The organism is Bacillus salipaludis (genome assembly GCF_030938565.1).
GTDB classification, from domain to species: Bacteria; Bacillota; Bacilli; order Bacillales; family Cytobacillaceae; genus Neobacillus; species Neobacillus salipaludis_A.
This window is the reverse complement of sequence record NZ_JAVGVR010000001.1, coordinates 1,956,200-2,071,542: the sequence shown is the minus strand read 5'-3', so window position 1 is coordinate 2,071,542 and position 115,343 is coordinate 1,956,200. Positions and strand designations below refer to the sequence as shown.

At 39.0% G+C, this 115,343-nt stretch carries 100 protein-coding genes, 23 tRNA genes, 3 rRNA genes and 1 pseudogene (2 of these 127 running past the window's edge); 24 read left to right on the top strand and 103 right to left on the bottom strand.

Features of this window, described 5'->3' with window-relative positions; all coding sequences use genetic code 11:
- Window positions 1-1,001, bottom strand: the 5' portion of a protein-coding gene (locus RCG21_RS10215) for a GerAB/ArcD/ProY family transporter (RefSeq protein WP_133332639.1). Its footprint begins 97 nt before the window's first position; only the first 1,001 of its 1,098 coding nucleotides appear in the window; it begins with the start codon at window positions 999-1,001; the stop codon falls past the left edge of the window.
- On the bottom strand, window positions 1,001-1,249 hold the full coding sequence (locus RCG21_RS10210; RefSeq protein ID WP_133332640.1) for a hypothetical protein: 249 nt from the start codon (window positions 1,247-1,249) through the stop codon (window positions 1,001-1,003). Before RCG21_RS10210 ends, RCG21_RS10215 begins: the two co-directional genes overlap by 1 nt.
- On the opposite strand from RCG21_RS10210, the gene RCG21_RS10205 reads away from it, so the two are divergent.
- The gene (locus RCG21_RS10205; protein WP_235824684.1) at window positions 1,248-1,700 is read left to right on the top strand and encodes a DUF6114 domain-containing protein; all 453 of its coding nucleotides are present in this window, start codon (window positions 1,248-1,250) and stop codon (window positions 1,698-1,700) included. The genes RCG21_RS10210 and RCG21_RS10205 overlap by 2 nt on opposite strands.
- 204 nt (window positions 1,701-1,904) lie before the next feature.
- On the opposite strand, the gene RCG21_RS10200 is transcribed toward RCG21_RS10205, so the two are convergent.
- The 6 genes from RCG21_RS10200 to RCG21_RS10175 all read right to left on the bottom strand — a co-directional run bounded on the left by RCG21_RS10200 (window position 1,905) and on the right by RCG21_RS10175 (window position 10,398).
- Entirely contained in the window at window positions 1,905-3,206 is a 1,302-nt protein-coding gene (locus tag RCG21_RS10200) for a coiled-coil domain-containing protein (protein ID WP_133332641.1), read from the bottom strand.
- Window positions 3,207-3,514: 308 nt separating this feature from the next.
- Entirely contained in the window at window positions 3,515-4,051 is a 537-nt protein-coding gene (locus RCG21_RS10195; protein WP_133332642.1) for a hypothetical protein, read from the bottom strand.
- A 101-nt stretch (window positions 4,052-4,152) separates the two neighbouring features.
- Window positions 4,153-6,912, bottom strand: a complete 2,760-nt coding sequence (gene ppc, locus RCG21_RS10190) for a phosphoenolpyruvate carboxylase (RefSeq protein WP_133332643.1) — start codon at window positions 6,910-6,912, stop codon at window positions 4,153-4,155.
- Between the two features lie 229 nt (window positions 6,913-7,141).
- Window positions 7,142-8,500, bottom strand: a complete 1,359-nt coding sequence (locus RCG21_RS10185) for a cadherin-like beta sandwich domain-containing protein (RefSeq protein ID WP_308913133.1) — start codon at window positions 8,498-8,500, stop codon at window positions 7,142-7,144.
- Window positions 8,501-8,638: 138 nt separating this feature from the next.
- Window positions 8,639-9,088, bottom strand: a complete 450-nt coding sequence (locus RCG21_RS10180) for an SRPBCC family protein (protein ID WP_133332645.1) — start codon at window positions 9,086-9,088, stop codon at window positions 8,639-8,641.
- A 125-nt stretch (window positions 9,089-9,213) separates the two neighbouring features.
- Window positions 9,214-10,398 (bottom strand): LL-diaminopimelate aminotransferase, encoded by a 1,185-nt coding sequence (locus RCG21_RS10175; protein WP_133332646.1) that lies wholly within the window; start codon window positions 10,396-10,398, stop codon window positions 9,214-9,216.
- Window positions 10,399-10,621: 223 nt separating this feature from the next.
- Between RCG21_RS10175 and RCG21_RS10170 the strand changes: the two genes are divergently transcribed.
- Window positions 10,622-11,269, top strand: a complete 648-nt coding sequence (locus RCG21_RS10170; protein ID WP_133332647.1) for a YczE/YyaS/YitT family protein — start codon at window positions 10,622-10,624, stop codon at window positions 11,267-11,269.
- 39 nt (window positions 11,270-11,308) lie between these two features.
- Here the strand turns inward: RCG21_RS10170 and RCG21_RS10165 are convergent, their stop codons facing one another.
- The 5 genes from RCG21_RS10165 to RCG21_RS10145 form a co-directional block, all read right to left on the bottom strand.
- Window positions 11,309-11,941 (bottom strand): YcnI family copper-binding membrane protein, encoded by a 633-nt coding sequence (locus RCG21_RS10165; RefSeq protein WP_133332648.1) that lies wholly within the window; start codon window positions 11,939-11,941, stop codon window positions 11,309-11,311.
- Between the two features lie 21 nt (window positions 11,942-11,962).
- Window positions 11,963-13,597 carry a copper resistance protein CopC gene (locus RCG21_RS10160; RefSeq protein WP_133332649.1) on the bottom strand — a complete coding sequence of 545 codons (1,635 nt, stop codon included), beginning with the start codon at window positions 13,595-13,597 and terminating at the stop codon, window positions 11,963-11,965.
- Window positions 13,598-13,628: 31 nt separating this feature from the next.
- On the bottom strand, window positions 13,629-14,204 hold the full coding sequence (locus RCG21_RS10155) for a DeoR family transcriptional regulator (protein ID WP_133332650.1): 576 nt from the start codon (window positions 14,202-14,204) through the stop codon (window positions 13,629-13,631).
- Between the two features lie 178 nt (window positions 14,205-14,382).
- Window positions 14,383-15,537: a stage II sporulation protein P gene (spoIIP, locus tag RCG21_RS10150; RefSeq protein ID WP_133332651.1), complete on the bottom strand. Its 1,155-nt coding sequence runs from the start codon at window positions 15,535-15,537 to the stop codon at window positions 14,383-14,385.
- A gap of 156 nt (window positions 15,538-15,693) precedes the next feature.
- Entirely contained in the window at window positions 15,694-15,888 is a 195-nt protein-coding gene (locus RCG21_RS10145; protein WP_133332652.1) for an IDEAL domain-containing protein, read from the bottom strand.
- A gap of 164 nt (window positions 15,889-16,052) precedes the next feature.
- Here RCG21_RS10145 and RCG21_RS10140 point away from each other — a divergent pair, with 164 nt between their 5' ends.
- Window positions 16,053-16,883 carry an alpha/beta fold hydrolase gene (locus RCG21_RS10140; protein ID WP_133332653.1) on the top strand — a complete coding sequence of 277 codons (831 nt, stop codon included), beginning with the start codon at window positions 16,053-16,055 and terminating at the stop codon, window positions 16,881-16,883.
- Between the two features lie 103 nt (window positions 16,884-16,986).
- On the opposite strand, the gene RCG21_RS10135 is transcribed toward RCG21_RS10140, so the two are convergent.
- The 11 genes from RCG21_RS10135 to RCG21_RS10085 all read right to left on the bottom strand — a co-directional run bounded on the left by RCG21_RS10135 (window position 16,987) and on the right by RCG21_RS10085 (window position 26,209).
- Window positions 16,987-17,124, bottom strand: coding sequence for a hypothetical protein (locus RCG21_RS10135; RefSeq protein ID WP_165976145.1), 138 nt, complete (start codon window positions 17,122-17,124; stop codon window positions 16,987-16,989).
- 69 nt (window positions 17,125-17,193) lie between these two features.
- On the bottom strand, window positions 17,194-17,382 hold the full coding sequence (locus RCG21_RS10130) for a hypothetical protein (RefSeq protein WP_133332654.1): 189 nt from the start codon (window positions 17,380-17,382) through the stop codon (window positions 17,194-17,196).
- Window positions 17,383-17,451: 69 nt separating this feature from the next.
- Window positions 17,452-17,610: a hypothetical protein gene (locus tag RCG21_RS10125; RefSeq protein ID WP_165976146.1), complete on the bottom strand. Its 159-nt coding sequence runs from the start codon at window positions 17,608-17,610 to the stop codon at window positions 17,452-17,454.
- A gap of 212 nt (window positions 17,611-17,822) precedes the next feature.
- Window positions 17,823-18,422 carry a response regulator transcription factor gene (locus RCG21_RS10120; RefSeq protein ID WP_133332655.1) on the bottom strand — a complete coding sequence of 200 codons (600 nt, stop codon included), beginning with the start codon at window positions 18,420-18,422 and terminating at the stop codon, window positions 17,823-17,825.
- A complete protein-coding gene (locus RCG21_RS10115) occupies window positions 18,419-19,558 on the bottom strand; it encodes a sensor histidine kinase (RefSeq protein WP_133332656.1) in 1,140 nt (379 codons plus the stop codon). Before RCG21_RS10115 ends, RCG21_RS10120 begins: the two co-directional genes overlap by 4 nt.
- A gap of 73 nt (window positions 19,559-19,631) precedes the next feature.
- The gene (desA, locus tag RCG21_RS10110; RefSeq protein WP_133332657.1) at window positions 19,632-20,651 is read right to left on the bottom strand and encodes a Delta(5) desaturase DesA; all 1,020 of its coding nucleotides are present in this window, start codon (window positions 20,649-20,651) and stop codon (window positions 19,632-19,634) included.
- Between the two features lie 378 nt (window positions 20,652-21,029).
- The gene (locus tag RCG21_RS10105; protein ID WP_133332776.1) at window positions 21,030-22,298 is read right to left on the bottom strand and encodes a peptidase; all 1,269 of its coding nucleotides are present in this window, start codon (window positions 22,296-22,298) and stop codon (window positions 21,030-21,032) included.
- Window positions 22,299-22,330: 32 nt separating this feature from the next.
- On the bottom strand, window positions 22,331-23,512 hold the full coding sequence (locus RCG21_RS10100; protein WP_308913132.1) for a thiolase family protein: 1,182 nt from the start codon (window positions 23,510-23,512) through the stop codon (window positions 22,331-22,333).
- Between the two features lie 12 nt (window positions 23,513-23,524).
- Window positions 23,525-24,181: a 3-oxoacid CoA-transferase subunit B gene (locus RCG21_RS10095; RefSeq protein ID WP_133332659.1), complete on the bottom strand. Its 657-nt coding sequence runs from the start codon at window positions 24,179-24,181 to the stop codon at window positions 23,525-23,527.
- Window positions 24,166-24,861: a CoA transferase subunit A gene (locus RCG21_RS10090; RefSeq protein ID WP_133332660.1), complete on the bottom strand. Its 696-nt coding sequence runs from the start codon at window positions 24,859-24,861 to the stop codon at window positions 24,166-24,168. The genes RCG21_RS10095 and RCG21_RS10090 overlap by 16 nt, the downstream gene beginning before the upstream one ends.
- The gene (locus tag RCG21_RS10085; RefSeq protein WP_133332661.1) at window positions 24,845-26,209 is read right to left on the bottom strand and encodes an aspartate aminotransferase family protein; all 1,365 of its coding nucleotides are present in this window, start codon (window positions 26,207-26,209) and stop codon (window positions 24,845-24,847) included. Before RCG21_RS10085 ends, RCG21_RS10090 begins: the two co-directional genes overlap by 17 nt.
- A gap of 189 nt (window positions 26,210-26,398) precedes the next feature.
- Between RCG21_RS10085 and RCG21_RS10080 the strand changes: the two genes are divergently transcribed.
- The gene (locus RCG21_RS10080) at window positions 26,399-27,574 is read left to right on the top strand and encodes a PucR family transcriptional regulator (protein ID WP_133332662.1); all 1,176 of its coding nucleotides are present in this window, start codon (window positions 26,399-26,401) and stop codon (window positions 27,572-27,574) included.
- 66 nt (window positions 27,575-27,640) lie between these two features.
- Here RCG21_RS10080 and RCG21_RS10075 read toward each other — a convergent pair whose 3' ends face one another.
- The 9 genes from RCG21_RS10075 to RCG21_RS10035 all read right to left on the bottom strand — a co-directional run bounded on the left by RCG21_RS10075 (window position 27,641) and on the right by RCG21_RS10035 (window position 39,297).
- Entirely contained in the window at window positions 27,641-28,441 is an 801-nt protein-coding gene (locus RCG21_RS10075; protein ID WP_133332663.1) for a carbon-nitrogen hydrolase family protein, read from the bottom strand.
- A gap of 256 nt (window positions 28,442-28,697) precedes the next feature.
- Window positions 28,698-30,773: a sigma-70 family RNA polymerase sigma factor gene (locus tag RCG21_RS10070; protein WP_308913131.1), complete on the bottom strand. Its 2,076-nt coding sequence runs from the start codon at window positions 30,771-30,773 to the stop codon at window positions 28,698-28,700.
- Window positions 30,774-31,000: 227 nt separating this feature from the next.
- Complete coding sequence (locus RCG21_RS10065; RefSeq protein ID WP_308913130.1) at window positions 31,001-32,173, bottom strand: aminotransferase A; 1,173 nt, start codon at window positions 32,171-32,173, stop codon at window positions 31,001-31,003.
- 36 nt (window positions 32,174-32,209) lie between these two features.
- Window positions 32,210-32,887 (bottom strand): RraA family protein, encoded by a 678-nt coding sequence (locus RCG21_RS10060; RefSeq protein WP_308913129.1) that lies wholly within the window; start codon window positions 32,885-32,887, stop codon window positions 32,210-32,212.
- A 35-nt stretch (window positions 32,888-32,922) separates the two neighbouring features.
- Window positions 32,923-33,723, bottom strand: coding sequence for an HpcH/HpaI aldolase family protein (locus RCG21_RS10055; RefSeq protein ID WP_308913128.1), 801 nt, complete (start codon window positions 33,721-33,723; stop codon window positions 32,923-32,925).
- Complete coding sequence (locus RCG21_RS10050) at window positions 33,720-35,753, bottom strand: ABC transporter ATP-binding protein (RefSeq protein ID WP_308913127.1); 2,034 nt, start codon at window positions 35,751-35,753, stop codon at window positions 33,720-33,722. The genes RCG21_RS10055 and RCG21_RS10050 overlap by 4 nt, the downstream gene beginning before the upstream one ends.
- A 23-nt stretch (window positions 35,754-35,776) precedes the next feature.
- Complete coding sequence (locus RCG21_RS10045; RefSeq protein WP_308913126.1) at window positions 35,777-36,676, bottom strand: ABC transporter permease; 900 nt, start codon at window positions 36,674-36,676, stop codon at window positions 35,777-35,779.
- A 12-nt stretch (window positions 36,677-36,688) separates the two neighbouring features.
- Window positions 36,689-37,633 (bottom strand): ABC transporter permease, encoded by a 945-nt coding sequence (locus RCG21_RS10040; RefSeq protein WP_308913125.1) that lies wholly within the window; start codon window positions 37,631-37,633, stop codon window positions 36,689-36,691.
- A 65-nt stretch (window positions 37,634-37,698) separates the two neighbouring features.
- Window positions 37,699-39,297: an ABC transporter substrate-binding protein gene (locus RCG21_RS10035; protein WP_308913124.1), complete on the bottom strand. Its 1,599-nt coding sequence runs from the start codon at window positions 39,295-39,297 to the stop codon at window positions 37,699-37,701.
- A 297-nt stretch (window positions 39,298-39,594) separates the two neighbouring features.
- Between RCG21_RS10035 and RCG21_RS10030 the strand changes: the two genes are divergently transcribed.
- Window positions 39,595-40,200 (top strand): TetR/AcrR family transcriptional regulator, encoded by a 606-nt coding sequence (locus tag RCG21_RS10030; protein ID WP_308913123.1) that lies wholly within the window; start codon window positions 39,595-39,597, stop codon window positions 40,198-40,200.
- Between the two features lie 108 nt (window positions 40,201-40,308).
- Here the strand turns inward: RCG21_RS10030 and RCG21_RS10025 are convergent, their stop codons facing one another.
- The 4 genes from RCG21_RS10025 to RCG21_RS10010 all read right to left on the bottom strand — a co-directional run bounded on the left by RCG21_RS10025 (window position 40,309) and on the right by RCG21_RS10010 (window position 44,274).
- Window positions 40,309-41,094 carry a M20/M25/M40 family metallo-hydrolase gene (locus RCG21_RS10025; RefSeq protein ID WP_372512753.1) on the bottom strand — a complete coding sequence of 262 codons (786 nt, stop codon included), beginning with the start codon at window positions 41,092-41,094 and terminating at the stop codon, window positions 40,309-40,311.
- A 330-nt stretch (window positions 41,095-41,424) separates the two neighbouring features.
- Entirely contained in the window at window positions 41,425-42,903 is a 1,479-nt protein-coding gene (locus RCG21_RS10020) for a sodium:solute symporter family protein (protein ID WP_308913121.1), read from the bottom strand.
- On the bottom strand, window positions 42,900-43,097 hold the full coding sequence (locus RCG21_RS10015) for a DUF3311 domain-containing protein (protein WP_308913120.1): 198 nt from the start codon (window positions 43,095-43,097) through the stop codon (window positions 42,900-42,902). Before RCG21_RS10015 ends, RCG21_RS10020 begins: the two co-directional genes overlap by 4 nt.
- Window position 43,098: 1 nt before the next feature.
- On the bottom strand, window positions 43,099-44,274 hold the full coding sequence (locus RCG21_RS10010; protein ID WP_308913119.1) for an aminotransferase A: 1,176 nt from the start codon (window positions 44,272-44,274) through the stop codon (window positions 43,099-43,101).
- A 299-nt stretch (window positions 44,275-44,573) separates the two neighbouring features.
- Between RCG21_RS10010 and RCG21_RS10005 the strand changes: the two genes are divergently transcribed.
- The gene (locus tag RCG21_RS10005) at window positions 44,574-45,992 is read left to right on the top strand and encodes a sigma-54 interaction domain-containing protein (RefSeq protein WP_308913118.1); all 1,419 of its coding nucleotides are present in this window, start codon (window positions 44,574-44,576) and stop codon (window positions 45,990-45,992) included.
- 158 nt (window positions 45,993-46,150) lie between these two features.
- Here the strand turns inward: RCG21_RS10005 and RCG21_RS10000 are convergent, their stop codons facing one another.
- The 3 genes from RCG21_RS10000 to RCG21_RS09990 all read right to left on the bottom strand — a co-directional run bounded on the left by RCG21_RS10000 (window position 46,151) and on the right by RCG21_RS09990 (window position 49,935).
- Window positions 46,151-47,314 carry a M20 aminoacylase family protein gene (locus RCG21_RS10000; protein WP_308913117.1) on the bottom strand — a complete coding sequence of 388 codons (1,164 nt, stop codon included), beginning with the start codon at window positions 47,312-47,314 and terminating at the stop codon, window positions 46,151-46,153.
- A gap of 40 nt (window positions 47,315-47,354) precedes the next feature.
- Window positions 47,355-48,581 carry a diaminopropionate ammonia-lyase gene (gene dpaL / locus RCG21_RS09995; RefSeq protein WP_308913116.1) on the bottom strand — a complete coding sequence of 409 codons (1,227 nt, stop codon included), beginning with the start codon at window positions 48,579-48,581 and terminating at the stop codon, window positions 47,355-47,357.
- Window positions 48,582-48,684: 103 nt separating this feature from the next.
- Window positions 48,685-49,935 (bottom strand): Zn-dependent hydrolase, encoded by a 1,251-nt coding sequence (locus RCG21_RS09990; RefSeq protein WP_308913115.1) that lies wholly within the window; start codon window positions 49,933-49,935, stop codon window positions 48,685-48,687.
- Window positions 49,936-50,137: 202 nt separating this feature from the next.
- On the opposite strand from RCG21_RS09990, the gene RCG21_RS09985 reads away from it, so the two are divergent.
- A complete protein-coding gene (locus tag RCG21_RS09985) occupies window positions 50,138-51,013 on the top strand; it encodes an AraC family transcriptional regulator (protein WP_235824695.1) in 876 nt (291 codons plus the stop codon).
- Between the two features lie 248 nt (window positions 51,014-51,261).
- Here the strand turns inward: RCG21_RS09985 and RCG21_RS09980 are convergent, their stop codons facing one another.
- Window positions 51,262-52,716, bottom strand: a complete 1,455-nt coding sequence (locus RCG21_RS09980; protein ID WP_308913114.1) for a DHA2 family efflux MFS transporter permease subunit — start codon at window positions 52,714-52,716, stop codon at window positions 51,262-51,264.
- Window positions 52,717-52,992: 276 nt separating this feature from the next.
- Here RCG21_RS09980 and RCG21_RS09975 point away from each other — a divergent pair, with 276 nt between their 5' ends.
- The 3 genes from RCG21_RS09975 (at window position 52,993) to RCG21_RS09965 (ending at window position 54,641) form a co-directional block, all read left to right on the top strand.
- On the top strand, window positions 52,993-53,577 hold the full coding sequence (locus RCG21_RS09975) for a TetR/AcrR family transcriptional regulator (RefSeq protein WP_308913113.1): 585 nt from the start codon (window positions 52,993-52,995) through the stop codon (window positions 53,575-53,577).
- A gap of 351 nt (window positions 53,578-53,928) precedes the next feature.
- Window positions 53,929-54,369: a hypothetical protein gene (locus RCG21_RS09970; RefSeq protein ID WP_133332671.1), complete on the top strand. Its 441-nt coding sequence runs from the start codon at window positions 53,929-53,931 to the stop codon at window positions 54,367-54,369.
- Between the two features lie 26 nt (window positions 54,370-54,395).
- A complete protein-coding gene (locus tag RCG21_RS09965) occupies window positions 54,396-54,641 on the top strand; it encodes a hypothetical protein (RefSeq protein ID WP_026574613.1) in 246 nt (81 codons plus the stop codon).
- Window positions 54,642-55,129: 488 nt separating this feature from the next.
- Here the strand turns inward: RCG21_RS09965 and RCG21_RS09960 are convergent, their stop codons facing one another.
- From RCG21_RS09960 to RCG21_RS09930, 7 genes are all read right to left on the bottom strand, one after another.
- Window positions 55,130-55,408 carry a cytochrome o ubiquinol oxidase subunit IV gene (locus RCG21_RS09960; protein ID WP_133332777.1) on the bottom strand — a complete coding sequence of 93 codons (279 nt, stop codon included), beginning with the start codon at window positions 55,406-55,408 and terminating at the stop codon, window positions 55,130-55,132.
- Window positions 55,409-55,444: 36 nt separating this feature from the next.
- Window positions 55,445-56,056, bottom strand: a complete 612-nt coding sequence (cyoC, locus tag RCG21_RS09955; RefSeq protein WP_133332672.1) for a cytochrome o ubiquinol oxidase subunit III — start codon at window positions 56,054-56,056, stop codon at window positions 55,445-55,447.
- 4 nt (window positions 56,057-56,060) lie between these two features.
- A complete protein-coding gene (locus tag RCG21_RS09950) occupies window positions 56,061-58,064 on the bottom strand; it encodes a cbb3-type cytochrome c oxidase subunit I (protein WP_133332673.1) in 2,004 nt (667 codons plus the stop codon).
- Between the two features lie 21 nt (window positions 58,065-58,085).
- Window positions 58,086-58,976: a ubiquinol oxidase subunit II gene (locus RCG21_RS09945; RefSeq protein ID WP_235824686.1), complete on the bottom strand. Its 891-nt coding sequence runs from the start codon at window positions 58,974-58,976 to the stop codon at window positions 58,086-58,088.
- A gap of 246 nt (window positions 58,977-59,222) precedes the next feature.
- Window positions 59,223-59,684 (bottom strand): hypothetical protein, encoded by a 462-nt coding sequence (locus tag RCG21_RS09940; RefSeq protein WP_133332675.1) that lies wholly within the window; start codon window positions 59,682-59,684, stop codon window positions 59,223-59,225.
- A gap of 629 nt (window positions 59,685-60,313) precedes the next feature.
- The gene (locus RCG21_RS09935) at window positions 60,314-60,445 is read right to left on the bottom strand and encodes a hypothetical protein (RefSeq protein WP_235824696.1); all 132 of its coding nucleotides are present in this window, start codon (window positions 60,443-60,445) and stop codon (window positions 60,314-60,316) included.
- A 391-nt stretch (window positions 60,446-60,836) separates the two neighbouring features.
- Window positions 60,837-61,736, bottom strand: a complete 900-nt coding sequence (locus RCG21_RS09930; protein WP_133332676.1) for a LysR family transcriptional regulator — start codon at window positions 61,734-61,736, stop codon at window positions 60,837-60,839.
- A gap of 162 nt (window positions 61,737-61,898) precedes the next feature.
- Between RCG21_RS09930 and RCG21_RS09925 the strand changes: the two genes are divergently transcribed.
- The 5 genes from RCG21_RS09925 (at window position 61,899) to RCG21_RS09905 (ending at window position 68,882) form a co-directional block, all read left to right on the top strand.
- Window positions 61,899-64,790, top strand: a complete 2,892-nt coding sequence (locus tag RCG21_RS09925; protein WP_133332677.1) for a 2-oxoglutarate dehydrogenase E1 component — start codon at window positions 61,899-61,901, stop codon at window positions 64,788-64,790.
- An 80-nt stretch (window positions 64,791-64,870) separates the two neighbouring features.
- On the top strand, window positions 64,871-66,121 hold the full coding sequence (gene odhB, locus RCG21_RS09920; RefSeq protein ID WP_308913112.1) for a 2-oxoglutarate dehydrogenase complex dihydrolipoyllysine-residue succinyltransferase: 1,251 nt from the start codon (window positions 64,871-64,873) through the stop codon (window positions 66,119-66,121).
- Window positions 66,122-66,298: 177 nt separating this feature from the next.
- Window positions 66,299-66,805 carry an acyl-CoA thioesterase gene (locus tag RCG21_RS09915; RefSeq protein ID WP_165976147.1) on the top strand — a complete coding sequence of 169 codons (507 nt, stop codon included), beginning with the start codon at window positions 66,299-66,301 and terminating at the stop codon, window positions 66,803-66,805.
- A 138-nt stretch (window positions 66,806-66,943) separates the two neighbouring features.
- On the top strand, window positions 66,944-68,191 hold the full coding sequence (gene ystJ / locus RCG21_RS09910) for an NADP-dependent malic enzyme (protein ID WP_133332680.1): 1,248 nt from the start codon (window positions 66,944-66,946) through the stop codon (window positions 68,189-68,191).
- A gap of 355 nt (window positions 68,192-68,546) precedes the next feature.
- Window positions 68,547-68,882, top strand: coding sequence for a L,D-transpeptidase (locus RCG21_RS09905; RefSeq protein ID WP_133332681.1), 336 nt, complete (start codon window positions 68,547-68,549; stop codon window positions 68,880-68,882).
- Between the two features lie 198 nt (window positions 68,883-69,080).
- Here the strand turns inward: RCG21_RS09905 and murI are convergent, their stop codons facing one another.
- The 5 genes from murI to RCG21_RS09880 all read right to left on the bottom strand — a co-directional run bounded on the left by murI (window position 69,081) and on the right by RCG21_RS09880 (window position 73,626).
- Window positions 69,081-69,878, bottom strand: coding sequence for a glutamate racemase (gene murI, locus RCG21_RS09900; RefSeq protein ID WP_133332682.1), 798 nt, complete (start codon window positions 69,876-69,878; stop codon window positions 69,081-69,083).
- Window positions 69,879-69,917: 39 nt separating this feature from the next.
- Window positions 69,918-70,589 carry a LysR substrate-binding domain-containing protein gene (locus tag RCG21_RS09895; protein ID WP_235824687.1) on the bottom strand — a complete coding sequence of 224 codons (672 nt, stop codon included), beginning with the start codon at window positions 70,587-70,589 and terminating at the stop codon, window positions 69,918-69,920.
- 91 nt (window positions 70,590-70,680) lie between these two features.
- Window positions 70,681-71,316, bottom strand: a complete 636-nt coding sequence (locus RCG21_RS09890; protein ID WP_133332684.1) for an HlyD family secretion protein — start codon at window positions 71,314-71,316, stop codon at window positions 70,681-70,683.
- A gap of 41 nt (window positions 71,317-71,357) precedes the next feature.
- Window positions 71,358-72,992 (bottom strand): MFS transporter, encoded by a 1,635-nt coding sequence (locus tag RCG21_RS09885; RefSeq protein ID WP_308913111.1) that lies wholly within the window; start codon window positions 72,990-72,992, stop codon window positions 71,358-71,360.
- Between the two features lie 205 nt (window positions 72,993-73,197).
- Window positions 73,198-73,626 carry a MarR family winged helix-turn-helix transcriptional regulator gene (locus RCG21_RS09880; RefSeq protein ID WP_133332685.1) on the bottom strand — a complete coding sequence of 143 codons (429 nt, stop codon included), beginning with the start codon at window positions 73,624-73,626 and terminating at the stop codon, window positions 73,198-73,200.
- Window positions 73,627-73,884: 258 nt separating this feature from the next.
- On the opposite strand from RCG21_RS09880, the pseudogene RCG21_RS09875 reads away from it, so the two are divergent.
- Window positions 73,885-74,010 (top strand): annotated as a pseudogene (locus RCG21_RS09875) (excalibur calcium-binding domain-containing protein); the annotation flags it as partial.
- A 401-nt stretch (window positions 74,011-74,411) separates the two neighbouring features.
- On the top strand, window positions 74,412-74,693 hold the full coding sequence (locus RCG21_RS09870; protein WP_208025307.1) for a hypothetical protein: 282 nt from the start codon (window positions 74,412-74,414) through the stop codon (window positions 74,691-74,693).
- 265 nt (window positions 74,694-74,958) lie between these two features.
- On the opposite strand, the gene RCG21_RS09865 is transcribed toward RCG21_RS09870, so the two are convergent.
- Window positions 74,959-75,564, bottom strand: coding sequence for a TetR/AcrR family transcriptional regulator (locus tag RCG21_RS09865; protein WP_308913110.1), 606 nt, complete (start codon window positions 75,562-75,564; stop codon window positions 74,959-74,961).
- A 199-nt stretch (window positions 75,565-75,763) separates the two neighbouring features.
- On the opposite strand from RCG21_RS09865, the gene RCG21_RS09860 reads away from it, so the two are divergent.
- Window positions 75,764-76,507: an SDR family NAD(P)-dependent oxidoreductase gene (locus RCG21_RS09860; protein WP_133332687.1), complete on the top strand. Its 744-nt coding sequence runs from the start codon at window positions 75,764-75,766 to the stop codon at window positions 76,505-76,507.
- Window positions 76,508-76,790: 283 nt separating this feature from the next.
- Here the strand turns inward: RCG21_RS09860 and RCG21_RS09855 are convergent, their stop codons facing one another.
- Window positions 76,791-79,973, bottom strand: coding sequence for a SpoIID/LytB domain-containing protein (locus RCG21_RS09855; RefSeq protein WP_308913109.1), 3,183 nt, complete (start codon window positions 79,971-79,973; stop codon window positions 76,791-76,793).
- Window positions 79,974-80,649: 676 nt separating this feature from the next.
- Here RCG21_RS09855 and RCG21_RS09850 point away from each other — a divergent pair.
- Both RCG21_RS09850 and RCG21_RS09845 read left to right on the top strand, forming a co-directional pair.
- Window positions 80,650-80,844, top strand: coding sequence for a tyrosine-type recombinase/integrase (locus RCG21_RS09850; protein WP_308913108.1), 195 nt, complete (start codon window positions 80,650-80,652; stop codon window positions 80,842-80,844).
- Window positions 80,845-81,869: 1,025 nt separating this feature from the next.
- A complete protein-coding gene (locus RCG21_RS09845; RefSeq protein ID WP_308913107.1) occupies window positions 81,870-82,172 on the top strand; it encodes a hypothetical protein in 303 nt (100 codons plus the stop codon).
- Here RCG21_RS09845 and RCG21_RS09840 read toward each other — a convergent pair.
- The 8 genes from RCG21_RS09840 to uraD form a co-directional block, all read right to left on the bottom strand.
- Window positions 82,169-82,594, bottom strand: a complete 426-nt coding sequence (locus tag RCG21_RS09840) for a Fur family transcriptional regulator (RefSeq protein WP_235824689.1) — start codon at window positions 82,592-82,594, stop codon at window positions 82,169-82,171. The two genes, RCG21_RS09845 and RCG21_RS09840, sit on opposite strands and share 4 nt — an antisense overlap.
- Window positions 82,595-82,924: 330 nt before the next feature.
- Window positions 82,925-85,108 (bottom strand): catalase/peroxidase HPI, encoded by a 2,184-nt coding sequence (katG, locus tag RCG21_RS09835; RefSeq protein WP_133332780.1) that lies wholly within the window; start codon window positions 85,106-85,108, stop codon window positions 82,925-82,927.
- A 199-nt stretch (window positions 85,109-85,307) separates the two neighbouring features.
- Window positions 85,308-85,598 carry an IDEAL domain-containing protein gene (locus tag RCG21_RS09830; protein ID WP_133332690.1) on the bottom strand — a complete coding sequence of 97 codons (291 nt, stop codon included), beginning with the start codon at window positions 85,596-85,598 and terminating at the stop codon, window positions 85,308-85,310.
- A 72-nt stretch (window positions 85,599-85,670) separates the two neighbouring features.
- Window positions 85,671-87,035, bottom strand: a complete 1,365-nt coding sequence (gene hemA, locus RCG21_RS09825; protein ID WP_235824698.1) for a glutamyl-tRNA reductase — start codon at window positions 87,033-87,035, stop codon at window positions 85,671-85,673.
- Window positions 87,036-87,256: 221 nt separating this feature from the next.
- Window positions 87,257-87,775: a thiol peroxidase gene (tpx, locus tag RCG21_RS09820; protein WP_133332692.1), complete on the bottom strand. Its 519-nt coding sequence runs from the start codon at window positions 87,773-87,775 to the stop codon at window positions 87,257-87,259.
- A 42-nt stretch (window positions 87,776-87,817) separates the two neighbouring features.
- The gene (uraH, locus tag RCG21_RS09815) at window positions 87,818-88,171 is read right to left on the bottom strand and encodes a hydroxyisourate hydrolase (RefSeq protein WP_308913106.1); all 354 of its coding nucleotides are present in this window, start codon (window positions 88,169-88,171) and stop codon (window positions 87,818-87,820) included.
- A complete protein-coding gene (gene pucL, locus RCG21_RS09810) occupies window positions 88,168-89,139 on the bottom strand; it encodes a factor-independent urate hydroxylase (RefSeq protein WP_133332693.1) in 972 nt (323 codons plus the stop codon). Before pucL ends, uraH begins: the two co-directional genes overlap by 4 nt.
- Before the next feature lie 108 nt (window positions 89,140-89,247).
- Window positions 89,248-89,748, bottom strand: a complete 501-nt coding sequence (gene uraD / locus RCG21_RS09805; RefSeq protein ID WP_133332694.1) for a 2-oxo-4-hydroxy-4-carboxy-5-ureidoimidazoline decarboxylase — start codon at window positions 89,746-89,748, stop codon at window positions 89,248-89,250.
- Window positions 89,749-89,956: 208 nt separating this feature from the next.
- Here uraD and RCG21_RS09800 point away from each other — a divergent pair, with 208 nt between their 5' ends.
- Window positions 89,957-90,685 carry a PucR family transcriptional regulator gene (locus RCG21_RS09800; RefSeq protein ID WP_133332695.1) on the top strand — a complete coding sequence of 243 codons (729 nt, stop codon included), beginning with the start codon at window positions 89,957-89,959 and terminating at the stop codon, window positions 90,683-90,685.
- A 34-nt stretch (window positions 90,686-90,719) separates the two neighbouring features.
- On the opposite strand, the gene RCG21_RS09795 is transcribed toward RCG21_RS09800, so the two are convergent.
- From RCG21_RS09795 to RCG21_RS09785, 3 genes are all read right to left on the bottom strand, one after another.
- The gene (locus RCG21_RS09795) at window positions 90,720-91,952 is read right to left on the bottom strand and encodes a PucR family transcriptional regulator (protein WP_308913105.1); all 1,233 of its coding nucleotides are present in this window, start codon (window positions 91,950-91,952) and stop codon (window positions 90,720-90,722) included.
- A 31-nt stretch (window positions 91,953-91,983) separates the two neighbouring features.
- On the bottom strand, window positions 91,984-93,312 hold the full coding sequence (locus RCG21_RS09790) for a nucleobase:cation symporter-2 family protein (protein ID WP_133332697.1): 1,329 nt from the start codon (window positions 93,310-93,312) through the stop codon (window positions 91,984-91,986).
- 367 nt (window positions 93,313-93,679) lie between these two features.
- Window positions 93,680-93,865 (bottom strand): hypothetical protein, encoded by a 186-nt coding sequence (locus RCG21_RS09785; protein WP_133332698.1) that lies wholly within the window; start codon window positions 93,863-93,865, stop codon window positions 93,680-93,682.
- 41 nt (window positions 93,866-93,906) lie between these two features.
- Between RCG21_RS09785 and RCG21_RS09780 the strand changes: the two genes are divergently transcribed.
- Complete coding sequence (locus RCG21_RS09780) at window positions 93,907-94,065, top strand: hypothetical protein (RefSeq protein WP_165976148.1); 159 nt, start codon at window positions 93,907-93,909, stop codon at window positions 94,063-94,065.
- A gap of 1,207 nt (window positions 94,066-95,272) precedes the next feature.
- On the opposite strand, the gene RCG21_RS09775 is transcribed toward RCG21_RS09780, so the two are convergent.
- From RCG21_RS09775 to RCG21_RS09755, 5 genes are all read right to left on the bottom strand, one after another.
- A complete protein-coding gene (locus RCG21_RS09775) occupies window positions 95,273-95,911 on the bottom strand; it encodes a cysteine hydrolase family protein (RefSeq protein WP_308913104.1) in 639 nt (212 codons plus the stop codon).
- A gap of 356 nt (window positions 95,912-96,267) precedes the next feature.
- Complete coding sequence (locus RCG21_RS09770) at window positions 96,268-96,510, bottom strand: RHS repeat-associated core domain-containing protein (RefSeq protein ID WP_133332700.1); 243 nt, start codon at window positions 96,508-96,510, stop codon at window positions 96,268-96,270.
- A 477-nt stretch (window positions 96,511-96,987) separates the two neighbouring features.
- Window positions 96,988-97,899: a solute carrier family 23 protein gene (locus tag RCG21_RS09765; protein WP_308913103.1), complete on the bottom strand. Its 912-nt coding sequence runs from the start codon at window positions 97,897-97,899 to the stop codon at window positions 96,988-96,990.
- Window positions 97,862-98,350 (bottom strand): solute carrier family 23 protein, encoded by a 489-nt coding sequence (locus RCG21_RS09760; protein ID WP_308913102.1) that lies wholly within the window; start codon window positions 98,348-98,350, stop codon window positions 97,862-97,864. The genes RCG21_RS09765 and RCG21_RS09760 overlap by 38 nt, the downstream gene beginning before the upstream one ends.
- 648 nt (window positions 98,351-98,998) lie before the next feature.
- The gene (locus tag RCG21_RS09755) at window positions 98,999-99,430 is read right to left on the bottom strand and encodes a hypothetical protein (RefSeq protein ID WP_308913101.1); all 432 of its coding nucleotides are present in this window, start codon (window positions 99,428-99,430) and stop codon (window positions 98,999-99,001) included.
- A 529-nt stretch (window positions 99,431-99,959) separates the two neighbouring features.
- Here RCG21_RS09755 and RCG21_RS09750 point away from each other — a divergent pair.
- The gene (locus RCG21_RS09750) at window positions 99,960-100,823 is read left to right on the top strand and encodes a cation diffusion facilitator family transporter (protein WP_133340673.1); all 864 of its coding nucleotides are present in this window, start codon (window positions 99,960-99,962) and stop codon (window positions 100,821-100,823) included.
- An 84-nt stretch (window positions 100,824-100,907) separates the two neighbouring features.
- Here the strand turns inward: RCG21_RS09750 and RCG21_RS09745 are convergent, their stop codons facing one another.
- The 4 genes from RCG21_RS09745 to RCG21_RS09730 all read right to left on the bottom strand — a co-directional run bounded on the left by RCG21_RS09745 (window position 100,908) and on the right by RCG21_RS09730 (window position 102,843).
- Entirely contained in the window at window positions 100,908-101,141 is a 234-nt protein-coding gene (locus tag RCG21_RS09745; RefSeq protein ID WP_268884155.1) for an aminotransferase class V-fold PLP-dependent enzyme, read from the bottom strand.
- A 25-nt stretch (window positions 101,142-101,166) separates the two neighbouring features.
- Window positions 101,167-101,334: a hypothetical protein gene (locus RCG21_RS09740; RefSeq protein WP_308913100.1), complete on the bottom strand. Its 168-nt coding sequence runs from the start codon at window positions 101,332-101,334 to the stop codon at window positions 101,167-101,169.
- A gap of 417 nt (window positions 101,335-101,751) precedes the next feature.
- Complete coding sequence (locus RCG21_RS09735; RefSeq protein WP_308913099.1) at window positions 101,752-102,234, bottom strand: SF0329 family protein; 483 nt, start codon at window positions 102,232-102,234, stop codon at window positions 101,752-101,754.
- A gap of 207 nt (window positions 102,235-102,441) precedes the next feature.
- A complete protein-coding gene (locus RCG21_RS09730; protein ID WP_308913098.1) occupies window positions 102,442-102,843 on the bottom strand; it encodes a hypothetical protein in 402 nt (133 codons plus the stop codon).
- Between the two features lie 323 nt (window positions 102,844-103,166).
- Between RCG21_RS09730 and RCG21_RS09725 the strand changes: the two genes are divergently transcribed.
- Window positions 103,167-103,358, top strand: coding sequence for a DUF1272 domain-containing protein (locus RCG21_RS09725; RefSeq protein ID WP_133340589.1), 192 nt, complete (start codon window positions 103,167-103,169; stop codon window positions 103,356-103,358).
- A gap of 224 nt (window positions 103,359-103,582) precedes the next feature.
- Here RCG21_RS09725 and RCG21_RS09720 read toward each other — a convergent pair.
- From RCG21_RS09720 to ystJ (RCG21_RS09585), 28 genes are all read right to left on the bottom strand, one after another.
- A tRNA-Arg gene (locus RCG21_RS09720) sits at window positions 103,583-103,656 on the bottom strand.
- Window positions 103,657-103,666: 10 nt separating this feature from the next.
- A tRNA-Ser gene (locus RCG21_RS09715) sits at window positions 103,667-103,757 on the bottom strand.
- An 11-nt stretch (window positions 103,758-103,768) separates the two neighbouring features.
- Window positions 103,769-103,843 (bottom strand) — tRNA-Asn (locus RCG21_RS09710).
- A gap of 22 nt (window positions 103,844-103,865) precedes the next feature.
- Window positions 103,866-103,939, bottom strand: a tRNA-Ile gene (locus tag RCG21_RS09705).
- Window positions 103,940-103,945: 6 nt separating this feature from the next.
- Window positions 103,946-104,019: transfer RNA gene (locus RCG21_RS09700), tRNA-Gly, on the bottom strand.
- A 17-nt stretch (window positions 104,020-104,036) separates the two neighbouring features.
- Window positions 104,037-104,111 (bottom strand) — tRNA-Gln (locus tag RCG21_RS09695).
- Window positions 104,112-104,127: 16 nt separating this feature from the next.
- A tRNA-His gene (locus RCG21_RS09690) sits at window positions 104,128-104,203 on the bottom strand.
- A gap of 10 nt (window positions 104,204-104,213) precedes the next feature.
- A tRNA-Trp gene (locus tag RCG21_RS09685) sits at window positions 104,214-104,287 on the bottom strand.
- Window positions 104,288-104,291: 4 nt separating this feature from the next.
- A tRNA-Tyr gene (locus RCG21_RS09680) sits at window positions 104,292-104,376 on the bottom strand.
- Window positions 104,377-104,389: 13 nt separating this feature from the next.
- Window positions 104,390-104,462, bottom strand: a tRNA-Phe gene (locus RCG21_RS09675).
- A 46-nt stretch (window positions 104,463-104,508) separates the two neighbouring features.
- Window positions 104,509-104,582: transfer RNA gene (locus RCG21_RS09670), tRNA-Asp, on the bottom strand.
- 5 nt (window positions 104,583-104,587) lie between these two features.
- Window positions 104,588-104,661, bottom strand: a tRNA-Met gene (locus RCG21_RS09665).
- 17 nt (window positions 104,662-104,678) lie between these two features.
- Window positions 104,679-104,771 (bottom strand) — tRNA-Ser (locus RCG21_RS09660).
- A gap of 7 nt (window positions 104,772-104,778) precedes the next feature.
- A tRNA-Ile gene (locus RCG21_RS09655) sits at window positions 104,779-104,852 on the bottom strand.
- A gap of 14 nt (window positions 104,853-104,866) precedes the next feature.
- A tRNA-Met gene (locus RCG21_RS09650) sits at window positions 104,867-104,940 on the bottom strand.
- Window positions 104,941-104,959: 19 nt separating this feature from the next.
- A tRNA-Ala gene (locus RCG21_RS09645) sits at window positions 104,960-105,032 on the bottom strand.
- A 24-nt stretch (window positions 105,033-105,056) separates the two neighbouring features.
- Window positions 105,057-105,133: transfer RNA gene (locus tag RCG21_RS09640), tRNA-Pro, on the bottom strand.
- An 8-nt stretch (window positions 105,134-105,141) separates the two neighbouring features.
- Window positions 105,142-105,218: transfer RNA gene (locus RCG21_RS09635), tRNA-Arg, on the bottom strand.
- 11 nt (window positions 105,219-105,229) lie between these two features.
- Window positions 105,230-105,312, bottom strand: a tRNA-Leu gene (locus RCG21_RS09630).
- Window positions 105,313-105,356: 44 nt separating this feature from the next.
- A tRNA-Lys gene (locus RCG21_RS09625) sits at window positions 105,357-105,429 on the bottom strand.
- A gap of 18 nt (window positions 105,430-105,447) precedes the next feature.
- A tRNA-Thr gene (locus tag RCG21_RS09620) sits at window positions 105,448-105,523 on the bottom strand.
- Window positions 105,524-105,543: 20 nt separating this feature from the next.
- Window positions 105,544-105,616 (bottom strand) — tRNA-Val (locus RCG21_RS09615).
- A 39-nt stretch (window positions 105,617-105,655) separates the two neighbouring features.
- A tRNA-Glu gene (locus RCG21_RS09610) sits at window positions 105,656-105,730 on the bottom strand.
- A gap of 42 nt (window positions 105,731-105,772) precedes the next feature.
- Window positions 105,773-105,889 (bottom strand): 5S ribosomal RNA (rrf, locus tag RCG21_RS09605).
- Window positions 105,890-105,978: 89 nt separating this feature from the next.
- A 23S ribosomal RNA gene (locus tag RCG21_RS09600) occupies window positions 105,979-108,914 on the bottom strand.
- A gap of 298 nt (window positions 108,915-109,212) precedes the next feature.
- Window positions 109,213-110,762: ribosomal RNA gene (locus tag RCG21_RS09595) — 16S ribosomal RNA — on the bottom strand.
- The 16S, 23S and 5S rRNA genes sit together here with 23 tRNA genes alongside, the layout of an rRNA operon.
- A 731-nt stretch (window positions 110,763-111,493) precedes the next feature.
- The gene (locus RCG21_RS09590) at window positions 111,494-113,674 is read right to left on the bottom strand and encodes a malate synthase G (RefSeq protein WP_308913097.1); all 2,181 of its coding nucleotides are present in this window, start codon (window positions 113,672-113,674) and stop codon (window positions 111,494-111,496) included.
- A gap of 820 nt (window positions 113,675-114,494) precedes the next feature.
- Window positions 114,495-115,343, bottom strand: partial view of an NADP-dependent malic enzyme gene (gene ystJ, locus RCG21_RS09585; RefSeq protein ID WP_133338250.1) — the 3' portion only. It continues 396 nt past the right edge of the window; only the last 849 of its 1,245 coding nucleotides appear in the window; its start codon lies beyond the right edge, outside the window; it ends in the stop codon at window positions 114,495-114,497.

Here is a 115,343-nt window from a genome sequence, read left to right as displayed (position 1 = left end):
ATTTTCAAACCTTCTTGGATATGATCAGCAAAATCAATGGATACAAGCACCGAAAATAAAGCTATAAGTGTAGAAATCGGGAGTACAAAATAACGATAGGGTAGCTGAAAAATATATTCTAACCCCTTTAAACCACCAAATAGAAAAATGGTCCCTTTCACAAAGATTCCCAACATCATAATGAAAACAACAATCGCATCGATTCTTTCAATAAAATTTCCTACCGAAATATTCCTTCCTGTACTTAAAAGCGGGAAGTTGGAGCGGAGCATTGAATCGACTCCAAGCGTGATAATCATTAAAAAAGAGGCAATCATAAGTAAAAAGGAGGCAATTCCCACCCCAATAAATGAAAATCTCAGACTGTACTTCTTGTTTGTAACACTCGAAAAGATGACAGTGAAGGATATCAGTTCACCAAATGGGAAAAAAATCAAATCCTTAAAAAGAGTTTTAAAAATAGGTGTAATCCCTTCTCCAAGGATTGGTTGAATTTGCTCAATATTTGCATTGCCGCTTGCAAATAAAAAAATAGCTAATAATAGATAAAAAATAAATAAATATGGAGTAAAAACTTCAGAGGTTCGTGCAAGCACTTCGATACCAAGATAGATTACATACCCCATTAGGAGAGAAAATGTCATCGAAAAAACTTCAATCGGAGTGTTAGGCATAATTGCAGAAGCCATTAATTCTCCAAAATCCCTTACCACTCTACTTGAAATATATATAAAATAAATAATATAAAGGAAGGTTAAAATAATGGCCGGTTTTCTCCCGATGCAAAACTCCATAATTTGAAACAAATTCTTACCTTCAAGCTGATTTGTTAAAGTATAAAAAAACCAAATAACCCCAACTCCTAAAAAAGTGGATAACCCTACCGCAAGCCATGCATCATTTTTGGCATCACCGCCAATTCCAACAACAATCGCACTTCCCAATAAGAAGTTAATAAGAAGTGTCAGGAGTTGACCTAAAGATATATTTTCTTTTTCCATTACGAAACTTGATTCCCTTCCGTATTTTTACCTTTTCTTTTCGATAAATAAATCCGTATATCGATGACAACACTCGAAATAAGGCCCACTATCGCTCCAGTTATGACAATATATCTGCCAGCAGCAATTTCTGAAAAAAGTAAATGATGTATAGCTGAAATAAAGGTGTATCCAAATAGCTGCGTATCAAATAGGGCAAGAAGTCCAGTTAGAAATAGTGCGATTAGGAAGAATGAGAAAGTTACCATGGACCAAACAACCCCTAACATTGTTACCTTATCTTGCCAGAATAAAGTTATTTTTATCCAAAAAAGAAGCCAAATTCCAATTTCCAGGAAATTCGACTTTCTGAATGTAAATCCTTTTTTATTTAATAATCCCCATTCGAATGGCTTTTCAGCTACTTCTGTCCTATTTCCCCTTTTGGGGGGCGGCCTGACACTATTAATGGGAGTCTTGTCCTATATTATGCCCAAGCTCTCCTCGCTTCTTGGAATCTTGGCGATTTTCTCGTCAGTTTTATCCATTATGGGAGCACTTGGAGGTATTTTAGTCGGAACCATTCTTGGAATTATTGGTGGAGCCATTTGTATCGCTTGGAAGCCGGAATTTACCAAAGCTGAAACGATCCATCCCACCAATCAAGATGAAGGTGCAGAAAAAGAAGTAGCCTTTGGAAAAGAAAGCTTACCAGATTAAAGAAAAATTTTTGAAGCATTCAAAGAAATGGTGATGGTTTTGACGAGCAAACATAAAACATACAGATTTGTCCTTATAGTTTTTTAACTCTCAGTGGAATTTTTATATTAATAAAGGAAAGTTTTGCAAGCAGTTCAAACACGGTACTAGCAAAATTCCCAAAAACAAAAAGAGAAGCGGGGCTTCCCGCTTCTCTTTTTGTTTTTATTCAATAATTCGAACAACGCGGCCGTTAAATCTTGATTTCCAATAACTATTTGACATGGACGCAATTGCCACACCTGTCGAGCTTTGGGAACCGATGAATTTTCCGCCGCCAACATAAATTCCAACGTGTCCATCTGTCTTATATGTGTTAAAGAATACAAGGTCTCCCGGCTTCATTTGGCTTGAAGGAACCTGTCTGCCTGCATACTTTAAGGAATCCGTACTTGAACCAATATTATATCCAGCTTGTGCAAAGGCCCAATGAACAAAGCCTGAACAATCAAATCTTCCATGGGCAACATCGTATGCTGAACGTCCGCCGCCGAAGACATACACGGAATTTCCAATATATTTATTTCCAGCAGTAATGACATCTTGAACACTTCCGCTTGAACCGGAGTGAGTCGCTACTGGAGTATTATCATTTGAATCGGACTGATTGGATGAAGAAGAAGAGTTACTAGAATTATTGTCAGAATTTGAACTGTTGCTATTATTATCTGAACTATTTTTGTCATCAGATACAGGTGCAGATGCAGGTGCAGGTGCAACATCATTTGCATGAATCATTTCATATTCTTTTAAGGCAAGTTGCTTTTCTTTTCCTTTTAGTTTCGCAATACGATCCAATTGTTCTTGTTCTTTTTGTTTCAGTTTTTCCTTTAATGTATCATTTTCCTTTTTTTGATCCAAAATCTGCTCATGCATACCTTCAAGTTCTGTTTTCATTTCCTTTAGCTCTGTCAGCTTTTTTTGAACGGCAGCTTGTTTTACTTCAACTTCCTTTTTATCATCTTCATACTGTTTTATAAAATTCTGATCTGCTTGAACAAATGTAGAAACAGCACCAATTCGATCAATAAAATCACTAAAGCTGGAGGCACCTAACAAGACATCTAGATAACTAACTGTTCCGCCACTTTCTTGGTATGATACGGCACGCTTTTTTAAGATTTCATTGCGTGTATCAATTCTTTTCTTTATAACAGCAACTTCTTGCTCTATTTTCTGAACCTGGGATTTCGAATCCTTAATGTTATTTTCTGTTTTCGCCATCATGGAATTATTATCTTTAATCGCCTGATCGACTCGGTTTGATTGATCTATTAATCTAGCAAGATCACTTTGCACCTTAGTAACTTCAGCATTTGCTTTTGAAATACCTGCTTGAACTCCCGAACGTTGACCTTTAATACTTTGTAAATCGTTATTTGGTGCAGCTTTTACAGCTGGAATGGAATAGGCACTTCCAAATCCAAGCATTACAAGCGTACTAAGTACGGTTAGTTTCTTTTTCAATTGATTCCCTGCTTTCCCATTGCCAAATTTTCCATTGAATTTCGACAAAATCCAAGCCAAGCATTTGACAAATTTCTATGTATTCTCGTCTATTAACCATAAATTCTATCATTATGTATATGGTCATTTTCATACAAATGACCCAATAATTACTTTTTTTGTTGCAATTAGTAGTATATCATCTAAATTTGTCAAAAAAGTTATGATAATATTACATTTATATTTCAAAGGCTATTTTTCCCCGAAATTTAACAATTTGTTCAAAAAAAAGAAGACCCAATCAGTTTGATTGCATCTTCAAAAAACTTTTAGCCCGGAAGTATTCTTAGTTTATTTTCTTCATTCACTCTAATATCCCATTGATGGAAATGCAGCTGAAATTGATGATTTATTTTGTTTCGATTTCTGCGCATCCACTTGATGGCATGCTTATTTGCATCTTTTTCCACCCATGAAAATGAATAAGATGAACCTAGTAATGGGGGGCCTGATAGTGCCTGTAAAAACTTATGTTTATTTGTAGTGAATTGATGATGATGGCGCATTTCATGAAATAAGCAAAAAACGCCGTGCAGCTTTTTTAATAATGGATCATGGTAGGGCAGGTTGAATAAATAGATAAAAATTTTGCATTGTTGATAATTATAGCTCGAAAAAATAGAAGTTTTGACAAGATGCTTTAGTAAATAATAGCGAGAAGATAGATTTCCCGATAGTGTGGCAATTTCCTGCCAGCCTTCAAATATGTAAATATCGGGTATTCGGCTTTGTGAAATAGGCAATAAATCCAATAAAAAATCAATCTCGTTTTCTGATAAAATACTTGAATGACTATAAGTCGCCAACCTATTCACCCGATTTCTATTTTTATTAATAGTATATATAATTTTCAGAATCATTAAAATAGAAAAAACAAACTCTCGTAATCAAGAGTTTGTTTTTTTTATCAACCAGTATTTCGTAGTCCTGCAGAAATTCCGCTGATGGTTAGTAATACCTCCGTTAACAATTCGTCATTAGGCTCGTTCTGGCTGCGTAATTCTTTTATTAACTCAACCTGTAAAAAGTTCAACGGATCAACGTATGGGTTACGTCTATAGACTGATTCCTTAATATTTGGCGTATGATCAAGCAATTCTTGATCACCAGTTATTTTTAATAGAATGGCTTTTGTTTTTTCAAATTCCTCAAGAATAGTGGTAAAAATTCTCTCAGCAATGGTTTGATCCTCAACGAGTGACAAATATTCCTTGGCGGTTGTAAGATCTGCCTTCATCAAAGCCATATGCAAGTTATCAATTGTCGATTGGAAGAAAGGCCATTTTTGATACATTTCCTGTAACAAAGTCAAATTCTTCCCATTCTTTGAGGCAAAATTGTCTAAACCAGTCCCCGCAGCAAACCAAGCAGGCAACAGCTGACGGCTTTGCGTCCATGCGAATACCCATGGAATCGCCCGTAAATCTTCAAATCTCCCCTGTTTTTTCCGGCTCATTGGTCTTGAACCGATATTTAAATCCCCAAGTTCCCGGAGTGGTGTGGCTTGGTTAAAATAAGTAAGAAAATCAGGATCATTAAACACGAGCGATTGATATTTTCCTAAAGATTCACTTGATATTTCATCAAGCGCTTTTTCCCATTCAGAATTTCGTAATTTCCCTTGATCAGCGTCTTTTGATACATGTGTAGCAACCTTAAGCAGTGTGGATGTTGCTTGTTCAAGGCTTCGATAGGCAATGTCCTCAAGTAAATATCTCGAAGACAATACTTCACCTTGTTCAGTAATTTTCACGCCATCACCGATTGTTTCAGCTGGCTGTGATAAAATACTCTTGTTTAATGGACCGCCCCCACGTCCAAGAGAACCACCGCGGCCATGGAAAAATTTCAGTCCAATCTCATAACGTTTGGCCATCTCATGAATTTCAATTTGGGCCTTATAAAGTTTCCAGTTGGCAGTTAAAGTTCCACCATCTTTGCTTCCATCTGAATAACCTAACATAATTTCTTGCCGGTCACCTAAAAACTGTAAATGATTACGATATAACGGCATTTTGAAAAGTGTTTCCATAATCGTTGGTCCTGCAGATAAATCATCAATGGTTTCAAGAAGCGGGGCCACATTCAAATGGCTTTCCAAAGTACCATCTGCATGGAGACGGTAAATTCCAGCCTCTTTTGCCAAAACTAGTACCTCTAACAGGTCACTTGGAGATTTTGTCATACTTACAAGATAAACAGAAATGGAACGTTTTCCAAATACTTCATGACCCTTTTTAATCATTTGAAATACTTTAATCATTTCCTGTGTTTCTTCTGAATAATCTTCATTTAGCAAAAGAAGCGGACGAGGGTCGATTAAAATATTCTGCAAAATAGTAAGCTTCTCTTCTTCGGAAAGCTCGGCATAGTTTTCTGTGATTCTTACTTTCCTTAAGATTTCAGTAATCGCAGCTTCATGCTCACCGCTATGATTTCGGATATCGAGAGTTGCAAGGTGAAAGCCAAACAACTGGACTTGGCGAATTAACTTTCGAATGGACCGCAATTCATGGGCAGCAGGGTGATGGCTTTTTAAGCTGCTTTGAATGACGTATAAATCCTTTAACAGCTCTTCAGCCGATTGATAACCAACCTCAGATTTCCCTACCTGTCTCACCCGTTCAATCATAACCGCAAATACTCGGCGATAAACCTCCGTTTTAACTGGCCACTTTTTATCTTCCGTTAAATACTTATCTTCTTGCGCCTCCAGCAGTTGCAGGAGTTCTTCACTTACGTCTACCCTTGTAGTGGAATGGCTGTACCGCTTCATTAAATCGGTCAGGACCCCTTTATATTTCTTTAACACCACTCTTCTTTGGCGAATTAAAGTCTCCCAAGTCACATCATGAGTAACATTTGGGTTTCCATCACGATCCCCGCCAATCCATGAACCAAAACGGAGAAAATTTGGAACGTCCCATTTTTCTTCAGGGTAATTTCTTTCAAGGCTGTCTTTTACCTCATAATGGATTTCAGGAAGAACCTCAAAAAGGGTTTGATCAAAATAATAGAGGCCATTGCGGACTTCATCCATTACGGACGGCTTGTTATGCCGTAATTCATCGGTCTGCCAAAGTATGGTTATCTCATTAAATAAACCCTCTTCGAGCTTCTTTTTCTCTCTTTTTGTCAGCATTGGATTATCAAGCTTCTCCAAAATTGCAGCAATCCGCTGTTGGATTTCAAGAATCGACCGCTTTGTTGCTTCTGTTGGATGGGCAGTAATCACAAGCTCAAGTGACAACGTTTTTAGAACTTCCTGAATGACTTCTTTCGATATATGGTTTTCTTTTAATGAGAGGATCGCACTTTCAATTGATGCAGGTTGAACGTTTTCTGACTCCAATTGATACTGCCTGCGTCTGCGAATCCGATGGTTTTGTTCCGCTGCATTGATTAAATGAAAATACATGGAAAAAGCTCGGACCACTTGCATACGCATTGGATTACTTAAGGTGGAGATTTCCTTTTTTAAAGCGGTATAGATTTCTTCTTCATACTGATTTCGGAGGGATTTACACATGTTTCTAATTTTTTCAACTTTTTCGAATAGCTCTACCCCACCATGACTGATAAGGATTTCACCAAGCATTTGGCCAAGTAATTTGACATCTCTACGCAATGGAAGACTGCTGTCATTTACTTTTAATTCCGTTGTCATGTTCTCACCTTCCCTTAATCGAAAAATTCTAATAAATTTTTAAATAATAATATAACATAATTTTCGGAAATTGTAGAATAAAAATCCTTCCTTTTTATAAAATTTTACCCTATTAAATTAAAAAAGCGTTTTCATTATTCATGATCCTTCTGAACCAACACATTACTGGTTTTATCCTGTTAATTGTTAAAACGAAAAAAACCTGCTGAAAGCCAGGCTTTTTTCGTTTTTAAAATAATTTACTAAAAAATTGACTAATACTCTCCGTAATCCTTCCCCAAAAGGATATAGATTGATGATTTCCTTTTCCCTGCCATGCACTTGTTTGTACTGTCGTTAGGTTATTATTTGAATTGGTAACTTGGGTACTAGCTTCACTACTTACAGTTGAATCTGCGGTATCATTATTCGTTGAAGAGGATGTACTTTTTTCAACTTTTTTCTTAAAAATCAAAACATACGTTTTTCGGTCTTCCCCATTGCTTACAACTACAGAAATAATCGTTTTTTTACCATCCAGCTTAATATTTTGACTGCTTCCACCTTCAATTTTGACGGTGGAATCGCTGTATTTCGCTGTCGGCTTGATGGTAAGGGATTTCACATCACTCGCAACTGATAAATGGTAGGTATATTCGTCTGTAATAAAATCCTTATTCCAAGTACCTGTCGATACTGTTAGAGAGGATAAGGTTGCTTTATTTATTTTTTGAACGGTGGCTTGAGTCTGACTTGTTGAGCGATTGTTCTGAGTACTCACAGGGGTAACGCTCTTAGTTGGAATGGTTTTCTGTATTTGATTCATCCCTCTATTTGATCCACTTGCTTTTGAATTATTTGCAGCTTTTACCGTTCGGGCTGGTGAAACAGGAGGTTTGCTTGCTTGTTTACGCTCCCTTGTTACATGTAAAGTATAGGTTTTCATTTCACCATTTTCAGCCGTAACCAAAATAGTTATAATTGATTTTCCTTCTGGCAGCGATACGGTATCCCTCTCACCCTTAAACAGTTTATTATTGATCTGAATGCTGGAAGTTTTCTTCATAGATTCTGGAGTAACCGTAAGGGTTTTCACCTCATTATCTACCTTGATACTGTAATCCACTATGGATGAATAAAATTTAGGCGATAACTCTCCCTTTGATAGTTTAATATTTTTCAGCAGATTATTATTATTTTGTTTTCTGTTAACGGTAAGTTTATACGTATTGACAGAATGACTTCCATCCCTAACAGCTATTTCAAATGTGTTCTCTCTCGTATGAATTGTGTATAATCCATCATGGAAAGGCTGACCATTTACTGTTAAACTTGCTTCAGGATTTTCACTTTTAATAGCCAAGTTAATTTCCGGAATATTATTTTCTACGGTTGCCGAGTACTCCTTGAGACTAGGAGAAAAGGTTTGATCAAGTGGAACGCCGACAATTTCTAATCCTGATAAAGTATTTGGATTTTGCTCCAGAGAATTCGTCGGAACTGCTGTTTGATCCATGGTGGCAGCGTAGGTTGAAGGGATGTATGAGAACGAACCCATACTGACCAGGGATGCAGCAAGAATGATTTTCGCTCCTTTACCTTTTTGCATCGAAACTCCTCCTATATCAATAAAAATCAAAGTTTTCTAATTTGGACTAACTGTATCATTCGATGCTTAAGATTTTCTTAACTTTATTTTTTAAATATGAAAAACCCCGGACTTAATGATCCGGGGTTTTTCATATTCTCATACTCGCCTTAATTCTTCCAATTTTGTGGAGATCGCTAGAGCCATCTCCTCTGCCTGCTTTGGAATGGAATTTTTTAAAACTGAATTGACCATTGGTGCTGTAGCGCCGCTTGCACTAACATCCAAGAATCCTGTCATTTTGGTTTTGTTTGCGCTGAGAGCTTCCGCCTTAAAGTAGCCCCCGCCACTATATTTTTCTTTTATTCCTTTTAAGGTAAAGGACACTTTTGTCGGCTCATTCCACTCCGTTATTTCAACTAATAATTTAACTTTTTTTTTCATAATCCCGATGTCACTTTTAAATTCCCATGTAGAACTGCGGTTATCTAATTTTTCATGGTGAATATAGCCAGGGACAAGTGGCGCCCAATGATCCATATCCTTCACGAACCCCCAAACCACTTCGATGGGCAAATCTAAAACTACTTGGTGCATTCCGCTTGGCATTATTTTCCCTCTTTCCCTTTCCAAATAAAAAACCTTCAATTACCTAAATTGAAGGCCTTTTACATAGATATATGATTAAGTAAGTGAGAATAGAAGAAATACCTCTAGATAGCTTATGAAAATCATTACTTCACACTATACGAGTGTTCCTTTAAGAATACATGAATCCGTTCTGCCGCTTCCGTTAAACGTTCCGGAGGATGCACCATCGCAATCCGTACATAGCCTTCACCCAATTGCCCAAAGGCATCACCTGGAATAACAGCTACCCCTGCCTGGTCAATCAATTCAAAGGAGAATTGGCGAGAGGTCCACCCCTCCGGAATCCTCGCCCAAACAAACATGGTCGCAGGAGATTTCGGTACACTCCAGCCGCTTTTTTCAAGACCAGCAATTAACGCATCGCGGCGAATTTCGTACTCCTTCAGCTGATTACTTAGTGATGTAAAGTCCGAAGTTAGTGCCTTGACGGCTGCTTGTTGAATGGGATAAAAAATGCCATAGTCAATATGCGATTTTAATGCACCGAGAATTTTCAGCGCCTCTTCATTTCCGACAACATAGCCAATCCGACAGCCAGCCATATTAAAGGTTTTCGAAAGAGAATTAAATTCAATGCCAACTTCCTTTGCTCCCGGAACCGACATAAAACTAATTTGCGGATGACCATCAAAAATTAATTCTGAATAAGCAAAATCATGAACAATCAAAATATTATGCTGCTTGGCAAACCGTATTACTTTTTCAAAAAAGTCCTGATCAGCTAGGGCCGTCACCGGGTTACCGGGATAGCTCAGAATCATCATCCGCGTCTTTTCTAAAACCTCTAACGGTATTTCATCAAGCTGTGGCAGAAAGTGGTTTTCCGCAAGCAACGCCATCGGATAAACCACACCCCCCGCAATCGTTACACTTGCTTCGTAAATCGGATAACCCGGGTCCGGGACTAATACATAATCACCAGGATTGCAAATAGCAGTAGCCAAATGCGCTAGCCCATCCTGGGACCCCATAAGCTGCAGTACCTCTGTTTCTGGGTTAAGGTTGACTCCATAGCGATGCCGATAAAAATAACTTACCGCTTCATGAAATTCAGCAATTCCCTTTAAGGTATAACCGTATTTGCTTTTATCCTTGGCAAAGTCAATTAACGTTTCAACCACAAATTCAGGGGGCGGTAAATCAGGACTCCCAACGCTTAAATCAATTACATCTTTTCCATTCCTTATGGCCTGCTGCTTACGGTCAGCAACCTCTTGAAAGATGCTTGTCGTCATTTTCTGAAGCTTTTCTGCTGCAACCAGTTTCATTACCAATCACCTCATGCTATTAGTTTTTCAGGATAATATTTTATCTGATTGAAAATTTTCACTCTCTTAATTATAAAACAATTCAAAACTATTTTAACAAACATTTATTAACGGATATTAGCGGATTTCAAAAAAATGAATTGCTAATACTATCGCTATATTTTAAAATCGTAAGATAGGTTTCAAAATTCTGATAAGTCCAGTTTGAGTTTTGGGGGTTAAAGTGGTGGTTATCCTTTTTCGATATTTTTTATTTTTCGCGGGGTTAGTCTGTTTTGGACTAGGAAATGCGATTGCAGTTAAGGTGAAGCATGTTGGGTTACATCCATGGGAAGTTTTGAATGTTGCTTTATACAATCATTTTGGTCTTTCGATTGGCACATGGTCAGTCATTTGCGGACTGCTCCTTGTTATTGTATCTTTTGTAGCTGACAGAAGGTATATCAATATCGGAACCTTCTTAAATGCTTTGATTATTGGTCCGGTCATGGATTTTTTCCTCTGGCTAGATATCCTTCCACGTGCAACCCATACATGGGTGGACTACCTGATTCTTCTATCCGGCGTCGTCATTACCGGGATTGGCGGGGGAATGTATGTTGCAGCAGGGATTGGAGCAGGCCCGCGCGATGGTTTTATGTTATCCATCTCCGACAAAACAAGATTTTCCGTTAGTCAGGCACGGATGATTGTTGAAAGTCTTGTCTTAATTATGGGCTTAGTATTAGGTGGACCCGTCTTTATTGCAACATTTTTATACACCTTTATTCAAAGTCCAATTTTCCAGCGTTCCTTAAAAGGCTTTAAAATTTTAGTCCAAGCAGTAAAAAAGACAAATCAGAAGACAACTCCTGATAGTGTGGTTATGTAAAAAGACCGGGTAGTGAAACCCCGGTCTTTTGTGTAGTATTTACCCTCTTTTACGTAATGAAAGTACAAGTGCCACAGCAGATATCGCGATGGCTGCGATTGGAAGTGCGTTGTTTGATTTAGACTTTTCTGTTGTTGTTTCTGCAGGCTTCTTATCTTCATGGGCAGCAGGCTGAGAATCGTGATGATCTGTAGAAGTTGCAGTAACAATATCCGTTATGGAATGTGGAGAATCTGAATTTTCATCCCCCGTCCACTCTACGACACTTCCGTCTTTATAATATTGGAAAGCATCCCATGCTGCTTTTGTAGCTTTATCTGGGTTCTTAGCAACAAAGACAAATTGTTGGAATTGTCCAGCTTGAATTCCTTCCCCTGTTGCTTCAAATGTAAAGGTTCTTACCTTACCACTTGAATCCTTATCGGCTGAATATTTCCAGCCCGCTACCGGTTGATAAGACATAATTTCGATTCCCGCTGGTGCTTTTACCGTTACTTTGGTGGTTGCAACATTTTTCTCAACTGGAACCTTAAGTGTATAGGTTTCCCATGCACCAGTTGTTGAAGTATTCGGAGTAACCGTTACATGTGCACTTGCAATACTGGAAAACAAAAATAAACTAATCACCGCTGGAATAAAAATTCTCGACATCTTCCCTACTATTTTTTTCATTTGAATTCTCCTCATTCATTATTATTGACTTCCTACTATACATTGGAAATCTTTATCAAGTGTGTCAAGCGACTTTGTTAGCACATGTACATGCACTCTCCAGCTGCCGGCCATATTAAGGCTCATGCCCTTGAGGCTGTATATTCCTTCGGCTTTTTTCTTTAAGGTAACCGTATTAACCCCCATATTCATATCTAAAGAAGTAAACGTAAGGGTAACTTGCTCAATCCCGTTCAAACGCTGTCCTTTTTTATCTTTTACCGTAACCTCAAATAAATTTTCGCCTATCACATTCGGGGTAACTCTTAATTGCACCTTATTTCCATGATTTGCTGTTTTCGTTTCTAAAAAAGGACCAGGAGCGGACATCGCTGTCGGCAAATTGGTAAGCAAAACAGAGAGGATTAAAATCATTGCTCCAATCAACAATTCACTCCAAATCGTACCGGTAAGTCCCTTTGCCTTCCTCCTTCTCCCTTTTAAAAAGTTAATAGCGGCTAAAAGTAACATGAAAAGAAGTAAAATTACCTTGCCAACTAACACCTTCCCATAATCTGTATGGGTGAGGGAGTATATATTTGGAATATAGGAAAGGCTGCTGAATACTCCTGTAAACGCTAAAAGTACTACCAGAATGAGGCCCCATTTATAAAATCTTCCGATGATATTTAAATAGACATCCTTGGTTTTAGAACTTTTGACCAATGGCAGTAGTACAATCATTGCAACTAAGCTTCCAATCCAGACTGATGCAGCCAGTAAATGCCCGAAATCAATCAAAACCGAAAGAAATTTGTTGGTTGTAGAGGCAGCGTGACTTGTTAATGATTTCGTTAGCAATAAACAGATTCCCAAAACAAGACAAATCCAATTAAGGACATTATTTTTGGATATATTCCTGCTTAATAAAAAAGTAGGAATCGCTAGGATAATAAGCATGACCACCTGTACAAGCCACATATCTCCAAACTGGGTATTTAAAATCATATCTTGCAAGGTTGAAAAATTAAATACATCTATCCAGCTGCTGCTTGTTAAAATCGTTGCCTGAAGCGGCAAATTCAATAGGATACTAAGCAATAAGAATATATACGAAAACTTTACTGTCTTGATTAATGGCTTTTCAACAGATTCTTTTGAAATGACTACTAAGACAAAAAAGAGTACACCAACATAACAGGCATTACTGATGTATTGCAGCCACCGTATCACGATTAAATCTACGGTGGGAGAGTACCCTTTTGATGTTGGATGAATAACAGCATTCCCTGTGCTGTTCTCTCCAATTTGAAACGGAATCACACCTTGGACAGGGTGTCCGTCATTGGATACAACCTTCCATTCGATTCGGTACGTTCCATTTTGTAGATTTTTTTCTAAATCACTTTCCAGAATCGATGGCTTTTTCGGATCAATCCGGCCATCTTTTTTATCCACCCGTTTCCCGTCTGAATCAAATACCTGAATGGAGTTAAACTCCGGTTGGATCGTTTCATCAAATTGAATCATGACCTGAGATGGTGATTTTTCTAAAATTTCATTTTCTACTGGTGTTGATTTTTTAATATAAGCATGTGCAGAAGAAATAGTTGGAAATAAACAAATGAAAATAATAAGCGTAAGCAAAAATAGACTGCTTTTCTTTTTTACATTCATAGCTCCACCTCCCTTCCTTGTAGTTCAGCATCTACTTATGACAGGTGCAGTCGTGTTCGCCATTCATTCTCTTCTGAATTTCCTCAACTGCTTCTTGGAACCTTCGAATGTTTCCGCCAAATCCCTTTTGAAATTGCTCTGCATGTTTTAGTGACTCAAAGGTTAATACCTGCGGCTGACAGCAACTTAAGTTAAAATCAGCGTCCATAAGGTAATAGGCCATCCTTGCACTCACAGTTGAATGGCTCAGGAAATCACGGCAGATTATTTGCGAGACATCCTTTTCAATATCTTTATAACGAAGCAGTCCGCAATGTGGGCAGCATAATTGTTCTACCCGTAAATCATTCAGAATGATTTGGACAGGGTGACGATTATTCGATTCTTTTAAACAATATGTACAAGCGTTCAAGAAATCATTCGTGATCGGTGTTAAAGATATCCCGCCTGAGGTTTTGATAATTTTCTTTTCTTCAAGTAGCGGTTTAATATCTCGATAAACCGTCATTTCCGATACATTGAGGCGTTTACTGATTTCTGAAATTGATAAGGCTCCCTCTTGGTTCAACCATGTAACAATTTGCTTTCTCCGTTCAACGGGTAACATTTTATCCACCCCCTAAAAACCTTTCCAATACACATCATAATTGACCTTGGTACCATAAACAATATAACTATATGAACAATTTGTGAATAAATGTTGAACAATCACATTTTTCAACACATTAAAAACATTTATTTACATAAATGCAAAAAGAAGGCCTAGTCATGGCCTCCTTTTCCCGTTAAAATGCTTTAGCATTTTTCATATGCCAATAATATTCACTAAACACATCTGCAAACGCATCGATTGCATTATGGAGTTCTGTCATATTGTTATCGACGCCCCCAACTTCTAGTAGTATTGCCCGTGGGGAAAGATCTTGATTGTAAACCCCATTTCCTTCACTTTTATCTTTTGAAACGACCCCTCGGCTTAATCCTGGATATTTCTTTTCTAATGCCTTATGAAGGTTTTTAGCCAAAATAGTATTTTTTTCATAATTGGAGTTATTCTGCCCGACGATAAAAACTAACCTTGCATAGCTCTTCCCATTAATGGTCGTAGTTGTTTTTTGCCTTCCTAATGAATCACGGTGAATATCTATCATAAATTTCAAATCATGATTTCCAGCCATCGCCTCTTGCACAACGCCCCTTGAAAATTGGTAAGCCGAGTAATAATCCAACCCTCTTTTGTGAAGCTCTTGCGTAGCATTAATTGTGCTATTGTCACTGCCAATCCCCCTTGCAGCTAAATCCTTAACCAAATAATCCCCTACTCCCACAACATTAACGCGATTGTTGGAACTAACAGCTTCATCCGGGTTTGTAACACCCTTTAATAGTGGCAGATAGGATTCCCAGCTATGTGTATGATAGATAAACACTACTTGTTTCCCATTTGTGGTTTGACTTGGCGGTGGTGTGTTGTTATTTTCGTTTGAGTCATTTTCATTTAATTCGTTTTGGGCAATATCTCTTTCTTTTAATAAAACATCCATCGGTGGTGCGGATTCGATTGGTAGTGTGGTTAAATCGGTTCCTTGACCGGCAAGTTCAATTTTTGTATTAAATTCAGCGAAACCGGGCAATTCTCTTTCAAAGAAGGTTCGAATATCGCTAATTTTTATATTGGTTGCGATTTGAAAGCCAACCTTTGTTAATGGAATATCTTTAATATCTTTACTATTTTGGATATAATATTTGTTTTCACTACCAAAAAAGTAAAGATATAGTTTATTTAAATCAGATGTTTCCAATACTTCTCCTACCGAATCCGAGGACATTTTTAACGAAAGGATTGTCGTCATTCCGGCAATTAGAATAAAAATGAAAATAACCGATAAAACTGCACCATTGATCCGGATAAACAAACTAAAAGGCTTATTTTTTTTCATTGGTTTGTACCTCCCTCTATCAAAATCCTATGCAGCCAAAATGATAGATAGAAGTTGTATTTAAAAAATGCTAGGCAAAAAAATAGAGAGCACAAAGAACCCCTTTTCTTATTGAAAAGGGGTTCAGATTTTTAAATTAAAATTATGGTTAGTGAGCTACGAAATTTTCTTTAATTCCTCTGTCAGCTTTAGGAATTTTTCTTTATTTCTTTCCTGTAAGGAGTGATCGATTTCCTCCCGAATTTTTGCTTTGCGAAATTCGAGCAAGGCATTGTTTAACACCATTTCAGCAATTTTTGAATCCATCTCTTCATTTGATTGTTGTGGTGAATTAAGTAATTTCTTTTCCATCGGAAATCAACTCCTTTAGTTTTTTTTTATTATACTAATAATTTTCTAAAAATTCAAACACTTTATTTTAAAAATTTTTGGTAATTTTTTTTTAGCGGGTAATTAGATTGTATTTGGGAAAATTATAGCCATCCATTTTTTAATAAGAGTTGGAGGCGGATTAAATGGAACAGGCTGTGTTAACCGGGCACCAGCAGGTAAATAACATCAATATTTATTATGAATTCTATCCAAAATCAACAACGGACAAAACGGTTATTTTATTGCATGGCTTTCTTTCATCCACTTTTACCTTTCGCCATTTAATACCTTTATTAAAGCAGGATTATCAAGTTTTATCCATTGACCTCCCCCCTTTTGGGAAAAGTGATAAGTCCAGTCGTTATGTATACTCTTATAAAAATCTTGCTCAAACGGTGATAAAACTTACCGAGCTTTTTGGGATAAAAAAAATGACATTATTAGGCCACTCCATGGGTGGTCAGATTGTACTTAACATCCTGCATATGATGCCGGAGCTAGCTGACAAAGCCATCCTGCTTTGCAGTTCGTCTTATTTGAAACGGTTTGGGTTACCGCTGATTCTCACCAGTTACATTCCCTATTTCCACCTCTTTGTGAAATATTGGCTGGCCCGAACCGGCGTGAAGAAAAACCTTCAGGATTCTCTTTTTAATCATTCATTAATTAATGAGGAAATGATAAATGGCTATCTGCAGCCATTTTTACAGGATAAAATCTTTGTCGCTCTTACCAAAATGATTCGCCACCGTGAGGGAGATCTGCCAGTTGAGGTTCTTCACAAAATCAAAACACCTTGTTTATTAATTTGGGGCGAACACGACCGCTCTATGCCGCTTCATGTGGGAGAACGATTAAAAAAGGATTTAACTAATTCAGAGCTGATTGTTTTAAAAGAAACTGGGCATGCTGTCCCCGAGGAACGTCCAGAAGAAGTATATCAACATATCAAGAGATTTTTGGCTGCTGTCTAACTTGGAAGGACTTATGGAGCACGATGAAGGACATTTTGAACCTTCCCCTTCCGATTTTTGTCCTTCATTGGCTTTATGAAGGACATTTTGTACGGTTCCCTACTCAATTTTGTCCTTCATCAGCTTCATGAAGGACATTTTGCACAGTTCCAACTGATTTTTGTCCTTCATTTGCTTTATGAAGGACATTTTCCACGGGCCCCTTCCGATTTTTGTCCTTCATCGGCTTCATGAAGGACATTTTGCACGGTTCCCTTCCGATTTTTGTCCTTCATCGGCTTCATGAAGGACATTTTACACGGTTCCCTACTCAATTTTGTCCTTCATCAGCTTCATGAAGGATATTTTGCATGGTTCCAACTGATTTTTGTCCTTCATCGGCTTCATGAAGGACATTTTGCACGGGTCCCTGCTCAATTTTGTCCTTCAGCAGCTTCATGAAGGACATTTTGCACAGTTCCAACTGATTTTTGTCCTTCATCGGCTTTATGAAGGACATTTTACACGGGCCCCTTCCGATTTTTGTCCTTCATCAGCTTCATGAAGGACATTTTACACGGTTCCCTACTCAATTTTGTCCTTCATCGGCTTTATGAAGGACATTTTCCACCCTCCCCTTCCGATTTTGTCCTTCATCGGCTTTATGAAGGACATTTTGCACGGGCCCCTTCCGATTTTTGTCCTTCATCGGCTTCATGATGGACATTTTCCACGGTTCCCTACTCAATTTTGTCCTTCATCAGCTTCATGAAGGACATTTTCCACGGGTCCCTACTCAATTTTGTCCTTCATCAGCTTCATGAAGGGCATTTTGCACGGTTCCCTACTCAATTTTGTCCTTCATCAGCTTCATGAAGGACATTTTCCACCCTCCCCTTCCTATTTTTGTCCTTCATTAATTAAAAAAGCCTATATCTCAAAAAAGATACAGGCATTAATTTATTTAAACCATCCTTTTTCCTTGGACTGGGTAATAGCTTCTATCCGATTTTTTACTTCCAGTTTATCGAGGATAATCGAAATATAATTTCGGACTGTTCCGGTTTTAATGCTAAGCTCCTCGGCAATTTCCTTTGTATTTTTACCATCAGCCACCAGCTCAAGTACCTCTTTTTCACGATCGGTGAGGGGATTCTCCTCGCCATAAACATCATCCATCAGCTCTGGTGCATAGATTCTTTTTCCAGCCATTACACTTCGGATAGAACCCGCTAGCTCGTCACTCGGACTATCCTTCAACAAATAGCCGCTCACCCCTGCTTTTAATGCACGGTGAAAATAACCAGAGCGCGCAAAGGTAGTTAAAATGATGACCTTACAGCCACAGCCCTTAAGCTCTTCAGCTGCCTCAAGCCCGCTTTTTCCAGGCATTTCAATATCCATAATACAAACATCCGGCTTTAGCTTTTTAACAAGGGAAACAGCTTCTGCACCATTAGATGCCTTCCCAACTACACTCATATCATCTTCTAAGTCAAGAAGGGATCCAAAGGCCCCTAATAGCATTTTCTGATCTTCCGCAATGACAATTGAAATCATTTTCCATCCCCCACCCTATCTCTCGGCGTAACATCATTCGGAACTCTTATCATTAAGGTTGTGCCCTTTTCTGTTAAAAGGTCCAGACTTCCATTAATAAATTCGAGACGTTCCTTCATTCCAAGCAATCCGTGACCTTCGTATTGAAATTTTTCAACACGGTTAAAAACTCCGTCATCACTAATTTTCATTACAATTCCATTCCATGTTTGCTCAATGGTCAGGGTACAGGAAGCAGCTCCGCTGTGCTTAACCACATTATTTACAGCCTCTTTCAGGCACATACTTAATATATTCTCTGTTAATAGGGAAACATTCGTTAATGTCGGTTCTTCATCACACTTGAACTGAATTTGCGCAGCTTTCAGAATCTGTTTTACTCTTTGTATTTCATCCTTCAACCGAATTCCGCGCATCGATGATACCATTTTTCGCACTTCACTTAATGCAGTTCGTGCTGTTTGTTGAACGTCCTTTAATTCATTTCGCGCTTGTTCGGGGTCCTTCGTAATTAATTTTCGCGCTAAATCACTCTTTAGTCCAATAAGAGAAAGTTTTTGTCCCAGTGTATCATGAAGGTCTCGGGCAATCCGCTGCCGCTCTTCCATTTTAACCAATTCCGAAATTCTCTTATTGGCATCCTCTAGCTTTTCCTCAAGCTGCCCTCGTTCTTTCCGATTATAAATACTAAACGGAAGAAGAATCACGCTGATCCAGATAATAATGACAAAAGGCAACTGTTGTAAAAACAACTTTTCATGAACAACTATGTTGTAATTAATAGAGGCCGATGTACTAAACAGATGAATAAAATAAAGAATCAGAAAGGGAACCCGGTCTTTTATATTTCCAATAAAATAAGCCAGAAAAAATGCAAAGTAAACATAGCTAAAAAGACTGCTCGAGGTAATCGAAATACCAATCAGAATTAATGTCCAAAGATAGACCGGCCACCCTCTCGAAATAAAAGCAATACGATAAAAAATAAAAAATAAAATGGTAAGCAAAATTCCTACAACAATTTTAATTACTGATTGAGATTGGAAAATAAAGTAAAACGGTAGAATACATAGAACCGTCCAAATATAAGGAGCGATCCCATTACTCTTCTGGAAGGTCATATACTTTTTTATCATTAGCAAAACCTCATTACTCGACGGAATAAAAATGAAGGACAAGAACACCTTGGCCCTTATCCTGCATCCATTTTTATATTTGTTTAACACTTTTCATTTTAACTGAAGATCGTAAATCTTTAAAGCCCACAAACTTTTTCGCCGTCTCATCCCATAAATGAAATTTCAGTGATGCTAGACTTGTCGAAAGTGTAATGGTTGGAACATTTTTAAGAGGCTCCGTATGGTTGTGTACAGCTTCAAGCTTGTAATTCGGCACCCTTGGACTTAAATGATGGACATGGTGGTAGCCAATATTCCCTGTCACCCATTGTAACAGTTTCGGAAGCTTATAAAAGGAACTGCCTTCAACAGCTGCTTTTACATATTCCCAATCCTGATCTTCTTCAAAATAAGAATCCTCAAACGTATGCTGTACGTAAAATAACCAAATCCCCGCTGCTCCGGAAATCATGAATATCGGTCCTTGAACTAAAAGAAAATTAACCCAGCCGATTCCCCAGCAAAGGAATGCGGCTAATACAACAATCAAGATGTTGGTTAGATACGTATTCATTCTTTCCTTCATTCTTGCATCTTTTCGGTTAAAGCGATTTTTAAGAAGAAAAACATATATTGGCCCCAAGCCGAACATCACGATTGGATTTCGATAAAAACGATAGGCTGCACGTGTCCAAAACGTCGCTGCCTGATATTCATCGACCGTTAGCATCCAAATATCGCCTGTGCCCCGCTTATCCAAATTACTGCTTGTAGCATGGTGAACAGAATGCTCGTGCTGCCATTGACTATATGGATGAACGGTTAACACACCCGTTATAGTGCCAAGAATTTTATTGGCCTTACGGCTTTTAAAAAATGAATGGTGGCAGCAATCATGAAAAATGATGAAAACCCTTACTAAAAATCCCGCAGCGATAACCGCAAATAATAATGTAAGCAAATACGAAACCGATAGGCTTTTATAAGCAATGAACCATAATAGAAAAAACGGAATAAGTGTATTGACCAATTGCCAGACACTGTCTTTTGTATTTGCTTTTTCAAACGGGGCAACCTGCTTGCGCAAATTTCGTTGGTTTTGTTCAATCATGTTTTTGATTCCCTTCTACATCATGTTATCACTCATATTAAAGAAGAAAATCTGCCTTTTGTAGTCATACCTGTCATGTCACATACATGATAAATATCATGTTTCGTCAATAAATGCGAGAAATCCTTTTTAAATAAAGGCTCTGTTAAACTTGGTTGTTGATTTCCGCTCCAGGCACTTCGCTTTCCGTGGGCGGTCTGGGGAGCCTCCTCGTCGCTTTGCTCCTGTGGGGTCTCCCCTACCCCGTACTCCCACAGGAGTCTTCGTGCCTTCCGCTCCAATCAACTTTCTTTAAAAATCAACATTGTTCTTTAACATAGCCTAAATCAAAAAAGTCCAAACCTCTTTACTAAAGAAGAGATTTGGACTTCCTAAATGTTAATTCTGAGAATTACACCATTGAAGCAGGGTTAACGCAATAACTTCTGCCGCTTTAAAAACTTTTTCCATTTCGATATATTCATTTGGATAATGAGCCATTTCCGTTACACCTGGGCCAAAAACAACTGTTGGGATTTTTCCGATTTCTGTGAGTAATCCCCCATCCGTTCCCCATGGTGCCGCTTCAATGACCGGTTCCTCACCGACTGATTCACGGTACTGATGAACAAGGGAATTCATCAATTCATGTTCGATATCAATTGAACCAGGAAGCCACTGTGCACCAAACCATTCTAAAACAACAGGCTGTTCTGCAAACCATGGATCAATTTCCGCAAGTTGCTGCAAACATTGACTCATTTCCCGCTTAGCGTCTTCCATTTTCTCATTTGGAGCTACTCCCATTCTGCCCTCTATTTTAACTAAATCTGGAACAGAAGATGGCCAAGTTCCACCAGATACAACACCAATGTTGATCGGAATTGGGATTGGCGTTTTTTCATAAAGAGGATCATCAATTTGTTCGTTTCGCCTGATTTCTAAACCTCTAATTTGATTAACCACCAGCATGGTTTTTTCAAGAGCGCTTACCCCTTCATAGCGCGTGCCACCATGAGCAGAGCGCCCTTTCACTAAGATTCGAAACCACATCGACCCTTGCTGTTTCGGAAAAATTCGCATATTGGTAGGCTCTGTTATCAGGGCAGCATCTGCTTTATAACCTTTAAGAAGGGTAGACAATGTACCTGCCCCGCCGCTCTCTTCTTCCACAACACTTTGGAAAATTACATCACCTTTAAGCTTAATATCGAGCTTTTGAATGGCCTCAATTGCGAGGAGAAATGAAACTAAACCACCTTTCATATCCGTGACCCCGCGTCCGTACATTTTTCCATCTTTCACAACACCACTATAAGGATCATCAGACCATTGTTCATGATCCCCCTCAGGAACAACATCAATATGACCATTCAAAATCATCGAACGGCCTCCGCCGGTTCCAGCTAATACTCCGACAACATTTGGGCTCCCAGTAAATTGTTCTCTTGGCGAACAAAAATATTCATTCGCTTTTAGTTCATTTCCATCCGGCTCCCATACATCTACCTTTAAACCCATTTCGTTTAATTTTTTAGCAATTATGGATTGAGCACCAGCCTCATTGCCTGCAATACTTGGAGCCTGAACTAGGCGCTGCAAAAGAAGAGTCCCCTCTTCAAAATGATCCTTTAGCCAAGCTTGAATATCATTTACAATCGTTTGCATCATTTTTCACCTCATTCTCTTTATCTTCAAAACTATAAGCAAAGGTTTTCATAGATAACAGACAGCCCCATGCCTCCGGCCATACACAGTGTTACCATGCCGTACTTTGTATTGGTTCGTAACATTTCGTTCATTAAAGTTACCGTTAATTTCGCACCTGTTGCCCCAACTGGATGACCAAGTGCAATCGCCCCACCGTTAACATTTACTTTTTCAGGGTCTAAATCTAATTCTTTTATTACAGCCAATGCCTGTGCAGCAAACGCCTCGTTCAGTTCAATGCGTCCAATTTGATCCAATGTTAATCCTGCTTTTTGCAAACCTTTTTTCGTAGCTGGGACAGGGCCAATTCCCATAACATTTGCTTCTACCCCAGCACTTGCAAATGCTCTAACCTTTAATAACGGTTTTATCCCTCTTGCTTCCGCCTTCTCTTTTGACATCATCAATACTGCCGCAGCACCATCATTCATCGGACAAGCATTACCTGCCGTAATCAAACCATCCTTTTTGAAAGCAGGCGGAAGTTTTGTTAACTTCCCTACTTGTATATCCATTCGTACGGACTCATCTGTTTGAAAAAAATAATTCCCTTTTCGATCTTTAACTTCAAGTGGAATAATTTCCTCCTCAAAATAGTGGTTTTCAATCGCTCGTGCCGCCTTTTTATGGCTTTCTAAAGCAAATTGATCCTGTTCTTCACGAGAAATACCGTATATTTCTGCTAATCGCTCTGCGGTCATGCCCATATGTTCTTTTTCCAGCGAACAAATAAGGCCGTCTGTTAATAAGGCATCTTCCATCTCAAGATTCCCGAACTTACTTCCCCAGCGATTTTTTACTAGATATGGAACCTGACTCATACTTTCTACACCGCCGGCAATGATGACCTCTTCCTGACCAGTTTGAATCGTTAGTGCTGCATTCGTAATCGCTTTTAAACCTGAACCACATGCCTTGATGACAACACTGCCTGGTACACTGGCGGGGAATCCTGCTAATTGCGAAGAAATCCTTGCCGAATTTAAGCCGCCGCCATGAACATAACCATGGCCAAAAATCACTTCATTCACGTCTTCTTTTTCTATAGTGGTTTTATCCATTAACCCTTCCAGCACTTGTCGTCCCATTTCAGTGGCGGGTACATTTTTAAGAGATTTCCCAAATGCTCCTACCGCCGTACGAACACCCGCTACAATGACAGCCTCATTCATTTCCTTCACTCCTTAATTCGGTAACCCAACCATTACTGTTAAAGGCGCATCGGTATACTTAATAACATCCTCCACGGTATATGGTTCCATTACCTCTTTTAACAGCAAGCCCTGTTCAGTAACTTCAATTACGGCCATTTCCGTAATAATCAAATCCACACAACTTTTAGCAGTAAGTGGTAATGTACATTCCTTTAAAATTTTTGATTCGCCATTTTTATTCGTGTGATTCATCAGGACAATCACTTTCTTTGATTTTTGAGCGAGGTCCATTGCTCCTCCCATTCCTGGAACACGTTTTCCTGGAACAATCCAATTGGCCAAATCTCCTTTTTCACTTACTTCGAGCGCGCCAAGGATCGTGATATCAAGATAGCCGCGGCGAATCATTCCAAAGGCTATGGCACTATCAAAATAGGAAGCTCCTTTCATTAACGTTACAGGGTAACCGCCGGCATTGCAGAGGTTCGGATCTGCCTCCCCCTTTACCGGGGTAGGGCCAGTCCCTAATATCCCGTTTTCCGCATGGAACTGAACAAAAATATCAGAAGGAATATAATCAGCAACCAATGTAGGAATTCCGATTCCAAGGTTCACAATCATACCATCCTCAATTTCCTGCGCAGCACGTCTAGCAATCCGTTGCCTTACTTCTACTCCCAAACCCATTTCCATGTCACTCCCTTACTCGGTATTACCATATTTACAAAGATTCCCGGTGTAACAATTGCCTCTGGATCCAGTTCTCCAATTGGAACAATTTCCTCTACCTCGGCGATCGTAAAATTCCCGGCCATCGCCACAAGTGGATTAAAATTACGGGCACTTTTATCAAAGACAAGATTTCCGAGCGGGTCTGCTTTTAAAGCATGAACAATGGCAACTTCGGAGGTAAGTGCTTTTTCAATCATATATTCCTTACCATCCACCGAAACGACATCTTTTCCTTCCTCAGCGATTGTTCCAAAACCAACATCCGTTAAAATGCCGCCTAATCCCATACCGCCTGCACGAATCCGTTCAATCAAAGTTCCTTGTGGGGAAAACTCTACCTCCAATTCACCAGCGGTCATCAATTGTCCTGCGATTGGATTAGAACCGATATGGGAAGTAATGATTTTCTTCACTCTTCCGGCACTGACTAATCTTCCAATTCCGATATCAGGAAAACCTGTATCATTTCCGATTAAGTGTAAGTCCTTACAGCCTTTTTCTAAAATTCCATCTACTAATGATGGGGGCGTACCAATTCCGCCGAATCCGCCGTACATTAAAGTACATCCATCTGTAATATGTGAGAGAGCCTCTTCTAATGAAGCTACTTTGCCTTTTTTAGACAGGGACTGCATCGGTCTTCCCTCCTGTTTGTGTAAGCTCATACTGTACCTCAGAAATTGCCTCTTCCAAAATGCCCACTAAACGGTTAATTTCTGCTTTTGTGATAATAAGTGGCGGAGAAATGATAATTGAATCACCTTCCCCATTGATTGCACCCGCAGCTGGATAGACGATTAAACCTTTTTTAAATGCACGTTCAATGATTCTGCCTGTTATATTCAATTGAGAAGGGAAGGATGTTTTTTGGGCACGGTCTGAAACAAATTCCATCCCTAACAAGAGTCCTTTTCCTCTTACATCACCAATTATTTCATAGGTGTTATATAAGTCTTTTAATTTCTCAAAAAGATACTGTCCTTGTTCTTCTGCTTTTTGAACTAATTGATGTTTCTCAACATATTCCAAAACCTTTAATGAAACGGCCGCTGATTGTGGATTGGCACTATAGGTATGTCCGCCCAAAACTGACTTGGAGCCATTTACGATTGGGGCCATAACACGGTCACTGACAATAGTGGCAGCAATAGGAGTGTACCCTGCACTCATACCTTTTCCTAAAGTAATCAAATCAGGAATAGCATCCCAATGTTCCATTGCAAACATCTTTCCAGTACGGCCAATACCGGTCATGACTTCATCAGCAATAAATAAAACGTCATAACGATCACAAATTTCTCTGATCCGTTCGTAATATCCCGGTGGAGGTGTGATCGCACCTCCTGAGGCACCCACAATTGGCTCCGCAATAAAGGCTGCAACCGTATCTGCACCAAATCGTTGAATCGCCGTCTCAAGCTCGTCTGCACAGGCAATCCCCCACTCTTCTTCCGTCATACCCTCTGGACGACGATACGAATATGGAGCCGAAATCGTCGGATAATCTGCTAATAGTGAATTAAATCCACGCCTTCTTAATACATGCCCTGACATGGATAAGGCTCCGATTGTAATACCGTGGTAACCAATCCATCTAGAGATAATCCGTTTCTTTTGCGGTAGCCCTTTTTCATTCCAATGCTGAATGGCAATTTTCATGGCGGTTTCCGTCGCTTCCGAGCCACTATTAACAAAGAAGGACCAATTCAAATCTCCAGGCGCTAAATCACTCAATTTTTTTGCTAACTTTTCCGCAGGTTCACTAGTAAATTGCCCCCGATAAGAAAAAGAAATTTTTTGGGCCTGTTCAACCATTGCATCCATAACCTCTTGTACACCATGTCCAATGCTTGCGGTTACTGCCCCTGAAGCACCATCAATATATTCATTGCCGTCAATATCATAGATATAAATTCCTTTTCCATGTGAAGCAACAGGATATTTAGCACCTAATACCGGTTTAATTAAATAATCACGTTCCATGTCCTCTGACCCCTCTCACTAGAGCAAATTCACTATTATAAATAAATTGGAATAATATTTTTTCTACTATAATTAAAATAGTAAATTCTTTTTTAAAGATTCACAATTCTACAAAAAGATGAAATAATAGAGTTGGATTTATACACGATGTATAATAGCTAGAAATAATAAGAAGAGGGACTGGTTTCTTTGGCAATTCGCATCCATGAAGCGTTGCAACTTCCGATTATGCAGCAAACAAAATTGATTGCCGGTAAAAACGGGTTACAAAATTGGGTGAAATGGGTAACCATTGTGGAAGTCATTGAGGATATTAATCGGCTTCAAGAAGGGGAATTCCTGATTACGACAGGGTTCGGACTTGGAGAAGATGAAGAAAAACAATCGGAGTTTAAGAGGCTTTTAGCCCTTGGAAAATTATCTGGTGTAGCTTTATATACGGGTTTATATCTAAAAGAAATTCCGCAATCCTTTATTTCAATTGCAGATCAACATGCTCTGCCTTTAATTGAAATCCCTGCAAATATTAATTTTTCAATGATTACGAAAGAACTCCTTGAACAAATTGTCAATAAACAGAGGGAAATTTTTGTGGCGAGTGATTTTCTCCAGGAACTTTTGACCCAACCCATCGTTAATCCAACGGATGTGATGGAGCGCGGAAAGAAATTGGGGATTGACTTTACCAAGCCACAAACGATTTTTTCGGTCCATTTTGCTGGCTTAATCAATGAAGGAGTAAAGGAGCAATTAATTGAAGCAATTCAATCCATTTTGAAAAACAAGAAAATCCCCTGTCTTATACGGACAAAATCAGATAGTATGATAGTTTTACTTGAGGTAAGCGATAGGTGGAATATCAGTGAAATAGCGAAAGAATTTCTTAAAAGTATGGAACCTAGTTGTGAGGGGGTACCCATTTCGATTGGAATTGGAAAAACGGCTGCTAACCTCAATATACTGGCGGAAAGTGCCAGGCAAGCAGAACAAGCCTCCTATCTATCGCAAATTCTATTTAAACCGCAGCCAATCGTTCATTATGATGATTTTAGTTTGTATCAGCTGCTGCTTGAAATGAAAAATTCCGGAGTGAGTTTAGAAGAGTTTTACCACCAATATCTAGGCAACTTATTGGATACACGTGGTGTGGATTTAATCACTACACTTGAAGCCTATTTGTATTTTAATCAAAATATCAAAAACACGGCAGAAGATTTGTATATTCACCGTCATACCCTAAAATATAGATTGGGGCAGATTGAAAAAAAGACCGGGGCTAATTTGAGTTCATTCGAGGATTGTACAAAATTATATTTGGCGATTTTGGCTTATAAATTAGTAAATTATAAGTTGGTCAGATCTTGATTTTCCTTCATGGCTATAATAAGAAAAAAGGCGGATTCCTGCGGAAAACGCCTTTTTCTTTAATTTTTAATGACTCTGGTAAAATTCGGGCTTTCGGTGTTTTACACTTGGAAGTTTTTCGCGAACCCGGCGAATCCGATCTAGGTCTATATCTGAAAAAATTAATGTTTCTTCTTCGCCGCCGCTTGCTGTGATGACCCCCATTGGATCTACCATCACACTGCGCCCTGTAAAAATATCGCCAACAAGGTTTGCGCCGCAGACAAACATAGTATTTTCAATTGCTCTTGCACGAATAAGCGTCTGCCAATGATCCTCTTTCATTGGCCCTGCCACCCATCCTGCCGGGACAAACAGAATATCCGCATCCTGAAGGGCAAACTGTCTTGCGATTTCAGGGAATCGTAATTCATAGCAAACCATCAAGCCAATTTTTCCAAACTCTGTTTCTACTATTTTATAATGATTATCCCCTGGGATTACGGTATCTGACTCATGATAACTAAAGGCATCGTATAAATGTGTTTTTCTGTATGAATGGATGAGTTCCCCAGAACGATTGATCATTACGGTAGTGTTATATGCACGTTTTGGATCATCCGACTTGGATTCATACGTTCCACAAACAACATAGATTTCGTTTGCCTTTGCAGCTTCTTTAAGCCCAGAGACAAAAGGACCATCCAATGGTTCTGCTGCTTCAACCGGCAAAACGCCAGACTTAGGGGTGGCAAGTGCCATATAGAATTCGGGTAATAAACACAAGTCCGCACCCAAACCTTTTGCTTTTGCGATATATTGAACTGCTTTTTCTAAATTAGCAGTTTTATCAACACTGGTGGATAATTGGGCAATAGCTACTCTCATCAAAGTACCTCCTAAAAAAATAACGATACCTCTATTTTAGCCATGTTCCACCCCTTTTTCAAACAATTGATAATAGTTTAAATTTTACCTTATAAATCATGAAACTTATGAAAAATACAATCAAGTTCAATAATTCCCCACAAAAAAACACTCACAGATGCTGATTACACAACCATTCGCAAGTGCTTTATCGATTTTAAAATAAACTTTATTAGTATTCTTGGAATTGTACTGTCAATTACAAGACAAGCCGATGTTATTCCAACGAAATTTTCACAACATCATCTAAATATTTTGTTGTATTATATCCATCAATCTCCATCCGTTTTGGAATCATTTTTTTTCCAGTGTTGTTACTTTGTAACTTCATCCTTTGAACGGTAACGAAATAACGGGGCTGCTCAATTTCTTCATACGAGAAAGGAGTTACATTCATATCGTATACTACCCCATTTTTATCAATGAGTACTCCCTCAGATTCCATCTCAATTGAATCAGGATGATTGTCATTTTCACCGATAATATCGAATTGCAGCGACTCATACGCCCGATTTTTAACTTTATGATTGCTTATGACCATGTTGGTAGAAGCTCCAACTTCCAACTTGTCAATAGAGATGGTACTGCCTGCATATTCAAAAGATTGAGGATATTTTTTAGCAGCATCCAGCTCGATGGTTTTTCTGTCTTCAATCGTTAAATTTATAGATTGTAATTGAACGTTTACTTCTTTTGGTTCTTCTCCAAAAAGGGGGCCAAAGTTGGTTTGAAAAGTAGTCATATTCATGTCTTGAATTGGATTTAAAAATGAGCCGCCATACAAATCAGGTTTTAATTTCTTATTATTCACTTCTAGATGGTCAAAATTAAGAGCATCTATCCGCTTCTTCAGCTGGTCATTTTTAATACTGTATTGCAAAATCGTTGCTGTTGGAGCAATGGTCAGTTTATCAAATCGAACCGGGATTCCCTCGACTTCCTTTTCTATATCCAATGCATATTGCACGGAACGCTGTTTTGTTACAGGGATCTCGAAGTTCCACTCCCCTGTTTTATATTCCATATTATCGGAAACCCTTAACCTATTTCGATCAGAGGAATCACGAATCAATTTAATAAGCTTTGTGATCTTCAGTTTGATTGTCCCCTTTTCCTTGGAGAGTGGCAGCAAACTAATCTTTCCTTGATACACGGTCTTTTCTTTATTATTTACATCTGTTGTAAGGTCAGGAGCATCGTACCTTGGATTTGCTGTACGGCTCATGATTTCATACTGGTTCTCCACAGAAACCCCTTCATCATAATTCATCAGATATTGGTTGTCTTCATCCGTATCTTCTATTTCATAAAAAACAAGCGTCTGAAAATCATCAGCAATAACACTCTTGATTTTAATTTTCACCCCATTACTTTCTGCTTCCAGGTTCAACCTTTCACTCATGTCCTGTTGCAAATAGGCACGCAACTCATGATCTTCTTCTGTCCATGTATAGTAAAGATTGGTAAAAGCCCCTGTAAAAACTTCTACACTCACTAATAAAGCGAAAATACTAGCAAAAACCATTCCCATTCTTTTATGTTTCTTATTTTTTAGTTGTCTGTGCTTATCCTTATCTGCCAGCATCGCTTGGACATTCTCCATGAAATCAAATGGCACATGGTAATCCTCCACCTTTTCAGTAAGATTTAACATGGTTAACATGACATCCTGGAATGTTGCCAAATCCTCCTGACAGTCTTGACAATGATAAATATGTATCTCTAGCTCAATCTTTTTCGACCGCTCTAGTGTTCTTCCTAAGTAATCGATGTATTCCTTATGATACTCTTTACAGCCACCAATGTGTGATCCGTACCCCATTTCTTTTCTAAGTGACTGAATTCCGGAAAACAAAAGCTCCTTCAACTTTTCTACTGAAACTTGGAGAAGATTTGCCGCTTCCTCCTGAGAGATTCCTTTTACATAGGTAAGGACCATCGCTTCTTTCTCGTCCTCTTTCAATTGATCAAGTGCTTTAAATAAATCTGGACGCAATTCACTTCCCTCTGAAACTTGTAAACTTCTATCATAAGAAAGCTCCCGGCAGGTATGTATGAAAATGGATGTCACCCATGTTTCAAATGATGATTCATTTTTAAATCGTAGTAGCTCCCTGTGGACTTTTAAAATGGACCGAAAAAAAACCTCTTCCACTTGCTTTTGATTCCTAAGATAGGACGAACCAAGTATATAGAACGATTGTTTATGTTGATCAAACCATGCGAGGATGGATTCCACGCCTTTTTCTCTTTTCGGAGTGATTGATATGGGATCGATTTTTGCTGGGATCATAAATTTGCTCCCCTCTTTAACATTCTCTTTATACCTAATAATACAAGTGGAGGGAGTTATTGACAATATTGGCAGCTTCGACACAGACTTCTCAGCTTTTTAAACCTCGAGGAATTAATATATTCTACTTAGTAGAATAATAATAAAAAGACCCTTTCCACAGAAATGAAAAGAGTCTTGAAATATTTCACGAATGGCTCTTGCAATTTGGAATAACCAGGGGACTTCTAACAATCAACTTTGATATTGGCTTTTGTTAAAAACTCCTCTAACCTGTTTAACCCTTCCTCTAAATTTTCTATGGAGTTGGCATAAGAGATTCGTATGTACCCTTCTCCATAAATTGAGAAGGCACTGCCAGGAATCACCGCTACTTTTGCCTGATCAATTAATTTTTCGGTAAATTCTTCAGAACTCATCCTAGTATTTTTTATTGAAGGAAATAAATAGAAGGCTCCCTCTGACCATTTCACATCAAGACCCATTGATTGGAGACGGTCAAATACATAATCCCTGCGTTTTTGGTATTCTGCCTTCATCTGGTCCACTTCGATTAAATCTTCCGCTAATGCTGCTAAAGCTGCATATTGGCTTGCGGAAGTTGCGCAAACAGTATTGAACACATGGATTTTTAACATTTGTTCTGTTAGGTAGTTCGGTGCCAATGTGAATCCAATTCTCCAGCCTGTCATCGCATGCGATTTTGAAACACCGTTAATGACAATGGTCTTTTCTTTCATCCCAGGAAAAGACGCAATCGAATGATGGTTCGTTCCATAAGTTAATTCACTGTATATTTCATCAGAAATCACAAAGATTTCTTTTTCCTCTAAAAGATTGGCAATCTCCTGTAACTCTTCTTTTTCCAGAATACACCCGCATGGATTGGATGGATAAGGAAGAAGAACACAGCGTGTCTTGTCCGTTAGTTTTGTTTTGATCATCTCAGCGGTTAGCTTGAAACCATTTTCCCTTGTATCGATAAAAATGGGGATGGCACCGCATAATCTAATGAGCGGTTCATATGCCGGATAAATCGGTGCCGGCAAAATTACTTCACATCCTTCTTCAAGAATGGTGCGAAAGGCAATATCAAGCGCTTCACTTGCACCGATGGTAACAAGAATTTCACTTTCCGGATCATATTTCAACCCATAGCGGCGGTCCACAAAGCTTGCAATCGCTTTTCGCAGTTCAGGTAATCCAGCGTTGGTCGTATAACCTGTCCGTTTTTCCTCAAGTGATCTAATTCCGGCATTAATCACATTTTCAGGAGTTGGAAAATCCGGCTGGCCAACCGTTAAATTAACGATACTTGGATCGTTCAATACTTTATTATAGATTTTTCGAATACCGGATTTTTCTATTTGCCTGACATTCTTGTTGACTAGATGAAGCATCTGCCACCATCTCCCTGGGTATTTTTTTGTATTTTCTTATTCATCCTTCTCCAGCATGTTCTCCCATTGTACATCCAGCCGGCGCAGGAACGAGTCGGCCCCTAAAACCCGTAAGTCCTCGATATTCTGTGCATCTAATTCCTTTGCAGCTTTCCCAATCTCTAGATAGGTTGAGATTTCATCTTGCGGAACGACTAAAAGCCCGTCATTACTTCCAACAATCACGTCACCGGGCTGTATCACGCAGCCTGCAATGGAAACGGGCACGTTGAAATCGCCGCCGAGGCCGTAGAATTTCGTCGTTAAAGGCGAAACTGAATGAGAATACACCCTAAACCCCAAATCTCTTAGGGCAATCGTGTCCGTAATGGCCCCGTTGACAATCGCAGCCGCGGCCCCTTTTTCCATTGCGATTCTGGTGGTCACTTCTCCCCAGCAGGCATAGCGCTCCTCCGCGGATGCATCAATGACGACAATGTCACCGGGTTGAATATAATCCAGTACCTTACAGGTTAATAGAACATCATTTGGCGGGATCCGAACGGTTACCGCGGGCCCAGCAAAAGGTGTTTCAATTGGGAATAAAGGCTTCATTTTGCTTGCCGTAATGAATTGATAATTAAGCTGGTGGCCGTAATCACTTGGCGTAATTTCCCCCAATTGTCTTACCAATTCTGGGTCTGGTCTTTTAATGGAAGTATTAATCGTTATCATCTTCACACTTCTCCTTTTGTTTTCTGATAAAAAAACTATACGTCAAGCGGTTCCTTTAAACCGTCTAAGATTTTCCCGTAGCCAGACGCCATGATCATCCGGTCTGTGCTAAAATGAACGAACCGGGCTCCGCGCTTTTTCCAAGACATCGCGATTTCGTATGGTGTTAGTGCGCCTTCCCCTTCTGGCACCTCGGAAAATACAGCAAGATCCACACCTTTCCTAACGGCAAGGTCGATGACGCGGTCCAAGGCTTTCACCACTTCCTTATGGGCGGTGTCCCCCTCATATCCCATAGCCATCGATAAATCATAAGGACCAGGCATAATGCCGGTGATGCCGGAATCGAGAATATCTTCTATATTTTCGAGCGCCTCTTCATTTTCGATAATTACCCAGATTAAGAGGTTGTTGTCGCTCCACTCGCGGTAATCCTTATGGTTTTTAAAACTATCCATCGCCCGCATGCTAGGAGTGAATCCCCGTTTGCCGGCAGGTCCGTATTTCGCTGCCTGCACAACCCTTCTTGCTTCTTCTCCCGTCCGGACGCTCGAAATCAGTACCCCAGCTGCACCGGCGTCCAAGATTTTTGTAATGCCGGAGTGCTCACTGGATGGAAGACGGACGACGGCAGATGTTCCCCCAGCCGTTGCAGCACGGATCATTTCAACCGAACCTTCAAAAGAGAACGTGCTGTGCTCTGCATCAAGCAGGATAAAATCGAAACCGGCATGGCCTGCAAATTCGGCTACATCGGGACTGTTAAAGGAAAGAAAGGTTCCAACCGCAAACCCCCTGGTTTGTAATGCTTTGTCGATTCTCTTCGTATGGCTCATACTCCAACCTCTTTTCTAACTTTAATACATGCTACACTATGCCCCTCTTCGGTTTCGACAAGCGGCGGCTCCACTTCGCTGCATTCCTTGGTTGCCATCGGGCAGCGGTTAAAGAAGGCACAGCCCTTTGGCCGGTTCATCACACTTGGGATTTCCCCTTCGAGCATCACATGTTCCCTGTTTTCTTCCACAAATGGGTCCGGGATCGGGACTGCCGCAAGCAATCCTTTTGTATAAGGATGGAGCGGATTCTCATAGAGTGACTTCCAATCTGCCACTTCGACAATCTTACCCAGATACATCACCACGACACGGTCGCTGATATGGCGGACAACGGACAGGTCGTGAGCGACAAATAGATAGGTAAGACCAAGCTTTTTCTGTAAATCTTCTAATAGATTAATAATTTGCGCCTGAATCGACACATCCAGTGCGGAAATGGCTTCGTCACAAACGATAAACGAAGGGTTGCTCGCCAATGCCCGGGCAATTCCAATCCGTTGCCTTTGCCCGCCGCTGAATTCATGCGGGACTCTGTTTTTCCATGCGGGATTCAGACCGACAAGTTCGAATAATTCATCTACACGTTTCTCATATTCCGCTTTTGTGTTCGTTAATTTATGAATAATCAATGGTTCGCCGACAATGCTTCCCGCCGATTGTCGGGGATCGAGTGAACTAAACGGATCCTGGAACACTAGGGAGATGTTTCGTCGAATTGGACGCAGTTTGCTCTTTGGCATATTGGCAATGTTTTGTCCGTCAAAAATCACTTCACCTGAAGTCGGTTCATACATTCGTAAAATACTACGAATAATCGTGGTCTTCCCACAGCCGCTTTCCCCAACCAATCCAAGGGTTTCCCCTTTTTTAATCGAAAAGCTGACATCGTCCACTGCCTTCACATCTGCCACTTTCCTCTTTAAGACACCTTTCATGACCGGAAAATACATTTTTAAATTTTTTACCTCTAATAGAGTTTCGTTCAAATCCTTATGTTCAACTGGATCATCCATCAAAGCGGCACTGCCTGATGCCACATTTCCCATTGTTTCATTCGTCACATCTTCATAACAGGCTGCATAATGGTTTCCGCCATGAGATTGAAGCCTTGGGGCTGGTTTCCTTGAACATGCCGCCGTCCGATGCGGACATCTTGGCAAAAAGGCACAAATGTCCTGTTTGTTTATAAGGGATGGAGGAATCCCATCAATCGGAATCAGCTGCCTGCCCTTTGGATCATCTAATCTTGGGATGGCGTTCAATAGGGAAATCGTATATGGATGCTTTGGATTTGAAAAAATCTCCTTCGTGGTGCCTGATTCGACGATTTCACCAGCATACATAACATAAATACGGTCTGCATAACGGGCTACTATCCCTAAATTATGGGTAACCATTACGACAGAGGTTTTTGTATTTTTCACAATATCTTTCAGCATTTCCAGGATTTGTGCCTGTGTGGTTACATCAAGCGCCGTCGTTGCTTCATCAGCAATGAGGATTTTCGGATTGCAGGCCATTGCCATCGCTATGCACACACGCTGCCGCATGCCGCCGCTGAATTGGTGTGGATAATAGTCAATCCTTGCTTCTGCATCAGGGATGCCCACACTTTTCAAAAGTTCAATCGCATGTTTGCGGGCATCCTTCTTATTCATCTTGAGATGAAGGATAATGGTTTCGATAATTTGGTACCCAATCGTTAATACGGGATTAAGTGATGTCATCGGTTCCTGGAACACTACGCCGATATCGCCGCCACGTACCTGACGCAGCTCCTCGCCGCTTAAATGAAGCAAATTCTTTCCATTAAATAAGACTTCGCCGCCGACAATTTTACCAGGGGGTGTTGGGATCAGCTGGATCCCGGAATACTGTGTCACGGATTTCCCACTGCCGCTCTCGCCGACGACCGCAACGATTTCTCCCTCATCCACGTAATAGGAAACGCCATCAACTGCTTTTACGACATTGCGGTCGACTGTGAATTGTGTTTGTAAATTTTTAACCTCGAGCAAATGGCTCATTTATGTACACCTCCCATTGTTTCTCACAAGCTTCCTTTCAAGCGTGGATCAAGGGCATCCCTTAATGCATCTCCAACAATATTAAAGGCCACCACTACCAGTACTACTGCCATTCCGGGTGCAAAGGAAAGGATTGGATTGGATAATAAATATTTATAGCCGTCATTAATCATCGAACCCCAAGCAGCTTTCGGCGGTACAATTCCAAGTCCTAAAAAGCTAAGTCCCGCTTCAGACAAAATGGCTACACCAAAGTTTAAGGTGATCAAAACAATCAGCGGTGAAATACAGTTTGGCAGAACATGCTTGATCATATTTCTTATGTTCGTCGAGCCCATGAGTTCCTGCGCCACAATATAATCTGATTCCCTGATCGCTAGTACCTGACCCCGCATTAACCGAGCATAAGTGGGTACAAGTGAAAGACCTAACGTAATGATGACGTTCTTTAAACCTCCGCCAAAGGCTGCCACGAAAACCACTGCCAATATAATAGGAGGAATCGCCATAAGGGCGTCCATTGCTCTCATAATAATGGCATCTATTAATCCGCCAACATAGCCGGAAAATAATCCAAGGATGATCCCAATCACACTTGCAATAGCAACGGATACTATACCCACAAGCAGTGCTGCTTGGCTGCCGTAAATAATCCGGCTCAAGACATCCCGTCCAATCAGGTCTGTTCCTAATGGATGTGCTAGTGATGGGTTTGCAAGGATCTGCGTATAGTCTTGTTTATATGGATCATAGGGTGCAAGCAACGGGGCAAATATGCCGCAAATAATCATAATGAAGATAATGGCCAAACTCACTACAACTGTTTTTCGGGCAAGGAATACACGAAGGAAGCGCTTTGCATTACTTGTCTTTTTTACCTTCTGTTCCACGGCTTTTTCAGAAGCAATTATTTCAGTTGTCATCTTTGTCCCTCCTTATTTAATCCTTATCCGCGGGTCTGCATAGCCATATGAAATATCAATCAATAGATTGGTAAGGGCAACGATAATGGCAATGACGAGCACGCAGCCCTGAACGACAACAAAGTCTTGATTAAAGACACTCTGAACGACAAGCCGTCCCATACCCGGAATATTGAAGACTTGCTCAACAAATATGGTACTTCCGACGACATTCCGCACCTGCAGTCCAATTAATGTGATAACAGGAATAATGGCGTTTTTCAGTGTATGTCTGATAATAATTGCATTTTCTTTTAATCCTTTGGAACGGGCTGTTCTGGTAAAATCCTGCATAATGACTTCAAGCATCGCCGACCGGGTTTGGCGGGCAAAGGAAGCTAGCGCCGCAAAGGCAAGGCAGATAACAGGCATAATGACCTGCTTTATACTCAACCAGAAATCTTCAAATGGAGAGGTATATCCTTGCACCGGAAACCATCCCAGTTTTAAGCTGAAGAAATAAATACATAATACAGCGAGCCAGAAGGCAGGTACCGCCATTCCAAAGTTTGAAACGACGGAAATGAGGGAATCAATTTTTCCTCCCCTTCTAATGGCTGCAATAATCCCAGCCGGCACCCCGATCAGGATGGCTAATACCATCGAAAGAATACTGATATAAATGGTTTTTGGCAGGTGTTCGCCAATAATCTTTGTGACATCTTCCTTAATGGCAATCGACTTGCCCAGATCCCCTTGGACGGCATGTTCAACCCAGGTAATATATTGAACTGGCAGCGGGCGGTTCAGCCCTAAATCTTCGCGGATTTGTTCTACTTGTTCCGGTGAGGCTTCAGGTCCGAGCAAAGTCCGTGCAGGATCTCCCGGCAAAACCTGCAGAATGGAAAATACGATGAGGGTCACCATAAACAAAACAATGACGGTCTGCAATAGCCTGCGGATAATAAACGCAATCATGACAATTCTCCTTTTCAGTTAGATAAGAGGGGAAGATGAAAGCATCATCCCCCCAAGCTTTTTCATTATTTTGAAAGCCAGGTCTTTTCTGGAGAATACACATTGCCATATGTTTCATTAAATCCGCTGTCTTGAATATTCAGATACATGACAATTGGCATAGTCGTAATCGCTAAAGGGAAGAACATATGATTTTCCTCGAAGACAGCCTTCTGTAATTCAAGGTTTGCCTGCTGCTTTGTTTCCGGATTGGTTGCAGCTTTACCCTTTTTAATGAGCGCTTCCACATTTTCCGGATGGTCAATGTTTACGTATAATTTGGCTTTTTTACTTAAGTAACGTTCCATGTAAAGCGGGAGGTCTGGGGAGGTAATGACGTCAAAGTACATCAGCCCGTCCCACTTCGTGCCAATCAGTTCATACATTCTAGCAGTATCAACGTTTACAACTTCTGCATCAATTCCAACTTCCTTTAAATAGCTCTGATAAACAGGCGGAAGTGATTCATGCTCAAGGCCAGGCCAAGAAAGAAGCTTCGTTTTGAAGCCGTTTGGATATCCTGCTTCAGCCAGCAATTTCTTCGCCTTTTCAGGATTAAAATCGAATTTTTTTACATCTTTATTGTAAGAAGAACCTGTCATTGGCCCCCACTGGTCTGTTACTTCATAGCCGCCCTTAAGGACTTTTTCAACAATGGTTTTCGCATCAATAGCATGCGCTAAAGCTTCTCTGACCTTTGGATTAGCCCAAGGAGAATCCGGATTTCCGCTATTTGGGATCAGCCCGTTTTCTCTGTTGCCAAGTCCTGTTGTAAGTGTCACGACTTTGTATTGATCGTTCTTTTCTAATTCTAGGACCCTATCAACTGGTAAATAGAATGATGCATCCACTTCTCTTTTCTGGAAGGCAGCGGAGGCCGTCATCGCATCTGGAATGATTTTGTATTCAACACCGTCAAGATATGGAAGACCCTTTTGCCAGTAATTTTCGTTTTTCTTGTATTTTATAGAGACGCCGCGTTGCCAGCTGTCAAATGCGAATGCACCAGTGCCCACGGGATGGCCCGATGCCCAGTCTTTTCCGTTCTTTTCATAAGCAGTCGGCGAAATCATTTGAATCCAGAAACAAAGTGCGTTGTTCAAACTACTGTTCCATTCCGTCAGGTTCACTCGAACGGTAGAATCATCTACTACGTCAATCGACTTAATCCCATCTACTTCGCCGCGTTTAGCTTTTTGGAATAATTCAATATTCCATTTCACAGCCTTCGCGTTAAAATCGGTACCGTCGTGGAATTTAATGCCTTTTTTCAAGTAATAGGTTATGGTTTTTTCCTCCGGGTTAGTTTCCCACTTTTCTGCTAAAAGCGGCTGCATTTCACCCTTCTCATTAAATTTTCCAAGTGTTTCAAGAACAGGAGCCATCATGTGTAAGAAACCGCTTCCAACCTGCTCAGGAGGATTTCCTAAATTTGCTGGTTCAATAGGTGAGGAAATTTTTAATACGCCGCCATACTGTGGCTTCCCTGGAGCTTCCTGCTTTTTCGAGGATGCTTGAGAATCTGAGGTAGTGGTTTTTGAACCCGAACAGCCGGAAAGTATAACAGCAATGATTAAACCAATCATGACAGTAAGATATAAAGACTTTGATTTCCTTTTCATCATAAAAAGAACCCTCCTTTTAAAATCTCTTACTCTACTTTAGAAAAATATAAGTACTTTTTCCCTATTTCCCTCCTTCGTGATTGATAAAACCAAAGACATACATTATCATTTAGATACCGTAGTATGTAATTGATGTTTTTATCTTACTATAGGCTTTTGAATTTTTCAATAATTTAAAAAATAAAAAATATTTTTGATTTTCTTCTAATTTCGTTAGATTTCATTCTGTGTTATGATTTACGTGTGGATTACACTTTATGGAAAAAAATGCATTTTAAGTAAAGGACCGATGTTCAAATGGCTCGAAAAAGCAGAGAAGAAGCGAAAAAAACGCGCAGTAAGCTGAACCAGATCAGTTTGGAGCTCTTTCTCAAGAAAGGCTACCATAATACGACAATTGACGACATTTGCAAAAAAGCCGGGGTCACTAAAGGGGCTTTTTATAATCATTTTAAAAATAAAGGAGAAATTATCCTCAGTTCCTGGTTTGATCTTGATGAGGAAGTAATCACGAGAGTATCATCACAAACCTATCAAACTAATAAAGAAGAATTGATTGCCCTATGCTGGGAAATGTACAATTATGTAAATGAAAGCCGCAGAGAATGGACGAAGACCATCTATACCCTGCAAATCAATGACGAACAACCTTCCTACATGATTTCGCAGGAACGGCGAATGTTTAACCATTTTAAAGGGATCATTCAAAAAGGACAGGAACTAAATGAGTTTCGCCGGGATATGGATGCAGGATTTATCGCCCACATGATTCTTATTTATACCAGGGGTATTATCTTCGACTGGCTGCTCCATTCTACAGATAAATTAGGACCAGAACATATGGAGCTGCTTGTCCCGTTTTTTGATACTTTTGATCCGAAACTGGAGTGTGTGAAAAATTAAACGGGAAAAAGCGCCTCAATCCTTTAAGCGTTAATTTTTACATTTCAAAGGCTCTCGATCTTTTTTGTTGAGAGCCTTTGTCATGTATGAAATTACATCAAATGGCGTTTATGACCTCACAAGTCCTTTAAACAGTTCTACTCCTGTTTCGAGGACTTCATCAGGGAAATCATACTCCCGTGTATGAATATGTGGATAATCTTCCCCATTTCCAATAAAACAAAATGCACCCTTTGTTAACTTTGTAAAGTGTCCAAAGTCTTCAGAAGCACGGAATGCTTCTTCCACTTCAACTAATTCCAAACCCATGGATTTTGAAACCATACGAATTTTATTTGCACTTTCTTTATGATTGAACGTTTCCGGGAACTCATCATTATATTGGAAACTTACTTTTAACCCATATTCTTCTGCTTGGGCTTTTGCAAAGTTTTCAAGATTTTCTTGTAGTCGATCCAATTCTTCTTCGTAAAGAGCACGTATGGTCATACGAAGGTCTCCTTTTGAGGCAGCAATACCAAAAGCTTTTTCACCCACATCGATTTGTACAACGGTGCACAGGATAAGGCCTTTATTTTTTTCCGGTGAAGTGAATTCAGGAATCGCTCCGAGAATATTACCGATTGCGAAGGATGGATTGATCCCCTTTTCTGGCTGACTGGCATGGGTAGGAGCACCTTCCAGATGGATCGTCATCCCTTTAGATGCACACATAATCGTTCCATCTATAATCCCTATAGACTTGTAAGGGAATCCACTCATATTATGGTAAGCGTAAATTTCATCAATATTGTGTTCTTTAATAAAATCAACACATTGAATAGCACCATCTCCCGTTTCTTCAGCAGGCTGGAAGAGGAAAAAGATATTTTTATCTGCACCCACTTGATCGATTTCAAGCGCAAACCCTGCCAGTGTTGCTGCGTGGCCATCATGACCACATTTGTGTGCTTTTCAGGGAACTCGGAAGCCCACGGCAGTTCGATGAATTCATCCATTGGAAGTGCATCAAATTCTGCACGGAAAGCAATATTCTGCTGATCTGTTCCTGCACGATAAATGCAATAGAACCAATTCCCTTTATCGACAAGTTCAAGTTCTGTATTCGCTTTCAAAAACTCCATTAAATGCTGTTTTGTCCAAACTTCTTCGTTGGAAAGTTCAGGATGTTGATGCAATTCGTGCCTCAGTTTTTTTGCCAATTCATAATTTTGATGTTTCATTTTATACAATCTCACTTTCTAATCTGTTGATTTCCGCTGATGACTTTTGTGTTGCAAGACTGACAACCACTGTTACGATTGCGTTAATGATTAACATATATAAACCATTATTAATATCTAAAATAAATGATGGTAAGTTCGGGAATAAGGTTGCCACAGTTGTACCTGTCGCTGCGGAGTATAAGGCCATTGATACTCCCATGACAATACCGCTGATTGCACCTTGCTTCGTAACAAAGTTTTTCTTCTGTAAACTAAAAATAAGAGCTGGGAATAGCTGCATAATAAAGTTATAGCTAATTAATTGCAGGAACACGATGGCACCGTGTGAATTTAATGATGCGTATAAGCTAATAATCGCTGCAATAATTGCGAATAGACGCGCGATATTCATTTGCTTACGAACGGAAGTATCTGGTTTCAACGGCATATAAATATTAGAAGTGATCATAGAACCAATGGTAATGAGTGCGACAGAACACGGTACTAAAGATGCTAGTAATCCTGCTGCTCCAATGAACCCTACAAACCATGGATCAAAGGTTTCAAATACTAACTTTATTAATGCCAAATCACTTTCGGCTCCTGTTAGAGTCGGGATTGCTAAAATCGCTGTTAATCCGACAAGGCATGCAAATAGTTGCATTAGTGAATATAACGGCATTAAAATGGTATTTTTACGAAGAGCTTTGTCATTTTTCGCGGCATAAGTTGATAAAAATGAATTTGGCCACAGATATAACCCTAAACACATTAATGTGACCGTAGAGACATACCATACAAGACTTAGACCTTGATCAGGAAAAAGTAATACTTGAGGCTTAACCTCAGCAACTTTTTTAACCATTGATCCAACTCCATCATAATAATGAAATGGGAAGTATAGACCTAAAAATAGAAGCACTCCAAACATAAGAATATCCTTAATTAAGGCTACACGAGAAGATCCATGAAGTCCCGATATTAATGTATAAATTAAGACAATAATACTTCCAAACCAAATGGCTGCAGTAGAAGATATCGCCCCGTAGGATGCAACAGACACAATTAGCCCCATCCCTTTTAATGCCATTACAATTGTTGGAATAATCGCAATGGCTCCAACGATTGTAATCAGCTTCCCTAAAAACGGACTATTATATTTCTTCTCATAAAAGTCACCTTGTGAAATAAGATTATGCTTTTTACTATAATGTCGAATTTTTGGTAATAGAAAATAACCGATAATACAGGCAATCGAGATATATGACATGATATAAAGAGTCGCAATCCCACTATTATAGGCTAGTCCTACTAAACCCGTTAGAGTGAAGGCGGTAAAAAACTCCCCTGCTAATAAGAAGAACGTAATGATTGCGCCCATGCCTCGACCACCCAATGCCCACTCTTCCAATTTGCCATTTTTGCCTTTACCTGCCTGTATCGCCGTATACATGCAGAAGATCACAACGGCTATCATAATGATTATTGAAATATTCATTCTGACACCTCCTCATCCTGTTGATCAAACCGATACAAAATTAATATAGTTAACGAACTTAAAATAACCCACAATACGATCCAAAACATTGTGAAAGGCAGCCCTAATACATAAAGTTCAATCCGATTTACTAGAGGTACACCTATAAGGAAAGCCAGAACCGGAATAAACGCCAGAAAATAGAATGGTTTCAAATTAAATAGCCTCCTCTACTTTTAATAAAGTTTGTACAAACCGTTTCATACGGTTCATGCCCTCTTCTAGCTTCTCCATTGAACATGCATACGAAATACGAATGTATCCTTCGCCATATTCAGAAAAACCATATCCCGGAATGACGGCCACTTTTGCTTCATCTACAAGTTGATGGATAAATTCATTCGAACTTAAACCTGTTTTTTCGATTGAAACAAATAAATAAAACGCACCATCTGGTTTAATGGTTTCTAAACCCATGTCCATAATACGCTGATAAACATAGTTACGCCGTTTTTCATATGCTTGACGCATTTCTTCGACTTCTGGTAAATCGTGATTTAATGCCTCGATGGCAGCGTATTGACTGACCGAACTTGCACATACACAGTTATAGGCATGAACTTTAAACATTTCATCTGTTATATAAGCAGGTGCTAATGTGTAACCAATTCTCCAACCTGTCATGGCATGGGATTTTGATAGACCATTGATGACAATGCATTTCTCTTTCATTTCTAGGAATGAAGCGATGGAAATATGTTTCAATCCATATGTGAGTTCGCTGTATATTTCATCTGAAATAATAAAAAGATCTTTATCCCTCAATAGGTTTGCAATTTCTTCTAATTCTTGAGCGTTTAAAATAGCACCCGTTGGGTTTGACGGATAGGGTAAAACAACACATTTTGTTTTTTCTGTGATATTTTCTTCAATTAATTTTGCAGAGATTTTATAATTATGATTTCGAGTATCCACAAACACAGGGTTTGCGAAGCACATACGAATAAGTGGTTCATAACCTGGATAAATAGGTGCTGGTAAAATGATTTCATCACCTGGCTCTAATATTGTGCGGAAGGCAATATCCAACGCTTCACTGGCGCCCATTGTAATTAAAATTTCATCCTCTGGGCGATAATTTAGTTGGTAACGTCTTTTTACAAAGTCAGATGCTGCTTGTCTTAGTTCAAGCACGCCTGAGTTATGTGTATAACCAGTTTTCTTTGCTTCAATTGCATGTTTCCCCGCTTCTAAAATGGAATCCGGTGTTACAAAATCCGGTTGTCCAATTGTAAAGTTAATAATCGAAGGATCATTTGCCACTTTGTTTCCGATTTCACGGATGGCAGAAATTTTAATATTTTTAACTGTTTTACTAAGTAAATGATCCATGATGCTCTCCCCCTTCTATCCCTATATTTGATTACGCTTTATAAATATGCAAGAAGCATGCCATTTTTAAAACACTGATAAATCAGTACTTTCGCAAAACTCAACACGGAATTACAATTCGAATTTAACTTATTGATTCTAATTAGATTCAACGCGTGTCGAAAAATGTATAACTACACCTTATTATGTGCTATAGTTTCTTACACAGGGGTTTAACATGAGTCGATTGCGAATCAAACAGAAGTTTTAAAACTATTTTTCGTGCATGTGGAATTAAATGATCAAAAGGGGGAAACGCTTTGACAGCAGATGTCTTACAGCAATTTGATGGGGAATTACTTATAAAGATTCTTAATACATTAAAGGATCCTATTTGGATTAACGATAAAAATGGGAATGTATTGTGGGTGAATCAAGCGGCTGCTGAAACTTTTTCAATTGGTGAATTAATTGGCAATAACGTTTTTGAAATGGAAAAACAAGGGGTATTTTCACCGTCTATCTCCAGGCTTGTCATCGAACAAAAACGCTTTATAAGCACCGCCCAGATCACACAAGATCATGGTCGCTTACTTGTTTCTGGTGACTATATTCCAGATGAGAACGGGGATATTCAATATATCGTAACGCATGCAAGGCAATTATCCCAAGCCATCAATCAATCAAGTGAATTAGAAAAAGTTGAATCTATTTTACAGCTATATAAACAGCAAATTCGAGAATTAATCTTGCAAAAAAATCAGCAGGATGAAGATTTCTATGTAGGAAATAGTAAAGCTGCTCAATCGATTTCTGTATGGTCTCAAAAGATTGCTGATATCGATACAACGATTCTATTAACTGGTGAAACAGGTGTTGGGAAAACAGCCTTTGCCTATCGAATTCATCAGCTGAGCAGTCGTAATCATAAACCATTTATTCATTTAGACTGCGGTGCCATTCCAGAATCGCTCATTGAATCGGAATTATTTGGGTACAAAAAAGGGGCATTTACAGGTGCCAATGTGAATGGAAAACTCGGTTTAATTGCAGCGGCTGATCAAGGGACTTTATTTTTAGACGAGATCGGTGAATTCCCTCTTCATCTACAATCAAAGCTTCTGCAATTTTTACAAAACAAGACATATCGAATGATTGGGGATAACCAGGTACAACAAGCGGATGTCCGAATTATTGCAGCCACCAATGTAAATTTAATGGAACGCGTCAAGGAAGGAACATTTCGAAAGGACTTATTTTATCGTTTAAACATCCTTCCTATGAAAATTCCCCCTTTACGCGAAAGAAAAGAAGATATTATTCCACTTTTAAATTTTTATTTAAGTAAATTTAACCAAAAGTATAGCCGCAGGCAAACTTTAACCAAAAACTTAATGGATACCTTATACAATTACAGTTGGGAAGGGAATATCCGTGAACTTGAAAATTTAATGGAACGGTTAGTGATTACATCTACTGGACCAAAAATTGTTCTAGAAGATTTACCAAGTGACTTCCCCCTTCAGCAGTCTCAACAAATGCTCCTTCAAAACATTGAAGATATGAGTTTACCAATCTATTTAGAACAGATTGAAAAAAGTATATTAATTAAAACCTATAACGAAACGAATAGCACTTGGAAAACAGCAAAAAAACTGGGTGTATCCCAATCCTATATCATTCGTAGGTTAAAAAAATTCAATTTGAGAATAAGTGAGAAGAAATTAGTTGAAGAGTAGTTTTTAGAAAACGAAACGCGGATAGATTGAAATAATCTCGGATATGCAATCCAAAGTAAAAAATACTGCCAAAGGGGTTTGACCCTTCGGCAGTATTAAAACTTAACTATGTTAAAGAACAAAGTTGATTAGAGCGGAAATCAACAATTATAAAATATTTATTTTGGCAAGCGTATTTTAATTAACTCAGCGAAATATTCCGCACCAATTTTTAATATCTTATCATTATAGTCATATCGTGAGTTATGAAGTGGAACATTGCCAATTAAATCAGAATCATCACCATTTCCTATAAATACAAAGCAACCAGGAATCTTCTGTAAAAACGCACCAAAGTCTTCAGAAGCCATCCACTGTTGACAATTTCCATCTACTTTATTTTCACCAACCACATTTTGGGCTGCTATTACCGCTATATCAACACACTCTGCCCAGTTAACTGTTGGTGCGAATTCATGGGTATATTCAAATTGACATTCTGCTCCATTTATTTTGCAAATTCCCTCACTAATCGTTCGCATTCTATCTTCCAGCAACTTTGATACCTCTGGGGTATAACTTCTAGTATCCCCTTTAATCACTACATTCGTAGGTATCGCATTACGAATCCCATCTGTTATAAATTCAGTACATGAAATTACAGCAGGAACATTCGGGTCCATATTACGAGAGATAATGGTTTGTAAAGCAATAATAATTTCAGACGCAATAACGATCGGGTCTTTCCCCATATGAGGGCTTGAAGCATGTGAGCCTTGTCCCTTAATACGGATGACAAAGTTATCTTCACTGGCCATTATTCCGCCCACACGAGTTGCAATGGAACCCGCAGGCATGCCTGGCATATTGTGCATTCCATAAATCTCATCTACCGGAAAACGATCAAAAAGTCCGTCTTGCATCATGGCAAAAGCGCCTTTACCAGTTTCCTCTGCAGGTTGAAAAATAAATCTAACTGTTCCATTAAAATTTTTCCGCTCTGTTAATAACTTAGCTGCGCCCAATACGGTGGCCATATGACCATCATGACCACAGGCGTGCATTTTACCTGGATTCTGGGAGGTGTATGGATGTTCCCCCACCTCAGTTAGGTTAATAGCATCTATATCTGATCGAATACCTATAATACCTTTCCCATCGCCTATTGTAAGATTGGCAACGATTCCAGTACCACCAATATTTCTGTGAACTTCTAATCCCATATCTGTTAGTACTGTAGCAAGAAATTCAGAAGTATTTTTTTCTTCGAAAGCACTTTCGGGATGCGCATGAAGATAGTGCCGCCATTCCGTAAGCTGCTTTTCAAAATTTTCATCGGCCATATTCATATCACCCTCTCAGAGACTATTATTTTAAATTTGACTATGCAGATGGATATGCCCCATCCCATACTACTTTTCTATAATGCTCCGGATCCGTGTCACCTTCTGTGCTGATAATAAGAATCTTCGAATCTTGATTCAGTTTCAACATTTCTTTCATAACATTGAGCATTTTGTTTTCAGCCAATAAACTGACTAATCCCAAACCAACTGCACCAGATTCACCTGAAACAATTTGAGGGTCACTGCCCAATGGGTTGGCAAGAATTCGCATACCTCGCGCGGCCACATAGTCTGGACAAGAAATAAAGGCCTCAGCATAATCCTTTAAAACCCCCCAAGAAGTTGTACTTGGTTCCCCACATGCTAAACCTGCCATAATCGTATTCAAAGCGCCCGTTACTGAATGGGGTTGTCCATCACCAATATTCATAGATTTGTATAAACAGGCAGCTTTATCCGGTTCGACAATAACTGTAATAGGACGTTGATCTCCGAATTTCCCTGCTAGATATCCAAGCATACTGCCTGCAAAGGAGCCAACTCCGGCTTGTAAAAACACATGCGTTGGTCGATCATCACCAGCTTCGCCAATCTGCTCCACTGCTTCATCCAAGATCGTTCCATACCCCTGCATAATCCAAGTTGGAATCTCTTCATATCCATCCCAAGCCGTGTCCTGTACCAAGACCCAGCCATTTTCCTCAGCCTTCTGGCTTGCCAGTCTAACTGTATCGTCATAGTTAAGATCAGTTATAGAAGCTTCTGCTCCTTCTTTTCTTATATTATTTAATCTTATTTCTGAAGACCCTTTTGGCATCAATACTACCGATTTTTGTCCAAGCTGACTTGCTGCCCAAGCGATTCCTCTTCCGTGATTTCCATCAGTTGCTGTTACAAAAGTAATGTCTTCAATTTTTTCTTTTACTTCTTTACTTCTTAGTTTTTCAAAAGAAAGCTCGGAAATATCGACATTTAATTTTTTTGCTAAATATTTTCCTACAGCAAATGAACCACCTAATACTTTAAAAGCATTAAGTCCAAATCGATAAGATTCATCCTTCACCCAAATATTTCCAACTTCTAATTGTTTAGACAATTTATCTAAGCTGTGAAGTGGCGTTACTTGATACTCTGGAAAGCTTTTATGAAAATTTCTTACCTTTTCAACTACTTCACTATTAATAAATTCTACAGATGCTTTCTCCATGTCTGCTTTTCTTGCATTTTCATTTACAATATATTTAATTTCTGTTAAATTCACCATTTTTATCTCCTTAATAAAAGTTTTTATTGTAGGTATCCTAATTAAATTTGCATGACTCCTCAAATCTTTAAGCCAAGCTTTTTTGTTTGTCTTAACAGATTTTTTACTGATTGCCTGCAAGTTTGCAAACGACATCAAGCAATACATTCGCTCCAGCTATCAAGTCGGAATCTTTTGTATACTCCTTAGGATTATGACTAATACCGTCAATACTTGGGACGAAAATCATGGCTGTCGGGCAAACGCGAGCCATCATTTGAGCATCATGTCCCGCACCAGATGTCATTCGTCTTGATTGAAGGCCGCGCTCTCCTGCAGCTTTCTCTACCAGTTTTACAATTGTTTGGTCAAAAGTGACAGGAGGGAAACGTACTAGTGGTTCCGATGTTATGGTTACTTCTTCGGTTGTTGCCAATTCTTCAAGGTAGTTTGCAAGTGCTTGCTCTTCCTCTTGCAATCTCTGTTTGTTTGGATTACGCAAATCAACAGTGAATGTTGCCAAAGATGGAATGACATTAACAGCATTTGGCTTAAATTCAATAGTTCCTACTGTTGCAACAGTTTGCCCATTAGAAGCATTCGCTCGATCGCGTAAATAGGTTATCACCCGTGCCGCCGCAAGTCCTGCATCACGTCGCATATCGGTTGGTGTAGTACCAGCGTGATTTGCAACACCTTCAATCGTAATGCGCTGCCAAGAAATGCCTTGAAGATTCTCAACAGCACCAATTGGAAGACCCATTTTATCAAGAATTGGACCTTGTTCAATATGAAGCTCAATATAAGCGTGTGGCTTTAAAAAGCCTGGCTCCTTCGTACCTGCATATCCAATACGTTCTAGCTCCTCGCCCAATATTGTGCCATCCGTACCTACCGTTGCAAGTACATCATCAACTGAAAGCCCGCCAGCATACACAAGGGATCCCATCATGTCGGGCTGATAGCGAACCCCCTCCTCATTGGTAAATGCTGCGACTGCAATGGGACGAGTTGGAATAAAACCTTTCTCTTTCAAGGTCATTATTACTTCAAGCCCAGAAAGTACACCATAGCAACCGTCGTACATACCCGCATTTATGACTGTGTCGATATGCGAACCTAGCATAATCGGTGCTTCAATTCTATTTTCAGTACCATACCAAATACCAAAGATATTACCGATTCTGTCGATTTCAACTTCCAATCCCACTTCTTTCATCCAAGTGACTAATAGATCACGTCCCGCTTTGTCTGCATCAGAAGCAGCTAATCTCGTCCTTTTGTTGTCATTGTCTAGACCAGTTAGGCCAAGTTCTTGAATACGGTTAAGTAAGCGTTCAGAGTTGATTGATAGGTTTAAATTAATAACTGTCATGCTCATTTCCCCTTTTCAACATGTAAAATAGCTTGGAAACAAACAAATTAATAAATTTGTTTAAACATAAAGTAAATAGGCTGATCATTGGTGAGTCACATTATTAAAATGTAATTATAATGTTATAATAATTGAGTATTTGTACCATTAATACTAATATTGAATAGAAAAATATAAATATATTGAGGTGTTGGCTATGCAAATGAAAAACTTCATGATTGATGGAAGTTTAAAAGAACTAACCAAACACCATACAGTCGTTATGCCAATTGCATGTTATAAAACCACCATTAATCAAAATATACATGGCTATATTCCACTTCATTGGCATGACGAAATTCAATTTGTGTTGATCGTAAAAGGGGAAGCGGTTTTTCAAGTAAATGAAGATTGTAAAGTGGTTCGAGAAGGAGATGGACTTTTTATTAATAGTGGATGCCTGCACATGGCACAGGATAAAGAGCTGTCGGATTGTATCTATATTTGCTTAAATGTTTCTCCTTATTTTGTATTATCACAAGAACTCTATACCACATATGTAAAACCTTATGTTCAAGCGACCAATTTACCCTACTTATATGTAAATGCAAATGAGCTTTGGGGGAAAAGCATTTTAGATGCCATTTTAGAAATTTATCACTGTATTGAACAAAAGCAACAATACTATGAAATCGATATAACGATGAAACTATCATTAATTTGGAAAAACTTAATCGATAATGGTTTTAAGCTGGAATATGTTCAGACTGAAATAGTAAAGAGTCAAAGAATGAAGCAAATGTTAAGTTGGATCCATGAGCATTATGCAGAAAAAATTTTATTAGAGGATATTGCCAGGGCTGGTCAGCTGAGCCGTTCTGAATGCTGTCGTTATTTCAGGAGGTTTTTAAAATGTACACCATTAAATTATGTTATAGATTATCGTATTCAAAAGAGCTTATATCTACTGCAGCAAGGTGATTCTAATATTACTGAAGTTGCTTATCAAGTTGGTTTTAATAGTACAAGCTATTTTATTGATAAATTCAAAGATTCCATGAACATGACTCCATTAGCCTACAAAAAAGAAAATGCATAATAACGAGCTAGATTCGACTAACAAAATGTTCATGAATACTACGGATCCAAAATAGGGAAAACCTTTGAATCTTTAAAGAAGACTCGTGGAATTGAATCAATATGTATGACCGGGAGATTTTCAGGTATTGATGGAACACCGAGAACAAGGTAATCAAAAAGACAGTTTCAAATCCACAAGATGTTAGGATTTGAAACTGTCTTTTACTTTCTCTACAACCAATGTAACTCACGCAAACAAAATTAACATTAGTTTGTACTTAACGTTTTTGTTGCAGCCTTTTCCAAACTCGCTTTAAATTCTAAATCGGATGCTTGTTTTACCTTTTTAATAAATAAGGATAGAAGTAATCCGATGACGCCAATCCCAATAATAACAAGGTATGCATCATTAATGCCCTGTATGGTGGCTTCTTTAATAACCTGTGCTTGATTCAAGCCTTTAGATGCTGCTGAAGGAATCATATCCTGCAGATGTGTTTTTGTCCGGTCAGACATAACAGTAACGAGAAGCGAAGTCCCGACAGCTCCTGCCACTTGTCGAACGGTATTACTTATAGCCGTTCCATGAGCATTTAATTGCTGGGGCAGTTGGTTCAAACCAGCGGTCTGTAAAGGCATCATCATCAAGGCCATTCCAATTCGGCGCCCCGTTGACATAAGAACCAAATACAGATAACTTGTCGTGTCCGTCAAGTTGGTAAAGCCCATTGTCGTGGCAATGGTAATAATCATTCCTATAACAGTTAGCCATTTTGCACCAAAGCGATCGAACAGCTTACCTGTAACCGGCATAAGGAATCCCATGATTAGCGCTCCTGGAAGTAGAAGCAGACCGGACTCAATTGCTGTATAACCGCGGACGTTCTGTAGGTAAAGTGGAAGTAGCATCATATCTGCATACATAACCATAGTAACCGCAATATTAATAATCGTTGTTAAGGAAAACATATTGTACTTGAACGCACGTAAGTCAAGCAGTGGATTCTGCGATTTCAACTGTTTCCATGAAAAGAGTCCAAGGGCTATGATACCAACAGCTATTGTACTAAGTACCTCAATGTCTGACCATCCAAGGCTCCCAGCTCGGCTGAAACCATATATCAAGGCACCAAAACCAATGGTGGAGAGTACGACACTTAGGATATCAAGTTTTGTTTTGATTGGCTCAGATAAATTTCGGAGATAAATAAATCCGAGACCAATAACGATGACAGCAAATGGAATCATCCCGTAAAACATGGTTTCCCATTTGTAGTGTTCAATAATATAGCCAGCAATAGTCGGTCCGATGGCTGGTGCAAATATGATGGCAAGCCCGACCATGCCCATGGCTGCTCCTCTTTTTTCAGGAGGAAAAATGGTAAGAATGACGTTCGTAAGCAACGGCATAATGATTCCTGCTCCAGCCGCCTGTATCATGCGTCCGGTCAATAGTAAAGGAAAGCCAGTTGCTAATGCTGAAACAATGGTTCCTGCTAAAAATACGAACATGGAAGCTTGAAAGAGTTGACGTGTGGAAAACCGCTGCATTAAGTAGGCCGTTATGGGAATCAAGACACCATTTATGAGCATGTAACCCGTAGTTAACCACTGGGCAGTTGCTGCTGTTATTTTGAATTCAACCATTAACTCTGGAGTAGCCACGCTCATGAGTGTTTGGTTTAAGGTTGCAAGGAAAGCCCCTAATATCATAATAAACATTATAGGTCCTTTTTTTAACGAATTTGTGACGATTTTTGGATGACTATTCAATATTCCCCTATCCCTTCTGAAATCATCATAGACTTTTTTTACAATGTGTTTAATAATTAACATTGTATAAATTACTTTATAATGAGATGGTTGATCTGACAACAGACAATTTCTTACGATGTGTAATTTAGTTATCATTTATTTCATTTTTGTTGTGTAAGTCATAAATAATAGACAGAACTTAAATTATTGTAAATTTCCATTCAGTAGGAAAGGTGATTAGAGATGGCAGACCAAGAAAATCCACGAATAGATCCTCGTATCCTTCGCACACGTCAATTAATTAAGGAAGCATTAATAGATTTACTACAAGAGGTCGATATCAATAAAATAACGGTTAATCGGATTGCTGAACGCGCAACCATTAACCGTGTGACGTTTTACCTTCATTATAAAGATATTCCGGACATGCTGGAGAAAATGGCACAGGAAATGGCTGAGGATATTGAATCGATAATGGGGAGTACAACATATGACCAAAATTCTGATAAAAACATCGATTTTGTCAAGCTAGAAACCCTGCTTGAGTATATTGCAGAGAATGACAAATTTTACAAGGTAGTTCTTAATTCCAGACGATCCCCCATCTTTACAGAGCGCTTGTTAACTATTCTCACGAAAGCAATAACTGAGAAAACGGCTAACAACAAATTGGAGACTAGTAATAACATTCCAAGGGATATTGCTATCTGGTACGGTTCATCAGCTTTAATAGGTACGATTGTAGCTTGGCTGCGTAACGATATGCCTTATACACCGCAATTTCTGGCTAAGCAGTTGTCTAGACTTTTTCGACTGGGTAAGGAGTAAACTATAGGTAAATGCCTTATATTTATTTAAAAGCATGGCTATGTCTTTTCGTAAACATAGCCATGCTTTTTTTATTTCATTCTTAAAACCGCTTTAGTTTTAGCTCTGATCTAAGCTAGACAATACGCCTTTCTTCGTATATATTCCCCGTTAAAAAACAATCATATCCACAAAAACAGTAATTCAAGCACATCTTCTTGTTCCGCAAAGAAAACTCGGCTTGGTTTGATCCAACCCCCTTTTCTCTGACCGTCTCTCTCCATAAATTTTGTGCAACTCTCCTTCGGTATATTAAAAAAATTATTTGATGGGAATATTATTAAACAGGACTTTTAAAAAAGGGGTTAGAGAATGAGAAAAGAAATATTTATGGTGACGATGGGAACACTAACAGCAATAGGTCTTGCAGGTTGTGGAGATTCACCAAACAGAAGTATGAACGAGATACAAACACAAAAAATCAGTTATTCCCAACGCTCCTTAACTGCGCCCTTTTCAGACTTGCTTTATGGATTTTCTGCCATTGAGAAGTATGTCGCAAAAGGAGATTATGATAACGCCACAACTCTTTCACGAAACCTTTACGATGAATTTCACGACGCTATTTTGCCTCCATTAACAGTGAAAAAAGGCAAAACCTATGCAGACAATGTGGACAGAAAATTTGATGAGCTAACGGAGGCCATTTCCAACAAGAATCAATCCAAAATTCCAAATCTCATTAAGGAAAATCGGAAAAACCTCAAAACAATTGCTCCCATTTTGGGTGTTTCCGTCATTTCAACACAATAATCTTAATTTGTAATGGAGGCAATTATATGCGAAGATTAACCCTTAAATTGACAATCGTAGAAGTAGCCATCGGAATTCTGTTTTTGCTTTATGAATTTCTCACTGGACACCCATGGACAGTCGATGGAGTTCCATGGACAATGGATGAAAATTTCCACTTTAACATCGCACTTGGCTTTTTTGTTGGTGCGGGATTCACTTTTATTATGGGTGCCATTTTTGGCTCGACCCAAAGCAGAGATCGTTCTTACAAACCTAAAAATAATACCTGAAGGACACCTCTCCTTTACTTACCGATAACAGCCATTGGAAGCTGGTTTCTTTAACTATCGCAGAGTAGAAAGGTGGTAAAAATGGATCCGTATTATTATTATACCGTTACCTATGTCGGATTATTTGCTGCAGCATTAGGCATCTCCTCCTTTATGTTTTATCGGTTGATGAATGAATAATACACATTCCTATAAAAGCACAAGGGGCTTGGCTTCTTGCGCTAGCCAGTTCTCGAAGTCGAAAACTTTCATAAACCACAAAAAATGACTATCCCGTAAGATAGTCATTTTTTTCATGCAGGTTATTCTTTCATAGATTTCGTAAACATAACGGTAATGAAAATAAGTGTCAGAGCAAACAAACCACAAATGATATAAAGCCCGTAACTATCCATCTTTTCACTCCTATCTTCCATGCTTTGTATCCCATTTCTGCATCGCACAGCGTATTCCTTTCCTTCACCACGCGCTAAAGCTCTTTCCTGTCATTATTGAACAACATAATTAAATGACATCACCCACATAGATCCAATTACAATGGTCAAAACGAAAATTATCCCTAAAACGAGTGCGGCTGCATTGTATCTTGGTGCTTCACCATCACGAATATGCATGAAGAAGAAAAGCTGGATGACAAATTGTAAAACAGCTGCAATCAAAATACTGACCATAAGCGCTGTTTTCCCCATCAAATGGTTTAATACGAGAAAAAGTGGGATGATCGTCAAAATAATTGATAAAAGAAAACCGATAACGTACGCTTTCATTGATCCGGTATGTTCAGCGTGTTCATGAGCGGACAATTACATCACCCCCATTAAATAAACAACGGTAAAGATGAAAATCCAAACAGCATCCAAAAAATGCCAATATAAACTAATGATTGAAATTTTCCGCGTCGTAACAGGTGTAATCCCTCTTTTTGCAATCTGAATCAGCAGCCCAATCATCCATAGAATCCCAAACGAGACGTGCACTCCATGGGTTCCTACAAGAGAGAAGAAGGATGTAAGGAACGCACTTTTGGTAAGGCTAGCTCCTCCTGCGACCATACTTACAAATTCATTGATCTCAAGGGCTACGAACGTTGCCCCTAAGACTGCGGTTACAATCAGCCAGCCAATTAAAGCCTTTTTCTTACCTTTATGCATGGCTAAGACCGCAATACCGCTAGTAAAGGAACTGACTAACAAGATGAAAGTTTCAGCAATAAAGCCGGGAATATCAAAATCCTTTGCTGTAAAACCGCCATTTGTATGGGAATGTAAAACAGCGTAAGCAGCGAAAAATGTAGCGAATAAGAGACAGTCGGTTACAAGAAAAATCCAAAATCCTAAAACCTTTAATTCCTCCTGGTCTGCATGGCCATGGTCGGTACCATGGCCTGACATATGAGCAGTCACGCTCTGTGACATATAACTACCTCCCAAAAGTTTCTCCAGTTGGAACATCGACGGAATGGTTGTGACTCCTTAACGCTTTTTCCGTTTGTTCAATCTCTTCCACTGGAATGTAATAATCCGTATCATATTGGAATGAACGGGCATATAAAGTTGCTGCGACACCGATTAATCCGATGATTCCCATCCACATCCATTCGAACGTAAAGCCAAATCCGGCAATAAAGAAGAAGCACGACATGATAAAAGGAATACCGGAATTTTTCGGCATATGAATGGGTTCATATTTCGGTTTTTCTTCTTTGTATCCTTCCTGCCGCATTTCTTCTTTTTTGTACCACCAGGCATCTACTCCCCTTACTTCAGGGATGATGGCAAAGTTATAAGCAGGAGCCGGTGACGGAATCGACCATTCCAATGTCCGACCGTCCCAGGCATCTCCGGTTACATCACGTTTACCATATTTAACGCTGTATAGAATTTGCCAAACTTGAATGACGAAGGCAATCCCCATCAGGAATGCGCCAATCGAAGAGATGAAGTTGAGGGGAGCCCAGCCCATATCCCAACCGGCAGATTGGTTATACGTATAAATCCTGCGCGTCATCCCCATAAAGCCAAGAGCATATTGCGGCATGAAGCATACATAGAAACCTATTTGCCACAACCAGAAACCCCATTTTCCTAGCGTTTCATTTAATTCAAATCCAAATATTTTTGGGAACCAATAGTACATGCCTGCCAGGTAACCGAACACAACCCCACCGATTAACACTTGGTGGAAGTGGGCAATCAAAAAGTAACTATTGTGATATTGATAGTCTGCAGGTGCTGCCGCCAGCATGACCCCCGTCGCACCGCCGACAAGAAAACAGGGTACAAACGCAAACATCCAAAGCATCGGCTGAGAAAATTGGACTCGGCCGCGGTACATAGTAAATAGCCAGTTGAATATTTTTACCCCCGTTGGAATCGCGATAATCATCGTACATATAGCAAAGACGATGTTCACGTCTACTCCGGCTCCCATCGTAAAGAAGTGATGAACCCATGTATAGTAAGAAACAATAGCGATTGCAATCATGGAATAAACCATGGAACTGTAGCCAAAGGTACGTTTTTTAGAGAATGTGGCAACAATTTCGGAGTATACCCCGAAAGCAGGCAGGACAACGATATACACCTCAGGATGACCCCACATCCAAATCAAGTTGACATACATCATCGGGTTACCGCCGGCCGTCATCGTAAAGAAATGCCCGCCAAGTAAACGGTCAATCGTTAACATGGCTAATGTGACAGTAAGAATCGGGAATACACCTAAAACGGCAATTGAGGAAGCTAACACGGACCATGTAAATAAAGGCATATCCCTTAGCCGCATTGTGGGAGCCCGCATTTTTAAAATGGTGACGACAAAGTTAATTCCTGTGGCCAGACTTCCGATACCGGAAATTTGAATTCCCCATATCCAGAAGTTTTGCCCGGGACCCGGACTAAACATGGTTTCCGATAAAGGCGGATACGATAACCAGCCTGAACTTGCTGAACCGCCAATCACAAACGAGATATTAAAGAGCATGGCGCCAATAAAGAACAGCCAAAAGCTGACAGCATTTAAAAAGGGATAAGCGACGTCGCGGGCACCAATTTGCAATGGAACGACGATATTAAATAAAGCAAACATAAATGGCATGGCCATAAATAAAATCATGATTGTCCCATGTGTTGTGAATATTTCATTATAGTGGTCAGAGGCTAAAAATTTACTATCCGGCACAGCCAGCTGAATCCGCATTAAAATGGCATCCACGCCGCCGCGGAAGAGCATTAGCAGCGCAGATAAAAGATACATAATCCCGATTTTTTTATGGTCAACCGTTGTGATCCATTCCCTCCAAAGCCAGCCCCATTTTTTAAAATAGGTAAGCGAGAAGATAATCGCTACGATAGCCAAAATGATGGAGACATCCGCACCGTAAATCATCGGATCGCCGGTCACAAAAAAATGCGATGTATTCATGGAAATCTTTCCTCCTGTTTACTATTTCTTTGGCATGATCGTGTCTTCACCGTAATTGTGAATATGATGATGAAGGGTTCCGCCATTTTTGTTCACGATGTTTTCGTATAATTTGTTCGGATAGGAAGAATAACTTAATTCTTTCACATTGCCTGGTTGGGACAATTCCTGATACCCAGCGTTTGTAAGAACAGGAGAATTTTTTTTCAAACCGGCTGCCCATGTATTAAAATCCGCTTGACTTACAGCTTTGACCCTAAACTGCATATGAGCAAATCCTGTTCCGGTAAAATTGGCCCCGGTTCCGAAATATTCCCCTATTTTGTTTGCCTGAAGCCACAATCCCATTGACATGCCAGGCATCGTATATTCTTGTCCTCCAAGCTGCGGTACCCAGAATGAATTCATTGGCGCATCGGAGGTTAAAACAAATTGAACCGGAACCCCAGCAGGAATGACCGCATAATTGACAGTCGCAACCTTTTTATCAGGGTAGGTGAACAGCCATTTCCAATCCAATGATGTGACTTGGACAACAATCGGTTTCACATCTGTAACAGGGGGTTTCGATACTTTAATGGCTGTTTTAGCTGTGTAAATCCCAAGAATAGCCACAATCACAACAGGAATTCCCCACCATACGATTTCCAAGACTTTACTGTCAGCCCATTCAGGTTGATAAGGTGCAGTGTTTCCAGGCCTATCTTTATAACGAATAATGATGTAAACAAAGATTACCATGACTGGAATAATTACAATTGCACATAAAATGACAGAGATTACAATCAAGTCTAACTCTGTTTGGCCGACGGGTCCTTTTGGGTCAAGAACAATGAATTTACTTTTGTCACAACCAGCCAGAAGCAATGTGCCCAACAAACCCAAGATCGAATATTGACTCCATGTTCTCACTTTCATTTCCCCTTCGATTTTGTTGTGGTATTTAACTTAAACACTTTGTGAATAGTTAATAGAGTACCCAACTCTGATTGCATAATTCCAAAACATGGTTTCGGGTTAAAATAGTGACAAAATGTCCACCCTTCCCCACATCATTCGAATGGATAAAAGGAATCAACACCATTTCCATAAGAAAAAGCCCTATCCGATTATTGTCAGATAGGGCTTTTTCTTTTATGACACTTCAAATAGTGAAAGTTATAACTTAAGTTGATCCATGTCTTCTGGATGATCATTATGTTCAAGGGTCTTTTTTAAACGTTTTATTCGTTTTTGAGATTGTATAAAACTAATGAAGCAAAGAATCGACATAGGGGCACAGTACCAAACAAAGACAAATCCTCCATTGTAATAAAAAGGAATATAGGCAATGGATACCCCAAATAATACAATCGATAACATTAAATAAATACCAATGCAGCGATGATAAAAGGTATAGTGAGTAAAGGTTGTGATTCCATTTTTCATGAATTCATGTAAATTTTTATCGGTTTGATAAAACAGAAATAAAGAGATAAGCAGTAAAAATGCATAGATAGGAAGGGAATAAAGATAAAGGGAAACGCCTAATATACAGAAGTAGAAACTCAAAAAGAAGACAACCCCTGAAAAAAATAAGGGCATTAGAAATTTATATACGTTTTCATCAAATGGTTTCACACCATTCCCCCTCGAATTCTTAATTAAACCATTTTCTGCAGCACGAACTAAAAAACGAAATGTAAGTCCCCCTTTTTATGTCGATCTTTATTGATAATCCATATGCGGAAAAAATCCTTTTCATTCCCCAATTGTACAAGCAGTTGGTTAGCTCATTCACTCACATTTTTCATTTGGGACAAATCAATAGTTTTTTTAAAAATGCATCCTTCATCCTCTACGGCATCTGAAGCAACTAACCTCCAATTACTTTAAGAACAAATTTTCACAAGCTCGAATTTATATTCGATTAAGTTGCTAAATTTTACTGATAGCTCAATTTAAACCAAATATTTTGTAATTTGATAAATTTATTGTTGTCTATCAATATACCACGTGCCAAAAGAAGGAAACCTAATTTTGAAAAAATTGCCTATTCCATGCTTATTTTGCATGCTTTTCTTTAGAAGCAGAGACTTTTCTTTGCAGAAACGGCTCCATTCTACACATTCATTAATGTTTAGCTAGATGGGCATGTGGTGGTACCCCAATGAAAGAAAAAACAAGCATCAAAAAAAAGTGCTTGTTTTAAGGAAAATATTTAATTGCTGTACTGATACTTTTTTCAGTTATACCTTCTACGTTGCATTTTATATCATTGGATATTTCCAAAGTTTGAATTTTCCTTTTATAAAATTCATGCCATAATAACTTACTGGTGCTGATTGCAAACCAATCATGATGGCTGAAGGAACGGTTACAACCTCCTCAGCAGGATTAATACCTACGAAACCAGCGATTAAACCTGTAGCTGCTCCGACTAATGTTCGCCGTTTACGGAACGTTCCATTCTATTAAAAGCCAACATAAGCCGCCAGCAGCTGATGTCACCTGAGTATTCGCAAAAGCAAGAGCTTGTTACGTCATTCTCACATAAAACACTGCCTGCATACCACCCAAGCCATAGTGCTGCAGCACCGATTAGAATAAAACAACATTATGCGGACTGTGTTTTTTCTTCAAATGTTCATACCTAGATCCTATAATTAGGGCTGACGTAAGAGCACTTACCCCAGAAATAGAATCCATCTCCAAACCTTTTACGGGTTATTTCCAATGCTTGAATAGGACTTTTATTAGGTAAATAACCATAAGAGTCCTTAATTTTGACTTTTATTTTATCTTTGCACTAGAACATGTCCAATCATGATTTTCTATAAAATGTACGAATGCCTTAACGACATTCCATTCTAAGGATTCCTTATGATAATACATCCACGTTCTTCGCAATATAGGCTTTCCTTCTTGATCCGTTAATTGGACTTTGGATAAGTCTTCTATCCCGCTAAGTACCCTGCTGGAAAGGATACCATATCCTAAACCATTTATAACCATTTCCCTACACGTATCAACTTGGTCGACTTCTATACTGATAAAAGGCGCTTGCGCATAATTTTCAGCCCACCAATGATCAATTACTGATTTTAATAAGTAATCCCCTCTATATTCAATTCTAGGGAGACGGGGAAGATCCATAATTTCAAACTCATCCTTTGAAGCAACGCAAATGGTTTCTTCAAATAATTGATGTTTCGATAATCCCCTCCATCCATAGTCTCCCCGAACAAAACTGATATGAACATCCTTACTGTGTATAAGTTGGGTTACGTCTCTGCTCCATCCCGTAATCACCTTGAACTCCACATGGGGATATTGCCTTTTAAATAGTTTCAAAATATGAGGAAGTTCATAATTCGCGAAAAAATTGGATACCCCCAATCTCAACGTACCTACCACTTTATTACTTTCGCTATTACTCATATTTTGAGCATTTTCTTTTATTTTTTGATAATGAGCAAGGGCCTCCTCAGCACTTTGGACAAGATATTCTCCTTGTGGGGTAAAATGCACTCCACGCCTTTCACGGGTTACGATTTTAACACCAAGTTCTTCCTCCATATGCTTTAACCGACTAGTTAAAGCTGGTTGAGTAATAAATAATAATCGAGCTGTTTTTGTAAGATTTTTTTGATTATAAAGTTCCTTCAGTATTTCCCAATCACGGTAATCCATTGTCCCACCTAATAATCTGATATAAATATTTTTTATAAACTAATATAATTTTTTGAAATTTTATTTAAATTCATTATTGCATTATCCTAATCCTTAATCAATTGTTAATTACTTCTTTAAATCTCATAAATCATAAAAAACTCAATCATGGGGGTATTTTTAATGGGAGAACAGAAAATTCAGCCAAATCCATGGAAGAAATTTAATGGTCCAAACCTTGGCTATGTGATAGGACAATATGAACTATATATTAACGGGTTAGATACCGTTGATTCAGAATTAAAAGAGCTGTTTATTAAATATGGATCACCGTCTCTTGAAACAAGTCAAATGAAAGAGAACGTCGAACATGAATCTGTTGTTCCTAGTAAATCAGCGAGTATAGAGAAAGTTATGAAAGTTGTAAAACTACTAGAAGACATTCGTTCACATGGACATCTAGTAGCAAACATCAACCCATTAGAGGTGAATGAACAAAATCATAATTTATTTAATCCAGAAAAATATGGGCTAAGTGACCATGATTTGAAAGAGATTCCTGCTAAGCTTGTTTGGGAAGAGGCACCTGAAGGCGTTCAAACCGCATGGGATGCTATAACCCAACTAAAAAATATTTATACATCTTCACTAGCCTACGAATTTAACCATGTTGATCATATGGACGAAAAAGCATGGTTAACTCAGATAGTAGAAACAGGTCCCTTGCATCGCTCCTTATCTAAAAAAGAACAAACAAACCTGTTAAAAAGTTTGACAGAGGTCGAAGGATTTGAACAATTTTTACATAAAACCTTTGTCGGTCAAAAGAGGTTTTCTATTGAAGGTGTAGACATGCTTGTACCTATGTTGAATGAAGTGGTGTACGAAGGTGTAGGCGATGAAGCCCGCAATGTCTTGATTGGAATGGCGCATCGCGGTCGCTTAAGTGTCCTGACTCATGTGTTAAACAAACCATACAACAAGATTTTCTCAGAGTTCCAGCACTCGTCTGCCAAACAACAGGGACCGTCGGAAGATTTAGTCGACATTAGTGAGGGTTGGACAGGAGATGTGAAATACCATTTAGGCCGTAATCGATTTGTGGAGGGTTCCGGTAATGTTCGCACACGTATCACCTTAGCAAATAATCCAAGTCATCTTGAATTTGTCGACCCGGTTGTAGAAGGGTTTACAAGAGCAGCACAAGAAGAACGACAAAAAGCAGGATATCCTAAGCGGGATGTTAAGAAAGCGCTCGCGATACTAGTACATGGTGATGCTGCCTTTCCGGGCCAGGGCATTGTAGCAGAAACCCTGAATTTAGGTGGATTAAAAGGATATCGAACCGGAGGAACCATTCATATCATTGCGAACAACATGGTCGGATTTACGACAGATAGTCATGATTCTCGTTTTACGAGATACGCGAGTGACTTGGCAAAAGGCTTTGAAATCCCGATTGTGCATGTAAATGCTGATGATCCGGAAGCTTGTCTGGCAGCTGTTCGTCTTGCATATAAATACCGTGCTCGATTCCAAAAGGATTTTTTGATTGATTTAGTCGGATACCGACGTTTTGGCCACAATGAAATGGACGATCCAGCGGTCACCCAGCCGCAGGTGTACAAAAAAATCGCGAGCCATCCAACGGTAAGAGCATTGTATTCCGAACAGTTGCGAATTAAAGGCATTCTCGATCAAAAAGAGGTCGAAGAAATCAATCACACCGTGCAAGAAATGCTTCAAGCCGAGTATGACAAAGCGTCAAAGAGGAAGCAAGATGAGCCATCTGCTGATGTAGAGGTTCCGGGAGTTATCGCTAAAGGAATTCCACTATTAGAGACAGGTGTGTTGCTTGATACCCTTCGTGAATTAAATACGGAATTGCTGAAATGGCCGGAAGGTTTTCAAGTTTATCCAAAATTGAAGCGGATACTGGAGCGCCGTGAAACAGCACTTAATGAAAACGGGAAAGTAGATTGGGCGGTTGCAGAAGCGCTGGCATTCGCGACAATGTTAACGGAAGGCACACCCATCCGTCTAACGGGACAAGATTCTGAACGTGGAACGTACGCTCATCGTCACATTGTTTTGCATGACATTGAAACAAACAGAACTTATTCACCCTTGCAACATCTGACACAAGCACGAGCTTCGTTTGCAGTTCATAATAGCCCGCTGTCAGAAGCGGCTGTCGTAGGTTTTGAATATGGCTATAACGTATTCGCCCCTGAAACACTTGTAATATGGGAAGCACAATACGGTGACTTTGCTAACACAGCACAGCCTCTCTTTGATCAATTTGTTTCATCAGCAAGAGCAAAATGGGGGCAAAAATCAGGGCTTATCCTTTTGTTGCCTCACGGTTATGAAGGCCAAGGGCCCGAGCACTCTAGTGCCCGTCTTGAACGCTTTTTACAGTTAGCAGCAGAAAACAACTGGACGGTAGCAAACTTGACAAGTGCTAGCCAATACTTTCATATTTTGCGCCGTCAGGCATCCATCTTAGGAACAGAGTTTGTTCGACCATTAGTCATTATGACTCCAAAAAGTCTGCTTCGTCACCCGCTGGTCGCTTCTCCTGGTACTGATTTAAGCAAAGGCAGTTTCCAAACGGTTGTGGAACAGTCTCAACTCGGAAAAAGGACAGAAAAAGTAAAGCGATTAGTGTTAACTACAGGAAAGATGGCTATCGATCTAGCTGTAGAAATTGACTCACGTAAAGAAAATCGAAACTTGGACGAGTTACACATCGTTCGCATCGAACAATTGTATCCATTTCCGAAGGAAAAAGTAGAAGAAATCATAAAGCGTTATCCGAACTTGCAGGAAATCATTTGGGTACAGGAAGAACCAAAGAATATGGGAGCTTGGCATTATATTGCCCCTACCCTTTTTGACCTTACTTCCGGCAGACTGAAATTCGGTTACATTGGACGGCCGGAACGTTCAAGTACTGCAGTCGGTGATTCAATCGTTCATAGGAAGGAACAAGATCTCATTATCCAACAAGCTTTGAACTATCAGAGTCTAGTAGATACAAAGAAACAAGAAAAAGAGTTAATTAGAAGCTAACAATCATTATCAGCTAGATACCAAAGTTAAAATACTAATTTAATAAGAGACTTAACCTAAAACATAGGAGGATATGAAACATGATTGAAATTAAAGTACCAGAGTTGGCAGAATCCATTTCAGAAGGAACTATTTCACAATGGCTTATTAATCTTGGTGATAAAGTCAACAAAGGAGACAGTTTAGTAGAGCTGGAAACAGACAAAGTTAATATAGAATTAAACGCTGAAAACTCCGGTATAGTTACAAAAGTATTAAAGGAACCTGGCGATACGGTAGAAGTAGGCGATGTAATTGCTATTATCGAAGAGAATATAGCGGAGGGAGCCATTCCACCAGTTCTAACAGCTGCTCCTGAAAAACCGGTAGAAGAAACTTTAAATCAACAAAACGCCCAGCCAGAGAAAGATCTACCGAAAGCCACAAGGCCGATTGCTTCACCGGCTGCAAGAAAATTGGCAAGAGAACTTGGAATCGATTTAAACCAAGTAAGCAGTAATGACCCGCTAGGAAGAATTAGGCCAGATGATGTAAAAGCCTATTCGCATACACCTAAGGTAAAGGAAGAGCCAAAATTGGAAAAAGCAAGTCCAAAACCCACTGTACAAAAAATTGATGAAGAGTTTGATAAACCAGTAGAACGAGTAAAAATGTCCCGCCGGCGTCAAACCATCGCTAAACGCCTTGTAGAAGTCCAACATACTGCAGCGATGTTGACAACATTTAACGAAGTTGACATGTCCGCTATTATGGATTTACGCAATAAGCGGAAAGATGCCTTTTTCAATAAACATGGTGTTCGCCTTGGATTTATGTCGTTCTTTACAAAAGCCGTGGTCTCAGCTTTAAAGCAATTCCCACTTTTAAATGCCGAAATTCAAGGCGATGAATTAATTATCAAGAAGTTTTACGATATCGGAATTGCAGTTGCAGCGCCAGAAGGTTTGGTCGTTCCAGTTGTACGCAATGCGAGCCAGAAAAATTTTGCCGAAATCGAACAAGAAATTGGTAATCTTGGTACAAAAGCTCGTGAAAACGCCCTTACTTTAAATGATTTACAAGGTGGAACATTTACGATTACTAACGGTGGGGTTTTTGGCTCTTTAATGTCCACACCGATTTTGAATAGCCCACAAGTAGGAATTCTCGGCATGCATAAGATCCAAACAAGGCCAGTAGCAATTGATAGTGAACGAATTGAAAACCGTCCAATGATGTATGTTGCCCTATCTTACGATCATCGAATTGTGGATGGGAAAGAAGCTGTAGGCTTCCTGGCTATGGTAAAAGAGTTGTTGGAAGATCCAGAATCCTTATTATTAGAAAGCTGAACTTTAATCAAGGATTTTTAGAAGCTTCTCAGTAGGGATTCTCCTCCTGGGGAGCTAAAAAATTCCTCAAAGAAATGCACTCTTATCCCTATTAACGATTTAATAGTGATGGTAATAACTCTTTAATGATAAAAAAATAAAACGCCAATAGTTTGATATATTTCGGGGGATTTGTCAATGGAAGCTAAATATTGTAAAGAATCAAGAGTAATACGAACAAGTCGTGTATTCCCTAACGATGTAAATAATCACAATACATTATTTGGTGGCCGGTTAATGAGTGATTTAGACCAAATTGCCTCCATTTCCGCGGCGCGCCACAGTCGAAGAGAATGTGTAACGGCTTCAACGGATTCAGTCGATTTTTTACATCCAGTTCGAACAACAGATTCCGTCTGTTTTGAATCTTATGTGACATGGACAGGCACCTCATCAATGGAAGTATTTGTGAAAATTATAGCGGAAGACTTAAAAAGCGGTAAGCGTAAAATCGCAGCAACTGCCCTCTTAACATTTGTCGCGCTTGATGAGCATAAACGCCCAGCGCGTGTTCCGGAAGTCATTCCTGAAACAGAAGAAGAAATAAAATTACATGAAACCGCCCCCGAGCGGGCAAGAGTACGTAAAGAGAGAAAGCAGAAAAGTAAAGAATTAGCAGCGTTTTTAACAATGCATCAGCACTAGTACTGACACATCATATGATCGATATGATTAAGTTTTTAGAAATCTATCATGTTCTGACAATTTTGATGGCAATAAAAAAGTGTAGGCCTTCTTCTTATTTCTATAACCAAAAAACTTAAACAAAAGGAGAAACATTGTATGTCAACTTTACGTGAAGAAGCATTAAAGATGCACAGAGAAAAACGAGGAAAGCTTGGTGTTTACTCTAAAGTCACAGTAAGTGATGCAAACGATTTAAGTCTTGCTTATTCACCAGGTGTTGCAGAGCCCTGCTTAGACATACATGAAGACGAAAGCAAAGTATTTGATTACACAATGAAGGGGAATCTCGTTGCAGTTGTTTCGAACGGAACAGCCGTTTTGGGTCTTGGAAATATTGGCCCGAAAGCCGCGATGCCGGTTATGGAAGGAAAAGCATTGTTATTCAAATCGTTTGCCGATGTAGATGCATTTCCAATTTGCCTTGATACGATGGACACCGATAAAATTGTTGAGGTCGTTAAACTATTAGAACCAACTTTTGGCGGAGTAAACTTGGAAGACATCGCAGCACCGCAATGCTTTGAGATCGAGGAACTATTACGAAAAACGTGCGATATTCCCATTTTTCATGATGACCAGCATGGAACAGCCATTGTAACCGCTGCAGGATTAATCAATGCTCTTAAACTCGTTGGCAAAGACATTGAAGATATACGTGTTGTAATAAACGGTGCCGGTGCGGCAGGTGTAGCTATTGTTAAGCTCTTGCTTCATATGGGGGTAAAGGATGTCATCTTATGTGATACAAAAGGGACTATATATGAAGGACGTACTTTCGGAATGAATCTATTCAAAGAAGAAATGGCCCGCATCACTAATAAAGAACGAAAACAAGGGACACTAGCGGATGCTCTTCTGGGAGCGGATGTATTTATTGGCGTATCAGCTGCTGGTTCTGTGACGAAAGAAATGGTTCGTTCCATGAACCATGATCCAATTATTTTTGCCATGGCCAATCCAGTACCAGAAATCATGCCCGAGGATGCAAAAGAAGCCGGAGCACTAGTAGTTGGTACGGGGCGCTCTGATTTCCCAAATCAAGTCAATAACGTTTTGGCATTTCCCGGGATTTTCCGTGGTGCATTAGATGTTCAGGCAAGAGAAATCAATGAAGAAATGAAGTTGGCAGCCGTGTATGCAATTGCTGGATTAATTTCAGATGATGAAATTTATGCTGATTATGTAATTCCAGATCCATTTGACCGCCGGGTAGCTGCCCATGTAGCAGCAGCTGTTGCTAATGCTGCAATGGAAACGGGTGTTTCACAAAAAAATGTAAATGTTGAAGAGGTAAAAAAGCGTCTATTAACACTAGTTGAAGAAAAACAACCTGCTTTTTTATAAATCTATAAACCAAAGCTTACCTTATTCGCTGTGTTGATGAATACTAAGGTAAGCTTTATTTGTTTTTTCATGGTAACAACAGCAAAGATGAATCAATGTAATTATTTAGTTAATTTATTTTTGTTTTCAAAAATATACTGTAATTCATATAAGAAAAAGGCTTTGAAAAAGAAATAAAGGAAAAATTGGAAGTTATTTATACGGGCTAAGTGAGCAATTTTTATTTTTTCTAATAATGTTATATAAATAGTAGCGAAGTTACATTGGTTTTTTTTATTAACTGTCCACCAATTATTGTTAATTAACTTATCGGTGTTCTACTTCATACAATATTCAAAAAATGGAGTTGATCTACATGGCAAAATGGATAGATGTATCAACATCAAAACACCAACTAAAACTTTTTGATCGTCACAGGCTTTTAAAAACTTACCCAATTGCTGTTGGAAAAATATTGTCACCAACACCTACAGGAACATACACGATTATCAACAAGGATCCTAATCCTGGCGGACCATTTGGAGTACTTTGGATGGGATTATCAAGACCTCATTACGGTATACATGGAACAAATAATCCATCTTCTATAGGTAAGAATGTCTCGCATGGATGTATTAGAATGTTTAATCATGATGTTCTAGAATTATCATCTTTAGTTCCAATTGGTACGAGGGTTTTTATTCATAAATGACTCTAAAATTTTTACCCTTTTTACTTTCTAGTTTAGGTCAAGTGCAATAAAAAAGAGAGGATTTCACCTTTTGTTAATCTACCCGTTACTAGAATAAGAAAATGCGTTTCCACCTATTGAAGAAACGCATCCGTTTGTTTATGTATAAAATTTAACAAACTTATTTTCAAATAAGATGTCGAAACAGATTATTTTGATTTAAACACCCGTTGTTAAAGAATTTATCCTATCTAACTTGACCAATAACTCATTATAATTAGATAAAGTTTCTTTATCTTCTACTCTATTACCAGATTTAAAAAATAAAATATCTCCTTTTCCATCGTTAATTTGATTCCTTACTTCTAGAATTCTTTTTAAGTTCTTTGCCGTTCCAATACTTCCAGAAATAATGTCCACTTCTTCAGGAAATATTTTCTTAATACTACTTTCAAAATATGGGAAATGTGTACATCCAAGAACAACCGTGCCGTATTGCTTTAAATCAAACGACGATAGTTTTTCTTTTAAATATGGTACAACTATCTCTTCTCTAAACTCAAAATTCTCAGCGAATTGGACAAGACCAGGAAGAGGAAGACTTTCAACAATATCGTGATGATCTATACTTCTCACAAGGTTATAAAACTTTTCCTCTCTGAGAGTCAAATTAGTTGCCAACACTAATACTTTTTTTCGTTTTCCCTCACAGCTTTGAACAGCAGGTTTTACCGCTGGTTCAATACCCAAAATAGGGAAATCATACTTCTGGCGAAGATCATCTACTGCAATACTGGTTGCAGTATTACAAGCAATGACTAATGCTTTAATTCCTTGATTAGCCATAAAATCAACTGCATTAAAAATATATTTCCTTACCTCTTCTTTTGGTTTTTCACCATATGGAACGTGTAAAGTATCTGCATAAAATATGTAATCCTCATTCGGTAAAATCCTCAATGCTTGATGAAATACAGTCATTCCACCTATGCCTGAATCAAAAAAACCAATTCTCATTACTTTCACTCTTCTTTTCAATTAATTTTATAAGTCCATCTAATTTTTTAACATATCAATAAATTTTAATAAAGACGGTTGCAAGTACGTTTTTTTTCGATAAATAAACATTGTTTTCATTTTTCCATAAAGATTCGGTAATGAATGTTGTTTAAGCGTTCCTTCTTGTAAATGTTTTGCAATGACACTGCAGGGGAGCAAACTTATACCTAGACCAGCAGATACACAGCCTAATATTCCATCCACAGTGCCAAATTCCATTATCTTATTGGGTATCATCTTCTCTTGGTGTAACCATTGTTCAAACTTTTCCCTATAAGCACATCCCATATGAAAAACAAGAACCGTCCTTGTTCGAATATCTTTGATTAAAGATATTGGTGGATGAGCTGTATCCGTGATGAGAACTAGTTCCTCTTCGAATACCTCTTCCTGAATGAGATCTGGGTGATTGATAGGTCCAGCCACAAATGCTCCATCAAGTTCATACTGAAGAACAGCTTGAATATTTTGTTCAGTAGAACCTGTTTTTAAAGTTAAATCTACCTCTGGAAAGTCTTTATGATACTTTGAAAATAGGACTGGTAACCGAACCGCTGCGGTTGTTTCCATTGAACCAATAATTAAAGGGCCGCTTGGCGTTTGATCATCCATCATCACATTTTTAGTTTCCTCGATAAGATTGAATATCTTTTCCGCATATGTTAACAACAGGCTTCCTTTGGTTGTAAATGCAGATCCACGATTATGTCTATAGAAAAGGGTTGTTTGAAGATCTGATCTTTCTTTTAAGGTTGCTGTATTATATCGAAATTTTGACCTCTGCATTCATACCAGGCAGGACCTTACTTGAAGGATTTTCAATAGAAATTTTCACAGGAACTTTTTGTGTTACTTTTGTATAAGTGCCGCTTGAGTTCTGAGACGGAAGTACAGAAAAAACGGAATTTGTCGCATAACCAATTTCTTCGATTTTCCCATTAAATAATGATTCCGAATCACCGTCAACAGTAATATCAACGCTGTCGCCAACTTCAATATCGTTTAAATCATTTTCTTCAATATTGGCGGTAATATATAAACTATTCATATCTGCTGTTTGAGCTAAAACCTGACCAGCTTGTACCATTTGGTTCGTCTTAGCTTCATTTTTGATGATAGTTCCTGTTGCCAAGCTCTCTACTGGAAGTGCTTGTTGACCATTTGAAATTTTGCCCAATTTTTCTTGATCAGAGACAATCTTACCCTCTTTACCATTCCAATTTGTCAACAAGCCAGAATTGGTTGCTACAACTTGTGAAATATCTGCTGATACAACAGCATCCTCTGTTTTTACATAATTCTGTTTTTCATAGTAGAAGTATACACCTGATGCAATTAATGCCAAAACGACAACCATACCTATAATATTTATCAGTAATAAACGACCTTTACTCATGTTTCAAATCTCTCCTTACAATTTATATACTTAAAATCTATTTAAGCCGATGTCTCCATTCCATCTTTTTCTTTTGGAGCTGGTATACGCATTCTCTTTTGTTTCTTAACCAATGACCGTCCTTTTCCAGTCCAAGTTTTTCCGATTGAGCCAACAAGCATGACGATACTTAGTACAAGTAATATCGTAAACAAATCATGATAGGCCCCTAATACAGCAGTCATTTTAGAATTTACGACTAGTTCAAACGCTGCTGTACTTTTTGCCTCTGATAAAGATAAGTGTTCTCCCGTGAAGGAGTGAATTAGTTTTGTCATTTCCCATCTATACTCAGAACTATTTGGGTCTATCTGCCCTCTAATATCTTCATAATTTTGCGCATTTTGTCTGGTTAAAAACCATCCGATTATTGGTGATATAACAGCACCGATAAAATTTCGGATTGAGTGCAAGGTTGTAGACCTCATCGATGCCTTATGAATATCACCGGCTAATGCTGTTCCAAGAGCACCTGAAACGAGAGTCATACTGATCCCGCCTCCAAGACACGCAACTTGAAAATACAATGATGGTAAAGTCGTTTCTGAATTAATCACCATCCACTTGAGGCTCACATATAAAACGGCAATGGACCCGATAATTCCTAGTATGCCGGCACCTAATTTATCATAAAATAGGGTTTTAAATATGGCGGTAAACAAGATTCCCACAAAGAACCAAAAATAAAAATGGCTTAGATATAAAAAGGGAAGGTTCATATTATTTCGCAAAAATCCGTTAATCCCTGCAATCGCAACGATCAGAGAGATATGAGATGCAACAGCCATAATGGTTCCAGAAATAGGTTTGGAAGCCTTTAATGTGCTAAATGGAACCAATGGTGTCTCTGCTTTTACGTCCACATAGATAAATAAAATTAACAATATGAGCCCTGCAAGAAAAAATGGCCAAACATATAAAGAGGTAAATCCTTTTTCTAAAAGGTTACATAGTGGAAATGCTAATACAATCATTAAAAGACTAAACAAAAACACTCCTGTTTTATCGACATGACTATGATCATGTCCATGCTCTTCATGTTTAGGTAAACCGAAAAAACCAATAATTAAACAGCATAGTGATGCGATTATATTTAGAAAAAACAACCAACGCCATGCATCCGTTCGTAATGAGATGGAGCCGAATAGAGCTCCAATTGCACTTGATCCAAATAATCCTGTAATAACCATAAACAAAAAGGTATTTCGGATCGCATTAGGGAAAGACCTTAGGCTAGCAGGCAGAATGGTTAAGAAAAGAATACCTGCACTTAGGCCTTGAATGATTCTTCCTACAATCAGAATGACTAAACCAGGAGAGATCGTAGAAATGATGGATCCACATAAAAAAATAAAAATAAACAGTAAGTAATTTCGTCGTAATCCAAATTTCCTTGAAAGTACTGGACCAAATGGCACACCTAACGCAAATGCCAAATTCGATAATGTAGATGGATATAGTAAGTGATTGGAACTTAGTTTCAGTCCATTTTGGATAATACCTTGGTTTAGAATGTAAGACAAATTAGAAAAATACTGTGAACCAATCGCCAGTATCGTTAAGATGGATATTATCAAATATTGAGGGACAGCAACCTTTTCAATATCGGAAGCTGCCGGATTCATCTGCTGACTCATCCAATTTCCTCCCTTCATTTTTTAAAAATTGTTTATTAACATTTTTACTATCACTATATTGTATAATGCAAGTTGTATTATACAATATATTTCAAAAAAAAAACAATGTAAAAATTTTATATAATAATAGCTATTAAAACAAAAAAGACCGTGACGCCTTGTCACAATCCCTTATTTTTCTATATTCCACATTTTTTAAATGAAATTATCCTTTTCTATTTTTAAAATCTTTATTTAATCGAATTAAATTATCTTCAAGTTGTTTTAATTCCACTCTAGACCAGTTTTGGAGTACTTCTGAATAAAAGTTATAACGAGATTCTTGAACAATATTGAGGATTTCTTGTCCTTTATTCGTAAGTTCTATAAGACTTATCCTTCCATTGTCGGGAGCTGGAAAACGCTTAATATATTGTTTGGATTCTAAAGTACCAACCTGTCTACTCGCTGTAGATATGTTTAACATTAGTTTTTCGGCAATTACATTAATTGCCAAGGGTCCATTTTCATTAACTTCACTTAAGATAAGATACTCTGATCGATCCAAGTCACCTAGTTTAGGACTATATGCTGTTGTAAGCCGAACTAACAAGGCTATTTCATATTCAATAGATTGCAGTGAGTCCTGATTCAAAAAGTCCTTCCCCCTTATAAAGTAAAACTGTTGTACTTATTGTAGTCAAATTAATTTTATAATAACAAATATACTATAGTAAATCTTTTAGAAAAGTGTAATGTCATCCGCTCTTGGCTCCACCACATGCAGCTTCAAGGTAACCTGAGCCAGAGGTCGTAAAGATCGCTGGCCAAAGGGGAATCAACAAAACTAAATCGGTCTAAAAACTTTGCATCATACCCAAAATTAAGGGGGCTACTGGCTCCGGATCCTTCTTCTGGTGGAACTGAAATTTTTGCAAACTGTACAGAGCTAAGGAAGAAATATCCTAATAGGGTACCATCCACTCACCCAGCTTATCAAACAAAAATGGACATAGATCATGATAACTATACATGTTAAAGATAATTAAATAAAATAGCCCCTTTCGATTGAGAAGGGCTAATTTACTTTCTCCTTCAAGATTATTTCGGAGAAATGAACTAATTTAACATTATGATTATTGTCTCCTTCTTTGACGATTTCACAATAACCAGAAGAATATTGATGTAATATGATGTATTCTTTGCCCTTGTAAATAACATATAACTTTTCCATCGTGTCCCCTTTCCATTTGTTTTCCATTATTGTAAGGGGATTTACTTTTTTTGTCTGTGTCATGCTGGTGACAATTTGGGAATGGAAAAAAGCCCCTCTCGAAGAAGAGTTTTTTTATGTACAATTAATTAGCTTTAAATACCCAGTACTATTTTTTGGTATTATTTAGATTATGTAATTCAAATAGATAAAAGGGGAGAAATAACATGAAAGCAGTATTAGGATTCTTAAAAAAGAGATGGAGGTATGTATTAACCGCTATCATTGCTTTGTGGATTGGCGGTGCTGGAGGCCCTTCTAGTGAGGAATATGCAAATGCGAAAGATTACGCGAAAGACCTGAACAAAACCATCCAAGAAAAAAAACACCTCAAACTTCCAGCATATAACAAATCTCACTTAAATTGGTTTAACTATAGCATCATTTATAATTTTCTCTCAATAACTTATCGATCCTCAGCATTAAATTATCAAGTTAATTTTACCTAGAAAAATCTAATCCATTTTCCTCTTTTTAACATTGGATAATATTGGTATGATTTAAACACCCCTAATTTTCTAGATAAATTGCTACATGACAAGGACTCCTTATGGAGTTCTTGTCATTTTAACAAGAAAAATCCCGCATTTATGAAAACCGTTTAAAACCACAAATAATCAAATATATAATACCACTGATAGCCTATTAAACCCATAGCCAAACATTTTTTGCATTTAAAATTTTCCTCTTGTCTTTTTTGAATACAACTCATATTTAATTACTTCCAATATACTTAAATGAATAAATATGTGTTTTCGTAAGATCGATAACTTCTTGGATAAATTCCTCTTGAGTTTCTTTGAAGCCATTATGAATCCAATTCTGAAGGAGTCCGTAAAAGCCATAGGCTGTATACCGTTTAAAATAATCCATATTGACTTGTATATTGTTTATTGTTTGGAAATTAAATTGTTCTTTATAGATTTTTAAGATCGTTTGAGGGAACCGGGTGTGTAATCCAGGTAGCGTGTCATCATAGTTAATCAGTTCAAAAAAATTCCGGTTGATATAGATATAAGAAACAATATTAAAAGATGGTGCATTTAGGTTTTCCGTAAAAACTTTATGACCAGGTACATATGGTTTTCCTACTGATGCTTCTAGCCCTTGAAACATGGAAATGAGTAGATCTTCAGCCAATTCAATCTTATCTTGATAATGGATATAAAACGTACTGCGATTATAAGCGGCATAGTCGACAATGTTTTTTACAGTAACGGAGTGATACCCCTTCTCTTTTATGAGTTCAATTAATGCTTGCTTTAAATGTTCTCTTGTCCGATATTGTCGTTGAGATGTGGTATTTTGTTCACTATTCATGAAAAAAACTCCCTCAAAATTAGACAGATTTTATATAAGTGTCTAACTAGTAGACACTTAATGATATCTTAATGATTGTTAAATGTGAACAGAAGAGTAAAATTAAATTGTGAACAAATTAGTACAGATTTTCATTAGGCAGCTTCTGTTAACTGTTAATAATGAGTTGTAATAAAAATGTTATGGGAGGTCTTTGATTATGACTAATTTAAATGGTAAGGTTGCAATTGTAACTGGTGGTGCTTCTGGTATTGGATTAGCTACTGTTAAAGCTTTTCTAGAAAAAGGGGCTAAAGTGGTAATTGGCGATTACAATAGTGAAGCTGGAAAAGTAGTAGAGAAAGAGTTAAAAGAGAAATATGACGATGTATTATTTGTCTCAGTTAATGTTGCCGATGAGAAATCAGTTGAAAATCTTGTATCTGAAACGGTAAAACAGTTTGGACAATTAGATGTAATCTTTAATAACGCAGGTATTGGAATCCAAAAACCAACTCATGAATTAACTGATGAAGATTACAAGAGGGTCATTTCCGTCAACCAAGATGGCGTATTTTATGGTATAAAGTATGCACTTCGTGAGATGCTTAAAACTGGCGGTGGTTCTATTATTAACACATCATCCATTTTGGGAAGTGTTGGAGAACCAACTTCTATTCCATATGCAGCAAGTAAAGGTGCTGTCAATTTAATTACTAAATCAGTAGCTTTAGAATATGCGGATCGTAATATACGTGTAAATGCAGTTGCTCCTGGATTTATTGAATCAGGTTTAGTTAACAAAGAAGCTCTTGGTGAATTTTACGATGGCTTAGTTGATAAGCATCCAATTGGCCGATTAGGAAAACCAGAGGAAATTGCACATGCAGTAGTTTTCTTAGCTGAAAATGACTTTGTAACTGGTACAACAATCTTAGTAGACGGTGGTTACACAGCTAAATAAAAAATAATTTAACATGCAGAAGTTTAACTTCATCAATGAAGCCGTTATTCCTATTAACGGTGGTTAAGCTTAAAATTTTTTATTAATCTAAGGCCTAATTTATGGTTCTGCAAACTATAAATTGGGCTTTTTTCCTAATCACCTAAAAGTTGTAAATCTACTTTTTAAAAATTGAATAATTGATATTTCAGAAAAAAAACCCTGAATAAATAAAAGAGGCCGAATCCGGCCTCTTTCTTTGTATCAATTAGCAATCTTTTTGGACCACACACCCAAATGGTGGTTATGGTCTTGCACTTTTGATGGCTGTCCACCCACTATATACTTTGGATTTACCAACAATTCTATATGCTCGTAGTTTATAATAGTAGGTATTTCCCCTTTCTAGTCCTGTATTCGTATAGTTTAAAGAAGTGGTGCTTTTTAGCAAACGATATGATCCTTTACTGGAGGTAGCTCTGTAAACTTCATATCCGCTTGCTCCTGATACAGAATTCCATGTTACCTTGATACTCTTCGAACTTAACCTAGTTGCCTTAAAATTAGGTGGAACAGAGGGTATTGGTTTTGTATTAACGATTGATGAAAAATTACTATAAACTTTCGTTTGTCCAACTGTTCGGTAAGCTCTAATTTTATAATAGTAGGCTTTATTTGTGGTGAGTCTGCCATTCGTATAACTAGGGGATGGTGTTGTCCCTACTAGTGAATAAGTACCCGTACTTGATGTAGATCGATACACTTCATACCCGTTCGCCCCACTAACTGTGGCCCAGCTAGTTTTAATACTAGAGTAAGAAGAAGAACTTGCTTTTACGGACAGTGGTGCAGCAGGGACTGGTTTTGTACTAACGATGGATGAAAAGTTACTATAAACTTTCGTTTGTCCAACTGTTCGGTAAGCTCTAATTTTATAATAGTAGGCTTTATTTGTGGTGAGCCCGCCATTCGTAAAACTAGTGGATGATGTTGTCCCTACTAGTGAATAAGTACCCGTGCTTGATGTCGACCGATACACTTCATACCCGTTCGCCCCACTAACTGCGGCCCAGTTAGTTTTAATACTAGAGTAAGAAGAAGAATTTGCTTTCACCGACAATGGTGCAGCAGGGACTGGTTTTGTACTAACGATGGATGAAAAGTTACTATAAACTTTCGTTTGTCCAACTGTTCGGTAAGCTCTAATTTTATAATAGTAGGCTTTATTTGTGGTGAGCCCGCCATTCGTATAACTAGGGGATGGTGTTATTCCTACTAGTGAATAAGTACCCGTACTTGATGTAGATCGATACACTTCATACCCGTTCGCCCCACTAACTGTGGCCCAGCTAGTTTTAATACTAGAGTAAGAAGAAGAACTTGCTTTTACGGACAGTGGTGCAGCAGGGACTGGTTTTGCTGATCCCATCGAACTAAAACCACTGTATGCTGTTATTGTACCCGTTTTATACGCACGGACTTTATAGTAATACGTAGTGCCAGTGTTTAGAGATGAATCTGTAAACGTATTTTTCGTAGTGGTTGATACTTTCGTGTATGGTCCTGAACTAGATAAAGCTCTCCAAATCTCATACCCCGATATATCACTTGGTCCCTTCCAGCTCGCTTTAAGACTGTTGTATGAGTTGGATGAAACCGATAAACCCGTTGGTGCGGAGGGCTCAACGACTACAATGGCTTTTTCACTAACATTACCAGCTGCATCTATTGCAACAATCACTAACTCCGTACCAGCTTTTTGTGATGGAATAGTAACTTTATATTGGCCATCTTCCTCTGCTATTCCAGAGCCGCTTACTGAACTATTTACCTTCACTTCTACTTTGGCTCCAGCCTCTGCTTGTCCAGTAACAGAAGTATCTTTATCGGTTACTTTATTTACCTTTGGTTTTTCAGGGGAGGTGACATCTTTTACCACAATCTTCGCATCTTCACTTACATTTCCTGCAATGTCAGTTGCTGTTATGACCAATTCCGTTCCTGCTACTTGAACCGGAATGCCCACTGTAAATTTTCCATCTGTACCGGCTTTCGCAGAACCAATGATGTTTCCATTAACTTTTACTTCTACTGTTGATCCCGCTTCCGCCATACCAGTCACAGAAGTATCTTTATCTGTTACATCGTTTACTGTAGCAGGTCCAGGTGGGATCGCGTATTGTTTGGATAAGAGAGTGCCTGGATAGTAAAAGGATAAAATGTCCTTATACAGGATACCGGCAGCAGCACGGCGATTAGCACCAAATTGACTTAAACCAACACCATGTCCGTTCCCGGAGCCTGAAAACACAAAAGCATCGTTGGTTTCGTTGATGGAAAACAAATTACTCTTCAAGTCTCTTGAACCGGGCTTCGCAGGGTCGTTTGTGCCGATGATGGTACGCATATCGTCTGCAAGCTGGTTATTAATACTTGCGGTTTGAAGTTCAAGCTCCCCATTTGAATTGAAAACGTCTTTTATAAAAAATTCGAGTGAAAGATCACTTTTTGTAAATCGACCGCTTTCGGTAGGTGAATAAAAGTAAACCTTAGGGATAGAAACAATTTTGATTTGTTTACCACTAAATCCTGATAGATTATTCATCATCCACTTTTTAATGTTGTTCGCGTACAAAGCATCTTTTTCATTTTTAGAATCCCACCAGCTGTCTGGATTTTTGAGGTCCAATGAAGTGACATCCATTTGCTGTTTATGCAAGGTAGCATCCCAGGTATTGGCCGTATCGTACTCGTCGGCTTGAACCTTAAAATATGGAAGGGATTTTGGATACCAGACATTAAATAGTTTTTCCGTTTTTCCTCCGTTAGAGGCAGAGAAAACAGCATCAATGATATTCCCATCGTAGGTTAGGATTTCACCTTCTGTCGCGTCAACTGCCTCAGATGATCTAGGATGTAAGCTTGTCACGCCCCCATATACTTGAAAAGTGGTAGTATCATTGATCACCTGATTCAAACGAAAATACGCATAGGTTCGCGCTGATACTGCCTGTGCCTTTAAGGCCTCCATCTGCCAAAGCGCAGGCATTTCATCCGGGACCACACTCTTTACATAATCTTCAAGATTAATGGTGTTAATCGGTCTTACATATTGATTTTTTTCCACTGTAAAAAGAAAACTCCCGGCATATTCACGATTGTTGATCACTGCATGGTCAATACTATTAACCGGAGTAATCGATAATTCGCTCCCGGTGGCTAATCTCGTGGTTCCATCATATAAGGCAAGCGTTTCACTCTCTACCTTCACCGTATAACTTCGATCGCTGGTTAATAGATTCGTGGAATCCCCATTTAAATAGTAGTTTCCCACTATTTTTAATGAAATACTTGACTGATTACCTAAATATTTCACTAGCTTTACTTGAACGTGTGGCTCTGTAGCAATCGTTGCCGCATCTTTATAACTAGGAACAATGCCAAGAAAGACAACGGTTACAATTAAAAAGATTAATAATTTTCTCATATAAAAACCCTTTCTAATAGTTTCTTAGATTAATAATATATCTTTTGCTAGCATATATCCTCAATTTTCCTAAAAAACCTAATTTTTCAGACTTAGATATATCATTACAAAATAGACGACTCGGATTCATACTTTTGCTTTTCCTTTTAATCTTTTAAGTGCGTGACCTAGTAACAAAGAAATCCCCTCCATATTGCGTGAAGGGGATTTCTTTTTTTAAGAGTTTTTCATTTTAACTGTTACTGACTTAGCGTTTAAAAATTTGGTCAAAATCTGGATTTACCGCGGATAATGGATTCATTGGATGCACTTCCTCAGCAGCTAAACCAATGACAGAAAGACAGTACACATCCACTACATCTAGTACTAATCTAGATTAGAGAATTCTTGTCTACAAGAGGATCAGAAATTTTTGCAAATTGGCAAAACTAATAAAAAATATCCAAACGAAGTCCCCTCTACTTAGCCAGATTATCAAGCTAAAATGAATAGAGACCATGATAATTAAGCTTGTGGAAGATATTAAAAAAATCGGAGTTAGCTTTTGATTCATCAACTCCATAATGCCAGCCGGTTAATCTTACCGCATCTTACTTTCAATCAAAGGTAATTCATCTAGAAACATGTATACCCTTCTACTGGATTATCTACACCGATTTTCCCATCGTGCCGGAGAATGATTTCACGGACAATGGATAATCCTAGACCAATCCCGCCCATTCGATTCTTGGGGACAGGTATTCGAGTAAATGAGTTATCTAACTTACGTATTAAAGATATCGATTTCACTTCTAAAGAGATAAGTGTAGTACGTAAAGGTAATAAAAAAGATACGGTTTCTGTAACTCCCTCAAGCTTAGAGGATCTATAAAAGTATCTGTCTATTAGAAATGAAAGATATAAAGCCGGGAACTGTGAAAACGAATATGTTTAACTAAAGCTGTACAAAAAAGAACCGAAACCCCTTACGAATCGTGCTATAGGAAATCTTGTTTATAAATACACAAAGTCGTTTGACAAAAGGATGTCACCTCATAACTGCGACATACATACGCGACGAACCTTGCTAAACAAACCAATGGCAATATTCCATTTAGTATGTCTCAACTTGGACATACTTCGTCGGACATTTCTTTGCTTAACATAAATAAAACGAGGGAAAAAGCGAGATTAGCTGCTGAACTCCTAGATAAACGAACGGAAAATAAATAAAATTTTTTATTGGGAAACAATTTCTTTATCTTCAAAGTTAACAATAAAAAAGGTCTTTTTTTATAATCAAATAAAGATTTTGACAAAAATCAATCTAATATTACAAGGGTTTATTTAGTTTGTATTTGTTTTAAGTGAATTTAAAGATGTTAAAGATTTCTAACAATTAAGTTTAGGCATCACTTGTTCCTACATACCACATGTATCGAGTACTGGTGACTACTTCAATTAAGCAAAAATGGGTTAGAAAAACGGTAGTGAATAATAAGAATCCTTGTTTTCCTTCACCTGCTTGTATTCATTGGAAATTCAATAAACACAAGCATTGTTGTACGCCCTCGTCAGGACTCGAACCCGAATTTCAAGAACCGGAATCTTGCGTGCTATCCGGTTGTAGTCTGTAGGATGTAGTTTTTATGACTGTAGGACAGATTTCTGTACCGTAGTACTCCTCGGCTCTAATCTGAGGTGGAATTAGAAATCGTATGAAACGTAAATTTATTGGTGAAAGAGGTATTATATCCTCATCTGAAGTCTCACAGAATAGACATGTCCTATATTCCCTTGATGAAGCGTTCGAAATTTTCCATTCGTGCAAAGAAAGAAAAAGGATTAAGACTAGGAACAATCAATGGTTATCAAGAAGTAATGAGGTATTTCCGTCAATTGCTTTCAGGAGATGTTATGGACGTTATCGAAACTACAGCGGATAAAATACGAAGTTATATCAATTATCTTCGAACCGAACGTATACCATACTCAGAGGATGAACATCGAAAACGCAGCAACAAAGAATTATCTGTTCACATGATTAACATTCGTATTCGGGCGTTAAGTACGTTTCGCTTTTTGTTCACCGAGAAGATGATAACACTTGGTGGAGGGCTTACTTTTGAAGAAGCATTGTCAAAAGAAATAATGATATTCTTTACTGAATGGAATGTCTACATGACAAAGGATCGTTCACTTTCAAACACCCCTTTTTAAATACATTTAGGGCAAATTCCTTGTAATTCAAAAAAGTGATGAGTTACATTAAATTGTAAATTAATTCTGGCGAATTCTTCTACTTGAATTAATTTTGGGTAATAAAAGTCAGCAAGATTTCCGCAAAATTTACATCTAACATGGTAATGAAAGGAAGTAGCCCATTCAAAGCGACTAGCAAATTCCCCAAAGGACAATTCATTTATTAGATTATATTTCTTAAAACATTTTAAGTTACTATATATCGTGGCTGGCGTTAAACTAGGCAAAAATTCCTTTAAATCTTTACAGATTTCATCTACGGTGGGATGAGAATTAGAAGTGGCCATATACTCTAATATGGCTAATCTCTGTGGGGTTAGCTTTAATCCATTATTTTTTAATACCTCAGAACCTTGTTGAACACGTGGATGATTCATCATCTACAACATCTCCATTGCATTTTTTTATTCACCATGTTGGTAAATTCGAGAATATTATAAGTTTTATAGAAGGGCCCGATAGAATCGAGAATAACAATCAAAATCATTACCCTTATAAAACACGAATGCTGTCATCCAAATTAGACAACAGCACTAATATGTGTTTTAGGATCTCTTTTTTGTGTATGGATCAAAACAGGTAATTTAATTTCCATGTTGATTTTACACCGAAATAGAGACCGACTAAAATTGTCGGTCACCTTGGGAATAACAGGGATAATATTTACTAACTTTTATTGGGCTTTGTTGCATTAATACCCGTCGTAGCCGTTAATTAAGGTCGAAACGATCTGCATTCATTACCTTTACCCAGGCGGCTATAAAGTCATGCACAAACTTCTCTTTGTTATCTTCTTGAGCATAAACTTCTGCAATGGCACGTAGAACGGAGTTTGAACCGAACACTAGGTCAACTCTAGTTGCTGTACGCACTACTTCACCTGTCTTGCGGTCACGTCCTTCATATATACCACCTTCTACAGGCTTCCACTCAACTCCCATGTCAAGCAGGTTAACAAAGAAGTCGTTTGTAAGTGTACCCACATTATCAGTGAAAACGCCGTGTTTTGTACCACCGTAGTTTGTACCTAGAACACGCATACCGCCAACAAGTACAGTCATTTCTGGTGCAGTAAGGTTAAGTAGTTGTGCCTTGTCTACTAGAATCTCTTCTGCACTTACACTATACTGCTTCTTCTGATAGTTGCGGAAACCATCCGCGATAGGCTCTAAGACTGCAAAACTTTCAATATCAGTTTGCTCTTGTGTTGCATCGCCGCGTCCAGAAGCAAAAGGAACCGTTACGTCAAAACCTGCATCTTGAGCAGCTTTCTCTACTGCAGCACTACCGCCTAGTACAATCAAGTCGGCCAAGCTGACTTTTTTATCTAGATGACTTTGAATGTCCTCTAGTACACTAAGCACTTTTGTAAGTTGTTCCGGTTGATTCACTTCCCAATCCTTTTGTGGAGCAAGACGGATGCGAGAACCATTTGCGCCGCCACGATTATCTGAGCCACGGAAGGTACTTGCTGAAGCCCAAGCCGTTGTGACTAACTCGGTAATTGTAAGACCTGAATCCAGGATCATCGTTTTAATCTTTTCTACTTCATTATACGTTAATTCATAATCAACGGATGGTACAGGATCTTGCCAGATAAGCTCTTCTTCTGGAACTTCCGGGCCAAGATATCTTGAAGCTGGACCCATGTCACGGTGTGTTAGTTTGAACCATGCACGGGCAAATGCATCTGCAAATTCTTCCGGATTCTCATGGAAACGACGAGAAATCTTTTCGTATATTGGATCAAAACGTAAAGCCATATCGGCAGTGGTCATCATCGTCGGAACTCGTTTTGATGAATCTTCTGCATCCGGTGCAAGATCCTTCTCATCAGGATTTACTGCAAGCCACTGAAATGCACCTGCAGGACTCTTTGTAAGCCACCATTCATATCCAAACAATAGATCAAAGTACCCATTATCCCACTGTGTCGGATTAGCAGTCCAAGCACCTTCAATACCACTCGTGATGGTGTCATGACCTTTACCTGATCCATGTGTGCTTAACCAACCTAAACCTTGTGCTTCAATAGGAGCAGCTTCTGGTTCTGGACCAACATGAGCAGCATCTCCTGCACCATGTGCCTTACCAAAAGTATGACCGCCAGCAACTAGTGCAACTGTTTCTTCATCGTTCATTGCCATACGCGCAAAGGTCTCACGTATGTCACGAGCACTTGCAAGCGGATCTGGTTTACCGTTTGGTCCTTCAGGGTTTACATAAATTAGACCCATCTGAACAGCAGCAAGTGGGTTCTCAAGCTCACGATCACCTGTGTAACGGTTATCACCTAGCATTTCTGTTTCAGAACCCCAGTAGATATCTTCTTCTGGATGCCAAATGTCGGCACGTCCGCCTCCAAAACCAAATGTCTTGCCGCCCATTGATTCGATCGCAACATTCCCAGTTAGAATCATTAAGTCAGCCCAAGAGATCTTGTTGCCATACTTCTGCTTAATCGGCCATAGCAGTCGACGGGCTTTATCAAGGTTACCGTTGTCAGCCCAGCTGTTCAGTGGAGCAAAACGCTGATTGCCAGTTCCAGCACCACCACGGCCGTCACCTGTTCGATATGTACCTGCTGAGTGCCAAGCCATACGGATAAAGAATGGACCATAATGTCCATAGTCAGCCGGCCACCAATCTTGGCTGTTTGTCATAAGCACTTTAAGATCCTGCTTAAGAGCATCATAATCTAATTTTTTAAATTCCTCTGCATAATTAAATTCTTCTCCCATAGGGTTAGATTTTCTGTCATGCTGATGCAGAATTTTCAAATTCAACTGGTTTGGCCACCAGTCTCGATTTGGCATATTACTAGATTTGTTAGAAGTTGCACCGCCATGATGAAACGGGCACTTTCCAATGTTAGTAGTGTCTTTCGTGTCCATATTTTTTTCCCCTTTAGTCATTTTTTTCACCCCGTAATATTTTTGATAGCGATTAAAATATGCTATATAACTATTAAAAATTAAAATCATTTAAAAATCAATATTAATATATAATAAATTTAATTTATTTTCATTTCAGATAATTCAGTTAACTATTTAAATTATAAATAATACTTATGATAGTTTAAAGTAGCAATATTCATAGTTTATTTAATATATGCCTACCTTTTTCAATTAAGCTTTGTTGTTGGTGTCTTAATTTTTCATACGTAGCGGACAATTCCAGAAATAAAGGCTTATCCATTGATGTAAGAGCATCATTAATCTTTTCCTCTAGGAGCGTAATTTGCCGGGTGACCATTGCTTCATCCAAGACCATTTGTATATACATATCAAGATTTGAATTCACATCTTGAGTTTTCTTTGATGAATTAAGCGATTTCATAATCTCACTATATGAAGTGCTTTTATACGGTTTTTTCTTTTCCATTGCAAATCACCCCTAATACCTTTTTATATGATCATCTTTTTCTTATATATATCATCCTTATTCCACATTTATTCAAGAGTGGACAGGAATATTCCCAAAGGTAGTAGAAGGATGTAATACATTAATTAGGTGGTTTGGCTTTGAATTAAATTTTCTCGCATTATATTGTTCGTCAACTTCTTCCTCTAAAGAAAAAAGTTGAATAATAAGGTCTGAAATTTCTTTTTGGTTTGAATTAGTAGCAACCATCTGTTTCATTCCAATTAATGGTGAATGCATCATTTGGGTAACGATGCTTTTTGAATATTTACGAATAATTTTTCGTTCCCTTTCAGTTAAACCTGGTAACTTATTTTCAATTTGACTGATAGCCTCTTCATAGATTCCTAATGATTTTGAACGAAGGGCAGCCATAATAGGTGTAATGACCAATGTGCTTAACCACGTCTTAAAGGTCAGCAATTCCTGATCTATCATATCGTTGATTTTTTCACGTTCTTGAGCTCTTTTTTCTAGATTGGTTTCAACAATACTTTCCAAATCGTCGATATCGTATAAGAAAACATGATCCAGGTTATTAATTTTCGGATCAATATTTCTTGGAACAGAAATATCAATCATGAATAAAGGGCGTTGTGTTCTTTTTAGGTTAATAGTTTCCATATCTTTTGCAGTGATGATAGGTTCTTTCATATCAATCGAACTTATAATAATATCAGCTTCGATTAGTACATCGTGAATTCGGTCCATTGTTTTGGTGCCAGCACCAAATTTCTCTGCCAATTTCTTAGCTCGTTCATATGTTCGATTCACAACAATTATTTTACCTGCTCCATTTGCGTGAAGATGTTTTACCGTTAATTCTGCCATCTCACCTGCACCTAAAATAACAGCAGTCTTGGAATGTAAAGAACCAATAATTTTTTTTCCTAACTCTATTGCAGCATAACTAACAGAAACAGCATTTCTGCCGATATCCGTTTCGGAATGAACATGTTTAGCAAATGTAATGGCTTGGTTAAATAATTTATTAAATATAGTACCTGTTGCTTGATGACTGTGGCTTCTAGTATAAGCTTCTTTAACTTGTCCTAAAATTTGAGTTTCTCCTAGAACCATAGAATCAAGACCACAGATAACGCGGAATAAATGCTTTACAGCTTCATCATTTTCTTTTAAATATAAATTATTTGTAATCTGTAATTTGTTTGCCTCAAAAGAATCGGTAAGAAATTGGATGATTTTATGCTTAACCATATGTGTTTCATCTACAACTGCATAAATTTCAGTTCGATTACAGGTTGACAAAATTACACACTCTTTAAGACCCTCAGTTCGATACAGAGATTCAATAAAATTGGAATAAGACTCTTTTTGTATTTTAAATTTCTCCCTAATTTTTACAGGTGCTGTGCTATGATTCATGCCTAAAACCATTATTTCCACATGTACCACTCCATTTTTAAACCATTCCGGAAAAAGATAAGATCATAAATATTGGAAGGAAGTGCGGTAAACTTAGAATCATATTTACCGCACTCATAAATTTTATAACTTTTTGGTAAATTCAGTTAATTTTCAATAGATAACTATTAAAATTATAAATTTTACTCCAAGTGTTTCTTCGTAATTTAATTGAGAAGTATTGTTACTAAAGTCTATTTTGCAGCTTTGACCGCTGTTAAAGCCGCTTCATAATTTGGATGATTCGTTACTTCAGAAAGGTATTCCACATAGGTCACAATATTTTGGGAATCTACAACAAAGACAGCCCTGCTGTCCAAACGATGCTCCTTCATGTAGGTCCCATATGCACTGCCAAATGACATACTTTGATGATCAGATAACGTTTGGACATTTTGTATTCCTTGTGCACCGCACCATCTGCTCTGGGCAAACGGGAGATCCGCACTTATTGTTAATACGACGACGTTTTCACCAAGATTTGCCGCTTCTTCATTAAAGCGTCTAGTCTGCTGGTCGCATACAGCGGTATCAAGGGATGGGACGACACTAATCAGTCGTACCATATGATTTGAATCTGAAAGAGTTACCTTTGACCTGTCGTTCGCCAAAACCTCAAAGTCTGGTGCCTTATCACCGACTTTAATTTCTGGTCCAATAAGTGTAACGGGATTACCTGCTAATGTGGCTCTTCGAGTGCGTTCTGTTATCATAAACTTTGTCCTCCATTTCAAACCGTAAAGAAGATTTATTAATCAACTGCCGCGATAGGTACTATATCCGCCTGGTGCAACTAACAGCGGGACATGATAATGACTGTCCGGGTCAGCAACACCGAACCTTAATGGGACTTTATCAAGGAAGGGCAGCTCGGGTACATCGACACCTTGAGATCGAAAATAATCAGCCACATAAAATAGTAATTCATACTCCCCGGTTGTTAGTTGATTATCGTTTAATAAGGGGGAATCCACCCTGCCATCACTATTCGTATTTACTGACTTGATAAAAGAACGCTCCGGTTCAAGTTTCCAGAGATCAATCTTTAATCCTTTTACTGGCATACCCTTTGCCAAATCTAAAACATGGGTGGTTAATCTGCCGCTCATGCCTCTACCTTTTCCGGAGAAACTTCTAATCCTTCATTCTCAAGGTCTTGACGGTCTACAACAAAACCTTGGAAACCGTACGGAGGCCTTGGCTCTGTAAATACAGCACCATTAGAATCTGGAACTTCAACAATCGTTTCCCATGTACGGTTATTAGATAAAAACTGTACTTCTGCAAGCTGCGGGAAGCGTTGAAGAATACGTAAACCTACACGGTATATTAAATCTTGGATGGATTTTGTTTCTGCCTCATGGAAAACAGAAGCAGTAATATCACGAACTTGTTCAGCTGGAACATAAACAGCCGGATTGTCTGAAACTGCATCCTCGTTATTGTTGTAACGATAATGGATATCTAAATAGATATAAAGCGGACGATCCTTTGCTTCCGGCAAGGTAGTATATTCATCATGAATAAAACCGTAGAATGAACTGCCGGATACTTTAATCAAGTGAAGATTCCTAATACCGCTTTCTTGCTTTACAATTTTATTTCCTTTCTCAGTCCGTTGTACCTTTACAGTAGTCGTTATTAATTCATTTCTTGAATGTCTGTAAACCAGCGGACTTGCCTCCAATTGATCTTGTCCGGCAACATTTACAGTTTCAAAGGGAACTTCATCGGCAGTAATTTCAACAGCAGTAAGGTGTGCATAAGTATTAAGGAAGCGATTACAAACAAATGCTAAAAATCCCTCAAAAGTCGGTCCATGGTACTGTGCTGCTTGGCGCAAAATAAAGTTTTTCATAGAATCAGTAGCAACAACACGGCTGTTGTCCGCTTTCGTAAATGATTCCTCAAAATCCCCTTCAAGAGCAATCTTAGCATTCATTCCAAAAATAACGTTATTGCGGCCAGTAAAGCCTGACTCAGGAATTGATTTAATACCTTCAAGCGGGGTTTGATAGGTCCGGAAAACAAATACATCACCTTTACCATAATACATAACTCTTTCCTTTGAACTCATAAAAACTCCTCCTTCTATTTTTAAATCATTTAAAATCTAAATCAACGGTAGCCCGTTCATTTACAAAAGAATGGAAGAAAGCTCTGGCATTTTGTTATTACCTCTAAGCTAGGCGTTAAGAAAATCCTCTAAGCGAAACAAAGCTATTTTATAGATTTGTTCCAGAGCTTCTTTAAGTTCAGCCTCAGGTCCATTTTGCAGCCGTTTTTTCAACATCTGCTTTATGGATTCTTTGTTTTGGCCTTTTACTGCCATGATGAAAGGAAATTCGAATTTATCTGTATATGTCTTATTGAGTAAAAGAAATTCCTCATGTTCTTCTCTTGAAAGCTGATGAAGGCCTGCACCCGCTTGTTCTTTAACTGATGCATCTGCCATTTGAACTCGCCCTGCCAAATCAGGGTGTGCCCTCAAGAGAGCAAGTTTTTCATTTAGATCAGCCTCCTGAACCACATGAACCATCGTCCTATGCAGTTCAGATATAGAATGAAACGGTTGATTTACCCAAGCCTTTTCCGCTACCCACGGTGAATGTTCAAAAACCCACCCAAGAGCTTCGGTAAAAGCAGCTTGATCAAGTTCATTCATTTTTGCCAGCTTCCTGCTCATATTTTCCATTCCTTTCTATTTAGAGACCCCCTCTCTCCTAATAAACTACTCATTTAATAGTTATTAAGGATTAATTTAATTTTAATAGGATTTATTATTATGGTCATTAGCCGAACCTGACAAATCTGACTACTTTCCATTGTGCTCTGAGCACACTATAAGGTAAACTATTGATAATTAGAAACTTCTTATAAAAGGAAGTGGAACCATGAAGTTGACTTTAGCAGAAGCATTAAGCAGCCCTCCATTAAACACTTGTAAGATCGCTGCAGGTTTTAATGGAATTTCCAACTATATAACATCAGTTAATAGTTTCGACGCCCCTGACGTTATTCATTGGCTTAAAGAAGGAGATTTGGTCTTAACTACGGGGTATGTTTTCAAAAATGAAGAAGCTTCATTAATTAAATTGGTTCAGGATCTAGCAAGACGGAAGTGTGCAGGACTGGGAATCAAAACCAACCATTTACAACGCTCACTGCCTTCTGAGATGATTTCTATTGCGGATGAATATTCTTTTCCCATCTTTCAAATTCCAGATGAACAATCGATAGCTGATTTAGTTCTTGCAGTACTAAGGAGAATATTAGCAGTTCAGTCCGAAGAGACGATGGAAGAGGAAAAAGAAATTGAAATCTATTCGTTACTGCGATATATTCCAAAAGATGTTCTAGAAAATTATTATACTCACTTACTGTCTCCATTAATTGAATATGATCAGTTGAATCATTCGGATTTCATCAAAACACTATCGGTATACCTGAATAGCTGTCTAAAACCGACAGAAACGGCTCATACACTGGGTATTCACCGCAACACCGTACACCAGCGTTTGCCAAAAATTAAAGAACTTCTTGGTATGGATTTTAACAATGGAGAGAATAATTTCAAATTACAGTTGGCCTTATGGAGTTACCAATATTCCGGACAAAAATAAAAAGGGCCGGGAATCATTCCGGCCCTAAAAATCTTTAAATCATTGACTTTATTTCAACTTCATTTGAACAAGGCAGCAAGTCGAGCATCCTTGCAATTCGCAACCCTAATTGGAGGCGAAATGCCGTCTTGCTTTCATTTAGATCAATACCCAATAATTCCTCAATTCGTAAAATCCTAAATTTCACCGTGTTTCGATGTACAAAAAGAACATTCGCAGTTTCTGCCAGCTTGCCGCCGCTTTCCAGGAATGCCTCTAAGGTCTGCAGCAGATTCGAGTTATTTTCTTGGTCATATGTAGTTAGCACTTCCAGTGTACTTTTAACATAGTTTTTTAACACGTCATCTGATAACTGCTGAAATAAACCTTCAGGTGCATAATCAGCGTATTCATAAATGGCCAAATTCCTGTAGTCTGAATTTGTTTTTCCAAAATGAACAGCTTCCTTAGCTTCCTTATAGCTTTTATGTATTCTCGAGAGTTGTATACATGGTGAACCTATTCCGATTTGAATCACTTGTTTGGGAAATTTCTTTTGAATTTGATTTCCCAGAAGTCTTGCAGTTTTTCTTGCAATAGCGGCAAGTTCTAGCGGTTTTTTTAGATTAAGAGGATTTAAAATCACTGCAAAATCTTTATTGTTAGGAATCATTAGCAACTTTGCATTTACTTTGTTTCCAATCTCGTTTGCCATTTGAGCAAAGGTGGTTTGACTAATAACCGATTTATCTCCATTATAGGGATTAACTGATATCATCATCGCAATATAATTGGAGTTAGGCATGAACTTATATTGATGGGAGATTAATTCTAGATCTCCATGCTCGAGTGGATGGCCCATTATTAGTGAGACTAAAGAATTTTTCTTATTAGACAAATCTTCATAATTCACAATCTCTTTCGTTACCGAAAGAAGCAGATCAGATAAAACAATATCAGACGATAATTCTATTAAAGGCAGACCTAAGCGATCTGCCTCCTGTAACATAACTGCTGGAATTTCAGAAAAAAACCTTTTTACTTTAATAGCCAAACCGGCACAATGTTTCCCGGCGAGGTCATTGAGCAATTTAATCTGAGTATCCTTGTGATCTTTAAATACATACCCGGTAGTTAGCAGCAAATCCCCTCGTTTTAACCATGATGTATCGGGAGCATCCATAATGCTCACAGAACGGATGCTGTTATTTCCCCCTCGATCCCCTGCTACAATACGGCTGCTACCAATTACCTGCAGCTTTAAAAAATCAGATACCAGAAATGACATTGTTCACGCCTCCATTTTATAAAAACCTGTTCTATTCAGCATCCAATATGGCTTCTGCTTCTACTTTCTCGAATCCATGAAAATGCCCTTCTTGCAAACTACCATTTAACAATGCGTTTAATATAACAAGAACTAATGCACCAACTACAACGCCATCCCCAATTAATAAATGAAGAGTTTGTGGAAGATGAGTAAAGGCAGTGGGGACACCTTTTATTGCTAATGCGATACCAACGCCAATAGCAATTGTAATTTGATTAGATGGCAAAGACATATCCGCTTTCCCAATAATTTTTAATGCAGCTGCAATTAGCATGCCAAACATCGGGATCATGGCCCCACCAAGAACAGGAGCAGGAATCATAGTGGTGAGAGCTCCTACTTTTGGGACTAGACCTAAAAATACAAGGATAATCCCGGAAGCAACCAAAACACTTAAATTTGTTACTTTCGTAAGCATAACTAACCCGACATTCTGTGAAAAAGTCGAATGGTTGAAGGAATTTAGGATACTACTAATAAATGCGCCAATTCCTTCTGCACGCAGCCCTTTTTTAATGTCGGCTTCGCCAATTTTCTTTTCTGAAAATTCACCAAGTGCCATAAATACGCCAATACTTTCAATCGCAATAATAAAGGAGATAATAACCATTGTAATAATGGCAGAAAGGTGGAATGTAGGTGTTCCAAAATAAAATGGCGTGACAATGTTAAACCATTTTGCTGTACTTACTGTTGAAAAATTCACCATTCCAAAGAAACTAGCTGCCACTGTACCAATGATCATCGAAATTAAGACAGAAATTGACTTTAAAAATCCCTTAAAAAATGTGTTGAAAATTAAAAAGCAGAGTAAGGTAAATGCAGCGATGAGCAGATTCTTTGGATCCCCAAAATTTTCAGCTCCTTGACCGCCAGCAGCATTAGCCATCGCAACAGGCATTAAGGTAATACCAATTATCAGAATCACAGAACCCGAAACAATAGGAGGGAAAAACTTTGCCAACTTACCAATAAACGGGGCACAAAGGGCAATTACTATTCCTGAAACCATAACTGCCCCGAATACACCTGTTATCGAATATGCCTTGCCAATTGCTATGGCAGGATCAAGAACGATAAAGGATACGGCCATTAAAGCGGGTAATCGAATACCGGCGATACTCCCAAAACCAATTACTTGGATTAAAGTCGCAATACCGCATGACAATAAATCAAACGAAATAAGATAAACAAGCTGTTGTTGTGTCAATCCAAGTGAATGGGCTACAATTAATGGGACTGCTATAGCACCGCCATACATAACACAAACATGCTGAAATCCTAACGCAATTGTTTTACCGAAGCTTAATTTTCCCATCCATGTTCCTCCTTGATATAAGAAAATATTGGAGTTGCATTTTTCACAAAGCCGGGGCAACTATTCATTAAACAACAAACTACTTACGGAATATAAATAATATTCAGAATTATTTTGGCAACAAAATCAAAACTATGAATCACATTTGAGATTGATTTAAGAATTCACCTTTGACATTAATTCTTTATCTTTATATACAACAGCTTCATAGATAGACATATTTACTCCCTTTTAATCAAAAATTTACATTATTTTTGAGATGCCCGTGGAAACGCTGTCAAAAAAAGATTTAATTTATCATTCTGCGTAGCTTGCCAAAATTCCTCCCTTTTTTATAATTCACAATCGTTTTTTATTAAGAATAAATCTAAGAACAATGCATTAAACTCTTGCCCAGGCTTGGACAAAAGCCGTTTGGATTGTGCACCTTCCACATCCGAATTTTCATTTCCACCGGTTTTACTTCAAAGACAACAACATTTTGTGAGCCCTCACTGATATAACCAATTTCTAATAATACCTGTAAATGCTCTGTTAATTCTAATACATTCACTTCACTTCCCGGATAACCAAACCCAGGATGCTGAAAACCCTATGCAGGATTCAATTCGTACCGTCATGCCTGCTTCCGTCATCCATTTACTAACTAATTCCTTGCCTTCACGAAACTCCTTTGTAAAAGACAATCAAGTTACACCGATTGAAGGCACAGAGATTGCCGTTAATTTATTCATTCTATTTGAAATCCTCTGACCAACAATTTGTCTTTTAATGTAGGACAATTTACTTCCCCCTTCCCAAAATGTAATGATACGCTATTTGTTGCCTATTAAGGAACATTGTTCCAAAATATATTTATAATATTAGCACCAAAAATCCCTAATTTCAAGATTTTTCTGATTATTATTTAATAATTATTACAAAAAGTTAAAGTGTTTTTTCGTACACTTCAGAAAGTTTCCTTTCAACTTTCCTTGAATAACTTTGTAAAGTTTAGGTTTTTAATTTTTATAAACTCATGAAATTAACTTTACAGAGATTACTAATTATGAATCAAATTTACCGTAAATTGAACAAAAGTCCGCTAGTACTTTCAGTCAGTTGACACAATAATGAAAAGGATTCACCTTCTTTTCCTTAGTTCAAAGCGTAATCTAATACAGAATAGGATATATGAGTGACGAAAAGTAAAAGTCAGGCTATGGATTGCGTTAAACCTAACAACGATCGTATTCGGGTAAACAGTTTCAAAAGAAGCACCTAAATAGAGCTAAAAATTACGGAACAAGAAAGCAAGGGATACTGGCTCAGGTCTATCAATCTATTAGCTGTTATAAAGTGAAAACCAAAATCCATTTACCCTTCTCTTTCGAATTTCATGTTTGTTTGGAAATTACAGGCGGTATGTAGATGCTAAAAAAGATATTGGCTCTTCTATTACCTTATTTAATTATGTAAGAGATTTTTGTAATTTCTTTAATTGGCTTATAACGGAAGGAATTATGATGTGTGATCGAATTAAGGATATTCCCCCAGAGGTCTATCCTCACTCACATTAGATGAAGTAAGGAGTTATTTTCAAATTTTTAGCGAGGAAAAAATTTAAAGCAGCAAACGATGAAACAAAATAAATTAATCCTAAGGGTAGGTAAATATCGAATAGACCGAAATTTTTTGCCGGAGGGTGCAGCTGAAATATCCGTACCGGATACAGCAGAATTTACTTTTAAACAGATAAAAGCACGCGCTAATATAAAATAGCGTGTAGGTATCGCCTACTAATAATATTCTTATACTATTTAATATTGGAAACCCGTTTGTTCAAAAGGAAAAAGGGATGCATCAATAATCAATAAAACAGAGACAGGCTAGAACTTTATTTTCTCATCCTAGGCTACCACTGTTTTTATTGTTCGGGTTTGTCAAAATAAGCATGGTCGTTTTTTTGTCCATCAACCGTTTAGGTCAAAAACTGGGGGGATTGGGGAGCGTGCATCCGCCAAAAGGAAACAACCTGTTCCGTATCTGCCACCATTCCAAAATAGGTATCTACGGTTTTTAAGGTCATATCGTGTTCTTCCTGCGAAAAAGCAGCGCAGGCATCTTTCATGAGCACAATTCGATATTCCAGCATAAACCCGTCTCTGGCAGTTGATTCCACACAAAGATTCGTGCTGACGCCTGTTAAAATCAAGGTTTCGATTTTAAGAGTTCGCAATATGGACTCCAGCCTAGTATGAACGAATCCACTGTAACGATGCTTCTTCACAATGATGTCATTCGGCTGCGGTGCAACTTCGTAAAATTCCGCTCCCCAACTCCCCGTCTGGCAAATCGGGTTGACACCATCCGGAAAGCGGGAAAGCCAAACCTCAGAATCAGTCGCCTTCTCATGATTCGTCTGCAAAAAAATGATTGGAACAGAGTGCTCTCTTGCCCCATCTAATAAGCTGCGCAAGCTCGGCAGTATTTTTTTGACCGTGCTGACGTCGCTTCCGCTTTTGGCAATTGCTCCATCAGGATGGCAGTAATCGTTTTGCATATCCACAACGATGACGGTCGTGTTTTTCCGTTCCAAGTTCTCATTTAATTTTTCCAACCTTTTCACCCCCTTTACCATGCTTATTATTCCTATTCGATGCTATCAATATTACAACATGCAAATTAGGTCTATTACCTCGGTTATGGTGCGAATCCATTCCCTCCCCAAAAAAATCTAATCTGTCAATAAGCAGGTAAACCAGAAAACATTTGAATCGATAAAAAAGCTTTGTGAAGAAATGTACTTAAACTAATTCTGCCCGTTAATCTAAGTGAAAACATTCACAATCTTTACTCTGATAATTCAACATAAATATCCAATTTTATTGATAACGTTCTTCAACATTCTGGACCGTTTGTTGAAATAGAAGCCTTTTGCTCTGGATAAGCAAAGATTTTTTTGACGAGTTTCTTCTATTTTATCCCGTCAATCGGATCTTTGCTAATAAACCGCATGGTTGAAGGATTGTAATAACGGGTATTCCAATAATACATCCCAATCGCGTTATCCCAACGATATCCAGCGTAGTGGTATGGGTTTCGATCTGCCAATGTTCCCGTACTGATTGTGATGTTTCCCCAAGCATCATACGTATATTGTACTAACACCTTACCGTTTCCATCTGATAAATAAGCGACATCTCCATGTCCATTCAAATGATAATAAACGTAAAACCTTGTTCACTCGTCCACATGATGGTGGAAACTAAATTATTTCCTTTTTGATCATACGTATAATTTTCTAACAGCGTTCCATTGCTATCTGTTTCTTAGGAAAGCTTTTGGCTTGTCCCAATGGCCCAGGCCCTGCGTAGCTGTCACCAGGGGCAAAGTAGCATTCAAAACCTTGTAACCACAACGATTTAACGATGTTCCGAATTTGAATTAGGAATCGGAACTTGCCCATTTTGAAGGTTAAAAATCACTCAATTATGTGCAAATTAGCATTACAAGCAAAGGGTTTTGTTCCGATATTGGATTACCATTTATTTACATTCGTTTGTCCCTGGTATCACGGACGCTGGTATTACTCCTATATGGCGATTTTTGGACTTATCTCGGACTTACCCCTATTCGGCCTAACCGAGAAGGATTTTTAAAAAACAAGGCCCCATTGCAATAGGGCCTTGTTTTTTAAGGGCTTTCTCGGATCAGCTCTTGTTCCTCTGATTGTAAACGCGGCAACTTAAACATAGTTTGGAAATTGAGACATAGATTCAATACGATTGCAATGATACTTGCTGAGAATAGGCCATTGCTTAGCAACATCTGAAGCATGGCTGGCATATGAGCAAATACATCAGGCTGGAAGTTTGAACCTACGCCAACAGACATGCTCGTACCGATGATAAGTGTTGCATGAGTCTTATGGAAATCAACTTTTGAAAGAATTGAAATCCCAGCTGCTGTTACCATACCAAAAATTGCAAGCATCGCACCGCCGCGGACACATGCCGGAATGATGGTAATAGCAGCTGCAAATTTTGGTAAAAAGCTTAGGATGACAAGAGAGCATCCAGTTGTGATTGATACATAACGGCTTTTCACACCGCTTAGGGCCATAACGCCAATGTTTTCATTTAAGAATGCATGAGGTACAGAGTTAAACAAACCCGATAATACTTGAGTGATTGCTTGCCCTCTTAATCCGCTTACAATTGTCTTTTCAGATGATTCAGTTTCACAAGCCTCATCTAATACTGAGAAGGAACCGAAACATTGAATAAGGTTAATAATACAGAAAATGGTCATCGTAATAATAGCGCTTACCTTGAAGACTGGCACTCCAAAGTGGAATGGGGTGATGACTTGGACCCAATTTGCTGATGATACCGGGCTTGTATTAATCATTCCCATAAATCCAGCAATTACTGTTCCGATCGCAACTCCGAGCAGCATGGACAATGTTTTAATAATTCCTTTTCCATACTTATGAAGCAAAACAATGGTGAGTAAAACAATTAATCCAATAATGATGTTTATAGGAGAACCGTAACCAGGAGTTCCTTCACCACCTGCAAAATATTTTAAAGGCGGTCGGTGCAAGAGTAATTCCCATAATGGTAATGAAAGTTCCTGTAACAACCTTTGGAAATAATAATAGAATTTTATCAAAGAAAAATGAGAGAAGGACAATAATAATTCCAGACGCTATAATTGAGCCAAAAAGAGTAGGAAGTCCATATTGTTTGCCAATGATGATCATTGGGCCAAGCGTGATAAACGATGAACCCATTACAAATGGTAGTCTAGAACCAATTCCTTTACCGATTCCAAAAACCTGAATAAGGATGGCTAATCCACTTGAAAGTAAAATAGCGGAAACCAAATAGGCAATGGTTTTTGCGTCGAGCCCAATTGAACTACCGACAATAACTGGAACCATAAAGGATCCTACCATTGTAAGGAGATGCTGAAGTCCGAGGGGCAATAACTTTACCAGCGGGAGTTTTTCGTTGAAGACAGCGTTTACATCAATAGATGATTTCGTTTTCATTATTTTCCTCCTTAAATATTAGAAAAGATAGATTTTTCTTGGCAAAAAAACAGAGTAGCAGATAGTAAATTTGATCTAAATGTTTCTCATTGTGTAAATATCTAAGGGAGTAAATAGGCATTAATTGCATCATCGCAGTTGTTGTTTATTACGAAACACTGTTTCCTATTTATTTTAAAAAAAACCGTTTTCTACTTTGCCTAGTATTTAAATCTGTGAGGTAGATAAATACGATGATGTGAACATTATATGGGAATTTTAAATAATTTTCAACATTATTAACTTTTATAATTTTTTGATAATTATTTTAAAAAACGCTGTAGAATTTTAACGGGTTTACTTTAGAAGTGCAAACAATCAAATAACAACATAAAACACTCTGGTTTTCACATATGAATTCACAGTGTGTTTTAATTTGTTATTTCAAGGCTTAATTCTCAGGTTTATTGTGACCTTTTTTAATCTTATGAAGTATTCTATTGGGATTTTATTTTCAAGGTTATACCTAGCAGAAGTTCTCATTGAGGGCTAATTTTTTGCTTTGAACTCCTAAGGAGCACAGATTATCTTACTCCACTAAAGCACTCGATAGTTTAAGTGCTATTGTTCACAATCTCATTTGCACTTAATATAACTCCAAATATAGGGTTAACTCTTGAATATAAATTTTTTTAGTGACAATCCTAATGTAATACCAAAAATGATGGCACTGAAAATATGTGAATAATAATCATTAATGGGTCTAATATCGATATACTTACCTTCTATTAATGATGTGAATAATAGTTCACATACTAACCAGGCAAATAAACTGCCCACGGTCGTTTTTATAACTAAATGGCATGAACCAAACTTTTCAAATATAAAGTAAAGTAAGACTGCATAAACACTACTAACTAAAAAATCTACGATTAATCCTATGGTAAATACTGGTCTGTTAAATGTAATAATAAGACTTGCTAATTCATAAATACCAAACTTTCCAAAGCCAAAATGTGCAAATATTTTCGAAGCAATCTCTCCTGGTATTGTTGAAATTACACCTAATATACCTATTCTTAACATCCTATCTTGGATCATATCATCATTCCTTAATCTTAATGTGGACAAATTTAGTATTTAAATTATATAAAAATTTATACGTAATAAAGGAATGTGCAGCTGATTGAGCCAAAATAAACACCTACTTTTTAATAATGGTTAATATATTAAATTCTCTATTGTTTTTACCATCCCTTCTTCAACTATCCTGCCCCGTTACCACAATAAAAAAGCCGCCTGAATTGGGAGCTGGATCTTTAAGTATTGCACCCGTTTAGTTTAAGTACATTCCTTCACTATCTTAGTTGTTATGCGATTATAACAGTGCTGGTTATCCACGAATACTTACTTTATAAAAAGTGACAGTAATCCATAATTCAGTAAATATAATTATATGATAATTATTATCATTAATATTAGCAATTATTTATCGCATAATCCAATATTACAGTAATTGAAGGGAATTATCATTCTCATTTATAGAAATATATTCTCGATTATATTTGACTTTAGCTAACAGTAACCGTATTATAAATTTATAATAATTCTAATCTAGGAGATGACTTAAATGAGTAGTAACGATGGGCAATTAGATAACTACTATAAAAAAAATAAAAAGCTTTTTATTTGGGCTGCATCCTTAACCCTGTTTTTTGCTTTAGCTGAAATTATCTACGGATTTATTTCAGGTTCCTTAATGATGATGGGCGATGGTGTACACATGGGTTCAGACGCTTTCTCATTGATTCTTTCACTAATCGCAACCATTCTAGCTACAAAGACAGTAACAAAAAATAAAACATTTGGCTACAAACGATTTGAACCAATCGCAGCATTTATTAATGGTTTTACATTAGTGATTATCCCTATATTTATAATTGGTGAAGCGATCAGTCGTATGTTTAATCCAATAAAAATCATTCCGAACCAAATGTTAGTTGTCGGTACGATTGGTTTAGTTGTAAATGGAATCGTGGGCTATATTTTGACGAAAGCTAATTCCAGTTTGAACGTAAAAAGTGCAATGATTCACGTTTTGGCTGACTTATTTACTAGTGTGAGTGTTGTCATCGCAGCATTGGGTATTAAATATTTTGGCCTAACATGGTTAGACCCAATTGGTAGTTTAATAACATCGATAATCATAATTGCTGGTGGCGTTAAAATCACAAAAGAATCCTTTAATATATTAATGGAAGGGACCCCTAATGGCTATTCCGTTGATGGGATTATAAAATCTCTACAAGAAACCAACCAAGATTTAACTGTTGAGGATGTAAAAGTATGGTGTATAAATGAAGAAGAAGTATACACATTAATTAGAGTAAAATCTTCTTCGAAGTTAGTTAAAAACATTCAAAAAGTGATAAAGGAATTAGTATCAAATCATACCAAAATACCTTTAGATAATATCTATGTCGATTTAAATTAATTGACTATATAACAAATAGATTAAAGCCTGAATCAATTAAATGGCGCTTTAATGACGGCATCTACAGTTAGTAACGCTTCCACTTCACTTTTCCCGCTTTGCAATCCTTTCAACATCGGTAATGGCCCCAACGACATTGGAGGCAAGTGTTACGGCGACTAGTTTGGTATTCTCATCAATCAGATTGTCTAACAAAATCAAATCAAGAGTTAATCTCTCTTTGTCAACCGAAATGAAACGAATTTTTGTATTTGTATCATTGGCCGCGGTTGCCCATGAGTCCACGTTTGAACGGTGGTACATTTCAGTAACGACAATATTATCCTAATGGGTCCACGTTTTACTAAGTGCGCTCTACTGAGAACATTATGGATGTAGAATTTTGACCAAACACTGCCTCATTTGGTTTGGCACCAACCAAATCGGCAATCGCTTTTCTAGTCTTCTTAAGATGAAGTTCATCTCTCTGCTGGTTGGAAATTCTCCGTGCGGTTTGCACCCCTTTGGACATACAAGAGACCATCTCATCAACGGGCAATAGTGTTCCCGATTGAAGAAGTCCGCTGGAAATTTCCAACATTAACACAGAAGTTTATTGGAAAAAAGGTTATTTATTTGGATGGTCACGGCGGTTCACAAGTGGTAAAGGGATTCCCTCATTCCATTGTTATTAAAAGCCATACCAATTTTATACGATAGATTACTAGTTTAATTTTTCTTTCATTTTGTAATTTCTTATAATAGACAAAAGGGCCCTGGAAGGCCCTCTCATACAGAAAGTCACTTAGCTAAACGTTATCTCTAGGAGGCATATACGATGCCGCCTTAACACCCCTTCACCTTTTTTTGAGGTTATAAAAATCCCATTCGTTTCATAATCGATTTTTAATCGTTTAAAAGATGAATCCATTTTTCTTTTAATTTTTTCCTAACGTACTTTGCTGTCTCTTGAATACAATTTATGAACAAGTATATGTTCATTTTCTTTTATTTCAACACTTTGTAACCTTCTTTTTCCAAGTCTCCTATCAATCATAGCTAAAGCCCTTATTAAGAATCTCTCTGAATTTAAGGCATCACTTATTGATAAATTTATATACTGACACAGAGAATCCTCAATATAATCTATATAATATTGACCTTGTTTTTCCAATATCTTTTCAGCTTCTTCATAAGTCATTTGTTCATTATCGTTGCTGTGCTCAAGGATGATTTTATAGTGATTGAAAAGCCATTTTACTTTTGAGTTGCTGTATAGCTCTTCTCCATCTAACGTAATCCAAAATCTACTCTCAGGTTCGTGAATTGCTCTATAATTTGTATAGTTAATATTTATCCTACCAATTAATTTGTCACAAAACCTTGATTCAATAATTTGTTTTAAGTAACTCCACTTTATCTGCAAACCCAAAAAGAAAGCCCTCAATACCACAGCCGTTTTTTTCGTATTTTTTTCTTTATTACCTTTACTAATTCAATTTAAAATGTACGCCCCTTAGTTTAACAAGAAAAAAAAGCCGCAAATACGATTCTTTGTTAAACTCAAGCTACCCGTTTGTTGAAGAGAGAGCGACTTTTGATCCACTCTAAAATGAATCTGCTATGCTCCTTTCTTTGCTCACTGTCTGAAAGTTACAGTTGCTTCTCTGACACATTCCCATGCTCCACAAATAAACGTAACTCTTACATCTAACTCAAATTCTCCAGTTCCTGAAACTTCTATCCTATCGTTCCCAACTTTACGTGTAGGTCCCACGAGTTCTGCATTTCCTGAAATCGGAAATAACCTCCATTCATATACAGTATCTCGGTCATGTCCAATACAAAGCCCTGAACACACCAAATCAGCATCTGCAAAGTATCCCCCGCGAGTGGCTGTTCTTCTAATACCTGGTCCTCTGAGACGTGAATCCGAGCAACATGAATTTTCTTCACCTACTCCATTACAACTACAATTACAACGGTCACTTCGATTACTTCTCATATCCGCCCAACCAGGCTCATTTCGCCTATCTAACAAAATAATCACCTCACTTTAGAGCTTGTACTGACAATTTATTCAGGATTAAAAAGAGTTCTTGGACATTTTAAAAAAATCAACCATTTAAGCCACTCTCTAAACAAACCTGCCCCGTTAGTGGAACAAGAAAAGAGTCGCAGCAACGACCCAGCTTAAGCACATTTCTTCACAATATGTTCGTAAGACGACAATATTGTTATATTGTCTTATTCATAGACAACCCGCACATTGTCCCCATTATTAATATAAAAACTGTCACTTTTATTGAACATGTAAAGATGGTAAATTCATCCTATAAACATTAGAAAGGAGCATCCAATAATATGACATTAGAAATGCGAAAAAAATGTGAAAGTTGTAATGCTTCAATTGATGACAATTCTTTCGCTTTTATATGTGTCTATGAATGTACTTTTTGCTCTCCATGCACTGAAGAAATGAATAGTATTTGTCCAAATTGTGGAGGAGAACTTGTAAAAAGACCTAGGAAGCCACAAAATGTTTGTTCACTTTAAAGTTTTTAAACAGGGATTATCCCTGTTTTTTATTATTATGGTTCAAATACACATTATTCGTTTTTCTTCTTCTACTAAACTGCCCCGTTAGTTTAAGTGAAAATCTTCACAATCTATTCACCATGACCTTACAACAACGATAAGAACATAAAAAAACCCTGTTTAAATTAATACAGGATTTTAATCAAACTTTATTTTATATATTCAATCGTTTTTTACATTTACGCGCCTTAGAGGATTCGAACCTCTGACCGTACGCTTAGAAGGCGTATGCTCTATCCAGCTGAGCTAAAGGCGCATTATAGGAATGGCGGAGAAGGAGGGATTTGAACCCTCGCGCCGGTTTCCCGACCTACACCCTTAGCAGGGGCGCCTCTTCAGCCACTTGAGTACTTCCCCATAAAATAAAATGGCTCCGCAGGTAGGATTCGAACCTACGACCGATCGGTTAACAGCCGATTGCTCTACCACTGAGCTACTGCGGAACAATTAGAATATTTATGATGATGGGCCTAAATGGACTCGAACCATCGACCTCACGCTTATCAGGCGTGCGCTCTAACCAGCTGAGCTATAGGCCCAAAATATGGAGCGGGTGATGAGAATCGAACTCACAACATCAGCTTGGAAGGCTGAGGTTTTACCACTAAACTACACCCGCCCTATAAAAAGTAAGAATGGCTGGGCTAGCTGGATTCGGACCAACGAATGACGGAGTCAAAGTCCGTTGCCTTACCGCTTGGCTATAGCCCAAAATCATTTAATGAAATGGGGCGGCTGATGGGAATCGAACCCACGAATGTCGGAACCACAATCCGATGCGTTAACCACTTCGCCACAACCGCCATAATAATATGGCAGGGGTAGTAGGAATCGAACCCACACTGAAGGTTTTGGAGACCTTAGTTCTACCTTTAAACTATACCCCTAAAATGGTGGAGGGGGACGGATTCGAACCGCCGAACCCTGAGGGAGCGGATTTACAGTCCGCCGCGTTTAGCCACTTCGCTACCCCTCCATATAAAAAAAGATGGCTCAGGACGGAATCGAACCGCCGACACAAGGATTTTCAGTCCTTTGCTCTACCGACTGAGCTACTGAGCCATAGAAAATCTATATCAACAGTAGTCATCCTACTGGGATAAAAGTACGGTCCGGACGGGACTCGAACCCGCGACCTCCTGCGTGACAGGCAGGCATTCTAACCAACTGAACTACCGGACCATATATTGCGGAGGCAGGATTTGAACCTGCGACCTTCGGGTTATGAGCCCGACGAGCTACCAGACTGCTCCACCCCGCGATAATAATAAAATTTTATGGAGGAGGAAGAGGGATTCGAACCCCCGCGCGGTTTGACCCGCCTGTCGGTTTTCAAGACCGATCCCTTCAGCCAGACTTGGGTATTCCTCCATATAAATGGACCCTGTAGGACTCGAACCTACGACCGGACGGTTATGAGCCGTCTGCTCTAACCAGCTGAGCTAAGGGTCCATTAGTAATTTTAATAGCGGCGGAGGGGATCGAACCCCCGACCTTACGGGTATGAACCGTACGCTCTAGCCAGCTGAGCTACACCGCCATTTATAATAAAAAATGAATGGAGCCTAGCGGGATCGAACCGCTGACCTCCTGCGTGCAAAGCAGGCGCTCTCCCAGCTGAGCTAAGGCCCCATGTTGTTAAAAATAATTCTCGAATGGTCGGGAAGACAGGATTCGAACCTGCGACCCCTTGGTCCCAAACCAAGTGCTCTACCAAGCTGAGCTACTTCCCGTAAAAATATGGCGCGCCCGAAAGGAGTCGAACCCATAACCTTCTGATCCGTAGTCAGACGCTCTATCCAATTGAGCTACGGGCGCTACTATTTAAATGGTGCCGAGGACCGGAATCGAACCGGTACGGTAGTCACCTACCGCAGGATTTTAAGTCCTGTGCGTCTGCCAATTCCGCCACACCCGCAATATTGAAAGTTATTTTGCTACCGCAAAAAACTCTGATGAGCCATGAAGGACTCGAACCTTCGACCCTCTGATTAAAAGTCAGATGCTCTACCGACTGAGCTAATGGCTCAAAAAAACAAAAAATAAATGGTGCCGGCTAGAGGACTTGAACCCCCAACCTACTGATTACAAGTCAGTTGCTCTACCAATTGAGCTAAACCGGCACAATTTAAAAAATTATTGATGGAGGATGACGGGATCGAACCGCCGACCCTCTGCTTGTAAGGCAGATGCTCTCCCAGCTGAGCTAATCCTCCATTGTGGTAAAAGTTATTTTCGCTTGCACGAAAAAACTTTGGTGACCCCTACGGGATTCGAACCCGTGTTACCGCCGTGAAAGGGCGGTGTCTTAACCGCTTGACCAAGGGGCCAACTATAAAATTCAGCAAAATAAATACCCCTAAAGGGGCTTAGCCTGGCAACGTCCTACTCTCACAGGGGGACAGCCCCCAACTACCATCGGCGCTGAGAAGCTTAACTTCCGTGTTCGGTATGGGAACGGGTGTGACCTTCTCGCCATTATTGCCAGACTATTAAGTTTGAGGTATCATTCCCTCAAAACTAGATAAAGCAGAAGAAGTTTGTAAAAACGAGTTCACCTTCATATGATACATATGACTTGGTTAAGTCCTCGATCGATTAGTATCAGTCAGCTCCACATGTCACCATGCTTCCACCTCTGACCTATCAACCTGATCATCTTTCAGGGATCTTACTAGCTTGACGCTATGGGAAATCTCATCTTGAGGGGGGCTTCATGCTTAGATGCTTTCAGCACTTATCCCGTCCGCACATAGCTACCCAGCGATGCCTTTGGCAAGACAACTGGTACACCAGCGGTGCGTCCATCCCGGTCCTCTCGTACTAAGGACAGCTCCTCTCAAATTTCCTGCGCCCACGACGGATAGGGACCGAACTGTCTCACGACGTTCTGAACCCAGCTCGCGTACCGCTTTAATGGGCGAACAGCCCAACCCTTGGGACCGACTACAGCCCCAGGATGCGATGAGCCGACATCGAGGTGCCAAACCTCCCCGTCGATGTGGACTCTTGGGGGAGATAAGCCTGTTATCCCCAGGGTAGCTTTTATCCGTTGAGCGATGGCCCTTCCATGCGGAACCACCGGATCACTAAGCCCGACTTTCGTCCCTGCTCGACTTGTAGGTCTCGCAGTCAAGCTCCCTTATGCCTTTACACTCTGCGAATGATTTCCAACCATTCTGAGGGAACCTTTGGGCGCCTCCGTTACTCTTTAGGAGGCGACCGCCCCAGTCAAACTGCCCACCTGACACTGTCTCCCACCCCGATCAGGGGTGCGGGTTAGAATTTCAATACAGCCAGGGTAGTATCCCACCGACGCCTCCACCGAAGCTAGCGCTCCGGCTTCTACGGCTCCTACCTATCCTGTACAAGCTGTACCAAAATTCAATATCAGGCTACAGTAAAGCTCCATGGGGTCTTTCCGTCCTGTCGCGGGTAACCTGCATCTTCACAGGTACTATAATTTCACCGAGTCTCTCGTTGAGACAGTGCCCAGATCGTTACGCCTTTCGTGCGGGTCGGAACTTACCCGACAAGGAATTTCGCTACCTTAGGACCGTTATAGTTACGGCCGCCGTTTACTGGGGCTTCGATTCAGAGCTTCGCTTGCGCTAACCCCTCCTCTTAACCTTCCAGCACCGGGCAGGCGTCAGCCCCTATACTTCGCCTTGCGGCTTCGCAGAGACCTGTGTTTTTGCTAAACAGTCGCCTGGGCCTATTCACTGCGGCTCTTCGAGGCTATTCACCTCAAAGAGCACCCCTTCTCCCGAAGTTACGGGGTCATTTTGCCGAGTTCCTTAACGAGAGTTCTCTCGCTCACCTTAGGATTCTCTCCTCGCCTACCTGTGTCGGTTTGCGGTACGGGCACCTTTTATCTCGCTAGAGGCTTTTCTTGGCAGTGTGGAATCAGGAACTTCGGTACTAAATTTCCCTCGCCGTCACAGCTCAGCCTTCGCGAGAAGCGGATTTTCCTACTTCTCAGCCTAACTGCTTGGACGCGCATATCCAATAGCGCGCTTACCCTATCCTCCTGCGTCCCCCCATCACTCAAACGATAAAGAGGTGGTACAGGAATATCAACCTGTTGTCCATCGCCTACGCCTTTCGGCCTCGGCTTAGGTCCCGACTAACCCTGAGCGGACGAGCCTTCCTCAGGAAACCTTAGGCATTCGGTGGATGAGATTCTCACTCATCTTTCGCTACTCATACCGGCATTCTCACTTCTAAGCGCTCCACCAGTCCTTACGGTCTAGCTTCAACGCCCTTAGAACGCTCTCCTACCGCGGACACCTAATGGTGTCCACCCACAGCTTCGGTGATACGTTTAGCCCCGGTACATTTTCGGCGCAGAGTCACTCGACCAGTGAGCTATTACGCACTCTTTAAATGGTGGCTGCTTCTAAGCCAACATCCTGGTTGTCTAAGCAACTCCACATCCTTTTCCACTTAACGTATACTTTGGGACCTTAGCTGGTGGTCTGGGCTGTTTCCCTTTTGACTACGGATCTTATCACTCGCAGTCTGACTCCCACGGATAAGTCATTGGCATTCGGAGTTTGTCTGAATTCGGTAACCCGATGAGGGCCCCTAGTCCAAACAGTGCTCTACCTCCAAGACTCTTACTTCGTGAGGCTAGCCCTAAAGCTATTTCGGAGAGAACCAGCTATCTCCAAGTTCGATTGGAATTTCTCCGCTACCCACACCTCATCCCCGCACTTTTCAACGTGCGTGGGTTCGGGCCTCCATCCAGTGTTACCTGGACTTCACCCTGGACATGGGTAGATCACCTGGTTTCGGGTCTACGACCACATACTCATTCGCCCTATTTAGACTCGCTTTCGCTGCGGCTCCGTCTCATCAACTTAACCTTGCATGTAATCGTAACTCGCCGGTTCATTCTACAAAAGGCACGCCATCACCCATAAACGGGCTCTGACTACTTGTAGGCACACGGTTTCAGGAACTATTTCACTCCCCTTCCGGGGTGCTTTTCACCTTTCCCTCACGGTACTGGTTCACTATCGGTCACTAGGGAGTATTTAGCCTTGGGAGATGGTCCTCCCTGCTTCCGACCGGATTTCACGTGTCCGGCCGTACTCAGGATCCACTCAGGAGGGAACGAAGTTTCGACTACAGGGTTTTTACCTTCTATGACGGACCTTTCCAGATCGCTTCATCTACCCCGTTCCTTTGTAACTCCATGTTGAGTGTCCTACAACCCCGAAAGGCAAGCCTTTCGGTTTGGGCTGTTCCCGTTTCGCTCGCCGCTACTCAGGGAATCGCGTTTGCTTTCTCTTCCTCCGGGTACTTAGATGTTTCAGTTCCCCGGGTCTGCCTTCATTATCCTATGTATTCAGATAAAGATACTGCTCCATTACGAACAGTGGGTTCCCCCATTCGGAAATCTCCGGATCAAAGCTTACTTACAGCTCCCCGAAGCATATCGGTGTTAGTCCCGTCCTTCATCGGCTCCTAGTGCCAAGGCATTCACCGTGCGCCCTTTCTAACTTAACCTAAAAGGTTTTACTCTAAAATTAAAGAGAAAACTAAAATGGCGATTACTCGGTTTTTACTTGGTTACTTCTTCTTACGATTATCTAGTTTTCAAAGAACGTGGCTACTGATTTCAATCACATCATGATTAAACATCAGAGCGTTACTTCATGCTGCCATGCGACGAGCTGAGGGATAACTTCCTCGAACTACTGCGGCGCAGGAGCAATGTTTTTTGAGAGAAAATTGCTCCCTCAAAACTAAACAAACAAGAAACGGTCAACATCTTATCAGTCCATAAGGACTTACATTTCCTTAGAAAGGAGGTGATCCAGCCGCACCTTCCGATACGGCTACCTTGTTACGACTTCACCCCAATCATCTGTCCCACCTTAGGCGGCTGGCTCCTTACGGTTACCCCACCGACTTCGGGTGTTACAAACTCTCGTGGTGTGACGGGCGGTGTGTACAAGGCCCGGGAACGTATTCACCGCGGCATGCTGATCCGCGATTACTAGCGATTCCGGCTTCATGTAGGCGAGTTGCAGCCTACAATCCGAACTGAGAATGGTTTTATGGGATTGGCTAAACCTCGCGGTTTCGCAGCCCTTTGTACCATCCATTGTAGCACGTGTGTAGCCCAGGTCATAAGGGGCATGATGATTTGACGTCATCCCCACCTTCCTCCGGTTTGTCACCGGCAGTCACCTTAGAGTGCCCAACTAAATGCTGGCAACTAAGATCAAGGGTTGCGCTCGTTGCGGGACTTAACCCAACATCTCACGACACGAGCTGACGACAACCATGCACCACCTGTCACTCTGTCCCCCGAAGGGGAAAGTCCTATCTCTAGAAGTGTCAGAGGATGTCAAGACCTGGTAAGGTTCTTCGCGTTGCTTCGAATTAAACCACATGCTCCACCGCTTGTGCGGGCCCCCGTCAATTCCTTTGAGTTTCAGCCTTGCGGCCGTACTCCCCAGGCGGAGTGCTTAATGCGTTAGCTGCAGCACTAAAGGGCGGAAACCCTCTAACACTTAGCACTCATCGTTTACGGCGTGGACTACCAGGGTATCTAATCCTGTTTGCTCCCCACGCTTTCGCGCCTCAGCGTCAGTTACAGACCAGAAAGCCGCCTTCGCCACTGGTGTTCCTCCACATCTCTACGCATTTCACCGCTACACGTGGAATTCCGCTTTCCTCTTCTGCACTCAAGTCCCCCAGTTTCCAATGACCCTCCACGGTTGAGCCGTGGGCTTTCACATCAGACTTAAAGGACCGCCTGCGCGCGCTTTACGCCCAATAATTCCGGACAACGCTTGCCACCTACGTATTACCGCGGCTGCTGGCACGTAGTTAGCCGTGGCTTTCTGGTTAGGTACCGTCAAGGTACCGGCAGTTACTCCGATACTTGTTCTTCCCTAACAACAGAACTTTACGACCCGAAGGCCTTCATCGCTCACGCGGCGTTGCTCCGTCAGACTTTCGTCCATTGCGGAAGATTCCCTACTGCTGCCTCCCGTAGGAGTCTGGGCCGTGTCTCAGTCCCAGTGTGGCCGATCACCCTCTCAGGTCGGCTACGCATCGTCGCCTTGGTGAGCCGTTACCTCACCAACTAGCTAATGCGCCGCGGGCCCATCTGTAAGTGTCAGCCGAAACCGACTTTCAGCTTTTCCTCATGAGAGGAAAAGGATTATCCGGTATTAGCTCCGGTTTCCCGAAGTTACCCCAGTCTTACAGGCAGGTTGCCCACGTGTTACTCACCCGTCCGCCGCTAATCAACAGGAGCAAGCTCCTATTGATTCGCTCGACTTGCATGTATTAGGCACGCCGCCAGCGTTCGTCCTGAGCCAGGATCAAACTCTCCAAGAAAGTTGATTTAGCTCATTTGTTACGTTGGCTCATGTCCTCTATATAATAGAAGAAACACGATTATTATTGTTTGTTGACGTTTTTGTTTGTTTAGTTTTCAAAGAACAATAGCACTTATAAAAAGTGACAGGAATAATATTTTATCAAACTTCTTAAATTCTATCAATCATCAATTATTTCCAATTTCGATTGATTTTTGCACTCTTTTCAAGAGCAACTTTTATATTTTATCACGTTGTATCTACTAAAACAAGAGGAAGTTTTTTCTGATCTTGTTTGCTTATCCACTCTTTCTGGGAGCGACTTTAATAATATAACACCGTGGGTGTAAACTTGCAACAGAATTTTTTGAGAAGAACATTAAAGAAGGTACCAGATTTAATTCAGAAAATGTCAGATGTAGCATTTAAATAAAGTTGATTTGATTTAAAATACCCCACTTACCAGTATTTTTTTAAAATAATAAGAATCCATTTTGATTGGTCAAAATGGATTTATTTAAAGAAAAAAACAGTAATCTCCGGCAATGAAATATATATTCAAGTTTTAAAGCATAGTTGAAGACCAATGTGTAACCTTGTAAATTTCATTGTTTCAACTGAGGTTCATATTCTTAAGAGTAACTCCATTATTGTTAAAGCTCCCTCAAAGACATTAGTGGCTGCACCTAGACGGTATAAAACAAGGCATTCTAATCACTAGAATGCCTCTTATCATATCCATATGAATAATTATTGATCTACTGCAAACTTTGCTTTTGCTTCAATACGTCTTCGATGAAGAATTGGTTCAGTATAGCCATTTGGCTGGTCATAACCTTCGAAAATCAGGTCGCAAGCAGCCTGGAAAGCCACAGAGTCGTCAAAATTGGGAGCAATTGATCGATAATAAGAATCTCCTAGATTTTGCTGGTCTACTACTTTTGCCATGCGCTGCAATGTATCAAGGACCTGCTCTTTTGTACAAATACCATGGTGAAGCCAGTTAGTCAAATGCTGACTAGAAATTCTTAATGTTGCACGATCTTCCATTAATCCCACATTATTGATATCCAATACTTTTGAACAGCCAACTCCTTGGTCAACCCAGCGGACAACATAGCCAAGAAGAGTTTGGCAATTATTATTTAGTTCTTCCTGAATTTCCTCAGTAGTCCAGTTAAGGTTTTTAACAACTGGAATTTCTAAAATATCTTCAAGTAAGTCTGCTGACTGATTTAGTTTTTCATTCTGCACTGCTTTTACATCTACTTCATGGTAGTGTAAAGCATGCAACGTTGCAGCTGTTGGAGATGGTACCCAAGCGGTATTTGCTCCGGTTTTTAATTGACCAATCTTTTGCTTAAGCATATCAGACATTAAATCTGGCATTGCCCACATTCCTTTTCCAATCTGGGCACGGTCGATTAAGCCGCATGAGAGTCCTGCAATTACATTTGATTGTTCATACCCCTGCAGCCATTTGGATGATTTCATATCATTCTTCCGAATCATTGGGCCAGCTTCCATAGAGGTATGAATTTCATCTCCTGTTCGGTCGAGGAACCCGGTATTTATAAATACTACCCGGTCTTTAACTTGTTTAATACATGCTTTCAAATTCAATGTCGTTCTTCGTTCTTCATCCATTACACCTATTTTAAGAGTGTTTCGTTCAAGTCCAAGTAAATCTTCAACCCTGCTAAAAAGCTGATTAGCAAAAGCGACCTCTTCTGACCCATGCATTTTCGGCTTTACAATATAGATAGATCCCTTTTCCGTGTTTTGGTATTGGCCATTTCCAAGCAGCGTATGTTTCGCGACAAGGCTCGTGATGACAGCATCCATTATCCCTTCTTGTATCTCATCCCCGTTTTGATCGAGGATTGCACTATTTGTCATCAAATGTCCTACATTACGGACAAATAGTAGGGAACGGCCTTTTAACGTAATTTCTTTTCCCTTGGCCGATACGTACCTACGATCCGGGTTGAGCATCCGTGTCATGACTTTATCGCCTTTTTTGAAAGTTGATGATAAGTTTCCTTTCATTAGGCCCAACCAGTTTCGATAGACTAACACCTTGTCCTCGGCATCTACCGCAGCGACAGAGTCCTCGCAATCGATAATCGTTGTAACAGCTGCTTCTAAGAGGACATCTTTAATACCAGCATTATCCGTTTTGCCGATCGGATGATTTCGGTCGATTTGAATTTCAAAATGAAGTCCGTTATTTTTCAGCAAGATAGCAGAAGGGTTTTCCTGATCACCCTGGTAGCCGACAAATTTTGCTTCATTCTTTAGACCAGTCTTGTTACCATTGCTTAAAGAAACGGTAAGTTTTCCATCTGCCAACCCGTAGCGAACTACTTCCTTGTGAGAGAAATCTTTTAAGGGCGCCGCTTGGTCTAGAAAATTTCTAGCAAATTCGATTACTTTTTTGCCGCGGACAGGGTTATAACCGCCTTGACGTTGGGCTCCATCCTCCTCACTGATTGCATCTGTACCGTATAAAGCATCATAAAGGCTACCCCAACGAGCATTGGCTGCATTAATCGCATAACGCGCATTATTTACCGGTACAACTAATTGCGGGCCTGCCTGTAGAGTGATTTCATCATCCACTCCAGCTGTAACAATCTCAAAATCTTCTACTTCCGGTTCGAGATAACCAATTTCCCCCAAAAACGACTTATATGTATCGAGGTCAAAGCTTCCTTTGTTTTCGCGATACCATGTATTTAGTTTGCTTTGAATAACTTCACGTGTAATTAATAACTTCTTGTTAAGAGGTGTTAAGTCATGGATTAACCCTTCAAAACCAGACCAAAACTGATTTGTATCCAATCCACTACCTGGAAGGGCTTCTGAATTAATAAATTCATAGAGTTCTTGAGCTACTTGAAGTTTTCCTTTTTTAATATAATTTACCATGATACGATTCCCCCCAAATTAATTGAAATACAATTTGTGTTTTCACTTCGTCGTTTGTTATTACGCCACAACGTTTCATTATTTGTTTAAAATAGCATAGCATGATAATCTATTTTATTTCAATATTTTTCAAAATATTTATTTCAAAATTATAAATTTTAAAATAAATTCTTTATTACTTCATTTATTATTGATTTTTATGTAAATCTCAGACAAAGTGTAACCAAACTTTATTGAATGAAATTGGGGATAAATATTACATCTGCTTAATTTGTTCATTACTTACGGCACTAATCTTTCTTGTCTAATTAACGTAGATTTTGGGCCGTTCAGTTCCAAAAAACACATCTTGAAATGGTAAAAATATATTCTTCCTTCTGTCTAGTTCATACTAAGATAAAAGAATCCTAGTTTTTAAAAACAATAATCCTTCACAGAAATAAATGAGAGGCGGTTTTAAGGTTAAATAGAAAACGACTTATTAAACAGGAGTGTATTTCACTACTTTTTGAGTATTTGAAGAGCTTGAACGAGGAACTAACCGGGGAGAGTAAACCAAAAGGGGTAACAATTAATTAACTTCAACGTTACTAACGTGAAATATTACTGGAACAACTACAGTTATATCATCCATCAAAATCTAATAATAAAATTAGCACAGATTAATTAAAATAAATTATCCTTGGACATACTAACGCCAATCTGTGTTTATATTGTTGTGTCCGTATGTCCAAGTTTTCAAAAAAAATACTGTATGTCTGCTCATAACTTTGCGTGTAGTTTGTTTTCCTAGACAACTATATCAGTGAATAGGCTTTCTTTATAAAAAAATTGGCTGTTTTTCTTCTACTAATAAAAGATTCTTTTTGATTTCTTCTACATTAACATGTTTTTGTGAAACACCAGTTTCCATCGCTGCGCTGGCAACAGCTGCTGCTACATGTGCTGCAACTCTTCGGTCGAATGGATCTGGAATAACATAATCCACATTCAGCTCCTTATCTGAGATCAATCCCGCAATGGCATAAACAGCTGCCATCTTCATTTCTTCATTGATTTCTCTTGCGTAAACATCTAATGCACCACGGAAAATTCCTGGGAACGCCAATACGTTGTTGACCTGATTCGGAAAATCAGAACGGCCTGTTCCAATAACTAGCACTCCGGCTTCTTTTGCATCTTCCGGCATGATTTCCGGAACCGGATTGGCCATAGCAAAAATAATCGGATGATGGTTCATGGTACGAATCATTTCTTTCGTTACAGCACCAGCGGCTGACACACCAATAAATACATCAGCTCCCTCAAGTGCATCTGCCAGTGTCCCTTGCCTTTGTCCTTTATTGGTGATTCGAGCCATTTCCTCTTTGAACGGATTCATCCCGAAAGGACGTCCTTCATAAAGGATCCCTTTTGTGTCACATAAAATAACATCATTTACCCCTATATGAAGTAAGAGCTTCACAATCGCTACACCGGCTGCTCCAGCGCCGTTGGTCACGACACGAATATCCTCGATTTTTTTGTCAGCCAATTTAAGAGCGTTGATTAACCCTGCAGCCGTTACGATGGCCGTCCCATGCTGGTCATCATGGAAAATAGGAATATCACACACCTTTCGTAAGCGATCTTCAATTTCAAAGCATTGCGGTGCCGCGATATCTTCTAA

Bases quoted from the DNA above. Each gene is read 5' to 3' on its own strand.
- RCG21_RS09855 (WP_308913109.1), bottom strand. From the start codon at position 79,973: ATGAGAAAATTATTAATCTTTTTAATTGTAACCGTTGTCTTTCTTGGC.
- RCG21_RS09795 (WP_308913105.1), bottom strand. From the start codon at position 91,952: ATGTCATTTCTGGTATCTGATTTTTTAAAGCTGCAGGTAATTGGTAGC.
- RCG21_RS10210 (WP_133332640.1), bottom strand. From the start codon at position 1,249: ATGGTAACTTTCTCATTCTTCCTAATCGCACTATTTCTAACTGGACTT.
- RCG21_RS10070 (WP_308913131.1), bottom strand. From the start codon at position 30,773: ATGATCCCAGCAAAAATCGATCCCATATCAATCACTCCGAAAAGAGAA.
- cyoC (WP_133332672.1), bottom strand. From the start codon at position 56,056: ATGTCACAGAGCGTGACTGCTCATATGTCAGGCCATGGTACCGACCAT.
- RCG21_RS10035 (WP_308913124.1), bottom strand. From the start codon at position 39,297: ATGATGAAAAGGAAATCAAAGTCTTTATATCTTACTGTCATGATTGGT.
- tpx (WP_133332692.1), bottom strand. From the start codon at position 87,775: ATGATAACAGAACGCACTCGAAGAGCCACATTAGCAGGTAATCCCGTT.
- RCG21_RS09970 (WP_133332671.1), top strand. From the start codon at position 53,929: ATGAGAAAAGAAATATTTATGGTGACGATGGGAACACTAACAGCAATA.
- RCG21_RS09865 (WP_308913110.1), bottom strand. From the start codon at position 75,564: ATGAATAGTGAACAAAATACCACATCTCAACGACAATATCGGACAAGA.
- RCG21_RS10155 (WP_133332650.1), bottom strand. From the start codon at position 14,204: ATGTTACCCGTTGAACGGAGAAAGCAAATTGTTACATGGTTGAACCAA.
- RCG21_RS09885 (WP_308913111.1), bottom strand. From the start codon at position 72,992: ATGAGTCAGCAGATGAATCCGGCAGCTTCCGATATTGAAAAGGTTGCT.
- RCG21_RS10010 (WP_308913119.1), bottom strand. From the start codon at position 44,274: ATGGATCATTTACTTAGTAAAACAGTTAAAAATATTAAAATTTCTGCC.
- RCG21_RS09915 (WP_165976147.1), top strand. From the start codon at position 66,299: ATGGAAGCTAAATATTGTAAAGAATCAAGAGTAATACGAACAAGTCGT.
- RCG21_RS09965 (WP_026574613.1), top strand. From the start codon at position 54,396: ATGCGAAGATTAACCCTTAAATTGACAATCGTAGAAGTAGCCATCGGA.
- RCG21_RS10100 (WP_308913132.1), bottom strand. From the start codon at position 23,512: ATGAATGAGGCTGTCATTGTAGCGGGTGTTCGTACGGCGGTAGGAGCA.
- RCG21_RS09975 (WP_308913113.1), top strand. From the start codon at position 52,993: ATGGCAGACCAAGAAAATCCACGAATAGATCCTCGTATCCTTCGCACA.
- RCG21_RS10160 (WP_133332649.1), bottom strand. From the start codon at position 13,597: ATGAATGTAAAAAAGAAAAGCAGTCTATTTTTGCTTACGCTTATTATT.
- RCG21_RS09985 (WP_235824695.1), top strand. From the start codon at position 50,138: ATGAAAAACTTCATGATTGATGGAAGTTTAAAAGAACTAACCAAACAC.
- RCG21_RS10130 (WP_133332654.1), bottom strand. From the start codon at position 17,382: ATGTCCTTCATAAAGCCGATGAAGGACAAAAATCAGTTGGAACTGTGC.
- RCG21_RS10000 (WP_308913117.1), bottom strand. From the start codon at position 47,314: ATGGCCGATGAAAATTTTGAAAAGCAGCTTACGGAATGGCGGCACTAT.
- RCG21_RS09840 (WP_235824689.1), bottom strand. From the start codon at position 82,594: ATGATGAATCATCCACGTGTTCAACAAGGTTCTGAGGTATTAAAAAAT.
- RCG21_RS10180 (WP_133332645.1), bottom strand. From the start codon at position 9,088: ATGCCAAGCGGAATGCACCAAGTAGTTTTAGATTTGCCCATCGAAGTG.
- RCG21_RS10135 (WP_165976145.1), bottom strand. From the start codon at position 17,124: ATGTCCTTCATGAAGCCGATGAAGGACAAAAATCGGAAGGGGCCCGTG.
- RCG21_RS10115 (WP_133332656.1), bottom strand. From the start codon at position 19,558: ATGATAAAAAAGTATATGACCTTCCAGAAGAGTAATGGGATCGCTCCT.
- uraH (WP_308913106.1), bottom strand. From the start codon at position 88,171: ATGAGCGGCAGATTAACCACCCATGTTTTAGATTTGGCAAAGGGTATG.
- ppc (WP_133332643.1), bottom strand. From the start codon at position 6,912: ATGACAACGGAATTAAAAGTAAATGACAGCAGTCTTCCATTGCGTAGA.
- RCG21_RS10065 (WP_308913130.1), bottom strand. From the start codon at position 32,173: ATGCTTCATCTAGTCAACAAGAATGTCAGGCAAATAGAAAAATCCGGT.
- RCG21_RS10050 (WP_308913127.1), bottom strand. From the start codon at position 35,753: ATGAGCCATTTGCTCGAGGTTAAAAATTTACAAACACAATTCACAGTC.
- murI (WP_133332682.1), bottom strand. From the start codon at position 69,878: ATGAGAATTGGTTTTTTTGATTCAGGCATAGGTGGAATGACTGTATTT.
- RCG21_RS10045 (WP_308913126.1), bottom strand. From the start codon at position 36,676: ATGACAACTGAAATAATTGCTTCTGAAAAAGCCGTGGAACAGAAGGTA.
- RCG21_RS10140 (WP_133332653.1), top strand. From the start codon at position 16,053: ATGGAACAGGCTGTGTTAACCGGGCACCAGCAGGTAAATAACATCAAT.
- RCG21_RS09845 (WP_308913107.1), top strand. From the start codon at position 81,870: ATGGACGTTATCGAAACTACAGCGGATAAAATACGAAGTTATATCAAT.
- ystJ (WP_133332680.1), top strand. From the start codon at position 66,944: ATGTCAACTTTACGTGAAGAAGCATTAAAGATGCACAGAGAAAAACGA.
- spoIIP (WP_133332651.1), bottom strand. From the start codon at position 15,537: ATGAAAAAAAATAAGCCTTTTAGTTTGTTTATCCGGATCAATGGTGCA.
- RCG21_RS09780 (WP_165976148.1), top strand. From the start codon at position 93,907: ATGCAGGATTCAATTCGTACCGTCATGCCTGCTTCCGTCATCCATTTA.
- uraD (WP_133332694.1), bottom strand. From the start codon at position 89,748: ATGAGCAGGAAGCTGGCAAAAATGAATGAACTTGATCAAGCTGCTTTT.
- RCG21_RS09960 (WP_133332777.1), bottom strand. From the start codon at position 55,408: ATGAAAGCGTACGTTATCGGTTTTCTTTTATCAATTATTTTGACGATC.
- RCG21_RS10085 (WP_133332661.1), bottom strand. From the start codon at position 26,209: ATGGAACGTGATTATTTAATTAAACCGGTATTAGGTGCTAAATATCCT.
- RCG21_RS09930 (WP_133332676.1), bottom strand. From the start codon at position 61,736: ATGGATTACCGTGATTGGGAAATACTGAAGGAACTTTATAATCAAAAA.
- RCG21_RS10090 (WP_133332660.1), bottom strand. From the start codon at position 24,861: ATGCAGTCCCTGTCTAAAAAAGGCAAAGTAGCTTCATTAGAAGAGGCT.
- RCG21_RS09800 (WP_133332695.1), top strand. From the start codon at position 89,957: ATGAAGTTGACTTTAGCAGAAGCATTAAGCAGCCCTCCATTAAACACT.
- RCG21_RS09830 (WP_133332690.1), bottom strand. From the start codon at position 85,598: ATGGAAAAGAAAAAACCGTATAAAAGCACTTCATATAGTGAGATTATG.
- katG (WP_133332780.1), bottom strand. From the start codon at position 85,108: ATGGACACGAAAGACACTACTAACATTGGAAAGTGCCCGTTTCATCAT.
- pucL (WP_133332693.1), bottom strand. From the start codon at position 89,139: ATGAGTTCAAAGGAAAGAGTTATGTATTATGGTAAAGGTGATGTATTT.
- RCG21_RS09890 (WP_133332684.1), bottom strand. From the start codon at position 71,316: ATGAGTAAAGGTCGTTTATTACTGATAAATATTATAGGTATGGTTGTC.
- RCG21_RS09860 (WP_133332687.1), top strand. From the start codon at position 75,764: ATGACTAATTTAAATGGTAAGGTTGCAATTGTAACTGGTGGTGCTTCT.
- RCG21_RS09590 (WP_308913097.1), bottom strand. From the start codon at position 113,674: ATGGTAAATTATATTAAAAAAGGAAAACTTCAAGTAGCTCAAGAACTC.
- RCG21_RS10185 (WP_308913133.1), bottom strand. From the start codon at position 8,500: ATGCAAAAAGGTAAAGGAGCGAAAATCATTCTTGCTGCATCCCTGGTC.
- RCG21_RS09755 (WP_308913101.1), bottom strand. From the start codon at position 99,430: ATGATCCAAGATAGGATGTTAAGAATAGGTATATTAGGTGTAATTTCA.
- RCG21_RS10175 (WP_133332646.1), bottom strand. From the start codon at position 10,398: ATGAAACTGGTTGCAGCAGAAAAGCTTCAGAAAATGACGACAAGCATC.
- RCG21_RS09725 (WP_133340589.1), top strand. From the start codon at position 103,167: ATGACATTAGAAATGCGAAAAAAATGTGAAAGTTGTAATGCTTCAATT.
- RCG21_RS10205 (WP_235824684.1), top strand. From the start codon at position 1,248: ATGGACCAAACAACCCCTAACATTGTTACCTTATCTTGCCAGAATAAA.
- RCG21_RS10030 (WP_308913123.1), top strand. From the start codon at position 39,595: ATGGCTCGAAAAAGCAGAGAAGAAGCGAAAAAAACGCGCAGTAAGCTG.
- RCG21_RS10020 (WP_308913121.1), bottom strand. From the start codon at position 42,903: ATGAATATTTCAATAATCATTATGATAGCCGTTGTGATCTTCTGCATG.
- RCG21_RS10095 (WP_133332659.1), bottom strand. From the start codon at position 24,181: ATGGGTTTGGGAGTAGAAGTAAGGCAACGGATTGCTAGACGTGCTGCG.
- RCG21_RS09980 (WP_308913114.1), bottom strand. From the start codon at position 52,716: ATGTTTATTATGATATTAGGGGCTTTCCTTGCAACCTTAAACCAAACA.
- RCG21_RS10105 (WP_133332776.1), bottom strand. From the start codon at position 22,298: ATGCAAACGATTGTAAATGATATTCAAGCTTGGCTAAAGGATCATTTT.
- desA (WP_133332657.1), bottom strand. From the start codon at position 20,651: ATGATTGAACAAAACCAACGAAATTTGCGCAAGCAGGTTGCCCCGTTT.
- dpaL (WP_308913116.1), bottom strand. From the start codon at position 48,581: ATGGTGAATTTAACAGAAATTAAATATATTGTAAATGAAAATGCAAGA.
- RCG21_RS09990 (WP_308913115.1), bottom strand. From the start codon at position 49,935: ATGACAGTTATTAATTTAAACCTATCAATCAACTCTGAACGCTTACTT.
- RCG21_RS09870 (WP_208025307.1), top strand. From the start codon at position 74,412: ATGAAAGCAGTATTAGGATTCTTAAAAAAGAGATGGAGGTATGTATTA.
- odhB (WP_308913112.1), top strand. From the start codon at position 64,871: ATGATTGAAATTAAAGTACCAGAGTTGGCAGAATCCATTTCAGAAGGA.
- RCG21_RS10060 (WP_308913129.1), bottom strand. From the start codon at position 32,887: ATGATAACGATTAATACTTCCATTAAAAGACCAGACCCAGAATTGGTA.
- hemA (WP_235824698.1), bottom strand. From the start codon at position 87,035: ATGGTTTTAGGCATGAATCATAGCACAGCACCTGTAAAAATTAGGGAG.
- RCG21_RS10055 (WP_308913128.1), bottom strand. From the start codon at position 33,723: ATGAGCCATACGAAGAGAATCGACAAAGCATTACAAACCAGGGGGTTT.
- RCG21_RS09925 (WP_133332677.1), top strand. From the start codon at position 61,899: ATGGGAGAACAGAAAATTCAGCCAAATCCATGGAAGAAATTTAATGGT.
- RCG21_RS09905 (WP_133332681.1), top strand. From the start codon at position 68,547: ATGGCAAAATGGATAGATGTATCAACATCAAAACACCAACTAAAACTT.
- RCG21_RS09750 (WP_133340673.1), top strand. From the start codon at position 99,960: ATGAGTAGTAACGATGGGCAATTAGATAACTACTATAAAAAAAATAAA.
- RCG21_RS09950 (WP_133332673.1), bottom strand. From the start codon at position 58,064: ATGAATACATCGCATTTTTTTGTGACCGGCGATCCGATGATTTACGGT.
- RCG21_RS10145 (WP_133332652.1), bottom strand. From the start codon at position 15,888: ATGGAAAAGAAATTACTTAATTCACCACAACAATCAAATGAAGAGATG.
- RCG21_RS09760 (WP_308913102.1), bottom strand. From the start codon at position 98,350: ATGAAAACGAAATCATCTATTGATGTAAACGCTGTCTTCAACGAAAAA.
- RCG21_RS10120 (WP_133332655.1), bottom strand. From the start codon at position 18,422: ATGATTTCAATTGTCATTGCGGAAGATCAGAAAATGCTATTAGGGGCC.
- RCG21_RS10165 (WP_133332648.1), bottom strand. From the start codon at position 11,941: ATGAAAAAAATAGTAGGGAAGATGTCGAGAATTTTTATTCCAGCGGTG.
- RCG21_RS09850 (WP_308913108.1), top strand. From the start codon at position 80,650: ATGATTTCACGGACAATGGATAATCCTAGACCAATCCCGCCCATTCGA.
- RCG21_RS10040 (WP_308913125.1), bottom strand. From the start codon at position 37,633: ATGATTGCGTTTATTATCCGCAGGCTATTGCAGACCGTCATTGTTTTG.
- RCG21_RS09740 (WP_308913100.1), bottom strand. From the start codon at position 101,334: ATGTCCAAAGGGGTGCAAACCGCACGGAGAATTTCCAACCAGCAGAGA.
- RCG21_RS09790 (WP_133332697.1), bottom strand. From the start codon at position 93,312: ATGGGAAAATTAAGCTTCGGTAAAACAATTGCGTTAGGATTTCAGCAT.
- RCG21_RS10075 (WP_133332663.1), bottom strand. From the start codon at position 28,441: ATGAGAGTAGCTATTGCCCAATTATCCACCAGTGTTGATAAAACTGCT.